100 protein-coding genes, 5 tRNA genes and 1 pseudogene (2 of these 106 only partly in view) are annotated in these 114,971 nt (G+C 63.2%); 42 read left to right on the top strand and 64 right to left on the bottom strand.

Annotated elements, in window-relative coordinates; all coding sequences use genetic code 11:
- Nucleotides 1–120, bottom strand: partial view of a flagellin domain-containing protein gene (locus CAG00_RS07735; RefSeq protein ID WP_015271225.1) — the beginning only. 729 nt of this gene lie to the left of the window's left edge; only the first 120 of its 849 coding nucleotides appear in the window; the start codon lies at nt 118–120; the stop codon falls past the left edge of the window.
- A gap of 252 nt (nt 121–372) precedes the next feature.
- A complete protein-coding gene (locus CAG00_RS07730) occupies nt 373–1,308 on the bottom strand; it encodes a ketoacyl-ACP synthase III (RefSeq protein WP_085589029.1) in 936 nt (311 codons plus the stop codon).
- A gap of 311 nt (nt 1,309–1,619) precedes the next feature.
- Here CAG00_RS07730 and CAG00_RS07725 point away from each other — a divergent pair, with 311 nt between their 5' ends.
- The 7 genes from CAG00_RS07725 to CAG00_RS07695 are packed head-to-tail and all read left to right on the top strand — an operon-like array spanning nt 1,620 to nt 10,021.
- A complete protein-coding gene (locus CAG00_RS07725) occupies nt 1,620–2,738 on the top strand; it encodes a DegT/DnrJ/EryC1/StrS aminotransferase family protein (RefSeq protein WP_085663983.1) in 1,119 nt (372 codons plus the stop codon).
- Nucleotides 2,735–3,478, top strand: coding sequence for a WbqC family protein (locus CAG00_RS07720; RefSeq protein ID WP_176240863.1), 744 nt, complete (start codon nt 2,735–2,737; stop codon nt 3,476–3,478). The genes CAG00_RS07725 and CAG00_RS07720 overlap by 4 nt, the downstream gene beginning before the upstream one ends.
- On the top strand, nt 3,471–4,451 hold the full coding sequence (locus CAG00_RS07715) for a hypothetical protein (RefSeq protein ID WP_085663981.1): 981 nt from the start codon (nt 3,471–3,473) through the stop codon (nt 4,449–4,451). The genes CAG00_RS07720 and CAG00_RS07715 overlap by 8 nt, the downstream gene beginning before the upstream one ends.
- Entirely contained in the window at nt 4,448–5,005 is a 558-nt protein-coding gene (locus CAG00_RS07710; protein ID WP_085663980.1) for a GNAT family N-acetyltransferase, read from the top strand. The genes CAG00_RS07715 and CAG00_RS07710 overlap by 4 nt, the downstream gene beginning before the upstream one ends.
- Nucleotides 5,002–5,781: a phytanoyl-CoA dioxygenase family protein gene (locus tag CAG00_RS07705; RefSeq protein WP_085663979.1), complete on the top strand. Its 780-nt coding sequence runs from the start codon at nt 5,002–5,004 to the stop codon at nt 5,779–5,781. The genes CAG00_RS07710 and CAG00_RS07705 overlap by 4 nt, the downstream gene beginning before the upstream one ends.
- 5 nt (nt 5,782–5,786) lie before the next feature.
- Nucleotides 5,787–6,515, top strand: a complete 729-nt coding sequence (locus tag CAG00_RS07700; protein WP_085589204.1) for a bifunctional 2-polyprenyl-6-hydroxyphenol methylase/3-demethylubiquinol 3-O-methyltransferase UbiG — start codon at nt 5,787–5,789, stop codon at nt 6,513–6,515.
- 2 nt (nt 6,516–6,517) lie between these two features.
- Nucleotides 6,518–10,021, top strand: coding sequence for a glycosyltransferase family 2 protein (locus tag CAG00_RS07695; RefSeq protein WP_085663978.1), 3,504 nt, complete (start codon nt 6,518–6,520; stop codon nt 10,019–10,021).
- A 124-nt stretch (nt 10,022–10,145) separates the two neighbouring features.
- On the opposite strand, the gene CAG00_RS07690 is transcribed toward CAG00_RS07695, so the two are convergent.
- The 16 genes from CAG00_RS07690 to CAG00_RS07610 all read right to left on the bottom strand — a co-directional run bounded on the left by CAG00_RS07690 (nt 10,146) and on the right by CAG00_RS07610 (nt 30,647).
- On the bottom strand, nt 10,146–12,866 hold the full coding sequence (locus tag CAG00_RS07690; RefSeq protein WP_085663977.1) for a glycosyltransferase: 2,721 nt from the start codon (nt 12,864–12,866) through the stop codon (nt 10,146–10,148).
- A 54-nt stretch (nt 12,867–12,920) separates the two neighbouring features.
- Nucleotides 12,921–16,496 carry a glycosyltransferase gene (locus tag CAG00_RS07685; RefSeq protein WP_085663976.1) on the bottom strand — a complete coding sequence of 1,192 codons (3,576 nt, stop codon included), beginning with the start codon at nt 16,494–16,496 and terminating at the stop codon, nt 12,921–12,923.
- Between the two features lie 76 nt (nt 16,497–16,572).
- Nucleotides 16,573–18,156, bottom strand: a complete 1,584-nt coding sequence (locus CAG00_RS07680; protein WP_085589047.1) for a flagellar hook-associated protein 3 — start codon at nt 18,154–18,156, stop codon at nt 16,573–16,575.
- Nucleotides 18,157–18,169: 13 nt separating this feature from the next.
- On the bottom strand, nt 18,170–20,203 hold the full coding sequence (gene flgK / locus CAG00_RS07675; protein ID WP_085614546.1) for a flagellar hook-associated protein FlgK: 2,034 nt from the start codon (nt 20,201–20,203) through the stop codon (nt 18,170–18,172).
- A 12-nt stretch (nt 20,204–20,215) separates the two neighbouring features.
- Nucleotides 20,216–21,370 (bottom strand): flagellar assembly peptidoglycan hydrolase FlgJ, encoded by a 1,155-nt coding sequence (flgJ, locus tag CAG00_RS07670; RefSeq protein ID WP_085663975.1) that lies wholly within the window; start codon nt 21,368–21,370, stop codon nt 20,216–20,218.
- An 11-nt stretch (nt 21,371–21,381) separates the two neighbouring features.
- Nucleotides 21,382–22,491 carry a flagellar basal body P-ring protein FlgI gene (locus CAG00_RS07665; protein ID WP_015271237.1) on the bottom strand — a complete coding sequence of 370 codons (1,110 nt, stop codon included), beginning with the start codon at nt 22,489–22,491 and terminating at the stop codon, nt 21,382–21,384.
- Nucleotides 22,492–22,503: 12 nt separating this feature from the next.
- Nucleotides 22,504–23,199, bottom strand: a complete 696-nt coding sequence (gene flgH, locus CAG00_RS07660; RefSeq protein ID WP_085589051.1) for a flagellar basal body L-ring protein FlgH — start codon at nt 23,197–23,199, stop codon at nt 22,504–22,506.
- Between the two features lie 50 nt (nt 23,200–23,249).
- Nucleotides 23,250–24,035: a flagellar basal-body rod protein FlgG gene (gene flgG, locus CAG00_RS07655; protein WP_015271239.1), complete on the bottom strand. Its 786-nt coding sequence runs from the start codon at nt 24,033–24,035 to the stop codon at nt 23,250–23,252.
- A 47-nt stretch (nt 24,036–24,082) separates the two neighbouring features.
- Nucleotides 24,083–24,823 (bottom strand): flagellar basal body rod protein FlgF, encoded by a 741-nt coding sequence (locus tag CAG00_RS07650; protein ID WP_015271240.1) that lies wholly within the window; start codon nt 24,821–24,823, stop codon nt 24,083–24,085.
- Nucleotides 24,824–25,248: 425 nt separating this feature from the next.
- Complete coding sequence (locus tag CAG00_RS07640; RefSeq protein WP_039612679.1) at nt 25,249–25,434, bottom strand: hypothetical protein; 186 nt, start codon at nt 25,432–25,434, stop codon at nt 25,249–25,251.
- 72 nt (nt 25,435–25,506) lie between these two features.
- Nucleotides 25,507–26,862 carry a flagellar hook protein FlgE gene (flgE, locus tag CAG00_RS07635; RefSeq protein ID WP_075045942.1) on the bottom strand — a complete coding sequence of 452 codons (1,356 nt, stop codon included), beginning with the start codon at nt 26,860–26,862 and terminating at the stop codon, nt 25,507–25,509.
- A gap of 31 nt (nt 26,863–26,893) precedes the next feature.
- Nucleotides 26,894–27,598, bottom strand: coding sequence for a flagellar hook assembly protein FlgD (gene flgD, locus CAG00_RS07630; RefSeq protein WP_075045943.1), 705 nt, complete (start codon nt 27,596–27,598; stop codon nt 26,894–26,896).
- Nucleotides 27,599–27,613: 15 nt separating this feature from the next.
- Complete coding sequence (gene flgC / locus CAG00_RS07625) at nt 27,614–28,057, bottom strand: flagellar basal body rod protein FlgC (protein WP_003257260.1); 444 nt, start codon at nt 28,055–28,057, stop codon at nt 27,614–27,616.
- Between the two features lie 2 nt (nt 28,058–28,059).
- Nucleotides 28,060–28,470, bottom strand: a complete 411-nt coding sequence (gene flgB / locus CAG00_RS07620) for a flagellar basal body rod protein FlgB (protein ID WP_015271243.1) — start codon at nt 28,468–28,470, stop codon at nt 28,060–28,062.
- Nucleotides 28,471–28,838: 368 nt separating this feature from the next.
- Nucleotides 28,839–29,666: a protein-glutamate O-methyltransferase CheR gene (cheR, locus tag CAG00_RS07615; RefSeq protein WP_015271244.1), complete on the bottom strand. Its 828-nt coding sequence runs from the start codon at nt 29,664–29,666 to the stop codon at nt 28,839–28,841.
- A 51-nt stretch (nt 29,667–29,717) separates the two neighbouring features.
- Nucleotides 29,718–30,647: a chemotaxis protein CheV gene (locus CAG00_RS07610; RefSeq protein WP_039612677.1), complete on the bottom strand. Its 930-nt coding sequence runs from the start codon at nt 30,645–30,647 to the stop codon at nt 29,718–29,720.
- 77 nt (nt 30,648–30,724) lie between these two features.
- Between CAG00_RS07610 and flgA the strand changes: the two genes are divergently transcribed.
- The 4 genes from flgA to CAG00_RS07590 all read left to right on the top strand — a co-directional run bounded on the left by flgA (nt 30,725) and on the right by CAG00_RS07590 (nt 33,297).
- Nucleotides 30,725–31,477, top strand: coding sequence for a flagellar basal body P-ring formation chaperone FlgA (gene flgA, locus CAG00_RS07605; RefSeq protein WP_085663973.1), 753 nt, complete (start codon nt 30,725–30,727; stop codon nt 31,475–31,477).
- A gap of 164 nt (nt 31,478–31,641) precedes the next feature.
- Nucleotides 31,642–31,956 carry a flagellar biosynthesis anti-sigma factor FlgM gene (gene flgM / locus CAG00_RS07600; RefSeq protein ID WP_025340104.1) on the top strand — a complete coding sequence of 105 codons (315 nt, stop codon included), beginning with the start codon at nt 31,642–31,644 and terminating at the stop codon, nt 31,954–31,956.
- Nucleotides 31,957–32,005: 49 nt separating this feature from the next.
- Complete coding sequence (locus tag CAG00_RS07595; protein WP_039612676.1) at nt 32,006–32,473, top strand: flagella synthesis protein FlgN; 468 nt, start codon at nt 32,006–32,008, stop codon at nt 32,471–32,473.
- An 80-nt stretch (nt 32,474–32,553) separates the two neighbouring features.
- Nucleotides 32,554–33,297, top strand: coding sequence for a flagellar brake protein (locus CAG00_RS07590; protein ID WP_085663972.1), 744 nt, complete (start codon nt 32,554–32,556; stop codon nt 33,295–33,297).
- 340 nt (nt 33,298–33,637) lie between these two features.
- Here the strand turns inward: CAG00_RS07590 and CAG00_RS07585 are convergent, their stop codons facing one another.
- Nucleotides 33,638–34,978 (bottom strand): MFS transporter, encoded by a 1,341-nt coding sequence (locus tag CAG00_RS07585; protein ID WP_085663971.1) that lies wholly within the window; start codon nt 34,976–34,978, stop codon nt 33,638–33,640.
- Between the two features lie 250 nt (nt 34,979–35,228).
- On the opposite strand from CAG00_RS07585, the gene CAG00_RS07580 reads away from it, so the two are divergent.
- Nucleotides 35,229–35,813, top strand: a complete 585-nt coding sequence (locus tag CAG00_RS07580; protein ID WP_139832746.1) for a hypothetical protein — start codon at nt 35,229–35,231, stop codon at nt 35,811–35,813.
- 24 nt (nt 35,814–35,837) lie between these two features.
- Here CAG00_RS07580 and bkdR read toward each other — a convergent pair whose 3' ends face one another.
- Nucleotides 35,838–36,323 carry a Bkd operon transcriptional regulator BkdR gene (gene bkdR / locus CAG00_RS07575; RefSeq protein ID WP_012273540.1) on the bottom strand — a complete coding sequence of 162 codons (486 nt, stop codon included), beginning with the start codon at nt 36,321–36,323 and terminating at the stop codon, nt 35,838–35,840.
- 198 nt (nt 36,324–36,521) lie between these two features.
- Here bkdR and CAG00_RS07570 point away from each other — a divergent pair, with 198 nt between their 5' ends.
- The 4 genes from CAG00_RS07570 to lpdA are packed head-to-tail and all read left to right on the top strand — an operon-like array spanning nt 36,522 to nt 41,483.
- Nucleotides 36,522–37,754 (top strand): 3-methyl-2-oxobutanoate dehydrogenase (2-methylpropanoyl-transferring) subunit alpha, encoded by a 1,233-nt coding sequence (locus tag CAG00_RS07570; protein ID WP_085614551.1) that lies wholly within the window; start codon nt 36,522–36,524, stop codon nt 37,752–37,754.
- A gap of 1 nt (nt 37,755) precedes the next feature.
- Nucleotides 37,756–38,814 carry an alpha-ketoacid dehydrogenase subunit beta gene (locus CAG00_RS07565; protein ID WP_013973637.1) on the top strand — a complete coding sequence of 353 codons (1,059 nt, stop codon included), beginning with the start codon at nt 37,756–37,758 and terminating at the stop codon, nt 38,812–38,814.
- Nucleotides 38,815–40,101 carry a dihydrolipoamide acetyltransferase family protein gene (locus tag CAG00_RS07560; protein ID WP_085663969.1) on the top strand — a complete coding sequence of 429 codons (1,287 nt, stop codon included), beginning with the start codon at nt 38,815–38,817 and terminating at the stop codon, nt 40,099–40,101.
- A 2-nt stretch (nt 40,102–40,103) separates the two neighbouring features.
- Nucleotides 40,104–41,483 carry a dihydrolipoyl dehydrogenase gene (gene lpdA / locus CAG00_RS07555; protein WP_085589062.1) on the top strand — a complete coding sequence of 460 codons (1,380 nt, stop codon included), beginning with the start codon at nt 40,104–40,106 and terminating at the stop codon, nt 41,481–41,483.
- Between the two features lie 179 nt (nt 41,484–41,662).
- On the opposite strand, the gene CAG00_RS07550 is transcribed toward lpdA, so the two are convergent.
- Both CAG00_RS07550 and CAG00_RS07545 read right to left on the bottom strand, forming a co-directional pair.
- The gene (locus CAG00_RS07550) at nt 41,663–42,661 is read right to left on the bottom strand and encodes a diguanylate cyclase (RefSeq protein ID WP_085663968.1); all 999 of its coding nucleotides are present in this window, start codon (nt 42,659–42,661) and stop codon (nt 41,663–41,665) included.
- Between the two features lie 234 nt (nt 42,662–42,895).
- A complete protein-coding gene (locus CAG00_RS07545) occupies nt 42,896–43,774 on the bottom strand; it encodes a LysR family transcriptional regulator (RefSeq protein ID WP_025340113.1) in 879 nt (292 codons plus the stop codon).
- 121 nt (nt 43,775–43,895) lie between these two features.
- On the opposite strand from CAG00_RS07545, the gene CAG00_RS07540 reads away from it, so the two are divergent.
- Nucleotides 43,896–44,630: an AzlC family ABC transporter permease gene (locus CAG00_RS07540; RefSeq protein WP_085663967.1), complete on the top strand. Its 735-nt coding sequence runs from the start codon at nt 43,896–43,898 to the stop codon at nt 44,628–44,630.
- Nucleotides 44,627–44,953: an AzlD domain-containing protein gene (locus tag CAG00_RS07535; RefSeq protein ID WP_085614556.1), complete on the top strand. Its 327-nt coding sequence runs from the start codon at nt 44,627–44,629 to the stop codon at nt 44,951–44,953. Before CAG00_RS07540 ends, CAG00_RS07535 begins: the two co-directional genes overlap by 4 nt.
- A 74-nt stretch (nt 44,954–45,027) precedes the next feature.
- Here the strand turns inward: CAG00_RS07535 and CAG00_RS07530 are convergent.
- Both CAG00_RS07530 and phnN read right to left on the bottom strand, forming a co-directional pair.
- A tRNA-Arg gene (locus CAG00_RS07530) sits at nt 45,028–45,104 on the bottom strand.
- Between the two features lie 111 nt (nt 45,105–45,215).
- Nucleotides 45,216–45,809, bottom strand: coding sequence for a phosphonate metabolism protein/1,5-bisphosphokinase (PRPP-forming) PhnN (gene phnN / locus CAG00_RS07525; protein WP_085663966.1), 594 nt, complete (start codon nt 45,807–45,809; stop codon nt 45,216–45,218).
- Between the two features lie 345 nt (nt 45,810–46,154).
- Between phnN and CAG00_RS07515 the strand changes: the two genes are divergently transcribed.
- Nucleotides 46,155–46,481 (top strand): Arc family DNA-binding protein, encoded by a 327-nt coding sequence (locus CAG00_RS07515; protein WP_012273554.1) that lies wholly within the window; start codon nt 46,155–46,157, stop codon nt 46,479–46,481.
- A 96-nt stretch (nt 46,482–46,577) separates the two neighbouring features.
- On the opposite strand, the gene mgtE is transcribed toward CAG00_RS07515, so the two are convergent.
- From mgtE to alaS, 8 genes are all read right to left on the bottom strand, one after another.
- A complete protein-coding gene (gene mgtE / locus CAG00_RS07510) occupies nt 46,578–48,020 on the bottom strand; it encodes a magnesium transporter (protein ID WP_025340118.1) in 1,443 nt (480 codons plus the stop codon).
- Nucleotides 48,021–49,861: 1,841 nt separating this feature from the next.
- Nucleotides 49,862–49,938, bottom strand: a tRNA-Arg gene (locus CAG00_RS07505).
- A 73-nt stretch (nt 49,939–50,011) separates the two neighbouring features.
- A tRNA-Arg gene (locus CAG00_RS07500) sits at nt 50,012–50,088 on the bottom strand.
- A 71-nt stretch (nt 50,089–50,159) separates the two neighbouring features.
- Nucleotides 50,160–50,236 (bottom strand) — tRNA-Arg (locus tag CAG00_RS07495).
- Nucleotides 50,237–50,342: 106 nt separating this feature from the next.
- A tRNA-Ser gene (locus tag CAG00_RS07490) sits at nt 50,343–50,433 on the bottom strand.
- 72 nt (nt 50,434–50,505) lie between these two features.
- On the bottom strand, nt 50,506–50,694 hold the full coding sequence (csrA, locus tag CAG00_RS07485; protein ID WP_003254503.1) for a carbon storage regulator CsrA: 189 nt from the start codon (nt 50,692–50,694) through the stop codon (nt 50,506–50,508).
- Nucleotides 50,695–50,858: 164 nt separating this feature from the next.
- The gene (locus CAG00_RS07480) at nt 50,859–52,094 is read right to left on the bottom strand and encodes an aspartate kinase (protein ID WP_013973645.1); all 1,236 of its coding nucleotides are present in this window, start codon (nt 52,092–52,094) and stop codon (nt 50,859–50,861) included.
- A gap of 245 nt (nt 52,095–52,339) precedes the next feature.
- A complete protein-coding gene (alaS, locus tag CAG00_RS07475) occupies nt 52,340–54,964 on the bottom strand; it encodes an alanine--tRNA ligase (protein ID WP_085663965.1) in 2,625 nt (874 codons plus the stop codon).
- Between the two features lie 265 nt (nt 54,965–55,229).
- Between alaS and CAG00_RS07470 the strand changes: the two genes are divergently transcribed.
- Nucleotides 55,230–56,507, top strand: a complete 1,278-nt coding sequence (locus tag CAG00_RS07470) for a M91 family zinc metallopeptidase (protein ID WP_085663964.1) — start codon at nt 55,230–55,232, stop codon at nt 56,505–56,507.
- 21 nt (nt 56,508–56,528) lie between these two features.
- On the opposite strand, the gene astE is transcribed toward CAG00_RS07470, so the two are convergent.
- The 13 genes from astE to acs form a co-directional block, all read right to left on the bottom strand.
- Nucleotides 56,529–57,536, bottom strand: coding sequence for a succinylglutamate desuccinylase (gene astE, locus CAG00_RS07465; RefSeq protein ID WP_085614560.1), 1,008 nt, complete (start codon nt 57,534–57,536; stop codon nt 56,529–56,531).
- 10 nt (nt 57,537–57,546) lie between these two features.
- Nucleotides 57,547–57,837: a topoisomerase II gene (locus CAG00_RS07460; RefSeq protein WP_003256592.1), complete on the bottom strand. Its 291-nt coding sequence runs from the start codon at nt 57,835–57,837 to the stop codon at nt 57,547–57,549.
- A 14-nt stretch (nt 57,838–57,851) separates the two neighbouring features.
- Nucleotides 57,852–59,201: an N-succinylarginine dihydrolase gene (gene astB / locus CAG00_RS07455; protein ID WP_085614561.1), complete on the bottom strand. Its 1,350-nt coding sequence runs from the start codon at nt 59,199–59,201 to the stop codon at nt 57,852–57,854.
- 23 nt (nt 59,202–59,224) lie between these two features.
- Nucleotides 59,225–60,688 (bottom strand): succinylglutamate-semialdehyde dehydrogenase, encoded by a 1,464-nt coding sequence (gene astD / locus CAG00_RS07450; RefSeq protein WP_085663963.1) that lies wholly within the window; start codon nt 60,686–60,688, stop codon nt 59,225–59,227.
- Nucleotides 60,689–61,717 (bottom strand): arginine N-succinyltransferase, encoded by a 1,029-nt coding sequence (gene astA / locus CAG00_RS07445; RefSeq protein WP_085589092.1) that lies wholly within the window; start codon nt 61,715–61,717, stop codon nt 60,689–60,691.
- Between the two features lie 78 nt (nt 61,718–61,795).
- Complete coding sequence (gene aruF, locus CAG00_RS07440; RefSeq protein ID WP_085663962.1) at nt 61,796–62,815, bottom strand: arginine/ornithine succinyltransferase subunit alpha; 1,020 nt, start codon at nt 62,813–62,815, stop codon at nt 61,796–61,798.
- Between the two features lie 147 nt (nt 62,816–62,962).
- Complete coding sequence (locus tag CAG00_RS07435; RefSeq protein ID WP_013973653.1) at nt 62,963–64,183, bottom strand: aspartate aminotransferase family protein; 1,221 nt, start codon at nt 64,181–64,183, stop codon at nt 62,963–62,965.
- A 432-nt stretch (nt 64,184–64,615) separates the two neighbouring features.
- Nucleotides 64,616–65,596: a transcriptional regulator ArgR gene (gene argR / locus CAG00_RS07430; RefSeq protein WP_085663961.1), complete on the bottom strand. Its 981-nt coding sequence runs from the start codon at nt 65,594–65,596 to the stop codon at nt 64,616–64,618.
- A 98-nt stretch (nt 65,597–65,694) separates the two neighbouring features.
- Nucleotides 65,695–66,459 (bottom strand): ABC transporter ATP-binding protein, encoded by a 765-nt coding sequence (locus tag CAG00_RS07425; RefSeq protein ID WP_025340127.1) that lies wholly within the window; start codon nt 66,457–66,459, stop codon nt 65,695–65,697.
- Between the two features lie 22 nt (nt 66,460–66,481).
- Nucleotides 66,482–67,180 carry an ABC transporter permease gene (locus tag CAG00_RS07420; RefSeq protein ID WP_003260115.1) on the bottom strand — a complete coding sequence of 233 codons (699 nt, stop codon included), beginning with the start codon at nt 67,178–67,180 and terminating at the stop codon, nt 66,482–66,484.
- Entirely contained in the window at nt 67,177–67,866 is a 690-nt protein-coding gene (locus CAG00_RS07415; protein ID WP_003260113.1) for an ABC transporter permease, read from the bottom strand. Before CAG00_RS07415 ends, CAG00_RS07420 begins: the two co-directional genes overlap by 4 nt.
- 88 nt (nt 67,867–67,954) lie before the next feature.
- The gene (locus CAG00_RS07410; RefSeq protein ID WP_075045965.1) at nt 67,955–68,740 is read right to left on the bottom strand and encodes an ABC transporter substrate-binding protein; all 786 of its coding nucleotides are present in this window, start codon (nt 68,738–68,740) and stop codon (nt 67,955–67,957) included.
- Between the two features lie 621 nt (nt 68,741–69,361).
- Nucleotides 69,362–71,323: an acetate--CoA ligase gene (gene acs / locus CAG00_RS07400; protein ID WP_015271271.1), complete on the bottom strand. Its 1,962-nt coding sequence runs from the start codon at nt 71,321–71,323 to the stop codon at nt 69,362–69,364.
- A gap of 398 nt (nt 71,324–71,721) precedes the next feature.
- Between acs and CAG00_RS07395 the strand changes: the two genes are divergently transcribed.
- Nucleotides 71,722–71,976, top strand: coding sequence for a DUF2790 domain-containing protein (locus CAG00_RS07395; protein ID WP_003260110.1), 255 nt, complete (start codon nt 71,722–71,724; stop codon nt 71,974–71,976).
- Nucleotides 71,977–72,117: 141 nt separating this feature from the next.
- On the opposite strand, the gene CAG00_RS07390 is transcribed toward CAG00_RS07395, so the two are convergent.
- Nucleotides 72,118–73,677, bottom strand: coding sequence for a sigma-54-dependent phenylalanine hydroxylase transcriptional regulator PhhR (locus CAG00_RS07390; RefSeq protein ID WP_025340129.1), 1,560 nt, complete (start codon nt 73,675–73,677; stop codon nt 72,118–72,120).
- 256 nt (nt 73,678–73,933) lie between these two features.
- Here CAG00_RS07390 and phhA point away from each other — a divergent pair, with 256 nt between their 5' ends.
- From phhA to CAG00_RS07365, 4 genes are all read left to right on the top strand, one after another.
- Nucleotides 73,934–74,722: a phenylalanine 4-monooxygenase gene (gene phhA, locus CAG00_RS07380; protein WP_003260109.1), complete on the top strand. Its 789-nt coding sequence runs from the start codon at nt 73,934–73,936 to the stop codon at nt 74,720–74,722.
- Between the two features lie 39 nt (nt 74,723–74,761).
- The gene (locus CAG00_RS07375) at nt 74,762–75,118 is read left to right on the top strand and encodes a 4a-hydroxytetrahydrobiopterin dehydratase (protein WP_003254532.1); all 357 of its coding nucleotides are present in this window, start codon (nt 74,762–74,764) and stop codon (nt 75,116–75,118) included.
- A gap of 274 nt (nt 75,119–75,392) precedes the next feature.
- Entirely contained in the window at nt 75,393–75,521 is a 129-nt protein-coding gene (locus CAG00_RS29015) for a hypothetical protein (RefSeq protein ID WP_015271274.1), read from the top strand.
- An 89-nt stretch (nt 75,522–75,610) separates the two neighbouring features.
- Nucleotides 75,611–76,798 (top strand): MFS transporter, encoded by a 1,188-nt coding sequence (locus CAG00_RS07365; protein ID WP_085663960.1) that lies wholly within the window; start codon nt 75,611–75,613, stop codon nt 76,796–76,798.
- 125 nt (nt 76,799–76,923) lie between these two features.
- Here the strand turns inward: CAG00_RS07365 and CAG00_RS07360 are convergent, their stop codons facing one another.
- Nucleotides 76,924–79,944, bottom strand: a complete 3,021-nt coding sequence (locus tag CAG00_RS07360; protein ID WP_085663959.1) for an FAD-binding and (Fe-S)-binding domain-containing protein — start codon at nt 79,942–79,944, stop codon at nt 76,924–76,926.
- Between the two features lie 152 nt (nt 79,945–80,096).
- Between CAG00_RS07360 and CAG00_RS07355 the strand changes: the two genes are divergently transcribed.
- Entirely contained in the window at nt 80,097–80,981 is an 885-nt protein-coding gene (locus tag CAG00_RS07355) for a LysR substrate-binding domain-containing protein (RefSeq protein ID WP_085663958.1), read from the top strand.
- A gap of 176 nt (nt 80,982–81,157) precedes the next feature.
- On the opposite strand, the gene CAG00_RS07350 is transcribed toward CAG00_RS07355, so the two are convergent.
- The 6 genes from CAG00_RS07350 to CAG00_RS07325 all read right to left on the bottom strand — a co-directional run bounded on the left by CAG00_RS07350 (nt 81,158) and on the right by CAG00_RS07325 (nt 87,756).
- The gene (locus tag CAG00_RS07350; protein ID WP_075047028.1) at nt 81,158–82,576 is read right to left on the bottom strand and encodes an amino acid permease; all 1,419 of its coding nucleotides are present in this window, start codon (nt 82,574–82,576) and stop codon (nt 81,158–81,160) included.
- A 726-nt stretch (nt 82,577–83,302) separates the two neighbouring features.
- Complete coding sequence (gene rluB, locus CAG00_RS07345) at nt 83,303–84,370, bottom strand: 23S rRNA pseudouridine(2605) synthase RluB (RefSeq protein WP_085663957.1); 1,068 nt, start codon at nt 84,368–84,370, stop codon at nt 83,303–83,305.
- 274 nt (nt 84,371–84,644) lie between these two features.
- On the bottom strand, nt 84,645–85,415 hold the full coding sequence (scpB, locus tag CAG00_RS07340; protein WP_085663956.1) for an SMC-Scp complex subunit ScpB: 771 nt from the start codon (nt 85,413–85,415) through the stop codon (nt 84,645–84,647).
- Entirely contained in the window at nt 85,402–86,127 is a 726-nt protein-coding gene (locus tag CAG00_RS07335) for a ScpA family protein (protein ID WP_162276787.1), read from the bottom strand. Before CAG00_RS07335 ends, scpB begins: the two co-directional genes overlap by 14 nt.
- Nucleotides 86,128–86,252: 125 nt before the next feature.
- The gene (locus CAG00_RS07330) at nt 86,253–86,882 is read right to left on the bottom strand and encodes an L-threonylcarbamoyladenylate synthase (protein WP_038408376.1); all 630 of its coding nucleotides are present in this window, start codon (nt 86,880–86,882) and stop codon (nt 86,253–86,255) included.
- A gap of 13 nt (nt 86,883–86,895) precedes the next feature.
- Nucleotides 86,896–87,756 carry a PHP domain-containing protein gene (locus CAG00_RS07325; protein ID WP_085663955.1) on the bottom strand — a complete coding sequence of 287 codons (861 nt, stop codon included), beginning with the start codon at nt 87,754–87,756 and terminating at the stop codon, nt 86,896–86,898.
- 67 nt (nt 87,757–87,823) lie between these two features.
- Between CAG00_RS07325 and CAG00_RS07320 the strand changes: the two genes are divergently transcribed.
- The 5 genes from CAG00_RS07320 to CAG00_RS07300 all read left to right on the top strand — a co-directional run bounded on the left by CAG00_RS07320 (nt 87,824) and on the right by CAG00_RS07300 (nt 91,432).
- Entirely contained in the window at nt 87,824–88,417 is a 594-nt protein-coding gene (locus CAG00_RS07320) for a septation protein A (protein ID WP_085663954.1), read from the top strand.
- 1 nt (nt 88,418) lies between these two features.
- The gene (locus CAG00_RS07315; RefSeq protein WP_015271283.1) at nt 88,419–88,718 is read left to right on the top strand and encodes a YciI family protein; all 300 of its coding nucleotides are present in this window, start codon (nt 88,419–88,421) and stop codon (nt 88,716–88,718) included.
- Between the two features lie 117 nt (nt 88,719–88,835).
- Complete coding sequence (locus CAG00_RS07310; RefSeq protein ID WP_085663953.1) at nt 88,836–89,513, top strand: response regulator transcription factor; 678 nt, start codon at nt 88,836–88,838, stop codon at nt 89,511–89,513.
- Nucleotides 89,514–89,614: 101 nt separating this feature from the next.
- Entirely contained in the window at nt 89,615–90,031 is a 417-nt protein-coding gene (locus tag CAG00_RS07305) for a Spy/CpxP family protein refolding chaperone (protein ID WP_025340137.1), read from the top strand.
- A 60-nt stretch (nt 90,032–90,091) separates the two neighbouring features.
- On the top strand, nt 90,092–91,432 hold the full coding sequence (locus CAG00_RS07300) for a HAMP domain-containing sensor histidine kinase (RefSeq protein WP_085663952.1): 1,341 nt from the start codon (nt 90,092–90,094) through the stop codon (nt 91,430–91,432).
- 322 nt (nt 91,433–91,754) lie between these two features.
- On the opposite strand, the gene CAG00_RS07295 is transcribed toward CAG00_RS07300, so the two are convergent.
- A complete protein-coding gene (locus CAG00_RS07295; RefSeq protein ID WP_085663951.1) occupies nt 91,755–92,312 on the bottom strand; it encodes a nitroreductase family protein in 558 nt (185 codons plus the stop codon).
- A gap of 102 nt (nt 92,313–92,414) precedes the next feature.
- Here CAG00_RS07295 and CAG00_RS07290 point away from each other — a divergent pair, with 102 nt between their 5' ends.
- Entirely contained in the window at nt 92,415–93,869 is a 1,455-nt protein-coding gene (locus CAG00_RS07290) for a TrkH family potassium uptake protein (RefSeq protein WP_013973677.1), read from the top strand.
- Here CAG00_RS07290 and CAG00_RS07285 read toward each other — a convergent pair.
- Entirely contained in the window at nt 93,826–94,887 is a 1,062-nt protein-coding gene (locus tag CAG00_RS07285; protein WP_085663950.1) for an AraC family transcriptional regulator, read from the bottom strand. The genes CAG00_RS07290 and CAG00_RS07285 overlap by 44 nt on opposite strands.
- 152 nt (nt 94,888–95,039) lie before the next feature.
- On the opposite strand from CAG00_RS07285, the gene CAG00_RS07280 reads away from it, so the two are divergent.
- A complete protein-coding gene (locus tag CAG00_RS07280; protein ID WP_025340141.1) occupies nt 95,040–95,351 on the top strand; it encodes a DUF962 domain-containing protein in 312 nt (103 codons plus the stop codon).
- A gap of 142 nt (nt 95,352–95,493) precedes the next feature.
- Here the strand turns inward: CAG00_RS07280 and CAG00_RS07275 are convergent, their stop codons facing one another.
- Entirely contained in the window at nt 95,494–96,306 is an 813-nt protein-coding gene (locus CAG00_RS07275) for a UDP-2,3-diacylglucosamine diphosphatase (RefSeq protein ID WP_085663949.1), read from the bottom strand.
- Nucleotides 96,307–96,437: 131 nt separating this feature from the next.
- Here CAG00_RS07275 and CAG00_RS07270 point away from each other — a divergent pair, with 131 nt between their 5' ends.
- Complete coding sequence (locus CAG00_RS07270; protein WP_085663948.1) at nt 96,438–97,205, top strand: AraC family transcriptional regulator; 768 nt, start codon at nt 96,438–96,440, stop codon at nt 97,203–97,205.
- 184 nt (nt 97,206–97,389) lie between these two features.
- Nucleotides 97,390–98,280 (top strand): DMT family transporter, encoded by an 891-nt coding sequence (locus tag CAG00_RS07260; RefSeq protein ID WP_075045974.1) that lies wholly within the window; start codon nt 97,390–97,392, stop codon nt 98,278–98,280.
- A 1-nt stretch (nt 98,281) separates the two neighbouring features.
- Here CAG00_RS07260 and CAG00_RS07255 read toward each other — a convergent pair whose 3' ends face one another.
- Nucleotides 98,282–98,563 (bottom strand): SelT/SelW/SelH family protein, encoded by a 282-nt coding sequence (locus CAG00_RS07255; protein ID WP_025340145.1) that lies wholly within the window; start codon nt 98,561–98,563, stop codon nt 98,282–98,284.
- Nucleotides 98,564–98,630: 67 nt separating this feature from the next.
- On the opposite strand from CAG00_RS07255, the gene CAG00_RS07250 reads away from it, so the two are divergent.
- The gene (locus tag CAG00_RS07250; protein WP_085663947.1) at nt 98,631–100,817 is read left to right on the top strand and encodes a patatin-like phospholipase family protein; all 2,187 of its coding nucleotides are present in this window, start codon (nt 98,631–98,633) and stop codon (nt 100,815–100,817) included.
- A gap of 115 nt (nt 100,818–100,932) precedes the next feature.
- Here CAG00_RS07250 and CAG00_RS07245 read toward each other — a convergent pair whose 3' ends face one another.
- Complete coding sequence (locus CAG00_RS07245) at nt 100,933–101,370, bottom strand: MarR family transcriptional regulator (protein WP_013973685.1); 438 nt, start codon at nt 101,368–101,370, stop codon at nt 100,933–100,935.
- A 150-nt stretch (nt 101,371–101,520) separates the two neighbouring features.
- Entirely contained in the window at nt 101,521–103,668 is a 2,148-nt protein-coding gene (gene recQ, locus CAG00_RS07240) for a DNA helicase RecQ (RefSeq protein ID WP_085589121.1), read from the bottom strand.
- A gap of 246 nt (nt 103,669–103,914) precedes the next feature.
- Here recQ and CAG00_RS07230 point away from each other — a divergent pair, with 246 nt between their 5' ends.
- From CAG00_RS07230 to CAG00_RS07220, 3 genes are all read left to right on the top strand, one after another.
- Nucleotides 103,915–104,502 (top strand): YecA family protein, encoded by a 588-nt coding sequence (locus CAG00_RS07230; protein WP_025340148.1) that lies wholly within the window; start codon nt 103,915–103,917, stop codon nt 104,500–104,502.
- 7 nt (nt 104,503–104,509) lie between these two features.
- On the top strand, nt 104,510–104,875 hold the full coding sequence (locus tag CAG00_RS07225) for a YbaN family protein (protein ID WP_025340149.1): 366 nt from the start codon (nt 104,510–104,512) through the stop codon (nt 104,873–104,875).
- Nucleotides 104,876–105,187: 312 nt separating this feature from the next.
- On the top strand, nt 105,188–106,546 hold the full coding sequence (locus CAG00_RS07220; RefSeq protein ID WP_085618603.1) for a TolC family outer membrane protein: 1,359 nt from the start codon (nt 105,188–105,190) through the stop codon (nt 106,544–106,546).
- A 128-nt stretch (nt 106,547–106,674) separates the two neighbouring features.
- On the opposite strand, the gene CAG00_RS07215 is transcribed toward CAG00_RS07220, so the two are convergent.
- The 3 genes from CAG00_RS07215 to CAG00_RS07205 form a co-directional block, all read right to left on the bottom strand.
- Complete coding sequence (locus tag CAG00_RS07215) at nt 106,675–107,274, bottom strand: tRNA-uridine aminocarboxypropyltransferase (RefSeq protein WP_085663946.1); 600 nt, start codon at nt 107,272–107,274, stop codon at nt 106,675–106,677.
- A gap of 164 nt (nt 107,275–107,438) precedes the next feature.
- Entirely contained in the window at nt 107,439–109,004 is a 1,566-nt protein-coding gene (locus CAG00_RS07210) for a PAS domain-containing methyl-accepting chemotaxis protein (protein ID WP_085663945.1), read from the bottom strand.
- A 139-nt stretch (nt 109,005–109,143) separates the two neighbouring features.
- Nucleotides 109,144–110,037, bottom strand: a complete 894-nt coding sequence (locus CAG00_RS07205) for a LysR family transcriptional regulator (RefSeq protein WP_025340153.1) — start codon at nt 110,035–110,037, stop codon at nt 109,144–109,146.
- A gap of 225 nt (nt 110,038–110,262) precedes the next feature.
- Here CAG00_RS07205 and speB point away from each other — a divergent pair, with 225 nt between their 5' ends.
- Nucleotides 110,263–111,213, top strand: coding sequence for an agmatinase (gene speB, locus CAG00_RS07200; RefSeq protein ID WP_025340154.1), 951 nt, complete (start codon nt 110,263–110,265; stop codon nt 111,211–111,213).
- A gap of 276 nt (nt 111,214–111,489) precedes the next feature.
- Entirely contained in the window at nt 111,490–112,869 is a 1,380-nt protein-coding gene (locus CAG00_RS07195) for a sodium:solute symporter (protein ID WP_025340155.1), read from the top strand.
- A gap of 189 nt (nt 112,870–113,058) precedes the next feature.
- Here CAG00_RS07195 and CAG00_RS29010 read toward each other — a convergent pair whose 3' ends face one another.
- Both CAG00_RS29010 and CAG00_RS07190 read right to left on the bottom strand, forming a co-directional pair.
- Nucleotides 113,059–113,187: a PA1414 family protein gene (locus CAG00_RS29010; RefSeq protein WP_009683677.1), complete on the bottom strand. Its 129-nt coding sequence runs from the start codon at nt 113,185–113,187 to the stop codon at nt 113,059–113,061.
- A 124-nt stretch (nt 113,188–113,311) separates the two neighbouring features.
- Entirely contained in the window at nt 113,312–114,205 is an 894-nt protein-coding gene (locus CAG00_RS07190; RefSeq protein ID WP_085663944.1) for a LysR family transcriptional regulator, read from the bottom strand.
- Between the two features lie 106 nt (nt 114,206–114,311).
- Between CAG00_RS07190 and CAG00_RS07185 the strand changes: the two are divergent.
- A pseudogene (locus CAG00_RS07185) lies at nt 114,312–114,971 on the top strand (MFS transporter); it runs 509 nt beyond the window's last position.

The following is a 114,971-nucleotide window of genomic DNA, read 5'->3' as shown; positions in this document are numbered from 1 at the left end:
GCTGTTGATTTTCAGGCCGGAGGACAGACGGGTCATCGAGGTGCTCAGCGCATCGGAAGCACGGTTCAGGTTTTTCTGAACGCCCAGAGAGGTGGTGTTGGTGTTAACAGTCAAAGCCATGACGAATTCCTCGTTGGATTGGGTACTACGGCTTCCGGCCTTGGCAATTCGCCGGGTGTGGCACAGAGAACCTTCGTAATGTTTATCGTCGTCAGGGCAGTTTGCTTTAGAGCGATTTCTCACTTTTTTTGCTGGCATCCGGCCATCCCAATGAAATCAAGGGTTTGACGCCAGAAAACCATCATCAGAAACGAAAGAAGCGCGGCCCGAGGCCGGGCAGCGCTTCTTTGATAACGCGAGGGTGACGCTCGATCAGCCGTTGCGCTCGATGATCGCCGACCCCCAGGACAGGCCGACGCCGAAGCCACTGAGCGCAACGCGCTTGTGCTGCGAGTTCATCACGTGCTTTTCCAGCAGCAACGGGATGCTCGACGACACGGTATTGCCGGTCTCGACCATGTCCTTGACGAACTTCTGCTTGTGCGCGCCCTCGTCGAAGCGCGCAGACACGGCATCAACGATCGCCGCGCTGCCCTGATGCAGGCAGTACAGGTCGATGTCCTCGGCGCGCAACTGGCTGGCCTCGAGCAACTGCTGCAGGTGCGCAGGCACTTTGACCAGGGCGAAGTTGTAGACCTGACGGCCGTTCATGAAGAACTTGCCGTCGGTGGTGCGCAAGTGCTCGGCACCTGCACCATCGCTGCCGAACAGCGATTTGCCGAGCTGCCAGGCAGCATCCTCGCCCATCCAGGTCGCGGTCGCGGCATCCCCGAACAACATGGTCGTGTTGCGATCCTCGGGATCGACGATCTTCGAATAGGGGTCGGCGGTAATCAGCAGGCCATTCTTCAGGCCCGCTGCTTCCATGAAGCCCTTCATCGCATACAACCCGTAGACGTAGCCGGAGCAGCCCAGGGAAACATCGAACGCCGCGACATGCGTCGACAGCCCCAGCTTGTGCTGGACGATCGCGGCCGTATGCGGCAGGCCTTCGGCATCACCATTCTGAGTGACCACGATCACCGCATCGATGGCCGCCGGGTCAAGCGATGGATTGGCAGCGAACAGCGTCCTGGCCGCCTCGACGCACAGGTCAGAGGTTTCCTGGGCCGCATCCTTGCGCGGCAAGAAGGTCGAACCGATCTTGCCGAAGATGAAATCCTGATCCTTGCCGAATTTCGCACCCTGAGCGTAGTTATCCACGCCTTCTACAGGTACGTAACTGGCGATGCTTTTGATGCCAATCATTGTGGCTTCCCGATGGAAATGGCAAAAATTCGCAGGTAACGCGGCCATGGCTGCCAGAACTTGCACCCCACGGCGACGGGACTACCCACAGACTCAATAGATTAAAGATGCACGTTTCGACTGCCAAGTCACGATCAACGACAGATTGAACACAATCATACCAATGGAGAAGGTTGGCCGACTTCTTGCTATCAACCCATCAACCCGGTGCCGGCCGTCGGTTTCATGGCGAAACCTCGTCTGCGCACGTTGTACAGCGGCAGGGTCCAGCTTGCCCTGCTTCTATAACCGAAAAAACGAGCAGTGCCGCCATGGCCAAACCGATCACCGTAACCAGCCCTCTCCTGCCTCCCCTGGAAGAGTTCCTTCCTTATCTGGAGAGTATCTGGGAAAGCAAGCGCCTGACCAATGCAGGGCCGTTCCATCAACAGCTGGAAAGTGAGCTGGCCGAATATCTGGGCGTCAAGCACATATCGCTGTTCTCCAATGGCACCCTGGCGCTGGTGACAGCGCTGCAGGCGCTACGCGTGACGGGCGAAGTCATCACCACCCCCTACTCCTTCGTCGCCACAGCCCATTCGCTTTTGTGGAACAACCTCAAGCCAGTCTTCGTCGACATCGATCCGCGTACCAACAACCTGGACCCACAACGCGTCATCGAAGCGATCACCCCTGAGACCACGGCAATTCTCCCGGTCCATTGCTATGGCATCCCTTGCGACATCGTTGCCATCCAGGAGATCGCAGACACCTACGGCCTGAAGGTGATCTATGACGCCGCCCACGCCTTTGGTGTACGCCAGGACGGGCGCAGCATTCTCGACAATGGCGACCTGTCGATCCTCAGCTTCCACGCCACCAAGGTATTCAACACCTTCGAGGGCGGTGCAATCATCTGCCAGGACGAAAAGCTCAAGCGCCGTATCGATTTCCTGAAGAATTTCGGCTTTGTCGATGAAACCGTGATCATGGCCACCGGCATCAACGGCAAGATGAACGAGATCCAGGCAGCGTTCGGTGTGTTGCAACTGCGCCACATCGATGATGCCCTGCAGCGCCGCCGCCAGGTCTTCGAGCGCTACCGCCGGGCCCTGGAAGACGTTGACGGTATCTCCCTGCTGCAACAGCCGGAAGGGCTCGACTGGAACTACGCCTATTGCCCCATCCTGATCGATGAACAACGCTTCGGTATCTCGCGCGATGCGCTGTACCAGCGCTATCGCGACCAGGACATCCTGGTGCGCCGTTACTTCTACCCACTGATCTGCGAATTCCCCATGTACCGGGGCCTGGCCAGCTCCAATCTGGAACGCCTGCCCAACGCCCTGAGGATCTCGAGCCAGGTGCTGTGCCTGCCGATCTATCCGGACCTGGACGTACCATCCCAGGAACAGATCATCGATATCCTGCTGCAGGCTCGCCAGGCATGACCCGACAGACCGCCCCCCGTTCGCCCGGGCGTCATCGGGTTGCCTTGATGCAGCCGTACTTCCTGCCATACCTGGGTTATTTCCAGCTGATCGCTGCTGCGGATCACTTTGTCCTCTATGACAATGTGCAATTCATCAAGAATGGCTGGATCGAGCGCAACCGTTATCTGCTCGACGGCGAAGCCAAGTGGTTTCGTATCGCCCTGGCCAAGGCCAGCCATACCCAGCACATCATGCAGCGGCGCATTGCCGAACAGTTCGAGCTCGCCGACCTGCTCAACAAGCTCGACTTCGCCTACCGCAAGGCGCCCCGTCGCGCGCCGGTGATGGCCTGGCTGGAAGCGCTGCTCACCCCGCCCGCTGACAGCATCGCAACGCTTGATGAGCGCCTGCTCAAGGCCTGCTGCACGCTGCTCGGCATCGACACACCGATATCACGCGCAAGCGCGCTGCCCATCACCGGCGAGGCCTCGAGCCAGGAGCGGGTCATTCAGATCGTTCAGGCGTGCGGCGCAACCCATTACCTCAACCCGATCGGTGGCGGGCACTTGTACCAGGCCGAGGCATTCCAGCAAGCCGGCATCACCCTGGAACTGCTTGGCGCCACGCTGCCCCCATATTCCCAGGGCAGCGACAGCCAACCCTTCGTTGCCGGGCTGTCGATCCTCGACGCCTTGATGTTCCAGGAGCCAGAAGTGGTGGGTGCCTGGGCCAGACTCGGAGAAATCCAAAGTGCCTGAGGCCATAGGCGGCTATTTCGAACTGGAACTGCGCAGCGGCCAGCACCCCTACCCACAAGCCAAGGCGTTCAACAGTGCCCGCTCGGCCTTTCGCGCCTTGATGCAGGCACGTGATCTGCGCCGTGTCCACCTCCCCCACTATATCTGCGCCGTCCTTGAACAAGCGCTGGCCGGCCTGGACATCGAAGTGTGCCGCTACACGCTGGACGCCGAACTCTCCCTGGCCGCCCTGCCTGACGTGGCTGCCGACGAAGGTCTGTTGTACGTCGACTACTTCGGGCTCAAGGCCGACTACGTCCGCCGGGTGCTCGCGCCCCGCTACGGGCAGCAGTTGATCATCGACAACTCCCAGGCATTGTTCAGCCAGGCATTGCCAGGCATTGCCACCCTCTACTCGCCGCGCAAGTTCGTCGGTGTGGCCGATGGTGGCTGGCTGGTCAATGGCCCCGCCCGGATGCCCGAGGCACAGCCCAGCGCTTCGCGCTACCGCTTCGCGGCACTGCTCGGAAGGCTCGAGCAGGCGGCCGAGCAGCACTACAACGAATATCAGGCAAATGAGGCAGCACTGGCCGAGCAAGGCGTTCGAGCCATGTCTGCCAGCACCGCGCGCATCCTCGACAGCATCGACTATGCAAGCGTGGCTGACCGGCGCCGCAACAATCTGAGCCTGTTGCGCGAGCGGCTGGACGGCTGCAATCGCTTCAGCGCCTGGCCCGGCGAGCTGCCTGCAGCCCTGTGCTACCCGCTGCTGCTCGATTCGCCTGCCCAGGCAAACCGCCTGCGCAGGCACCTGCTCGACCAAGCCATCTATGTTCCCTGCTACTGGCGGGAACTGATCGACAAGCCGACGACACCCGCGCTGGAGCGGCATCTGGCCGAATGCCTGTTGCCACTGCCGATGGACCAACGCTACGGGGCCACGGACATGCACCGCCTGGCCGACGCCGTCATCCTGCATATGAGGACACCATGAGCATCAACGGCCAACGCATCGTGCTCAGAGCACTGGAACTCGAAGACCTGCCCATGTTGCACCGCTGGTCCAACGATGAAGCCCTGTGGAGCCTGCTGGGCGGCTGGCACTTCCCGGTCTCGCGCGAAGCTCAGCGGGATTGGCTGCTAGGCCTCAAGGGTGACCCGCTGAATCAACGCTTTGGTATCGAGGCCGCCCAGCACGGCCTGATCGGCACGGCCAACCTGGTGGGGATCGACTGGAAGAACGGCACGGCAGAGCACGGCATGATGATCGGCGACAGTTCACTTCGTGGCCAAGGCTATGGCACCGAGGTGATCAGCACGGTCATGCGCTACGCCTTCGATGAACTGGGCCTGCACCGCCTGTGGACGACCATCATCGAATACAACGAAGCCTCCCTCGCCACCTACACGCGCAAGGTGCCGTGGTCCATCGAAGGGGTCCAGCGCCAGTGGTACTATCGAAAAGGGCAACGCTGGGACCGGATCCTGCTCGGCGTCACCGCCGAAGACTATCGCCACTGGCGCGATGAGCAGGAGCAAGGCCGATGAATGCACTGCACGAAACCCTGCAGCGCAATGGCTATGCTTGCGTACCCGACCTGATCGCCCAACCGCTGCTCGACCATTTGCGCAACGACCTGGCCACGGCCATCGAGCGATGCCGCCAGGTACAACTGGAAAACGGCATCACCCAGCGCACGGAGCAGACGGCCCACCACATCATCACCCGTGACAGCCACTTCCCTGAACTGCTGGCCAGGTTCGCCGACTGGGGGCTGGTCGACACCCTCGCGCACATGCTCGGCGGTGTGCCGATACTCAACTCCTTTGGCGGCTTGAACAACCTGAACAGTACCGATGCCTACGTACGCAACGTGCACCGTGATGTCCGTTCGTGGTCTGCCGAGAACATGCAGATGGCCCAGGCCCTGGTGCTGCTGGACGACTTCACCGCCGACAACGGTGCAACGCTGTTCCTGCCGGGTTCACATGGCGCCCCGCACAAGCCCACCGACGCCATTTTTGAAGCCCAGGCGCACACGGCCCTGGGCCGCGCAGGCTCGATCTACCTGTTCGATTCGCGCATTTGGCACGCCGCCGGGGTCAACCGCACCACCCTGCCCCGCCGCTGCCTTACCCTGACCTTCACCCGCAGCCATTTCAAGCCGCAATTCGACTACTGCCGGGCGCTCGGCGAAGCCTTCTGCGTCTCGCAACCGCCTGCGGTCCAACAACTGCTCGGCTGGTATGCCCGTACCCCGACAACCCTTCATGAGTGGTACCAGCCTGAAGATCAGCGCTTTTACCGCAAGAACCAGGGATGAGCCCCATGACCACACGCGACTACAACAAAGAGTTCCAGGACAACGCGCACCGCAGCTATTTCTATGATTTCGATGCGCGGCTCAGGGGCTACATGCTGGACACCTTCTCGCCCTGGCTGGTCAACGGCCCGGCGCTGGAGATGGGCTGCTTCGAAGGCGCCTTCACCGCCCTGTTCGCCAAGCGTTTCCCCGACCTGACGGTGATCGAGGCGGCCAGCGACCTGATCGAGGTGACGCGCAAGCGTGTCGATGCGCCCATCCAGTTCATCTGCAGCACGTTCGAACAAGCCCAGGTCGAACCGCGCTACAGCAACATTTTCCTGATCCACACGCTGGAACACCTGGACGACCGCCGTGGCGTGCTGGAGCGTGTGCGTGGCTGGCTGGCGCCCGGCGGTCGGCTGTTCATCGCCGTCCCCAACGCCAACGCACCATCGCGCCAGATCGCGGTGAAGATGGGTCTTATCGAGCACAACAGCGCCGTCACCGAAGGCGAGCGCCTGCACGGCCACCGCGTGACCTACAGCCTCGACACCCTTGAGCAGGAAGTACGTGGCGCCGGCTGGACCGTGCGCCAGCGAGGCGGCGTGTTCTTCAAGCCTCTGGCCAACTTCCAGCTGGACAAGGCCCTGCAGAGTCAACTGATCGACGATCGATTCATGGATGCCTGCCAGGCCCTGGGCATGGTCTACCCGGACCTGTGCGCCAGCGTCTACGTCGTCTGCGAGAACTGAACATGACCCCTGCAAGCCTGCACGGCAAGCCGCGCCACCCCTACTACATCTGCGCACCCGATTACCGCGAAACCTCTTCCGGTGTGTGCGTGCTGCATTACCTTTGCCACGCCCTGAACCTGGCAGGTCATGAAGCCTACGTGACTCATTGCAAGGTCAACCCAGCACTGCGCACGCCGATCCTCACCGATGAGATCCGCCTGCGCCACATGGCCCTTGGCCTGGCCCCCATCGCGGTGTACCCGGAAGTCGCCGATGGCAACCCGATCGGCGCACCGATCGTGGCCCGCTACATCCTCAACCGTGAAGGCTTCCTGACCGGCAGGGCCATCGATGCCCGGGAATCGGACCTGTTCTTCTACTACACCCAGGATTTTCGCGGTAATGCCAAGAGCGACGACCTGCTGCTGCTGCCGGTAATCGACTCGGAACTGTTCTCGCCACCTGCCGAGCCGATCGAACGTCGCGGTCACTACCTCTACCTCAATCGCTTCGACAAGACCAAGGTCGACTACTCGCTGCTGCCGGACGACATCGAAGTGCTGAGCCTGGCCAACCCGAAGACACTTGCGCAACTGGCGCAGATCTTCCGTCAGGCCTCGGTGCTGTACAGCTACGAGATTTCCGCCACCTGCACAGAAGCCATGCTGTGCGGCTGCCCGGTCATCTACATGCCAGGCGGCCATGTCACGACCCAGCCATTCGTCGAACAGTTCGGTAACGCCGGTTCAGCCTTGTACCACGAGCCCGGGGGGCTGGAGCGCGCCCGCGCAAGCGTGATGCAAGCGCGTATGCGCTGGCTGGATATCGAGCGGGCGTTCTGGCCGCAACTGCAGCGGTTCATCGATACCACCCAGCGCGCGGCGGTGCGCCACGTTGTGCAAAGCCAGGTGCCTTCAGTCAGGGACTGGCTGCTGCAGCGCCAACTCACCCCCGTGCAGCAGCAGCTGACCGAGGCACGTCGCCAGCAACTGTCGGGGCTGACCAGCCTGACCTTGCTGGTACGTGATGAAAAAGGCGATGCCGCCGCACTCCAGGACACGCTCGACAGCATCGCCTGGTGGCGCACGTCGTCCTCCATCCGCCTGAGCATTGTGGTGCTCAGCACCCGGACAGCGCCACCAGCACTTGCCGCAGGTGTGCGCTGGCTGCATTGCACGGCCCCGGGCGCCCTCGAACTGAACGAGGCCCTGCAACGCGAAGACAGCGACTGGATGATGCTGCTCGACGCTGGTGACGAGATCCTGCCGTCCGGCGCCCTGATGCTGGACCTGGAACTTGCCGGTGCCGAAGGCTGCCGCATGCTGTACTGCGATGGCATGTTCCGCTCCGCCGAAGGCCCTGGCGCCGTATTGCGCCCAGGCGTCAACCTCGACTACCTGCTGAGCCTGCCGCTGGCCATGGCGTCCCACTGGCTGGTACGGCGAACCTTGGCGCTGCAGGTCGGCGGCTACGACCCGAGCCTGCCACGTGCATTGGAACTGGACCTGACCCTGCGCCTGATCGAACAGGACGGCCTGGCCGGCATTGCTCACCTCGATGAAGCCTTCATCGTAAGCAACACCCCTTTGATCGAAGACAACGCCGACGAGCGAAATGCCATCAGCCGACATCTGGCCAACCGCGGCTACGTCAACGCGCAAGTGCTGGAAAGCCCCGCTCGCCATTACCACATCAAGTACGGTCATGCGCAGCAACCGCTTGTATCGATCGTTATCCCGACCCGCGACAACCTGGCCCTGCTGCAACGCTGCGTGGAAAGCCTGCTGGAAAAGACAGGCTACCCACATTTTGAAATCATCCTGGTCGACAACGACAGCCAGGATCAGCAGACCCATGACTGGCTGAACAACATGGCCATGATCGGCCAGGACCGCCTGAGCGTGCTGCGCTACCCTGGGCCGTTCAACTTCAGCGCCATCAACAACTTCGCCGCAGGGCAGGCCCGCGGTGAATACCTGGTGTTGATGAACAACGATGTGGCTGTGCTCGACGAGCATTGGCTGGACGAATTGCTCAACCACGCCCAACGCCCTGAAGTCGGCGCGGTCGGGGCCAAATTACTGACACCTGCAGGGCGCATCCAGCACGCCGGGCTGATCGGCGGCCTGCATGGCCCTGCCGGCAGCCCATCGCTGGACCAACCTGCCAACGCCAGCGGCTACCTGCAGCGCCTGCACGTCGACCAGAGCATGAGCGCTGTCAGCGCCAGCTGCCTGATGGTCGATAAAGCGCTTTACCTGGCTGCCAACGGCATGGACGAAGAACACTTCCAGGTCACCTGCAATGATCTCGACTTGTGCCTGAAGCTGGTCGAGATGGGCTACCTGAACGTCTGGACGCCGCATGCCACGCTGGTTCATGAAGGGGGCGCCAGCTGGGCACAAGTGCGCAAACTGCCGCAGATGCGCGAACGCTTCGCCCAGGATCAGCACAATGCCTATGCCAAGTGGCTGCCCCAGCTGGCCAACGATCCGGCACACAACCGGCACCTTTCCTTGCATGGCAGCGGCTTTGAATTCGAGCGTTTGATGGAGCTGAGCTGGCGGCCGTTGTGCTGGCGGCCGCTGCCCGTGGTGCTGGCCTGCCCGAGCCAGGACGAGCATGCTGCGGCGCAACTGCAAGCGGCATTCAACAACCTGCGTGACGCAGGGCAGATCGACGGCAGCGTTAGCGATCGCCTGCTCAGCCCGGTCGAAGTGCAACGCCTGCGCCCTGACGTGATCGTGCTCCAGCACACCTGCGACGCTCGCCGGCTGCCGCGCCTGAGCCAGATGCTGGGCCTGTCGTCGGCGTTCAAGATCCTTCAGGTGACTGCCCTGCCGAACACCGCCGCAGAACGCGACACCCTCGAGCAAGCGGCGCGCATGGTGGACCGCATCGTGGTCTGCAGCCAGGCACTGGCCAACAATCTCGAGGGCCTGCATGACGATATCCAGGTCATCGACAACCGACTCGATGGACAATGGGCAGACCTGCCGCGACCTGTTCGACTCGAAGGCAAGCCTCGCCTCGGCTGTGCCTTCCTCGGCAACGACCCGGCCTCGGCCGAACTGGCCGAGCAGGTGGTTCGTCACTGGGCCTCACGCGTGGACTGGGTACTTTGGGGAGATGTACCGGCACACCTGCAACAGCATGCCCGCGAACTGCACCCGGCACAGGTACAGCATTCGCCCAGGCTGCTGGCCAGCCTGAACCTTGATGCTGCCCTGCTGATTCGCAGCGACAGCACCCAGGCTGTCTACGACGACGCTTTGGCACTGATGCAACTCGGCGCCTGCGGCTATGCGGTGGCCTGCAGCGACGTAGCCACCCTGCCCGCCAGCCTGTGCGTCACACGTGCGGCCAATGAAGTATCGGCCTGGAACGACGCCATCACTGCCTTGGTCGACGATGAGCCAGCCCGGAACCACCAAGGCGCGGCACTGCGTGCACAGGTGGGCCAGGCAGCCATGGCTGACGCAGCCTACCTGCAGAGGCTGGCGACGGCCTGGCTGCCAGGTTGATCGATGGTGGCTGAGTCGCGCACTCAGCCGCCACTGCCGCCAGGCAATGAAAAATCCGCTACCCACGACAGGTAGCGGATTTTTTTTTGCAGCATTGCCAGACGACGCTGGCCGAATGCCTGGCTCAGTGCTGACGCGCAGGACTCAGCGCATCACTGGCCCAAGTGCTGGCAAACGCGTCAGGCCAACGCGCCTGCAACACGCCACAGGCCACCGGGTCGGCCACGTTCGGCGCATCGTCGAACAGCTGCGCCACAGGCGTCCAGGCCACCAGCAAGCCCGCCGCCGCCGCCGCCAGGCAGACGTCCAGGTCGAAAGCCCGTAACGGCTGCAGGCCACCGCAATGGTCGAACAGATCACGGCGCAGCAACATGCAGTCGGCGGAAACCGCGGCGCAGTTGCGCACCGACGCTGGCCAGCGTGCCTTGCCACAGTCCACCACCGACATGCCCTGCCATGGCTGGTGCAGCACCGGCCCCTGCAACAAGTCGAAGCCAGCATGCACAACCGTGCCGTCGCGCGCGAGCAGACGAGCGCCGACGACACCTACTTCAGGCCTGAGCCCCTCGTTGAGCAACCCTTCGATCCAGGCCGGCGAAATCACTTCGCAGTGCTCGGCAAGCAGCAGCAGGTATTCACCCCGAGCCTGTTCCGCCGCCAGGTTGAGCAACGCCTCACGCCCGCTCGCCGTGCCTGCCAGCAGCACGACACGCTGGCCAAACCCTTGCAGCGCGGCAGCGGTAGCTTCGGCGTGTTCGGAATTACAGGCAACCCGCAGCTCGTAGCGCGGGTAACGGGTGCGCTGCAGGACGCTGGTCAGGCAAGCCTGCAAACGCTGCACGTCACCTTCGGCGGCCACCAGAATGCTCACCAGCGGTGTGGCCGAATGGCGGAAGTCCACCACCAGGCCAGCCTCGCCCTGGTCGTGCACTTCACCACGGTAACCCAGCAGCGTCAGGTGCCGCTTGAGCGTAAGCAGCGCATCGGCCTGCAGCGCCGGCGTCGCCTGGCTGCCCACCACGAGGTATTCGTCCATGTGTGCCAGGCCGCCCTGCCCATGCTGCTCCACCAGGCGCAACAGCAAGTCGAACTCCAATGCATGGCGGCAGGTTTCGCTGTAGCCACCCAACTCCACCACGGTCTCGCGGCGCACGCACCAATGCCGCGACATCAGCCCCGGTTGTGCACGCAGCAGGTCGAGGTTGCTGCCTGGGCGAACCACGCCATGCAGGCGGCCCTCGGTGTCACGCTGCACTTCATTGGCACAGACCGCCTGGCAACCCGGGGCTTCGGCCAGCTCCTGCTGCAAGCGCAGCAAGCCACCGCTGACCAAGGTATCGCCGGCCTCCAGCAACATCAGCCAATCGCTGCTCAGTTGACGCACTTGCTGGTTGAGGTGGGTGACCCAGTTGCTTTCATTGACTTGCACGAAATGCAGCGTATCGCGGGCGGTGGTGATCGCCGGTGGCTTGCCACCCTTGAGCACCACCAGCTTGAACTGGCGCAACCCGCTGGCCAGCAGGCTGTCGAAGGTCGCCTGCAACGCCAGGTCGTCGTCCGCCAGGTCGGCAACCACGAAGGTGACCTGCGCCCCCGGGCGCTTGTTCAGGTGTGCCAACAGGCGCTGCTGTGCGGCCCTGTCCGGCGTGGCAGCGGCCAGCGCGTCAAGCACCTGGCCAGACCCCGTACTGCGCAACCAGCCGTTGCCATCGATACCGGGCACCGCCTCCAGGCGCGCAAGCCAATCACCCAGTTCGCGGGCGCGCTCACCATCGTCATTGCCGGTGAGGGTCGGTACCAGGCGCTGGCAGACCTCCAGGTTGAACAGGCCCAGCGCCAACGCTTTCCAGTAACGCTGCTGCAAGGTTGCGGCGGTGTCGTTGGGGTGCACCTGCAACAACTCGCGCTGGCGCACCCAGGTGCCCTCCAGCGCCTGGCGGTGGGCTTGCCCGGTCGGCCAGGCATGGCAGAGGAATTCCAGCGCGCTCAGGCGCTCGAACAGCGCGCCATTGTAGTAAGGCAACTCGACATACTGCCGCGGCTCGAAAATGCGCTCCGGTTCGCCGATCACCGTGCCCCATGGCGAGGTGAACAGCAAAGGTGCTTCGCTCTGGTCGTAGGTCGCGCGCACAAAACGATTGAGTACGGCAAAACCGGCCTCGTCATTGCACAGCTCGCCCCCCCATTCGCGCAGCAGGCGCACGGTACGGGTCAGCTGTTCGTCGCGAGCCACGGGGGTCAGCATGCTCGGCGCGAACTCGCAGACCACATCGGTCTGCGCCAGTTGCGCGATTCTGCCTGCGGCGACCAGGGCGCAAGACAAGGCCACGCGCCAGCCAGCGAAATCCAGCTCGCCCGGCAAGGTGTCGAGCAGCGCCTGCACTGCCCCGACCCGCAGCACCGCACGCCAGGCCTGCTGACCAGCCATGGCGTACTGGCGCAGGCGTGCGCGCGCACTGTCATCGGCTGCGGCCTCGAAGGCCGAGCCCATCTTGTAGTAGGCCACCTGGGCGTTGCCCGGCGCATAGCCCAACGCGTAGCCCTGAGCGCCCTGCACCTGAGGTTGCGCATGCAAGCAGGCAGCGGCCTGCTGCAGGGCCGACGCCAACACGAAATCGGCATCCAGGGCCAGGGTCACGAACGGAGTGGCGACCTGTTGCAAGGCCAGGGCCAGGCGGGCGCTGCACTGCGCGCCCGCCGTGTCCGCCTGCATTGGCTCCAGGGCCAGGCAGGGAATGCCCGCCTGGCGATAGTAATGGATGGCTCGGGCACGATGGTCCGGCTGTTCATGCCCAAGCAGGACGACGGTCACTTGGTTGTGCGACCCGATTACGGTTTCGGCCATAGGGCACCTGTTCATGTTGTTGGTCTGGCGCCCGACGGTGGCAGGCCCCAAGGTTCAATCCGCCAGCCAGGCGTTGGCCCACTGTTGCAGGTGGTGTGGCATCAGCACGTAGTCCCGCAGCACCGTTTCGCGCAGGGCATCACCCTGGCGGTAGCTGGCCTGGGGGTCGGCCAGGTGCATGCGGATCGCATCCAGCCATTGTTCCGAGGTGTTGTTGCGCACCCGCGTGCAAGGCAGGTAGCCGTCATAGGCCTTGGTGTCGGTACAGATCACCGGGAAGCCGCACGCACCATACTCAAGCAGGCGCAAGTTGCTCTTGCAGTCGTTGAACAGGTTCTGTTCGAGCGGCGCCAGTGCCAGGTCAAGGTTGAGGCTGGCCAGCTTCTGCGGGTACGACGCCAAGGGCACGCCTTTGTGGAACTCCTTCACATAAGGCCGCAAGGCATCCGGGCACATACCGAAGAATACCCAGTCGACCTCGTCGGCCAGGGCCTTGATGACGTCCAGCAACAGCTCCAGATCGCCCCGGTGGCTGGTGCCCCCCGCCCAGCCCACGCGCGGCCGCGCGCTTGTCTGGCGCTCGCTGGCCAGCCCGGCCCACAGCGGGGCGGCAAGCATGTTGGGGACTACACGGATATCGTGGTGCATGCTCGACAGTGCATCGGCCAGCGGCTGGGTCGACACCACCACCCGGTCGCACAAGGCAATACCCTGGGTGACCAGCTCGCGCATGTTGGCCGGTATGTTCCGCGCATGGGCGTTCTTTTCCGGCACCTCGATGATGTAATCGTCGATCTCGTAGATGCGTCGGGCGTTCGACAGACGCTTGAAGCGCGTCATTTCATCGATCGAATTGACCGTGTAGCGACACTGCAAGATCATCACGTCGGGCTTCTCGCGCTCGATCTCGATCATCTCCGGAGTACTGTAATCAAGCCGCCCCTGGATCCAGCCAGCGCGCTCCAGCTCGGTGAACGGCTGTGCCACCCGGTAGTGACCGACCGCCGAAGTGTTGATCGGCAACGCCAACACCGACGGCAGCACACGGCTGATGAACGGGTCCCAGCCACGACGCTGTCCGGCATCGAGGTTGAAGCTGGCCATCTTCAGGCTCAGGTTGCGGTTATAGGCAGGGTCGCGGGCAACCTTGGCCAACCAGCGTTCATGGAAGATGTCCTTGTCCAGCACCTTGCGCTGCCTGTCGGTCCGCACGTCACGGGTCGAAGCGAAGCGAACGAGCACTGCATGGGGCGTCCACACCGCCAGATAGCCTTGTTCGCGGATGCGCAGGCAGAGGTCGGCATCCTGCAGGCCGCCCTTGAGGCCATGCACATCGAAACCGCCCAGCGCGGCGAACAGCTCGCGGCGCACCAGCAGGCAGTCCAGGCTCAGCGCGCTCCAGTTCTGCACGGCATTGAGCCGGAGCATGTAGCCGCCGCTGTCAGCCGGCATGCCAACGAACGGGCTGCTGACGCCGCCATGCAGCCCCAGGACCAGCCCGGCGCCAAAGATCTCGCCGCTTTGGGTACATAGCTTGGGCGCCACCACGCCGACCTCCGGGCGCTGGGCCTGGGCCATCAACTGCTCCAGCCAGGACCGGTCGAAGGCGGCGCAGGCGCTGTCGAGCATCAGCAGGTAGTCGCCACGGGCAGCCTCGCTGGCCTGGTTCAACTGCGCCAGCTGGCTGCCGCTGGCCACCTCGATCACCCGCAATTGGTTGATGCCCAGCCCCTGCATGGCCTGCAGCCATTGACGCAGGTCGGCAGGCGTATCCGGCGAGGCGATCAGCAGCACCTCGAAATGGCCATACCGGGTGTATTCGAACACGGACTCGACACAACGCATCGCCGCGCTCAGGTCGTCCCCGAGCGTAACCAGGATCGACACCAGGGCTTGCTCCGGGTGCCGGTACGCCACTTGGCACAACGACATGCCTTCGGCACCGACAACCTCGGCATCGACGCCCAGCCGCTGCAGATGGGCCCGCACCACGCGTGGCGCCTGCTGTGCGCAGCGCGGGTCGTGCAGCCACTGGCCAAAGTCGTGCTGGCAATGCACCAGGAGTTCGTCGATGTGCTCGATGACCTGCAAGCCCTGGTGTTCCGCCAGGCGCCACAGCAGGTCGTGGGGTGCAAGGGTATCGAAGTCCGGGTCGAAGCCGCCGACCTCGCGCAGCGCCGTACAGTTGAATGCCAGTACGCGCCCTACATATGGCAGGCTGCGCATCAGGTCGAGGTTGAAGTCCGGCTTGAAGATGGGTGTTGTCGGGCGCAGCCCGTCATGGCTACCTTCGTCGACATAGATGCAGGCCCGCTCGCGAAGTGCCATGCGCTCGCCCATGATCGCCAGAGCATGGGGCACCAGGCGGTCGCCAGCGCGCAACAGCAGTATCCAGTCGGCATCGTCGGCACGCGCCAGGCGCGCCTGCAGCTGGGCCAGGCCATTGCCCTGCACGAGCATGCGTTCAACCGCGACCGGCTGGCCTGCCAATTCCAGCGTCGCCGGTGCCAGCAGCCAGGTGCCGGCTGCCGAACAGGACTGCGCGGCAAGGCTGTCCAGGGTCGCGCGCAGGGCCAGTTCCTCACCCGCCTCGGCCCAGATCACCGGGACGATGCGCGGCTGCCGGGGCCACTGTTCGAAGCGCTTGGGCAACGCCTTGAGCTGTGCAGCCGACAGGTCACGGCACTCCAGCCACTGGGCATACACCTCTTCAAACGACAGGCAGTCAGTGCCAACCTGCTGCGCCTGGCGGGCCTGCTGTGCCCCGTACAGGCGGTTGAGTTCGTACTCGTCCCACTGCGCACCCTGCTCGCCCTGGTACCGCTCCAGCGACAAGTAGCGCACCCAGCCACTGGCCGGTGCGGCCTCGCTTGCCCGCGCGGCCAGCATTGCCTTTATCCAGTCGGTCTCGATGGGGAAGGCCAGGGTCATGCCTGCCTGGTGGCTCAGGCGCGCAGGGTGCAGACGCTCCATGCTGAGGAAGCGTGACAAGTGCCCCAGGTTGCCTCGGCGCATGAGGCAAATGTACAGCGCCATGTCCAGGCGCGCGGCAAACCCGCTGCCCTCCTGCACCAACGCCGGCAGGAACTCGGCCACCAGGTCACGGCGCATCAGTGCATGGCTGAGGCCGCCGAACAGGTTGGGGGCGTTCGTCTCCAACGCTTCGAGCAAGTCGCTGCCCTTGACTACCGCATCCTCCGGGCACATCACCGCATTGAGCATGCGAGGCGGTAGCAAGGCATCGTCGGCCGCGCACAGCATGCGCTGGCAGATGGTCATGCTGACATCGGCATGCTGTTCCATGACCGCGGCCTGCAGGCCGACACATTCGGGGAACAGTCGGTCGTCGTCGCAGAGAAACTTGATCAGCGGCCCTTCAGCATGCTCCAGGCACGCCAGCAGGTTGCGGGCGAACCCAAGGGTCTGCGGATTGCGCACGTAGCGCACCGGCTTGCCGGTCTCACCTACCACCTCGTCGACGATACGCTGGATCTCCAGGCCCCGGCTGTCATCGCAGACCAGCACCTCCAGCGCCGAGTAATCCTGGTTGAGCGCGCTGAGCAACGTGGCGCGGAAGAACTCGGGGTTGAAGGCTGGAATGGCAATGCTGACGAGGGTCTGTTGATTCACGGCGAAGACCTTGAAGAGGTGGCGTGGCCAGCACCGAATGGGCTGGCACACGCCGGATGACGCGAGAGAGGTGAAATCAGATGTAGTTGACCAACGACAAGCTGGCGACCTTGGCATAGGCCTGCAGCGACGCTTGCAGCATGTTGGTTTGCATCTGCAGGCGCAGCATCACTTCAGCCGGGTCGCTTTCGCGGATAGAGCTCTGGGTCTTGGTGTTCTCGGTGCTCAGCGCCTCGTTGGTTTCGGACTGCACATCCAGCGCCTGGCCACGGCCACCGATCGCACTGACCGACGACGACACCTGATTGGTGGCGCTGGCGATGTTGCCAACGGCCGAATCCAGCGCGGCGAGGAAGTTCTGCCGGGCCACCGGGTCGTTGTCCACCGGGCTGGTCAGCGCGGTACGCAGCTTGCCGATGGTGTCGAGGATGTTCTGGGTCTGGTGGGTATCGACCTTGACCGCGAACGAGTCCCCGGCATTCGGTGCGCCGGACAGCTCGAAGCTGACCCCAGCCGCGGTGGCGGTGGTGCCGTTCGGCCCGCCCAGCGCACCCGATGCCACCGGGCGGCTGTCAGCAGTGACCGGTGCGGCGTACAGCTCGAAGGTGCTGCTGCCGGTGAACTTGAGCACCGCGCCACCGCCCGGGAAAGCGGCCTTGTAGGCAGCCTGATCGGTGATGGTCGCGCCCGTCACCTGCTCGGAGGAGGTATTGCCAGGGCTGCGGGTGCCGGAAACCTCATCGGCCTTGGAACTCAGGCTGAACGTATGCCCTGCGATAGCGGCATCTTCATTACCCTTGTCGCCGTCCTTGAAGGTGATGTCCAGGCGCAGATCGACACCGCGGAAGCTGATGCTGGTGTTGTCGCCATTGGGGTCGAACTTGCCGCCCTGGCTGGCCTCGAGCGTGACGTCATTGCCGTCGACGTCGGTGATCTTGTATTCGGTGCTGCTGAGGAATTCGATGCTGTACGGCTCGCCACTGCGGAAGCGATCGTTGTACAGGCTGTTGCCGGAGACCTGGCCGTTGGACAGGCTGACGCGGCCATCGTCGGTGGCCGGCGCGGTCAGGCTGGTCTGGCTACGGCTGGTGTTGAGCGCCTGCTCGAAGGCGTCGTAGCCAGTTTCATTGGCCGCCAGGCTGAGCATGTCACCCACCTGCAGGTTGAGCTTGCCCTGGTCGCCCTGGTAGCTGTAGGTGCCATCGGCATTGCGCGCGTAAGGCGGGGTATCGCCCTTGGAGCCGGAGAAGATGTACTTGCCGTTCTCGTCCTTGCTGTTCATCAACGAGAACAGCTGGTCTTCCAGCGACGCCAGTTCATCGGCGTTGGCCTTGCGGTCGGCATCGGTGAACGTACCGTTGCCAGAGCTCACCGCCAGCTCGTTGACCCGCTGCAGGATGGTGCCGATGGAGTTCAGGGTGCTTTCGGCAGTGCCCAGGGCGTTACGTACGTTGACGATGTTGCCGCTGTACTGCTTCAGCATGTTCTGCTGTTGTTCCAGTTGCAGCAGACGCGCCGCCCCCACCGGGTCATCCTTGGCCGAACGCACGCGAATGCCATCGCTTGCCTCCTGCTGGCTCTTCACCGTCTTGGCGAAGTTGCTCTGGTAGTTGGCCTGGTTGGTGTTGTAGAACTGCGAAGTAGAGATGCGTACGCTCACGATCTACGGCTCCTTAAAGACTGTTGATCAGGGTGGCGAAGGTTTCCTGGGCCGCCTTGATGATCTGCGACGACGCGGTGTAGTACTGCTGGAACTTGACCAGGTTGCCGGTCTCTTCATCGATCGACACACCCGACAGGCCATTACGGCTTTCCACTGCTGAGGCATGCAAGGCAGTGGTGGCATCGCTGTCCATCTGCGCCTGGCCGGCCTTGCCGCCAACATTGGAGACCAGCTTGGCGTAGGCATCGGTGAAGCTGATGCCCTTGCCGTTGGCGCCAACCTCGACCGTGGACTTGGTCTGCAGGTCGATCACCGACAAGGCGTTGCGGTTGTCTGCCGAACCTGCGCCGGTCAGCGCCACGGTATAGCTGTCGCCGTTCTTCGGCGCGCCGGAAACGCTCATCTCGAAGGTGAAGTTGCCGCCCAGCGAATTGCCGCTGCCATCGACCATCGGCACCGACAGCTGCAACTTGTTCTCCTGGCCCGGCACGATGGTGCCGCTGCCGATTTCGGTACCCTTGGCGTCGTACATCTTGTAGGCCTGGGGCGAACTGGTGTCATCGCCGAACACCAGCTTGACCGGGGTCGAATACTTCAGGCCAGCCTGCAATTGCGAACGCTGGGCGGCATCGTAGATGTCCATCTCCGAGGTCAGCGTCGGCTGGGTGATGACGCCGGTACCTTTGTTGCCCGACCCACTGGTGGCGGTCAGTGGCGAAGCCAAGGCCAGGCGCTTCGGGTCGGTCAGGACAGTGTCGATGCCGGCGGCCGCATTGCGGGTCGGGGTGATCTTGAAGCTGTCGCCAGCACTCAGGCCGCCACCATTGAGCGACAGGGTGAACCCGTCGATCACCGGAGGCGGCGTGTCGGTGAGGTCGAAACTGCCCATGTCGGTGCCTTCCGGCAACTTGCGCACGCTGTAGCCAGTGGCGCTGGTGAAGGTCACCTGGTAATCGCTGGTGCTGAGCTTGCCGGTGTCCTTGATGGTCACATCGAGGTTGCCGGAGCCGGCGCTGTTGCCGGTCTTGGCGACACTGCGCTGGCTGATGGCCGCGGCGCTGTTGATATCGCCGAACAGGGTGGCACCGAAGTCACCGTTCTTGTCGATGCCCTGGGCCAGCTGGCTGTTGATCGCATCGGCTACTACCAAGGCCACGCGACCGAGCTCGTTGAGCGCCGGGTCGAGGGTATCCTTGCGGTAGCGGATCAGGCCGCCGAGCTCACCACCGGTCGTGGTGCTGGTGATGTCCATCTTGGTCGAGCCGCGATTGAGTATCAGGCTCATGCGGGTCGGGTCGGTGGCGCTCGGCTGCACGCCGATGGTCTGGGTGGTATTGCCCAGCACCAGGGCCTGGCCGTTCTTCAGGTAGATGTCGTAGTTGCCGTTCTTCTGCTCTACAACGTCGGCACCGATCAGCGCCGACAACTCGCGCACCGCACCGTCGCGCTGGTCGAGCAGGTCGTTGGGCTGGCCATTGACGGCCGTCATCTTGGAGATCTGGCCGTTGAGGTCGGCAATCGACTTGGTCAGCGCGTTGACCTTGTCAGCGATCGACGCCATGTTGGCATTGATATCGCTGTTCTGCTGGTTCAACTGCGCCGACAGGGTATTGAAGCGCTTGGCCAGGGACTGCGCGCTGGTCAGCAGCAGTTGGCGCGAGGCGTCCTCGGTCGGCTTGGCCGCGGCATCCTGCATGGCGCTGAAGAAGCTTTTCAGTGCAGCGGTGATACCGGTGTCGCTGCTCGACAGGGCGGTATCCAGCGGCGTGATCTGGTTCAGGTACGAGGTGGCATCGCTGCTCAGCGAGGTGGTGCTGCGCAGCTGGTTCTCGAGGAACGCGTTATAGACCCGGCGCACATCCGCCAGGGTAGTACCGCTGCCGATGAACACCTGGCCGACTTGCTGCCCGCCCTTGGTCTTCTGCACGTTCTGCTGGCGCGAGTAGCTTTCGACATCGGCGTTGGCGATGTTGTTACCGAGGGTGTACATCCCCGATTGCGCGGCGCCAAGCCCCGACATACCAATGTTGATCAGACTCGCCATGGTTCCATGCCCTTAAAGTTTCGTTGCGGTACCGAGCATTGCGTAGTGCTCGTACGACTTCATCTGTCTTGCGATCTGCGAGATCTTGCTGGCGTAATTCGGGTCGGTGGCGTACCCGGCCTTTTGCAACTCTTGCACGAACTGTTCTGGTTTATCGGCGGCCTTCACCGCATCTTGATAGCGCGAATTGTTCTGCAGCAGGCTGACCAGGTCGTGGAAGCTGTCCTGGTAGGAATCATAGGAACGGAACGCCGCCGTCTCCTTGACGAACTGGCCATCGCGGAACTCGCTGGTGATCGCCCGCGCCTCGCCGCCTTCCCAGTTGCCGGTTGCCTTGATGCCGAACAGGTTGTGGCTGCTGCTGCCATCGGTGTTGCGCATGACCGACTTGCCCCAGCCGGTTTCCAGGGCGGCCTGCGCCACCAGATAGCGCGGGTCGATACCGATGCGCCTGGCTGCCTGCTCGGCCATCGGCAGCATGGTGGCGACGAACTCGTCGCTGTCGGCAAAGGCTTTTTTCGGTGCCAGTGGTGGCTGGGCCACGGCGCGCCCGAGGATGCGCAGGCCGTTGTCCGGCACGGCGAAGGCCTTGGCCACTTGCTGGCCGTCACGGGCCGGCACGGCTGCGGTATTGGTGCTGGCCGCCGACGGCACGATGCCGGCCATCAGGCGGTCGGTGAGCTTGCTCGGCAGCGCCAGGCGTCGTGAATTGAGCGCGGCGACGTCGTTGCGGGTGGCGGTCGACTGCACGGCATGCACGGGCTCGGCCACCTTGTTGCCCCACAACGTCGGTGCACTGCCCTCGATACGCGGAAACGGGCTGGTGTTGGCCGGTGTGCCCTTGTTCTTCGACAGCTGGCGCACCAGTACGTCCTGCAGCCCGATGCCGCCACCTTCGCGGGACATGCTCACGGCCAGCTGCTGGTCGTACATGTCGCGGTACTGCTTCACCGTTTCGGTGTTCATCGGGTTGTCGTCGGCCAGCACGTCGCTGGCCTTGCGCGAGGCCTTGAGCATTTCGCTGATGAACAGCGACTCGAATTCCTGGGCCACCTTGCGCACGTTGGCGTCGCTGTCGCGGTCGCCATGCTTGAGCGAGCTCAGGCGGTTGAGGTCGGTGTAGGCGCCGCTGTCGGCGCTGCCGGAAACCAGGCTTTTGCTGTTCATCCGTGCCGTCCTCAGATCACGATCAGGTCGGCCTGCAGGGCGCCGGCCTGTTTCAGGGCTTCGAGGATGGCCATCAGGTCACTGGGCGCTGCGCCCACCTGGTTCACCGCACGGACGATTTCATCCAGCGTGGTGCCCGGGCCGAACTTGAACATCGGCTTGGCTTCCTGCTCGGCGTTGACCCGCGAGCGCGGCACCACGGCGGTCTGGCCATTGGAGAACGGCCCCGGCTGGCTGACGATCGGGTCTTCGGTAATGGTAACGGTCAGGCTGCCGTGGGTCACCGCGGCCGGCGACACCTTGACGTTCTGGCCGATGACGATGGTGCCGGTGCGCGAGTTGATGATGACCTTGGCGACTGCCTGGCCCGGGTCGATCTCGAGGTTCTCGAGGATCGACAGGTAGTCCACGCGCTGGCTCGGGTCCATCGGCGCAGTGACCCGTACCGAACCGCCGTCCACGGCCTGAGCCACGCCCGGGCCGAGCAGGTCGTTGACCTTGTCGACGATGCGCTTGGCAGTGGTGAAGTCGGGGCGGTTGAGGTTCAGGGTCAGGCTGTTGCCCTGATTGAAGCCGCTCGGCACTGCACGCTCGACGGTAGCGCCGCCTGGGATACGACCGGCCGACGGAACGTTGACGGTGATCTTCGAACCGTCACGGCCCTCGGCATCGAAGCCGCCCACCACCAGGTTACCCTGAGCCACGGCATAGACGTTGCCATCGATACCCTTGAGCGGGGTCATCAGCAGGCTGCCGCCGCGCAGGCTCTTGGAGTTACCGATCGAGGACACGGTAATGTCCACCACCTGGCCTGGCTTGGCGAACGCCGGCAGGTCGGCATGCACCGACACTGCCGCAACGTTTTTCAACTGCACGTTGCCGGAGCCGGCCGGCACCTTGATGCCGAACTGCGACAGCATGTTGTTGAAGGTCTGCAGGGTGAACGGCGTCTGAGTGGTCTGGTCACCCGTGCCATTGAGCCCCACCACCAGGCCGTAACCGATCAGCTGGTTGGAGCGCACGCCAGAAATGCTGGCGATGTCCTTCAGGCGCTCGGCCTGGGCGCCGAAGGCACAGGACAGGAGCAGGGTTGCGGCAATCAGCTGCCTCACGTTGAACATGGTCATCCGTACTCAGAAAGGCCAAAGCGGGCTGATGAAGAAGCGGTCCAGCCACCCGGGCTGGCTGGCATCGGCGAACGAGCCGGTACCGGAATAGGTGATGCGCGCGTCGGCCACGCGAGTGGACGGCACGGTGTTGTCGGTGGCGATGTCGTCGGCGCGAATCATGCCGGCAATGCGCACCAGCTCTTCGCCGGTGTTCAGGGTCAGCCACTTCTCGCCGCGCACGGCGATGATGCCGTTGGGCAGCACTTCGGCCACGGTCACGGTGATGGAACCGGTCAGGGTGTTGCCCTGAGTGGCCTTGCTGTCGCCCTTGGTGGCGCGCTCGCCGCTGTAGCCGGCCTCCAGCGACAGGTCACCACCGCCGAACGGGTTGTTGGTGTTCGGCGTAGTGCCGAACAACGATGTCAGGCCGATGTTGGCGTTGCTGTTTTTCTGGATCTGCGAGCCGGCGTTCTTGCTGGCCGATGTGCGCTCGTTGAGGGTGATGGTGATGATGTCACCCACCCGGAACGCCTTGCGGTCGCTGTACAGGTTCTGCTCGAAACCGGCCTGGTAGATCGAACCGTTGTTGGCCGCTGCCGGCAACGGGGTGCGCGGCAGTACCGGCGCGTAGTACGGGTCGTTGGGCTTGGGCGTCGGCGCGACGCAACCTGCCAGCAACACCGCCCCCCCCAGGGCGAAAACGGACAACAGACGATTCATGACGCTTACCTCACGGGTGCAACGGAGTGACGGGGTTAGAGCTGCCTGCTTCAGAGCTGTTGAGTAACGAACGACAGCATCTGGTCAGCGGTGGAAATGACCTTGGAGTTCATCTCGTAGGCACGCTGGGTGGTGATCATGTTCACCAGCTCTTCCACGGTGCTGACGTTGGAGTTTTCCAGGGTCTGCTGCAGGGTGGTGCCGAAACCGTTCAGGCCCGGGGTGCCGACTTGCGGCGCGCCACTGGCGGCGGTTTCGAGGAACAGGTTGTCGCCAATCGCCTGCAGGCCGGCCGGGTTGATGAAGTCGGCGGTCTGGATGTTGCCGATCACCTGCGCAGCCGGGTTGCCGGCGGTGGTGATCGACACGGTGCCGTCCTGGCCGACGGTGAAGGTCTGCGCGTCGTTCGGCACGACGATGGCAGGCTCCAGGGCGAAGCCGTTGGCGGTGACGATCTGGCCGTCGGAGTTCAGGTGGAAGGTGCCGTCACGGGTGTACGAAACGGTGCCGTCCGGCTGCAATACCTGGAAGAAACCACGGCCGTTGACCGCCATGTCCAGCGGGTTTTCCGTGGTCTGCAGGCTGCCGGTCTGGAAGTTCTTCTGGGTGCCGACAATGCGCACACCAGTACCGACCTGCAGGCCGGAAGGCAGCTCGCTGTCCTGGGTGGACTGCGCGCCCGGCTGGCGTTTGATCTGGTACAGCAGGTCCTGGAACTCCGCGCGATCACGCTTGAAGCCGGTGGTCGAGACGTTGGCCAGGTTGTTGGAGATGACCGTCAGGTTGGTGTCCTGGGCGGACAGGCCGGTTTTAGCGACCCAAAGAGCCGGAAGCATGTAAGTTCTCCTCGTGCGCCTGTTTTACGGCACCCGTTCAAAAGTGATTAGCCGATTTGCAAAACACGCGCCATGGCTTCGTCGCCTTCCTTGGCCGCGTTCATCATCTTGACGTGCAGTTCGAATTGACGGGACAGCGCCAGCACCGAGGTCATTTCTTCCACGGCGTTGACATTGCTGCCTTCCAGGAAGCCCGACACCACCCGCACGTTGACGTCGGCGTCCGCCGGTTGGCCGTCGCGGGTATGGATCAGACCATCCAGGCCCTTGGTCAGGCCTTTGGTATCGGGGTTGACCAGCTTGATGCGGTCGACTTCGGCCATCACGCGCGGGTCTTCCCCCATGGAGCGGATGCTGATGGTGCCATCGGCGCCGACTTCGACCTTCTGCTCTGGCGGAATCGCAATCGGGCCGCCATTGCCGATCACCGGCATGCCGTTGCCGGCACGCAGCACACCGAGGGCATCGATGTTCAGGCTACCGGTGCGCACGTAGGCTTCACTGCCATCGGGTGCCTGCACGGCGATGAAGCCCTTGCCGGTCACCGTCACATCCAGATCGCGGCCGGTTTCCACCATCGGACCTTCGCTGAAGTCGGTGGCCGGGCGCTCGGTCATGGCAAAGGCGCGCGACGGAAAGCTGTCACCGAACACCGGCATCGAGCGAGCCTGCTCCAGGTCTCGCTGAAAACCGTTGGTGGAAATGTTCGCCAGGTTGTTGGCGTGCGCCTTCTGCGCCAGCGCATTCTGGCTGGCACCGGTCATGGCCACGTAAAGCATCTTGTCCACAGTCATCCTCCATTGCACTGGCGGTCGTTTGCCGCTCGCCGTTGCTATGCGAGCTAGAAAGCAAGTTCCGAACCAACTTTGCGAAATCATGAAAAAGCCCGTGGATACGGGCTTCTGGAGGCCTTGCTCAAGTCGCGAACGCCGGTTATCCGGCGCCGGGTTGCCGATGGCGGCAAACTTGTACCGGCCTCTGCGGGAGCAACTGTCTTGGCGCGATCCCTGTAGGAGCGGCCTTGTGTCGCGAAAGGGCTGCAAAGCAGCCCCAGCAATCTATGCGGCGAAGCTGAAATCCCGGGGGCGCTTCGCACCCCTTTCGCGACACAAGGCCGCTCCTACAGGTACAGCGCCAACCTCGAGAGCAACACTCCCACTGAGCGGCCTTGCCAAATAAATCGGTCATGAACAAAGGGCCGGTACCGGCTTCATCAAGGCTCGCGGCAACCACCATTGCTGTAGGGGCCGGCGAACTTCTTCCAGCCATCCCCCGGCGGCCATTGCGAGCAGACCAGGCGCCCATCCACCTGGCTTTCCCAGCGCCACCAGGGCGCGGTACCGGCCTGGGCCTGGTACAGGCAGAAAGCAGCGACCAATGTGACAACCAGCCTTTTCATGCCCCCTCCGGCAAAGACGACGAACCCCTTCATGACAAAGGGGTTCGCCCACACACACTCAGCCAGCGACCATCAGGCCATCTGGATGACGGTCTGCATGATGGTGCTTTCAGTGGAGATGGTCTTGGCGTTTGCCTGGTAGTTGCTCTGCGCCTTGATCAGCTCTACCAGCTCCTGCGTCAGGTTCACGTTCGAGCCTTCCAGCGCGTTGGACTCGACGCTGCCCAGGGTACCTGTCTTCGGCGCATCGATGCCCGGGATGCCGGACGTGTAGGTTTCGGTCCAGCGGGTACCACCAATCTGCTGCAAGCCCTGCTCGTTGGCGAAGCTGGCCAGGGCCACCTGGCCAATGGCACGGGATTGCTGGTTGCTGAAACTGGCGAACAGCACACCGGTCGAGTCGATGCTCAGGCTCGACAGGATACCGGTCGCGTAGCCGTCCTGAGACTGCGACATGCGCGCGGTCTCGGTGTTGTAGGAGGTGGTGCTGTTCATCGCCAGGCGCATGCCATCGGCATTGCCCACCGCGCCGTTGGAGATCCAGTTACCCGCAGAATCTTCCACCGCCGGCACCCAGCCAGTCATGGTGAAGGTGTTGTTGGTCACGGTGAACGACGAGCCCGCCGGGTGGCCGGTATTGTCCGCAGTCATGCTCTTGACCGAGCCATCGCTGTTGAAGCTGATGGTGCCAGTCAGCGGCACGGTGGAGGATGGGGAAAACGGGTTGCGCCCATCGACCAGGGTGTACATGGTCCACTCATTGGTGCCAGTCTTGCGATAGAACTGCTCCATGGTGTGCTCGTTACCCTGGCTGTCGTACACCTTGGTCGGGAAAGACTTGGTGTAGGTCGTCTGATCGGAAGGATCGAACGGCAGGTTCGGCACCATCACGCCAGTGCCATCGTCCACTTCCAACGGGATATCGGCGGCCGAAGAATTCAGGTTGATACCCTGGTCGATCAGGGACGTTGCCTTTGGCTGCAGCGACGACGTATCGATCTGCAGATCGGTGAGCACGCCCTTCTGGATCTTGCCAGTCGAGTCGGCGGCATAGCCCTGCAGGCGCAAGCCGTCCGAGGTAACCACGAAGTTGTCCTTGCTGGCCTGGAAAGCACCCGCACGGGTGTACACGCGCGAGCCGTTATCGGACAGCACGAAGAAGCCCTGCCCCTGAATCCCCATGTCCAGCACGTTGCCGGTGGTGTTGACGTCACCCTGGGTGAACTGCTGGGAAACCGCTGCCAGGCGCACACCGTTACCCACCTGGTTCTTGCCCACGCCCAGGCGGTTGGAACCTGCATAGACATCGGCGAACTCGGCACGCGACGACTTGAAGCCGTTGGTGTTGACGTTGGCGATGTTGTTGCCGGTGACATCCAGCTGCTTGTTTGCTGCGTACAGACCGCTAAGGCCGATATTGAAAGACATGAATTCGCTCCTTTTGCCGCTCTAGCGGGCCTTAGATACCGATGGTTTGCACGTCGGAGAGGGACACTTTGCCAACACCGGCGAGGTTGAGCACCATTTCGCCGGCGGCACTGAAACTGACGCTGGTCACCTTGGCTGGCAACAGCGTATTCATCTGCACCGACTTGCCATCCACTGTAGTGGTGGCAGTGAAGGTGTAAGTACCAGGGTCGACTTTCTGGCCACTGCTGTTGGTACCGTCCCAGATGAAATCGGCGTAACCGGCTTTCTGCTCGCCCAGCTCGATGGTCTTGACGGTATTGCCGTCCTTGTCCTTGATGGTGATCTTCGCTTCGCCGATGGCTTGCGGCACGACGAACTGCGCATTGAAGCTTTCTGCGGTGTCGACCACGGCCTTGTCGTTCTGCACCACCACCGAACGCCCGACCAGCGACGACGCCTGCAGGGCCTGGGACGAGGCCATGGCGCTGGTGATGGAGTTGACCGATTCGTTCAGCGAGGTAATGCCTTCCAGGCTGCTGAACTGCGCCAACTGGGCAACGAACTCACCGTTGTCCTGTGGGTCCAGCGGGTTCTGGTGTTGCATCTGTGTGACCAGCAATTGCAGGAACGCGTCCTTGCCGAGCGAGTCGTTGCCGGTCTTGGATGCGGTGTCCGTGGTCTTCTTCGTGCTGGTGCCTACACCCGACGCCGCGAGCACGTCGTTGAGGTTCACACCGTTGGTATCGATTGCCATGGTCTGGTTTCCTTATCACTGACCGAGGGTCAGGACCTTCTGCATCATGGCCTTGGCCGTATTCATCAACTCGGCGTTGGTCTGGAACGCGCGGCTGGCGGAGATCATGTCAGCCATCTCCTCGACCACGTTGACGTTCGGGTAGTAGACGTAGCCGTCCTTGTTCGCCGCCGGGTGGTTGGGCTCGTAACGGGCCTCCAGGTTGCTCTGGTCCTCGACGATGCCTTTTACCTGCACGCCCTGCCCTGCCTCGCCCTGGTCTTCGAACAGCGACTGGCTGCCGCCGGCCTGTGCGTCCTGGAAGGTGGTGGCGAACACCGGGTGGCGGGCGCGGTAGGTCTGGTCGATGCTCGAGGACACGGTCTCGGCGTTGGCGATGTTGGAAGCAACGGTGTTCAGGCGCGTGTTCTGCGCACTCATGCCGCTACCGGCAATGTTGAAGACACTGGAAAGGGACATGGTCATTCTCCCCGCAGGGCCGAAACCAGCCCTTTGAATTTACTGTTGAGCAAGGTGAAGCTGGCCTGGAAGCCGACGGCGTTTTCGGTGTAGTTCGATTGCTCGATCTGCGCGTCCACGGTGTTCTGGTCGATCGACGGCTGCGTTGGTGTGCGGTACTTGAGGGTATCGTCGGCCATGGCCAGGCCCTCGGCCTCGATATGGCGGCTGTTGGTACGATCGAGGCTGAAACGGCCGCCACTCTGCTGCTTGTCGCTCTCGGCAGCGAGCACCGAGGCGAAGTCCATGTCGCGCGCCTTGTAGTTGGGCGTGTCGGCGTTGGCGATGTTGTTGGCCAGCACTTCGGCGCGCTGGGCGCGGAAGCCCAGGGCCTTTTCGTGAATACCAAGCGCCTTGTCGAAGCTGATGCTCATGTCGGGGAAACCTTCGGAGGTTGACCGGAATATCGTTGGGCAAGGTATAGCAAGGGCTGTGCCAACCAACAGAAAGCCCGGAAATACGGGCTTGCAGGGCAAGGTGCTGTCAGAGTGATGCCAGAAAAGCGGCAAAGGCCTTCCGCCTTGAGCGGCGAAAGCGGCAATTGCCGGGCGGCAAAAGCGGCAAAACAAAAAATTGACGTCAGTATTTTTCCTGCGCCGGCCTCTTCGCGGGCAAACCCGCTCCCACAGGGTTCTGCACAGCTTTAAAAGTCGGTGCGGTACCTGTGGGAGCGGGTTTACCCGCGAAGAGGCCAGCACAGGCAAACAAAAAGGCCGGCAACTTTCGCTGCCGGCCTTTGTGCTTACTTCGCCTGGTAGATGATCCCCGGACTGCACTGCACCATCTGGTAATGGTCCGGCAACCCGTTCAGCGCCTCGGAAGCCCCGAGGAACAGATACCCACCCGGCTTCAAGGTACTGTGGATACGCAACAGGATGTCCTTCTTCACCTGCGCCGAGAAATAGATCAGCACGTTACGGCAGAACACCACATCGAACTTGCCCAGGCTGGCATAGCTGTCGAGCAGGTTGAACGAGCGGAACTCGACGCGGCTGCGAATCGCCGGCTTGACCGCCCAGCGCCCCGGCCCCTTGGTGTCGAAGTAGCGCTGCAGGCGCTCCTGGGACAAGCCACGGGCAATCGCCAGGCTGTCGTACTCGCCGGTCTTGCAGTTGGTCAGCATGGTGCCAGACAGGTCGGTGGCAACGATCTGCGCGCCCATCTTCAACTGGCCGAGGTTGCTACGCTCGAATTCGTCGATGGCCATCGAGATGGAATACGGCTCCTGCCCCGACGAACAGGCCGCCGACCACATGCGCAGGCGCTGGCCGGGGTTGTTGCGGATGAACTCGGGGATGACCTTGTTCTTCAGCACCTCGAACGGGTAGGTATCGCGAAACCACAGGGTCTCGTTGGTGGTCATGGCATCGACCACCTGCTCGCGCAAGCCGCCACGCGGCTGGGCCTGGATGCGCTGCACCAGCTCGCCCAGGCTCTTGATGCCCTGTTGCTCCATCAGCTTGTTGAGACGGCTGGAGACCAGGTACTGCTTATTCTCGCCCAGCAGGATGCCACAGGCTTTCTCCAGGAAGACCCGGAACTGTTCGAAATCCAAATTACCCGTAGACACTACTGCCGCCTCTTTTAAATCACTGGTGCCGGGGGCCTGCCCCCGGCTGCTTCAATGCGTTGCCTTGATCCGGTCGACCACCCGCTGGGCCAGGTCGTCCGGCTTGAACTTGGCCAGGAAGTCATCGGCACCGACCTTCTTGACCATCGCCTGGTTGAACACCCCGGAAAGCGAAGTATGCAGGCAGATGTGCAATTTTTGCATGCGCGGATCGCTGCGGATCTCCGCTGTTAGCGTATAGCCGTCCATTTCCGGCATTTCAATGTCCGAGATCATCATCAGGAACTCTTCTTCCGGCTTCTTGCCCTCATCCACCAGCTGGCGCAGGTAGTTCAGGGCCTGACGGCCGTCATTGAGCGCCACCACCTCGACCCCCACGGTCTGCAGGCAGCGGCTGACCTGCTTGCGCGCCACCGACGAATCGTCGACGGTGAGCACCCGCAGCAGCACGGCCTTGTCCTGCACCTCGGCATCGATCACCCCGGCCGACACCGACTCGGACGACGGCGCCACTTCGGCCAGCACCTTCTCCACATCGATGATCTCGACCATGCGGTTGTCCACCCGGGTAACCGCGGTCAGGTAGTGGTCGCGGCCGGTGCCCTTGGGTGGCGGATGGATTTCTTCCCAGTTCATGTTGACGATGCGCTCCACCGAATGCACCAGGAAGCCTTGGGTCTTGGTGTTGTACTCGGTGATGATCACGAAACTGTTGCGCGTGTCTTCCTGCAGCGGCCGCAACCCGGTGGCCATCGACAGGTCGAGGATCGGGATGGTCGCCCCGCGAATATTGGCAACACCGCGCACCACCGGGTGCGCCTTGGGCAGCAGGGTCAGCGCAGGGCATTGCAGCACTTCCCTGACCTTGAATACGTTGATGCCGTAAAGCTGCTCGCCATTGAGGCGGAACAGCAGCAATTCCAGGCGATTCTGCCCTACCAGCTGCGTGCGCTGGTTGACCGAATCCATAACACCTGCCATGCCAGACTCCTTTATGTTTCAGCCTTTCGTTGCAACTCATGTAGCGAGTCGGCACGGGCTTTGCTTTTTTGAGCGCCATGTACACGAAAACGACATTTTTCCGACGATTGACGCGCCTGCTGACTGGCTCGCTGGCCATGCTGTGCCTTCTGGTGCCCGGCGTTCGCACGGTAGCGGACGCGTTTACCTTGCCTGAACAGCTTATCGGTGTCACTCAAGGGTTTCTTGAATTCAGCGTCGAAGATTATCTGGCAACCACCCAGACCGCCGGCCGTTACGAGATCCAGGTCAACCCGCTGGACCCGCGCCTGCGCATGCCGCTGTGCAGCCAGCAACTGGACGCCTCGCTGGAAAGCCCGGCCCAGCCGTTGGGCCGCGTCACGGTAAAGGTGCGCTGCGAAGGCACGGCGCCTTGGACCGTGTTCGTGCCGGCCACCGTGCGGCTGTTCCGCGAAGTGGTGGTGGTGACCCGGCCGCTCAAGCGCGACAACGTGGTGGGCGAAGGTGACGTGGCCCTGCGCGAGCGCGATGTCGGCACCCTGGGCCAAGGCTTCTTGACCGAACTGGAACAGGCGGTAGGCATGAAGATGCTGCGCCCCACGGTGATCGACCAGGTACTCACCCCGCAACACCTGGAACAGGCCGAGGTGGTGCGCAAGGGCGACCACGTGGTGATCATCGCCCGCAGTGGCAGCCTGAGTGTGCGCATGCCCGGAGAAGCCCTGAGCAAGGGCGGCCTGAGCGAACAGATCCGGGTGCGCAACCTCAATTCCAAACGGGTGGTCAAGGCCAGGGTGACCGGCCCCGGCCAGGTCGAGGTAAGTATGTAGCCAGCCCATTGATTTGCGCTGGCGGTGAGGAACCGCTTTTCCTAAACTGTGTCAGAAAACGGGTTCGCGAGCTTGCTGACAGGCGGCTATGCATTTGTGCCTAAAGTTTCTTTCGGGTTGGCCGAAAACAAGGCAAGCGTCCAAATACCCAGAGGTTTCTGATCATGGTCATCGACTTCAGTCGTTTGAATAACTCTCCGTCCGTCACGGGCGGCGTGCGCGGCAACACCGCGAACGGCAGCGCCGAAAAACCGGCAGCCAGCCAGGAAGCGGCAACCGCCACCAGCGCCAGCGGAGAAGCGGTACACCTCAGCCAAGAGGCCCAGCAGTTGCAGAAGATCAGCGACAAGCTGCGCGACGAGCCAGTGGTCAACAGTGCCCGTGTGGCCCAGTTGAAACAGGCGATCGCCGACGGCAGCTACCAGGTCGATGCCGGCCGGGTCGCCAGCAAACTGCTCGATTTCGAAGCCCAGCGCTGACCGTTCGGCGCGCTGACTTCACGGACGCTAGAAAAGCCTAGAGTTAGCCATGCACGACACCACCTTGCTGCAACTGATCGAAGATGACATCGCCCCCATGCAGGAGCTGCTGGACCTTCTGCAAAAGGAAGCGATCGCCCTGCATGGCCGCGACATGGCGCCACTGGAGAATATCCTGGCCCGCAAGCAGTCTTTGATCGTGCTGCTGGAGCAGCAAGGCCTGCGGCGCAACAACCTGCTTGCCAGCCTTGGCCTGAGCCCTGATCGCGCCGGAGTGGAGGCCGTGGCGGCACAATCACCGAACGGTGAACTGCTGCTGCAGCAACTCGATGTGATCAGCCAGCTGATGCAAGCCTGCCAGCAGCTCAACGAGACCAATGGCCGGATCATCCAGGTGCAGCAACACGTCACCAACAACCAGATCCGGATCCTCATGGGCGGCGATTCTCCGTCGCTCTACGACAGCCGCGGCAGCACCTCGCCACTGGCCAAGCCACGGGCGCTCAGCCAAGTGTGATTTTTTCTATCAAGGCACGGAACATACTGGCAAAATGCCGTTAATTGCGTGTGTCGCTTTTGCCTGGAGAACGATAAGCCGTGTTCAATGAATCCGATGCCCCGCAGCCGCCAAAGGTGCTGACCACCCCTTTGGAGATTGCGGCCAACTTGCGGCAGCTGCAGGAAAGCCACGACCCCCTGATCATCACCTTCCACGACCGCAGCCAGCGCTTCCAGAGCTACGTGGTGCACGTGGACCGTGAAAGCAACACCCTGGCGCTGGACGAGATGATCCCGCGTGACGGTGAAAAGTTCATCGAGAACGGCGAACACTTCCGCGTCGAAGGCTTCCATGATGGCGTGCGCATCGCCTGGGACTGCAACCACGAGCTGAAGATCAGTGAAGTCGACGGCCACCGCTGCTACCGCGGCGCCATGCCATTGGAGATGACCTACCACCAGCGCCGCAATGCCTTCCGCGCCGCGCTGAAGCTGTCGCAGCTGGTCGATGTCATCCTCGATGGTACCCACCTCAAGGGCAACGGCGCCCTGCGTGGCAAGCTGCTGGACATCTCCGCCACCGGCTGCAAACTGCGCTTCGAAGGCAATGTCGAGGATCGCCTGCAACTGGGCCAGGTGTACGAGCGTTTCAAGGCGGGCAACCCGCTGGGCCTGGTCGACACCATGGTCGAGCTGCGCCACCTGCACTATGAAGAGCGGATCAACACCACCTTTGCCGGCGTGCGCTTCCATAACCTTACCGGGCAGGCGCAGCGCAAGGTCGAGAGCTTCGTGTACCAGTTGCAGCGTGAAGCGCGGCGGTTCGACAAGGACGACTATTGATCGTCGGCCGAGTACAAAAACGCCACCTATCAAGGTGGCGTTTTCATTTGTGCTTCTCCTGTGCCGGCCTCTTCGCGGGCATGCCCGCTCCCACAGAACTGCACATAACTCATTGAATTAGCAGGGACTCTGTGGGAGCGGCTTTAGCCGCGAACACCGGCGCAGCCGGTGCCATGCACCGCGTTGGATTCTTCGCGGCTAAAGCCGCTCCCACAGGGTACGCGTACTGCTTGCGGATCCAGTTATCTACGCGACAGCTCTCCCACAGGTACAACGCATGCCTTGAACGCTGCGCGGTCGCTGTGGGAGCGGGCGTGCCCGCGAAGAGGCCGGCACAGGCCTACACCGACTTGCTGACCTCACCTTCCGGCTCAGGCTCCTTGTCAGTCCCCTTCTCTTCCGCCTCGGTATCCTCCGCCGCCACCGGCGCCTGCATTACCTCCTGCACCGTCTGCTCATCCACCCGTGGGTCCAGCGCCGCCGACAGTGGCGAACCGGCAGCCGGCATGGCAACGTGGCCCAAAGGCGCATCCTGCACCTGGTGTAGCCCAGTGACCGCCTTCGGCCGAATGCGCCACACCAGCACCAGGGCAAAGAACACGAAGAAGGCATACAGCATCTGCGGGCCGAGCACCTTCATCAGCACGCCTGCCGCCAGCGGCCCGATACACGCGCCCACGCCGTAGGTCACCAGCAGCATCGCGGTCAGCGACACCCGCCGTTCGCTTTCCACATGGTCGTTGGAAAACGCCACCGCCAGCGGGTACAGGCAGAACTGCAGCAACGAAATCACGAAGCCTATGCCGAACAGCAACTCCAGCGGCACGCTGGGCAGCATCGCCAGCGGCGACGAGGCCAGCGCCAACCCCACCGCCACGCTGCGGATCAGCACTGCCCGATCGTAGCGGTCAGACAACCAGCCCAGCGGCCACTGCACCAGCAGGCCGGCAAAGATGCAGCTACCCATGAACAGACCGACCTGCTCGGTAGTCATGCCCTGGCTGGAGGCATACAAGGGTGCCAGGCCATAGAACGAGCCGACGATCAGCCCCGAACCCAGCACCGTGCTGAGCGACTGCGGCACGCGCTTGATGAAGAACTTCGGCTCCATCGGTGCCGGGCGCAACGGCGCCGGGTGAATGCGCCGGGTCATGGCGACCGGTACCAGGCACAGGGTGAAACACATGGCCACCAGCATCAGCAGCTCCAAGCCAAGCTGTGGGTGCACCACCAGGATCAGCTGGCCGAGCACCAGGCCCAGGTACGAGGCGATCATGTAGCCGCTGAACACCGCGCCGCGATGCTTCACGTCGGCCTGCTCGTTCAGCCAGCTCTCGATGACCATGTACTGGCACATCATCCCCAGGCCGACGATCATCCGCAGCCCGACCCAGGCCGGCAGCCAGCTGGTCAGGCCATGGCCGAGCACCGCCGCGCCGACGATGCCGGCGCAAGTGGCATAGGCGCGAATGTGCCCTACCCGGCCAATCAACCGGTGGCCGACCTTGCCGCCTACCGCCAGGCCAAAGTAGTTGGCCGCCATCAAGGCACCCACCCACAGGCTGTCGACATGATCGGCTGCCAGGCGCAGGGCCAGGTAGGTACTGAGCAGGCCCGAGCCGATCAACATCATCAGCGCGGCGAAATACAACGACTGAAACGGCTTCCAGATATTTCGCATAAGTCCCTTGCGGCTCCCGGGTCAGGTGGCGATGGGTTGCAGACAAGCATAAGGGCAAATGCCAGGGAATGAGTGCGGTGGCGGGTAAAATGCTGTTGCCGGGGCGCGTCCGGTGCAGGTCATGTCGCGATCAGGCCTGTACAGCAGGCTGACAGGCACCCCCTTCCGTTGGCTGAAACGCATCCATGTCCCAAGTCGACAGGCAGTGCCTTAGCCTGGGCTACCGCCTCAGCAATCATCGGAGACCTACATGATAAGGGCCAATTTCACCGCTACACTTCATAACGTCCACCGTGGCCAGATCGTTGTTGCAGACAACAACGTACACCCAGTGCTTGGCCTGGATGAAGACGGCTGGCTGTGCACGACTGCCGCGCGCAGGAGCGTGCCACGCAGTGCGGATGAATTCCAACGACTTGCATTCCATTTCGAATTCATCGAGCACCGTGAAGACCGCACGCACTACTACATTACCTGCGCAGAACACTGGGCCTATATTGGCGCCAGGCTTGAAAGCAGTTCCAATGGCTGGCTAGGCCTGTATGGTACGCATGTGGCCGGGCGGGTCCGGGATGTGCTCAACGCCCCACATCCGTACAACCTGCTACGTACCCGGCCCTACTGGAAAATCGAAACGCTCCAGCCATGGGACGGCACAGTGGAGAGCGCCGGCTTTATTCCCTTCTACCTGCGGGACATGAACGGCTACCGTGTTGCGGAGTCGCTCTCGGACAATGTCCCGGTACTTGACCTGGGGCGCCAGTACTACCTCAACGCCGGCGAGCGTACCGGTGACGTGCTCGAATTCTTCCTGAGCGATATTCAGCTGACCTGACCAGCAAGCGCAGTACTCGGACGGCTACTCCCGCAAGGTCATGCCATTGGCCGGCAGCGGCAAGGCCGTCTTGTAGCGCACCTGCTTCAAGGCAAAACTGGAACGGATATTGGCCACCCCTGGCAACCGCGTCAGGTAATCCAGGAACCGTTCCAGTGCCTGGATACTGGGCAGCAGTACCCGCAACAGGTAGTCCGGATCGCCCGTCATCAGGTAACACTCCATCACCTCGGGCCGTTCGGCAATTTCTTCCTCGAAACGGTGCAACGACTGCTCGACCTGTTTTTCCAGGCTCACGTGGATGAACACGTTCACGTCCAGCCCCAACGCCTCGGGCGACAGCAAGGTCACCTGCTGGCGGATCACCCCCAGTTCTTCCATGGCCCGCACCCGGTTGAAGCAGGGTGTGGGGGACAGGTTCACCGAGCGGGCCAGCTCGGCGTTGGTGATGCGGGCATTTTCCTGCAGGCTGTTGAGAATGCCGATATCGGTACGATCGAGTTTGCGCATGAGACAAAATCACCGGTTTTTTGTGTTTATGCGGAATGTTTATCTGCCCCGCTCGGCAAAGGCAATCAACTTGAGAGAAAAATTCTCCTGCCGGCCCACTAAGATGTAGGGGACGCTGACCTACCAGTCACAAGCCGGTACTCAGCGGCGGCCGCTTCAGAGCTCACAAAAACAAATACCCGAGCGAGCGTAAAAAGCATGAACGAGTACGCCCCCCTGCGTTTGCATGTGCCCGAGCCTACCGGCCGGCCAGGCTGCCAGACCGATTTCTCCTACCTGCGCCTGAACGATGCAGGTCAAGCCCGTAAACCCCCAGTCGATGTCGACGCTGCCGACACCGCGGACCTGTCCTACAGCCTGATCCGCGTGCTCGACGAGCAAGGCGACGCGCAAGGCCCGTGGGCCGAAGACATCGACCCGCAAGTTCTCCGTCAGGGCATGCGCGCCATGCTCAAGACACGGATTTTCGACAGCCGCATGGTGGTCGCCCAGCGCCAGAAGAAGATGTCCTTCTACATGCAGAGCCTGGGTGAAGAAGCCATCGGCAGCGGCCAGGCCCTGGCGCTGAACCGCACCGACATGTGCTTCCCCACCTACCGCCAGCAAAGCATCCTGATGGCCCGCGACGTGTCGCTGGTCGAGATGATCTGCCAGCTGCTGTCCAACGAGCGTGACCCGCTCAAGGGCCGCCAGCTGCCGATCATGTATTCGGTACGCGACGCCGGTTTCTTCACCATCAGCGGCAACCTGGCGACCCAGTTCGTGCAGGCGGTCGGCTGGGCCATGGCCTCGGCGATCAAGGGCGATACCAAGATCGCCTCGGCGTGGATCGGCGACGGCGCAACCGCCGAGTCGGACTTCCACACCGCCCTCACCTTCGCCCACGTGTACCGCGCCCCGGTGATCCTCAACGTGGTCAACAACCAGTGGGCGATCTCCACCTTCCAGGCCATCGCCGGTGGCGAGTCGACCACCTTCGCCGGCCGTGGCGTGGGTTGCGGCATTGCCTCGCTGCGGGTTGACGGCAACGACTTCGTCGCCGTGTACGCCGCCTCGCGCTGGGCCGCAGAACGCGCCCGTCGCGGCCTGGGCCCATGCCTGATCGAGTGGGTCACCTACCGTGCCGGCCCGCACTCGACCTCGGACGACCCGTCCAAGTACCGCCCGGCCGATGACTGGAGCCACTTCCCGCTCGGCGACCCGATCGCCCGCCTGAAGCAGCACCTGATCAAGATCGGCCACTGGTCCGAGGAAGAACACCAGGCCACCACTGCCGAACTGGAAGCCGCGGTGATCGCCGCGCAGAAGGAAGCCGAGCAGTACGGCACCCTGGCCAACGGTCACATCCCGAGTGCCGCCTCGATGTTCGAGGACGTGTACAAGGAAATGCCCGACCACCTGCGCCGTCAACGCCAGGAACTGGGGGTTTGAGATGAACGACCACAACAACAGCATCAACCCGGAAACCGCCATGGCCACCACTACCATGACCATGATCCAGGCCCTGCGCTCGGCCATGGATGTCATGCTCGAGCGCGACGACAATGTGGTGATCTACGGCCAGGACGTCGGTTACTTCGGCGGCGTGTTCCGCTGCACCGAAGGCCTGCAGAACAAGTACGGCAAGTCTCGCGTGTTCGACGCGCCGATCTCCGAGAGCGGCATCGTCGGCACCGCCGTGGGCATGGGTGCCTACGGCCTGCGCCCGGTGGTGGAAATCCAGTTCGCCGACTACTTCTATCCGGCCTCCGACCAGATCGTTTCCGAGATGGCGCGCCTGCGTTACCGTTCGGCCGGCGAGTTCATCGCCCCGCTGACCCTGCGCATGCCCTGCGGCGGCGGGATCTATGGCGGCCAGACCCACAGCCAGAGCCCGGAAGCGATGTTCACCCAGGTGTGCGGCCTGCGCACTGTCATGCCGTCCAACCCGTATGACGCCAAGGGCCTGCTGATCGCCTCGATCGAATGCGATGACCCGGTAATCTTCCTGGAACCCAAGCGCCTGTACAACGGCCCGTTCGACGGCCACCACGACCGCCCTGTCACGCCGTGGTCGAAGCACCCGCAAAGCGCGGTGCCCGATGGCTACTACAGTGTGCCGCTGGACAAGGCGGCCATTACCCGCCCCGGCAATGACGTGACCGTGCTGACCTACGGCACCACGGTGTACGTGGCCCAGGTGGCCGCCGAAGAAACCGGCGTCGACGCCGAGGTGATCGACCTGCGCAGCCTGTGGCCGCTGGACCTGGACACCATCGTCGAGTCGGTGAAAAAGACCGGCCGCTGCGTGGTGGTACACGAGGCCACCCGCACCTGCGGCTTCGGCGCCGAACTGGTGTCGCTGGTGCAGGAACACTGCTTCCACCACCTGGAGGCGCCGATCGAGCGCGTCACTGGCTGGGACACCCCCTACCCCCACGCACAGGAATGGGCTTACTTCCCAGGGCCTTCGCGGGTAGGTGCGGCATTGAAAAAGGTCATGGAGGTCTGAATGGGCACGCACGTCATCAAGATGCCGGACATTGGCGAAGGCATCGCGCAGGTCGAGTTGGTCGAGTGGTTCGTCAAGGTCGGCGACATGATCGCCGAAGACCAGGTAGTGGCCGACGTCATGACCGACAAGGCCACCGTGGAAATCCCTTCGCCGGTCAGCGGCAAGGTGCTGGCCCTGGGTGGGCAGCCAGGTGAAGTGATGGCGGTCGGCAGCGAGCTGATCCGCATCGAAGTGGAAGGCAGCGGCAACCATGTGGATGTGCCCACCAAGGATGCGCCAAAGCCCGAACAGGTCGAAGCCCCCGCTGCCCCGGTAGCCGCCAAGCCAGAGCCGCAGAAGGAAGCAAGACCGGCCGCGTGTCAGGCGCCCGTCAACCACGAGGCAGCCCCGATCGTGCCGCGCCAGCCAGGCGACAAGCCGCTGGCCTCGCCGGCGGTGCGCAAGCGTGCCCTGGATGCCGGTATCGAACTGCGTTACGTGCATGGCAGCGGCCCGGCCGGGCGCATCCTGCACGAAGACCTCGACGCCTTCATGAGCAAGCCGCACAGCACTGGCGGACAAGCGCCGAGCGGCTATGCCAAGCGCACCGACAGCGAGCAGGTGCCGGTGATCGGCCTGCGCCGCAAGATCGCCCAGCGCATGCAGGACGCCAAGCGCCGGGTCGCGCACTTCAGCTATGTGGAAGAAATCGACGTCACCGCCCTGGAAGCCCTGCGCCAGCAACTCAACAGCAAGCACGGCGACAGCCGCGGCAAGCTGACCCTGCTGCCGTTCCTGGTGCGTGCCCTGGTCGTGGCACTGCGCGACTTCCCGCAGATCAACGCCACCTATGACGACGAAGCCCAGGTCATCACCCGCCATGGCGCGGTGCATGTGGGCATCGCCACCCAGGGTGACAACGGCCTGATGGTGCCGGTGCTGCGCCATGCCGAAGCTGGCAGCCTGTGGACCAATGCCGGCGAGATCTCGCGCCTGGCCAACGCTGCCCGCAACAACAAGGCCAGCCGCGACGAGCTGTCCGGTTCGACCATCACCCTGACCAGCCTGGGCGCCCTGGGCGGTATCGTCAGCACACCGGTGGTCAACACCCCGGAAGTGGCGATCGTCGGTGTCAACCGCATGGTCGAGCGGCCTGTGGTGATCGACGGCCAGATCGTCGTGCGCAAGATGATGAACCTGTCCAGCTCGTTCGACCACCGCGTGGTCGATGGCATGGACGCCGCGCTGTTCATCCAGGCCGTGCGCGGCCTGCTCGAACAACCCGCCTGCCTGTTCGTGGAGTGAGCATGCAACAGACTATCCAGACTACCCTGTTGATCATCGGCGGCGGCCCTGGCGGCTACGTGGCTGCCATCCGTGCCGGGCAACTGGGCATCCCCACCGTGCTGGTGGAAGGCCAGGCACTGGGCGGTACCTGCCTGAACATCGGCTGCATCCCGTCCAAGGCGCTGATCCACGTGGCCGAGCAGTTCCACCAGACCTCGCGCTTTGCCGGCCCGTCGGAGCTGGGCATCAGCGTTGCCTCGCCGCGCCTGGACATCGGCCAGAGCGTGGCCTGGAAGGACGGCATCGTCGACCGCCTGACCACCGGCGTCGCCGCCCTGTTGAAAAAGCACGGGGTCAAGGTGATCCATGGCTGGGCGAAGGTGCTCGACGGCAAGCAGGTCGAGGTCGATGGCCAGCGTATCCAGTGCGAGCACCTGTTGCTGGCCACTGGCTCCAGCAGTGTCGAACTGCCGATGCTGCCGCTGGGCGGGCCGATCATTTCCTCGACCGAAGCCCTGGCACCGAAAACCCTGCCGCAGCACCTGGTGGTAGTGGGCGGCGGCTATATCGGCCTGGAGCTGGGCATCGCCTACCGCAAGCTGGGCGCACGAGTCAGCGTGGTGGAAGCGCGCGAGCGCATCCTGCCGACCTACGACAGCGAGCTGACCGCACCGGTGGCCGAATCGCTGAAGAAATTGGGCATCACCCTGCACCTGGGCCACAGCGTCGAGGGTTACGAAGGCGGCTGCCTGCTGGCCCGTGATGGCCAGGGTGCGCAATTGCGCCTGGAAGCCGACCAGGTGTTGGTGGCCGTGGGCCGTCGGCCGCGCACGCAAGGTTTCAACCTGGAGTGCCTGGACCTGAAGATGAACGGCGCCGCCGTCGCCATCGACGAGCGCTGCCAGACCAGCATGCGCAATGTCTGGGCCATCGGCGACGTGGCTGGCGAACCGATGCTGGCGCACCGGGCCATGGCCCAGGGCGAGATGGTCGCCGAGATCATCGCCGGCAAGGCACGCCGTTTCGAACCCAGCGCGATCGCCGCGGTGTGTTTCACCGACCCGGAAGTGGTGGTGGTCGGCAAGACCCCGGAACAAGCCAGCCAGCAAGGGCTGGACTGCATCGTCGCGCAGTTCCCGTTTGCTGCCAATGGCCGGGCCATGAGTCTGGAATCGAAAAGCGGTTTCGTGCGGGTGGTGGCGCGCCGTGACAACCACCTGATCCTGGGTTGGCAGGCGGTTGGCGTGGCGGTTTCCGAGTTGTCGACGGCGTTTGCCCAGTCGCTGGAGATGGGCGCGTGCCTGGAGGATGTGGCCGGCACCATCCATGCCCACCCGACCCTGGGTGAGGCGGTACAGGAAGCGGCACTGCGCGCCCTGGGCCACGCCCTGCATATCTGACACTGAAGCGGCCGAGGCCGATTTGGCCCGCAGCGCCCCAGGCGTTGCGGGTCTTTTTTCATTGGCGAGCCTGTGCCGGCCTCTTCGCGGGTAAACCCGCTCCCACAGGGACATCACTGCCCGTGAGAGCAGTGGCGCACCTGTGGGAGCGGGTTTACCCGCGAAGAGGCCGGCACAGGCTACTCGGCAATAGCGTTCTTGCCGTTCCCCTTGGCCCGGTACAGCGCCGTGTCGGCACGCGCCAGCAGTGCATGCTGGTCCTCCCCTTCCTGCCATTGCACCACGCCGTAACTCATGGTCAGCTGGCAATCGCCCACCGGCTCCACCTGCACCATCGCCTGGCGCAAGCGTGCTGCCACTTCCAGCGCCTCGCCCAGCGAGGCCTGCGGCAATACGATGACGAACTCGTCCCCGCCCCAGCGCGCCAGCAGGTCCTGCTGCCGCAGGCAGGTACGCAGGACGTCGACCACCCGCACCAGCGCCGCATCGCCACGGGCATGGCCATAGCGGTCATTGATCGGCTTGAAGTCGTCCAGGTCCATGGCTATCAGCGACAACGGCTGGCGAAAGCGCTTGGCACGCTCGCACTCCAGTTGCAGCGCCTTCTCCAGCCGATAGCGGTTGGCAATGCGGGTCAACGCGTCGCGCTCGGCCAGCTCGCGGTTTTCGTCCAGCTGCCGCTGCAACTGCTGGTTCACCCAGGACAGCTCGCGGGTGCGTTCGGCCACCTGGCTTTCCAGCGACTGGTTCCTCTGCTCCAGTTGCGCCACCAGGCGCTTGTTGGCGTCGATGTTGCGGTGGGCACCGAGCATGCGCGCCACCGAGCCATCCTCGTTATGGGCGATGATGTAGCCGCTGTCTTCGATCCACAGGTAGCTGCCATCGTGGCAACGGCAGCGGTATTCGACCAGGTAATGCTCGTTGCGCTGGTTGATGTACGCCTCGAAATGCGCCATCACCCGCGAGTAGTCCTCCGGGTGGATCACGCTTTCCCAGGTGAGCACCGAGTTGGCCATGGAGTGACTGGGGTAGCCGAGCATGGCGTACCAGCCCGGGTTGCGATAGACGTAGCCGGTATTGGCATTCCAGTCCCAGATACCATCGCTGATCAGATCGAACAACGTATGCAACTGCTGTTCACTGAAGCCGGCGGGTACCGGCCGGGTTTCCTGACTCATGGACGCTCTCCCTGATGCCCAGCCACAAGTGGCATGCCTCTGACGGGCAAGCATATGCCTAGCGTGGCACCATCGGAATAGCCCCAACGCCCTATTTTCGCGGTGTTGACGACGGGCATGGCATTTGCCCCGTTCGGCCTCTGTGGGAGCAGGCGCTGCGGTGTAGGGCACCGGCTTCGCCGGTGTTCGCGGGCACACCCGCTCCCACAGACACCGTGCATGGCTTGGGGGCGCTCAAGCCAACTGCAACAGCGCCTCCTCCACTGCGGCAACCACCTGGTTGCCCTTGGCACCCGGCAGCCGCCATGCGGCGATGGTCATGCCCAGTGGCACCGCGCGGTCGATGGGGGCGACCAGTTCGCCGCTGTCGAGGTAACGTTGCACCAGGCTTCTGCGCCCTATCAGCACCCCGGCGGCCAGCAAGGCTTGCTGCAGGGCGATCGAGTACAGGGAAAAACCCGGCCCACGGGCAACGAACTTGTGCCCGGGCATCACCGCCCCCGTCCACACCGCCCAGTCGTTCCAGCCCACGTCGGCGATGCAACGGGCGTCGGCAAGGTCCTCGGGCTTGGCGATGCTGGCGGCCAGGGCCGGCACGCACACGGGCAGGACTTCTTCCGTGGCTATCCTGCGTTGCCAGCGCTCGGGCTTTTCGGTGTAGAACAGGCACAGGTCGAACGGGCTGCGCTTCAGGTTGGGCGGCTCATCCACCGCCGTCACCGAGATCTCGATGGGTGCCAGCAGCCGGGTCAGTTCCGGCAGGCGTGGCCCTATCCACAACTGCGCCAGGGCAGGCGATGTGACGATATGCACCCGCTGCGGTGCGGCCAGGCGGCGCAGTGTGCGCGCGGCGGCTTCCACCGCGTCGAACGCCTCGGTGAACTGGCCTTTCACGCTTTCGCCCAAGGGCGTCAGGCGCACGCCTTTGGCGTGGCGCTCGAACAAGGCCGCGCCATATTCGCTTTCCAGGGTCTTGACCAGGGCGGCGATGGCCCCCGGGGTCACCTTCAGCTCGAGTGCGGCACGGGCAAAACCGCCCAAGCGGGCTGATGCTTCGAAGGCACGCAGGGCATTGAGCTGCAGCGAGTGCCGGGTGGGAGTATCGAGGTACACGGTTTCAGGCCTATTTTTTTTAGGCCTACTATTCCAGAAATCTGACGTTGAGGCCAACTGTCGCGCGCATTAACGTGGGCGTACCGCCCTTGCACCGTCTGCACTCTTTCAAGGATTTCAAATGCCGTATCCAAACGGGACCCAAGCGTTCAGGCAAGGTGCCCACAGCGCCCTGCCATTGACCTCCGGCATCGTGCCCTTCGGCCTGATCACCGGGGTCACGGCGATCGGCATGGGCCTGTCGCCAACCGATGCCATCGGCATGACCTTGCTGTTCTACTCCGGTTCGGCGCAAATGGTGGTGATGCAGTTGATGCAAAGCGCCGCCCTGCCGGTGACCATGGTAGTCACCGCACTGGTGATCAACCTGCGCTTCCTGATGTACAGCGCCAGCCTGGCCCCGCACCTGGGCCAGCTGCCGCGCCGCCACAAGTGGCCGATGGCGTACATGCTGTCAGACCAGTCCTTCGCCCTGTGCACGCTGAAGATGGGCACAGGCGGGCTGGGGCAGCATGCCTACCCCTACTATGCCGGTACGGCAATCACCATGTTCTTTGGCTGGAACCTCTCGGTGCTGGCGGGCATGTACCTGGGCGCGAGCATTCCTGAAGACTGGTCGCTGGGTTTTGCCATTCCATTGTCATTCCTGGCCCTGTTGATACCCGGCATTCGCAATGCGGCCACGCTTGGCGCAGCGCTGACCGGCGGCGTGCTCGCCGTGCTGGCCGCCAACCTGCCCTACAACCTTGGCCTGCTGGCTGGCGCGCTGGGCGGCATCATCGCCGGGCTGGCCATCGAGAGCTGGCAAAAACAGCAAACCGTGGCAGACGCCAATACCGAGCAGGAAGCATCATGAGCGAAACGACCCAGTGGATAACCTTCATTCTGATCGGCCTGGGCACCTTCGCCATCCGCCTGTCGTTCATCGAGTTGCACACGGTGCTGCGCATCCCCCCACTGTTTCGCCGCGCCCTGGCGTATGTCCCGGCCAGTGTGCTGGCGGCATTGGTACTGCCGGCCGTGGTATTCCCTGACCGGCAGGCGGGGTTCGACTGGATGAACCCGCAGATACCAGCGGCGATACTGGCCGCGCTGGTGGCGTGGCGTACGCGCAGCACGATGCTGACGCTGATTGTGGGAATGGGAATGCTGTGGGCCTTGAAGCATCTGGGGATGTAGGAATACGCAGGTACAAGGCTTCCCGATTTCGCGTCACCAACACCGGGTGAACGCGGTAAGGGAGCGAAAGGAAATGGCGTCCCAGGCAGGAATTGAACCTGCAACCTTCCCCTTAGGAGGGGGATGCTCTATCCAATTGAGCTACTGAGACGCAAGTACCGGCAGCGGACGCTGCACAGCAGGACGGCCAGCATGTTAACCAGCATGCTGGCGTTTGTCATGCCTCACGCGGGCTTTTTCGCGTAATCCTTTTCTGCCAATGCTACACCTGCGGCAGCACGCCTTCATCACGCAGCAGCGCGAACAATGCCGCGACCGCGGTTTCCAGGGTGGTGGAGTTGTCCAGCACATGCAGCGACGGATCGGCCAGCGCCTGCAAGCGTGCATTACGTGCCAGGCGCTGCTCGACTTCCTCTGCGCTTTCCCGGCCACGGGCCACCAGGCGCTCGCGCAGCACCTCGTGCCGGACCTCGACCAGCACTGCCAACAGGTTCGGGTAGCGCCGACGCGCCTCGGCCAGATAGGCCCGCGAACCATTCACCAGCACCGCCCTGCCCTCCGCCAGCCACTGGTCCACCTGCAGTGGAATGCCGTAATCCAGACCATTGGCCCGCCAATGCATGGCGAAAGCGCCTTGCGCGCGCAGTGCTTCGAACTGTTCGGCCGAGACTCCATGGGCGGCTTCGCCCTTGGCTTCGGCCGACCGGGTAATGACGCGACGGGCGATTTCCACCCCCGCGGCTGCCAATCGCTCACGAGAAGCATCGATCAGGGAATCTTTCCCGGAACCCGACGGTCCTACCAGATATACCAACCGGCCTGTCCCTGATTGGCGGTCGCTTGCGTCATGTTGCATAGCCACTATGCTCTATGGAGGGAAACCGGCACATTCTAGGGGCTTTCCCGGCCTTTTGCTGCGTTTTACCAGTTTTTGACGGCAAAAGTCTGACGATTGGGCAAGCTGGAGCATGTAAAACTTTTCAAACCAGTACTCATTTCTGATAATTGGTACTGGCACAAAGCCTTTATCCGGCTCACTATTTGTCACAGAATTGACGCCAAGGAAACGGCGACCATGAGGCAAGATGAGCATCCATTTTTCACAGACGGTTGAACATTTCGTCGTCGCCACGGTCGTACTACCACCCCGTGCGGCCAATTTGAGAACCGCTTCCCCTGAACCAAAATCCGGTCAATTTATATGCGCCCAATGAAACAGGCTATTTATTCGAGCCGCACCGCTGACAAGTTCGTCGTCCGCCTGCCAGACGGGATGCGTGAGCGCATTGCCGAGGTAGCGCGCAACCATCACCGCAGCATGAACTCCGAAATCATCGCGCGCCTGGAACAGAGCCTTATCCAGGAAGGTGCGCTGGGTGACGAGTTGAGCATGCGCCTGGACAGCCCTGAACTGTCCCTGCATGAACGCGAGTTGCTGCAACGTTTCCGCCAACTATCGCACCGCCAGCAGAACGCGCTGGTCGCCCTCATCGCTCACGATGTGGAAATGGCTACCGACGCCTCCTGAGGTTTGCAGCCGTACATGAAAAAGCCAGCGTAAGCTGGCTTTTTTGTGGATGGCGATCCTGCAAGAGGCGCGATCCGTTTGTTTGGGGACCGCGGGCTACAGCAGGAACAGCGTGGCCAGCCCGAGGAAGATGAAGAACCCGCCGCTGTCGGTCACCGCGGTAATCATCACGCTGGAGCCCATCGCCGGGTCGCGCCCCAGGCGCGTCAGGGTCATCGGGATCAACACTCCCATCAAGGCCGCCAACAGCAGGTTCAAGGTCATCGCCGCAGTCATCACCAGGCCCAACGACCAGCTGCCATACAGCCAGAACGCCACCGCACCGATCACCCCGCCCCAGATCAGGCCGTTGAGCAGCGATACCGCCAGCTCCTTGCGCATCAGGCGGCTGGTGTTGCCCGGCGACACCTGGTCCAGCGCCATGGCGCGCACGATCATGGTGATGGTCTGGTTACCGGAGTTGCCACCAATACCCGCCACGATCGGCATCAGCGCAGCCAGGGCCACCAGCTTCTCGATCGAACCTTCGAACAGGCCGATCACACGCGACGCAACGAAAGCGGTAATCAGGTTGATGGCCAACCAGGCCCAGCGGTTGCGCAGCGAACGCCAGACCGAGGCGAAGATGTCTTCTTCCTCGCGCAAACCGGCCATGTTCAGCACTTCGCTTTCGCTTTCTTCACGAATCAGGTCGACCATTTCGTCGATGGTCAAGCGGCCGATCAGGCGTTCGTTCTTGTCCACGACCGGCGCAGATACCAGGTCATAACGCTCGAAGGCCTGCGCCGCATCATAGGCATCTTCCTCGGGGTGGAAGGAGACCGGGTCGGTCGCCATGACCTCCGCCACCTTCTTTTCCGGATCATTGACCAGCAGGCGCTTGATCGGCAATACACCCTTGAGAATGCCGTCATAGTCGACCACGAACAGTTTGTCGGTGTGGTTCGGCAGTTCTTTCAGGCGGCGCAGGTAGCGCAACACCACTTCCAGGCTGACGTCTTCGCGGATGGTGACCATCTCGAAGTCCATCAGCGCACCAACCTGCTCCTCGTCGTAGCTCAGCGCCGAACGCACGCGCTCGCGTTGCTGGGCATCGAGGGTTTCCATCAGCTCGTGAACAACGTCACGCGGCAGCTCAGGAGCCAGGTCGGCCAGCTCGTCGGCGTCCATTTCCTTGGCGGCGGCGAGCAGTTCGTGATCGTCCATGTCGGCGATCAGCGATTGCCGCACGGCGTCGGACACTTCCAGCAGGATGTCGCCATCGCGATCCGAGCGCACCAGCTGCCAGACCGTCAGGCGGTCTTCCAGGGGCAAGGCTTCGAGGATGTAGGCGATGTCGGCGGGGTGCAGGTCATCGAGCTTGCGCTGCAGCTCGACGAGGTTCTGGCGGTGGACCAGGTTTTCCACCAGGTCGTTGTGGGCGCCTTCCTGACGGTGGGTCAGGTCTTCGACCACGCGCTGGCGTTGCAGCAGTTCGACCACCTGGGCCAGGCGGTCCTGCAGGCTTTCCTGCGCTTTTTTTACTTCTACTTCAGTCATAGGCGAACTCCACTCCCAGCAGCGGAGCACGCCGGGAGAATCAATCGGTCAGATCTTTCTGTATGAATCTTGTTAGCGAGTAACTACTGGGTAAGTCCATGGTGGTTTTCCACAAGCCCCGGCGGGGCTGACGGGCGCAATCATACACTGCTAAAGCTGTCAGATCGCTTAAAATTTTGGCCAGAACAATCGTTTGCGTGATAAAGCTGGGACAACGCTCGAAGCTATCAGTGCGACGGTGGGTCTGGCGGTCAAGTTACATTTGTTGTGTGCCTGGATGTGTATGCGGTGCCTGATCGATACTGGGGCTGCTTTGCAGCCCATCGCGACACAAGGCCGCTCCTACAAGGGATCGCGTACTTCTGTAGGAGCGGCCTTGTGTCGCGAAAGGGTTGCGCAGCGACCCCAAAGGCACACGCTCAATCTACAGAAGAGCTTAGATCGACATCACCAACAATTCATTGGCACAGAAAAACAAAAAGCCCGCTCAAATGAGCGGGCTTCTTGATTTGGTGTGGCGCCACATTTGTTGTGTGCCCGGATGTGCATGCGGTGCCTGATCGATCTTGGGGCTGCTTTGCAGCCCATCGCGACACAAGGCCGCTCCTACAAGGGATCGCGTACTTCTGTAGGAGCGGCCTTGTGTCGCGAAAGGGTCGCGCAGCGGCCCCCAAAGGCACACGCTCAATCTACAGAAGAGCTTAGATCGACATCACCAACAATTCATTGGCGCAGAAAAACAAAAAGCCCGCTCAATTGAGCGGGCTTCTTGATTTGGTATGGCGCCACATTTGTTGTGTGCCTGGATGTGCATGCGGTGCCTGATCGATCTCGGGGCTGCTTTGCAGCCCATCGCGACACAAGGCCGCTCCTACAAGGGATTGCGTACTTCTGTAGGAGCGGCCTTGTGTCGCGAAAGGGTCGCGCAGCGGCCCCCCAAAGGCACACGCTCAATCTACAGAAGAGCTTAGATCGACATCACCAACAATTCATTGGCACAGAAAAACAAAAAGCCCGCTCAATTGAGCGGGCTTCTTGATTTGGTGTGGCGCCACATTTGTTGTGGGCCCGGATGTGCATGCGGTGCCTGATCGATCTTGGGGCTGCTTTGCAGCCCATCGCGACACAAGGCCGCTCCTACAAGGGATCGCGTACTTCTGTAGGAGCGGCCTTGTGTCGCGAAAGGGTCGCGCAGCGGCCCCCAAAGGCACACGCTCAATCTACAGAAGAGCTTAGATCGACATCACCAACAATTCATTGGCGCATAAAAACAAAAAGCCCGCTCAATTGAGCGGGCTTCTTGATTTGGTATGGCGCCACATTTGTTGTGTGCCTGGATGTGCATGCGGTGCCTGATCGATCTCGGGGCTGCTTTGCAGCCCATCGCGACACAAGGCCGCTCCTACAAGGGATTGCGTACTTCTGTAGGAGCGGCCTTGTGTCGCGAAAGGGTCGCGCAGCGGCCCCCCAAAGGCACACGCTCAATCTACAGAAGAGCTTAGATCGACATCACCAACAATTCATTGGCACAGAAAAACAAAAAGCCCGCTCAATTGAGCGGGCTTCTTGATTTGGTGTGGCGCCACATTTGTTGTGGGCCCGGATGTGCATGCGGTGCCTGATCGATCTTGGGGCTGCTTTGCAGCCCATCGCGACACAAGGCCGCTCCTACAAGGGATCGCGTACTTCTGTAGGAGCGGCCTTGTGTCGCGAAAGGGTCGCACAGCGGCCCCAAAGGCACACGCGCAATCTACAGAAGAGCTTAGATCGACATCACCAACAATTCATTGGCGCATAAAAACAAAAAGCCCGCTCAAATGAGCGGGCTTCTTGATTTGGTGTGGCGGACTCAGGAGGATTCGAACCTCCGACCGCTCGGTTCGTAGCCGAGTACTCTATCCAGCTGAGCTATGAGTCCGTGGTGGTATTTTTTAGACCAGGTTACCACTGGTTGGTTGAAGTGCCTTTGCAAGCAGAGCCACCTCAAAAAGTGGCGGACTCAGCAGGATTCGAACCTGCGACCGCTCGGTTCGTAGCCGAGTACTCTATCCAGCTGAGCTATGAGTCCGCGATGGTAGTTTTAGACCAGATTACCACTGGTTGTTTGAAGCAGCCTTGCAAACAAAGCCACTTCAAAAGTGGCGGACTCAGGAGGATTCGAACCTCCGACCGCTCGGTTCGTAGCCGAGTACTCTATCCAGCTGAGCTATGAGTCCGTGTCTTGCCGCGCATTATAGGTCGCTGAAACATTTTTGCAAGAACTTTTTCGTTTAAAATCAACTACTTAGCGTTCTTACTGTTTACAGCGCCCTAAGCGAATAATGGCGGTGAAGGGGGGATTCGAACCCCCGATACCCTTATGAGGTATACTCCCTTAGCAGGGGAGCGCCTTCGGCCACTCGGCCACCTCACCGCAACACGAGGCGAATATTAAACAGGCTCTTCCTCGTTTGCAACCCTTTTTTTGAAAAAAACTTCAAAAAAATTAAAGGCTTGGCTCCTCGTCCTTCTCTTTCTTGATCCGCAGGTAGATTTCCTCGCGGTGCACAGCCACTTCTTTCGGGGCGCTGACGCCAATACGCACCTGGTTGCCTTTGACGCCGAGCACCGTCACGGTGATCTCGCCGTCTCCAATGATCAGGCTCTCGGCGCACCGACGAGTCAGAATCAACATAGCTTTCTCCTTACGCAAACATTCAGGGGTAACAGTCTTGGGTGTCGAGGCCTGGTCGTGGACGACGACCTGGGCCCGGTTGATCGCCACACAGGGCAGGACGGGCCTGCGTGGCGAGCAGAAACGCGAAGGGCGCGGCAAGCCGCGCCCTTCCAGGCAGCGTATTACTCGCTCTGTCGTGCCGGAGCGTCGAGCTCGAACGCGGTGTGCAGCGCGCGTACGGCCAGCTCCAGGTACTTCTCTTCGATCACGACCGAAACCTTGATCTCGGAGGTGGAGATCATCTGGATGTTGATGCTCTCCTTGGCCAGGGCTTCGAACATGCGGCTGGCAACACCGGCGTGCGAACGCATGCCGACGCCGACGATCGAGACCTTGGCGATCTTGGTGTCGCCGATCACTTCACGGGCACCGATTTCGCGGGCAGTGTTTTCCAGCACGCTCTGCGCCTTCTCGTACTCGTTGCGGTGTACGGTGAAGGTGAAGTCGGTGGTGTTATCGTGGGCAACGTTCTGCACGATCATGTCGACCTCGATGTTCGAGGCGCTGATCGGGCCGAGGATCTTGAAGGCCACGCCCGGGGTGTCCGGCACGCCGCGAATGGTCAGCTTGGCTTCATCACGGTTGAAGGCGATACCGGAAATGATCGGCTGTTCCATGGATTCCTCTTCATCAATGGTAATGAGGGTACCCGGACCCTCCTTGAAGCTGTGCAGCACGCGCAGCGGAACGTTGTACTTGCCGGCGAACTCCACCGAACGGATCTGCAGCACCTTGGAACCGAGGCTGGCCATTTCCAGCATCTCTTCGAAGGTGATCTTCTCCAGGCGCTGGGCCTGTGGCACAACGCGCGGGTCGGTGGTGTAGACGCCATCGACGTCGGTGTAGATCTGGCACTCGTCAGCCTTCAGCGCAGCCGCCAGGGCCACGCCTGTGGTGTCGGAGCCACCACGGCCCAGGGTGGTGATGCTGCCGTGCTCGTCGACGCCCTGGAAGCCCGCTACCACGACCACGCGGCCTTCCTTGAGGTCGGCACGAATCTTCTGGTCGTCGATCTGCAGGATGCGCGCCTTGTTGTGCGCGCTGTCGGTGAGAATGCGCACCTGGTTGCCGGTGTAGGACACCGCTGGCACACCACGCTTGATCAAGGCCATGGTCAGCAAGGCAATGGTGACCTGCTCACCGGTCGACACGATCACATCCAGTTCACGCGGAACCGGCTGATCGGTGATCTGCTTGGCCAGGTCGATCAGGCGATTGGTTTCACCGCTCATGGCCGACAACACAACCACCAGGTCGTCGCCCGCCTCACGGTGTTTCTTGACCTTATCGGCTACCTGCTCGATCCGCTCGATGGAACCGACAGAGGTGCCGCCAAATTTCTGTACGATCAACGCCATTTCAATGGTGCCTCAGCCCATACAGGGCCCCAAAAAACAATCCAACATGAAGAGGCCGGATGGGAGTGGCCTGTGTGGCTAATTCTTGCACCCAAATTCGGCACCAGGATTCGCCTCGCTGCGTTGCCACTCCTCGCCGTAGCCCGGCTACGACTCGTCGCGGCGCCTTGCGCGGCAAACCCTGGCACTCGAATTTGAGCGCAAGAATTAGCCGTACAGGCCACTAGACCGCCGGCCCCCTCATCTCAAAGTCCCTGCTCTGCGAATGGCACGGCCAGCGCCAGGGCCTGGTCCAGTGCAGCGACGTCGACGCCACCACCCTGGGCCATGTCCGGACGGCCACCGCCCTTGCCCCCCACCGCCGCAGCGGCTTGTTTCATCAGATCGCCAGCCTTGAGTTGGCTGGAGAGGTCCTTGGTCACGCCGGCCACCAGCACGACCTTGCCCTCATGCTCGCTGCCCAGCAGGATCACTGCGTGGCCGAGCTTGTTCTTCAGCTGATCGACCAGCGCCAGCAGGGCCTTGCCGTCCTGCCCATCCAGGCGGGCGGCGAGCACCTTGGCGCCCTTGACCTCAACGGCCGCGTTGGAGAGATCATCCCCGGCGGCGCTGGCGGCCTTGGCCTGCAGCTGTTCCAGCTGCTTCTCCAGCTGGCGGTTGCGCTCGAGCACAGCCGACAGCTTGTCGATCAGGTTGTCGCGGTTACCCTTCACCAGCTGCGCGGCTTCCTTGACCTGCTCTTCGGCAGCGTTCAGGTAGGCCAGCGCAGCAGCGCCGGTGACCGCTTCGATACGGCGCACGCCAGAGGCCACGCCGCCTTCGCTGATGATCTTGAACAGGCTGATGTCACCGGTGCGCTTGGCGTGGATACCGCCGCACAGCTCCACCGAGAAATCGCCGCCCATGCTCAGCACACGCACGGTGTCGCCGTACTTCTCACCGAACAGCGCCATGGCACCCTTGGCCTTGGCGGTTTCGATGTCGGTCAGTTCGGTTTCCACCGCAGTGTTCTTGCGCACTTCGCGGTTGACGATGTCTTCCAGGGCCTTGATCTGCTCCGGTTTCACCGCCTCGAAGTGGCTGAAGTCGAAACGCAGGCGCTGGCTGTCGACCAGCGAGCCTTTCTGCTGCACGTGCTCGCCCAGTACCTGGCGCAGCGCTTCGTGCAGCAGGTGGGTGGCGGAGTGGTTCAGCGAGGTGGCGTGCTGCACGTCGGAATCGACCTTGGCCTGGACCGGCGAACCGATCACCAGCGCACCGCTGGCAACCACGCCGTGGTGCAGGAAGGCACCACCGGTCTTGGTGGTGTCGCGCACGTCGAAGCGCGCAGCGCCAGCCTGCAGGTAGCCGGTGTCGCCCACCTGGCCACCGGATTCGGCGTAGAACGGCGTGCGGTCGAGCACGACCACGCCCTGCTCGCCTTCACCCAGCTGGTCGACGGCCTGGCCGTCCTTGTACAGGGCGATGATCTTGCCCTGGCCTTCGGTGGCCTCGTAGCCGAGGAACTCGGTAGCGCTGTCGACCTTGACCAGGCTGTTGTAGTCCATGCCGAAGGCGCTGGCGGAACGGGCGCGCTCACGCTGGGCGTCCATTTCGCGCTCGAAGCCGGCTTCGTCGATGGTCAGCTCGCGCTCGCGGGCGATGTCGGCGGTCAGGTCCATCGGGAAGCCGTAGGTGTCGTACAGCTTGAACACCACATCGCCCGGCACCACATCGCCCTTCAGCTGGGCCAAGTCCTGCTCGAGGATGCGCAGGCCCTGCTCCAGGGTCTTGGCGAACTGTTCTTCTTCAGCCTTGAGCACGCGTTCGATGTGCGCCTGCTGGCTGTTCAGTTCCGGGAAGGCCTCGCCCATTTCGGCGACCAGCGCGGCAACGATCTGGTAGAAGAAGCTGCCTTTGGCGCCCAGCTTGTTACCGTGGCGGCAGGCACGACGAATGATGCGGCGCAGCACGTAGCCACGGCCTTCGTTGGACGGCAGCACGCCGTCGGCGATCAGGAATCCGCACGAACGGATGTGGTCGGCGACCACTTTCAGCGAGGCCTGGCCCTCATTGCCGCAACCGATGGCCTTGGCCGCGGCCGACAGCAGGTTCTGGAACAGGTCGATCTCGTAGTTCGAGTGCACGTGCTGCAGCACGGCGCTGACGCGCTCCAGGCCCATGCCGGTGTCCACCGACGGCGCTGGCAGCGGGTGCAGCACGCCGTCGGCGGTGCGGTTGAACTGCATGAAGACGTTGTTCCAGATCTCGATGTAGCGGTCACCGTCTTCTTCCGGCGAGCCGGGTGGGCCGCCCCAGATGTCCGGGCCGTGGTCGTAGAAGATCTCGGTGCACGGGCCACACGGGCCGGTGTCGCCCATGGTCCAGAAGTTGTCGGAGGCGTACGGGGCGCCCTTGTTGTCGCCGATGCGCACCATGCGCTCGGCCGGCACGCCGACTTCCTTGGTCCAGATATCGTAGGCTTCGTCGTCAGTGGCGTAGACGGTGACCCAGAGCTTTTCCTTGGGCAGGTTCAGCCATTTTTCCGAAGTCAGGAAGGTCCAGGCGAAGGTGATCGCATCGCGCTTGAAATAGTCACCAAAGCTGAAGTTGCCCAGCATTTCGAAGAAAGTGTGGTGACGCGCGGTGTAACCGACGTTTTCCAGGTCGTTGTGCTTGCCACCGGCGCGCACGCACTTCTGGCTGCTGACGGCACGCGTGTAGGCACGCTTCTCCGCACCGAGGAAGCAGTCCTTGAACTGGTTCATGCCGGCATTGGTGAACAGCAGGGTCGGGTCGTTGTTCGGGATCAGCGAACTGGAGGCGACTCGGGTATGTCCCTGCTCTTCGAAGAAGCGAAGGAAGGCTTCACGGATTTCTGCGCTTTTCATAGGTTCTTCCACGGAAACGGCGGCCGTTTGGGCTAATACGTCGAATCGACGAAACGACGGCAAAGGGCGCCATTATAGCCAGCCTGAACGGGAGATACAGTGTGTTTGTACACCAGAACAGCAATCGGCGGATGAAAAGCCGTTCATGAGCACGGCCAGGGCGGAAAAGCAGACCTGCAGGCCCACCCATGCGGTACATAAGCAACACCTGACCCGCGCAGTGGAGCGTGATCCTGCCGGCCCACCCTCGCTGCCGGAGCACTCCATGCCTGAGCTGAACCTGTCCAAACTCCACTCGGATCCACACCCACTGCCTCACGAGGCTACCCTGGCCAATCCGAACCCGATCTACTACATAGATGCTCGCGAACCTGGTTACGCCCAGACCGCCTTTCCCAATGAAGACAACCCCCAGCAGCAGACCGAGGTCAAGTACATCCAGGCTGACCCCAACGTGCGAATCACCCTGGAACACACTTACCCGTTGGGGCGACGCTATCGCCGCAACACCCAGAACAGCGAGCTGCTGGTCTTCAACGTGGCCCCGCGTGCGCTGCGCGCGGATGAGCAGCAAAAGCGCGTACGTATCGCCCCTCGCGAATGCCTGCTGGAAGTGACCATCAACGATGCGGTATTCATGGTCGCCGCGCATACCGCCCAAGCCATCGCCATTCGCCTCACCGATGGCAATCACCACGTCGTCATCGCCCCGGAGGTGAAGAAGACGGTGCTGATCGACATGATAGGGAGCGGCAACAGGATCGAGACCGGCGCAGGTATCGTCCATATCGACGCCCATACCGGCACGCACCAGATTGTGGTCGGTAGCGGCCCGGTACTCATCGACAAGGGCGACGCGGTTGTCAACGTCACGGGGCACCGCCTGCTTGGCCGCGAGTCCTCCAGGGTCGAGCTCTACCGCGATACCGAAAACGATGCACGACTGGCCCGACCCGTGACAGCCGAACATCAGACCCTGGGCAATATCGGCGTGCGAGTGACGGGTAGCGACCCGTTCAGGCAAGCAGCACAGGATGCGCTGGAGCTCCTGCGCAAACTACCCTGCGGCCAGGCGCTACTGGCGGCCCTGGATAAAAAGGCCGGGCAGTCCGGGACACCGATCAGCCTGATCGAAGCATCCAGACACCAATTCACGACCTATACACCCAGCGACCACGAAGAAGATGAAGACGAAGGCCACTTCATCATCGACGAAAACCAGAGTAGCTGGGGCTACAGCGGCGGCACCCTGGCATACAACCCAGGCTGGTCGACCGCTGCGCAACTGCCACTACTCGACCTTTACCGCTGCCTTTGCCAAGGCTGGAACTCGATGTCAGGCACCGTCTTTCCGGGCCAGACCGAGGTTCAAGGCAAAAACGGCGCTTATCCGGTGGACAACCTGCTGCTGCAAAGCATCGGCTTACCCACCGATTGCAGGTTCACATTCGGCGGCAGCACCGCCCTGAACACCAACCCACCCGCCTTCACTGAAAACGGGCTGCGCCAGGCGCTGCAACTGGAGCTGCGCACACAGCCGTGAGCCCAGTGTATCGGGGCCAGCTCAGCCTAGTCGCTGGCCGGAGTCAGGAACGATCAGAATCCCCGCCCTGAGGCCATTCTTGACCTTGGGGTTGGGGAAGATGATGCGCGCGCCCTCCTCCTCGACTACCCAGCGCGTCTCGGCCAGGTCTTCGGCCAGCAGGTAACCCTTGCTCAGCTCGGAGAAATTCTCGATGTCCGCCGGCAGGTGCAGGTGGAAGCTGTCGCTGTGCTTGATGATCTCGCGGGACACGCTGAACAGCTGCAAGCCATCCAGAGAGCCTTCGCCCTGTGGCTCGGTGTCTTCGATGATGTGAATCAGCCTCGCTTCCAGCTTGTCGAGGTTGACCAGCTCGTTCTGACCGAACGGGCGGGCCTTGCCCAGCTCCAGGGTGAAGGCTTCGGCCTCCAGCTGCTCGTAGGTGAAGGCACTGAAGGTGATGGAGGATTTGCTTTGCAGCAACACCGCCTCCATGCCCGCCGCCGCCAGGCGTGCCAGCTCGCGACGGGAATGCTTGCGCCCCTCTTTATAAGGGTACAAGGCGAACTGCTCGATCTTCGAGCCGCGGATGGCGGTATGCAGGTCGTAGTGCAGGCGGCTGCGCCCCGGCTTGCTGAAGAACACCCGGGCGAACTGTTCCAGCTCGGCGGCACGCAATGCCTCGAAGCCACTGGACAGCTCGTGGCGGCCGTTGAACAGGCGGTTGATGTCCTGCTCGATGAAGCGCTCGCCCTTGCGGATCGCTGCCGGGTTGCCGAACAGGAACAGCACCCGGGCCTTGGGTTTGATCTTGCCGTTGGCCACGCCATGCAGCAGCCGCTCGAGCAACTCGATCGGTGCCGTTTCGTTGCCGTGGATGCCGGCGGACAACAGCAAGTCCAGCCCGCAATCCTCGCTTTCGGCCGGGCGCACTTCGAGCGCGCCCTCCCCCAGCCAACGCAAACGCGCGCCCTTGGGTGTCACTTGGGTCTTCTCGGCCGGTTCGTGATCGGTGAGGGTCAGCTCAAGCAATTTGCCAAGGGCGAGCATAGGTACTTCCTTAGTGGTGGTGGCCGCAGTCGGGGCCATGGACGTGATCGTCGTCTTCGCCGACCTCCGCCGGTTCCATTTCCAGCTGCAGGCTGACCAGGTTGGTGGCCATCGGGCGCAGCAGCAGGTTGGCGTACTCGGTGTCGTCTTCCTCGACATCCACGCCGATCAGCAGCTGGCCACGACCATCCTGCTGAATCCACACTTCCTTGCCTTGCCAGACCACGGCAAAGCGGGTGCAGGAAGTTTCCAGCTGGGTGCCGTCTTCATCTTCCAGGATAAGGCGCAGGGCGTCGGTCATTGCAAAGTCTCTCTTCAAGGTTGGCGTTGGAACGGATACACCGAGCCCAACTTCAGGATCTGGGTCAATTCGTCCAGTGCCGTACGGCATTCCACCAGCAACTGCGGGTCGGCCAGGTCCGCCTCGCCAAGGCGATCGCGGTAATGCTTGTCGACCCACAGCAGCAGGGTGTCGTACAGCGAGGCGGTCATGATAACGCCTTGGTTGACCGCTGCCAGTTCCGTTTCCTTCAACGCCACGCGCAAACGCAGGCAAGCCGGCCCACCGCCGTTCTGCATGCTCTGCTTGAGGTCGAACACCTTGACCTCTTTCACCGCGCCGCCCTGGCTGGTCAACTGGCCCAGGTAGGCCCAGACCCGCTCGTTGTTGCGGCATTCTTCCGGCACCACCAACAGCATGGAGCCGTCGTCGCGGCTGAGCAGCTGGCTGTTGAACAGGTAGGAACGCACCGCGTCCTCCACCGTCACCGCTGCCCGCGGCACGCAGATGGCCTGGAAGTTGCCACCCTTGCTGGCCAGTTTAGCTCGCAGCTGGCCAAGTACCGCGTCGGTGTCGAGGAAAGCGTCCTCGTGATAGAACAGCACCTCGCCGTTACCCACCGCAATCACATCGTTGTGGAACACGCCCTGGTCGATCACGGCCGGGTTCTGTTGAGCGTAGACCACGCCGTCATCGCTCAGGCCATGCAGCCGGGCCACAGCCTGGGAGGCTTCCAGGGTTTGCCGGGCCGGGTACTTCTGCGGCGCCGGGTAGCGGCTGTCGAAGGCGCTGCGGCCGTAGACGAAGAACTCCACGCCGGCCTCGCCATATGCACGGCAGAAGCGCGTGTGGTTGGCCGCCCCCTCGTCACCGAACTGCGCCACGGCAGGCAGTGCCTCGTGGTGGGCAAAGTGCTTGTCGTTGCTGAACATGGCACCCAGCACTCGGCTGGTGGTCGGGTGCTCGATACTGCGGTGGTACTTGCAGTTGAGGTTGGCAGCAGTGAAGTGCACGCGGCCATCGGCAGTGTCGGCACTGGGGCTGACCGTGGCGGCGTTGGCCACCCACATGCTCGAGGCCGAGCAGCTGGCCACCAGCAATGGCATGGCCTCCTTGGCGGCACGCTGGATCACTTCGGCATCGCTGCCGCTGAAGCCCAGGCGACGCAGTGCGGCCACGTCCGGGCGCTCCTGCGGCGCCAGCACGCCCTGCTTGAAGCCCATGTCGGCCAGCGCTTTCATCTTCGCCAGGCCCTGACGCGCGGCTTCGCGCGGGTTGGAACCCTGCTGGCTGTTGCTCTGCGAAGCCACGTTGCCGTAGGACAGGCCGCCATAGTTGTGGGTAGGCCCCACCAGGCCATCAAAATTCACTTCATAGGATTTCATCGGCTAGGCTCCGTGACCTGTTGTTATAGGGTGACGCCCGGCGTCAGGGTTGCCGGCAAGGCAAGGCTGGCGGTCTCCAGCGAAGCCACGGGGTAAGCGCAGTAGTCCGCCGCGTAATAGGCGCTGGCGCGATGGTTGCCACTGGCGCCCACGCCGCCGAACGGTGCACTGCTGGCGGCACCGGTCAGTTGCTTGTTCCAGTTGACGATGCCAGCGCGGCTGCGCAGCCAGAAGTACTGGTAACGGGCGCGGGAGTCGGACAGCAAACCGGCAGCCAGGCCGTACTGGGTGTTGTTGGCCTCATCGATGGCGGCATCGAAGTCGGCATAGCGGATCACCTGCAGCAGCGGGCCGAAGAACTCTTCGTCCGGGCGCTCGGCCACAGCGGTGACATCGACAATGCCCGGGGTCAGCAGTGCGGCATCGGCCTGTGGCTGGGTCATTTCCAGCAGCTTCACGGCGCCCTTGGCGACCAGTTCGGCCTGGGCTGCAATCAGCGCCCGCGCTGCCTGCAGCGAAATCACCGAGCCCATGAACGGCGCCGGTTGCTGGTCGAACGCACCGACCGTGATGGATCTGCTCACCTCGACCAGGCGCGCGATCAGCGCATCGCCCCAGGCGCCTTGCGGCACCAGCAGACGGCGGGCGCAGGTGCAGCGCTGGCCGGCGGAAATGAACGCCGACTGGATAATGGTATACACCGCCGCATCGAGGTCCTTGACCTCGTCCACCACCAGCGGGTTGTTGCCGCCCATCTCCAGGGCCAGGATCTTGTCCGGGCGGCCGGCGAACTGCTGGTGCAACAGGTTGCCGGTGCGGCTGGAGCCGGTGAAGAACAGGCCATCGATACCCGGGTTGGCGGCCAGCGCCACACCGGTTTCGCGCGCGCCCTGCACCAGGTTGAGCACACCCGCCGGCAGCCCGGCGGCAATCCAGCAATTGACGGTCAGCTCGGCGACCTTGGGCGTCAGCTCACTGGGCTTGAACACCACACAGTTGCCCGCCAGCAGCGCCGGCACGATATGGCCGTTGGGCAGGTGGCCGGGGAAGTTGTATGGGCCGAACACCGCCACCACACCATGGGGCTTGTGCCGCAGCACGGCCGTGGCATCGGCCAACGGGCCGCTCTTTTCGCCGGTGCGCTCGCGGTAGCTCTGCACCGAGATCGCTACCTTGTTGATCATGCTGGTGACTTCGGTCGCCGACTCCCACAGGGGCTTGCCGGTTTCCTCACCAATGCACTGGGCCATGGCTTCGGCATGCGCTTTCAGTTGCGTGGCGAACTTCTCCAGCAAATCGATACGCGCCTCCAGGCTCAATTGCGCCCAGGCCGGGAAGGCCTGACGGGCTGCCTGCACGGCGGCATCCACCTGGCTGGCGTCAGCACCCCGCCCCTCCCAGACGACGGCTTGCGTCACCGGGTTGAGCGACTGCAGGGTTTCGCCCTGGCCAACCTGCCAATTGCCTGCGATGTAATGCGTGGTCATTTACTGGGCCTCCCGGCTTGCCGACAGCGGCACGGCGCGCACGTTGTCGCCGGCGCCCATGCGCAGGCGCTTGGCGGTCAGGGGGTCGACCACCAGGGTACCGGCAGCCAGCCGCGCAGGTGCGGCCGTGATGCGACAGTCGTCGCGCTTGCGGTTGTGGATGATGTAAGGCGTCGCGTCATCGCCCGGCGTGCCCACCGCCAGCACCAGGGTCTGGCTCTCGCGCACGGCGCGGATCTTGGAGGTGTCGCACTCGATGGCGGGGCCGGCGTCGAAGATGTCGACGTAGCCCTGATAGTTGAAGCCTTCCTGCTTGAGCATCGCCAGCGCCGGCTCGGTGTCCTTGTGCACGCGGCCGATCACGTTGCGCGCCGCTTCGGACAGGAAGCAGGTGTACAGCGGGAACTTCGGCATCAATTCGGCAATAAACGACTTGTTGCCCACCCCGGTGAGGTAGTCGGCCTGGCTGAACTCCATCTTGAAGAAGTGCCGGCCCAGGCTTTCCCAGAACGGCGAGCGGCCCTGCTCGTCGGACATGCCGCGCATTTCGGCGATGATCTTCTTGCCGAACAGCTCGGGGAACTCGGCGATGAACAGCATGCGCGCCCGCGACAGCAGGCGGCCGTTGAGGCCGGAGCGGTAGTCGCTGCGCAGGAACAGCGAGCACAGTTCGGAGTTGCCGGTCAGATCGTTGGCCAGGAACAGGGTGGGGATTTCGCGGTAGATCTTCAGCTCCTGCGAGGCGCTGACGGTCAGGCCGACCCGGTAGTTGTACCAAGGCTCGCGCAGGCCGACGGCACCGGCGATGGCACTGATGCCCACCACCATGCCTTCGTCGTTTTCCAGCACGAACAGGTAGTCGGTGTCGCCACGCTCGGCTTCGCCGCGGAAGCTCTTCTCCGCCCAGCCAACGCGATGCCCCAGGCGCTCTTCGTTGGCCGGCAGCGTGGTCAGCCCGGTGGTACCGGTGCTGCGTGCCAATTCGATCAACGCAGGCAAATCGCTGCTGCGTACAGGACGAACGATCATGCTATCTCCTTTTGCGGCGGCGGCGGCCGGCGCGAAACTCTTCTAACGCATCAATCCCGAAACGTCTGTTGCCAGACCTCAGACCGCAACCAGACGCACGCTGGCACCCTCGCCCACCCCCAGTGCCTCGGCGGCGGCCGGGCTCAGGCTGACCGGTTTGCCCGGCACCCAGTCCAGGTCCAGCAGTACCGCGCGGTAATCCTGCAACTGGCCGTTGCACACCAGGTACGGGCGCCCGCCCTTGACCGGGGTGACCTCGAGCTTCACCGGCACCACCCGGCTCTGGGCGATCGAGCGGATACCCGAGGTACGCGCATGCAGGGTCGGGCCGCCATCGAAGATGTCGATGTAGTGCTCGGTCTCGAAGCCTTCGCGCATGAGGATGTCGAAGGTAATCTGCGCCCGCGGGTGCACCTGGCCCATGGCTTCCTGCGCCAGGTCAGGCAGCAGCGGCACGTAGATCGGGTAGTGCGGCATCAGTTCGGCGAGGAAGGTGCGGCTCTTCAGGCCGCACAGGCGCTCGGCGTGGGCATAGTTGAGGTCGAAGAAGTTGCGGCCGATGGCATCCCAGAACGGCGATTCACCCTGCTCGTCGCTGTAGCCGACGATCTCGGTCACCACCGAGTCGGCGAAACGCTCCGGGTGGGCGGCCATGAACAGCAGGCGACCGCGCGAATTGAGCTCGGCCCAGCCACTGTTCACCAGTTCCGGCAGCACATAGAAGCTGGTCAGCAGGCTGTTGCCGGTCAGGTCATGGCACAGCGACAACACGTGGATCTTGTTATGGATCTTCAGCTCGCGCGAGGCGTGCACGAAGGTCTCGTTACGAAAACTGTAGAACGGCTCGGAGTAGCCGGCCGAAGCTACGATGGCCGAGCAACCGGCCAGCTTGCCGGTTTCGCTGTCCTCGAGCACGAAGAAGTAGCTTTCTTCACCGTTGAAGCTGACCTCGGCGGCGAAGGAAGTCTCGGATGCGGCGATCTTGTCGCCCAGGCGAGCGGTGTCGTCCGGCAGCGAGGTGACACCAATGGGGCTGTCTGCAGCCATGCGCTGCACTTCGTTCAGATCAGCCATTTGCGCGGGGCGCATCACCAGCATGGTGTCACTCCTTTGGAATACGGGCCGCTCACGGCGGCACGGAAAAACGGCAGGTGCACTGGCACCTGCACTGGAATCGGGTATCACCGGCCCGGTGCAGGCTCGGGTTGAGCCTGTACCAAGGCCGGCGAAGGAACCGCAGGCGGATCAGCCCTTGGTCAGGGTGGCCACGGCGCGCTCGAAGCGGTCCAGACCTTCGTCGATGTCGGCGTCTTCAACTACCAGGCTTGGCGCGAAGCGGACCACGTCCGGGCCGGCCTGCAGCACCATCACGCCTTCTTTCTCGGCGGCGTTGAGCACGTCCTTGGCCTTGCCTTTCCAGGCCTCGGTCAACACACAGCCCAGCAGCAGGCCAACGCCACGCACCTGGCTGAACAGGTTGTACTTCTGGCCGATCTGCTCCAGGCGGACCTTGAAGCGCTCATGCTTGGCCTTGATGCCGGCCAGGGTTTCCGGGGTGTTGACCACATCCAGCACCGCGCAGGCGACGGCGCAGCCCAGCGGGTTGCCGCCATAGGTGGTGCCGTGGGTGCCGACGGCCAGGTGCTTGGCCAGCTCGGTGGTGGTCAGCATGGCACCGATCGGGAAACCGCCGCCCAGGCTCTTGGCGCTGGTCAGGATGTCCGGGGTAACGCCGTAGTGCTGGTAGGCATACAGCGAACCGGTACGGCCAACGCCGGTCTGCACTTCGTCGAAGATCAGCAGGGCGTTGTGTTCGTCACACAGTTTGCGCGCGCCTTCCAGGTAGGCCTTGTCGGCCGGCACCACGCCGCTCTCGCCCTGGATCGGCTCGATCACCACGGCGCAGGTCTTGTCGGAAATCTGTGCTTTCAGCGCTTCCAGGTCGTTGTACGGCACATGGCTGATGCCGGTGATCTTCGGGCCGAAGCCATCGGAGTATTTCGGCTGGCCACCGACGCTTACGGTGAACAGGGTACGGCCGTGGAAGCTGTTCACGGTGGCGATGATTTCGTGCTTTTCCGGGCCGAAGCGGTCGTGGGCAACGCGACGGGCCAGCTTGAAGGCGGCCTCGTTGGACTCGGCGCCGGAGTTGCAGAAGAACGCACGGTCGGCAAAGGTGGCGTCCACCAGCTTGTGGGCCAGGCGCAGGGCCGGCTCGTTGGTGAACACGTTGGATACGTGCCAGAGGGTGTTGGCTTGCTCGGTCAGGGCCTTGACCAGTGCCGGGTGGCAGTGGCCCAGGGCGTTGACCGCGATGCCACCGGCAAAGTCGATCAATTCGCGACCCGACTGGTCCCAGACGCGGGAACCCTCGCCTCGCACAGGAATGAAGGCCGCCGGAGAATAGTTGGGGACCATGACCTGGTCGAAATCGGCACGTTGCACCGGGGCTTGCTCAACGGACATCTGAGTCTCCTGAAGAGGAACGCTGGCCTGGAAGTGGCGAGCGATGGGGGGATTGTAAGGACTGATCCGCGCCTGTCCTTGCGGCCAAGCGACAACTTGTTACAGCGCAAAACCCAGTTTTGACAAGGCTTTCGGCAATGCGACAAACACTGTCGCAATCGCGCAGTGTACGGGAGAGAGGGGGCTGGGTGAACGGGTGTACACATATAGAAGCGTGGTTGCCTGTACCGGCCGATTCGCGGGCACGCCCGCTCCCACCTGGACCGCACAGGCTTCAAACATCGCACAGACCTGCGGGAGAAAGGGCGCTGCCCGCACCGGCCTCTTCGCGGGTGAACCCGCTCCCACAGAACCTGTGCAAGATTCGAACGTTGTGCGACCCCTGTGGGAGCGGCTTCAGCCGCGAAAGGGCCGGCACAGGGTAAGGAAATGTCAGCCTTTTTCGGCAGGCGCCGAGCTCAGTTCGAACGGGCTGCTGCTACGCCTCTGATTGCGGTCTTCCCGCGGCGTTGCGCCAAAGAAGTTGCGGTAGGCACTGGAAAAATGCGGCCCCGAGGAGAAGCCGCAGGACAGCCCGATCTGGATGATCGACTTGCTGGTCTGCATCAGCATCTGCCGCGCCTTGTTCAGCCGCAGCTCCAGGTAGTACTGGCTCGGCACGCGATTCAAGTACTGCTTGAAGATACGCTCCAGCTGCCGGCGCGAAACGCACACGTGCTGGGCAATTTCGTCGGTGGTCAGCGGCTCTTCGATGTTGGCCTCCATCAGCAGCACCGCCTGGGTCAGCTTGGGGTGGCTGGAGCCCAGGCGGTTCTGCAGCGGAATGCGCTGGCGCTCGCCACCCTCGCGGATGCGCTCGACCACCAGCTCCTCCGACACTGCCCCGGCCAGCTCCGCGCCGTGGTCACGGGCCAGCACCGCCAGCAGCAGGTCGGTCACGGCCATGCCGCCACAAGCGGTCAGGCGATCGCGGTCCCAGTCGAACAGGTGGCTGGTGGCGATGACCTTGGGGAAGCGCTCGGCAAAATCATCCTGCCAGCGCCAGTGCACCGCAGCCCGGTAACCGTCGAGCAGGCCCAGCATCGCCAGGGGGTAGACCCCGGCCGACAGGCCGCCGATCATGCAGCCACTGCGCGCCAGTTGCTTGAGGGCCGCCGACAACGCAGCCCCCACCGCCGGCGGCTGCTCGTCAGCCAACAGGAACAGCTTGTGGCACCCCTCAAGGCGGCCGTTCCACGGCTCGCCCGGCAGGCGCCAGCTGCCCTCTTGCGCCGGCTCCGCCTGCAGGAAGACCAGCTCGTAGACCACCTCCGGGTGCACCCGCTGCGCCACCTGCAACACTTCCTCGGCCAGCGCCAGGGTCAAGGGCCGGGTGCTGGGCCAGATGAGAAAACCGATTCGCTGGGTGGTCATAGGGTGCGGTCCGAAACCTGAGGTCGTTCGAGTCTGTGCGCCGGGTCAGGCTGCGCTCGCCGCGCAGCATGCCCTATTCTGGTGCAAAATTGCAGTTTTTACTTCAGGCTGCCGGAGAGGAACTGCTTCAGGCGCTCCGACTGCGGGTTGGCCAGCACTTCACGCGGGCAGCCGGTTTCTTCCACCAGGCCCTTGTGCAGGAACACCAGCTGGTTGGACACCTCACGGGCAAAGCCCATTTCGTGGGTCACCACCACCATGGTGCGGCCTTCCTGGGCCAGCGCCTGCATCACCTTGAGCACATCGCCCACCAGTTCCGGGTCCAGCGCCGAGGTCGGCTCGTCGAACAGCATGACCTCCGGTTCCATGGCCAGCGCCCGGGCAATTGCCACACGCTGCTGCTCGCCGCCGGACATGTGCCCCGGGAAAGCGTCCTTGCGATGAGCGACACCTACCTTGGCCAGATAGTGCTCGGCCTTTTCCAGGGCTTCCTTGCGGTTCACGCCCAGCACGTGCACCGGCGCTTCGATGATGTTTTCCAGCGCGGTCATGTGCGACCACAGGTTGAAGTGCTGGAAAACCATCGACAGGCGCGAGCGCATGCGCTGCAGCTGACGCGGGTCGGCGGCCTTGAGCGCGCCGTCCTTGCCCGGCACCAGCTTCAACTCTTCGTTGTTGAGCAGGATCTTGCCGGCGTGCGGCTGCTCCAGCAGGTTGATGCAGCGCAGGAAGGTCGACTTGCCCGAACCGCTGGAGCCGATGATGCTGATGACATCGCCTGCCTTGGCCGACAGGGACACGCCCTTGAGCACTTCATGGCTGCCGTAGCGCTTGTGCAGGTCTTGGACTTCGAGTTTGTACATGCTGTCGATTCTCACAAAGCGGTCAGTGCTTGCGCGGCGCCAGGTAGCCGAGCCAGCGGCGTTCGGCCATCTTGAACAGGCGCACCAGGATGAAGGTCAGGCACAGGTAGAACACGCCCGCCGTGATATAGGCCTCGAAAGGCAGGTAGTACTGGGCATTGACCGTGCGCGCAGCGCCAGTGATGTCGATCAGGGTGACGATCGACGCCAGGCTGGTGGTCTGCAGCATCATGATCACTTCGTTGCTGTACTGCGGCAGCGCCCGGCGCAGGGCCGACGGCAGCAGGATGCGCCGGTACATCTTCATGCGCGACATGCCCATGGCCTTGGCCGCCTCGATTTCGCCGTGGGGCGTAGCCTTGAGGCTGCCGGCGATGATTTCGGCGGTGTAGGCACTGGTGTTGATGCCGAACGCCAGGCAGGCGCAGAAGGTAGCGCTGGACAGCAGCGGCCACAGGAAGCTTTCGCGCACCGCCTCGAACTGCGCCAGGCCGTAGTAGATCAGGAACAGCTGCACCAGCATCGGCGTGCCGCGGATCACGTAGGTGTACAGCCACGCCACGAGATTGACCGCTGGCTGCTTGGACACCCGCATCAGGCCCAGCGGAATGGCCGCCAGCAGCCCGAAGAACAGCGAAATCGCCAGCAGCTTGAGGGTGGTCAGCAGGCCGCCGAAGTACATCGGCAGTGCCTCCCAGACGACGTTGTAGTCGAAGATCATAGTTCAGCCACCTTGACGCCAACCGAGTAGCGGCGCTCGAGATACTTCAGGGCCAGCAGCGAGATGCTGGTCAGCACCAGGTACAGGGCCGCCACCGCCAGGAAGAAGGTGAAAGGCTCGCGGGTGGCGTCGGCCGCCTGCTTGGCCTTGAACATCATGTCCTGCAGGCCCACTACCGAAATCAGCGCGGTGGCCTTGGTCAGCACCAGCCAGTTGTTGGTGAAGCCCGGGATCGCCAGGCGAATCATTTGCGGCACCTGGATGCGGAAGAACACCTGGCGGTTGCTCATGCCATACGCCACGCCCGCTTCGGCCTGGCCTTTCGGAATACCGAGGAACGCACCGCGGAAGGTTTCCGACAGGTAGGCACCAAAGATGAAGCCCAGGGTACCGATACCCGCGATCAGCGGATTCAGGTCGATGTAGTCTTCATAACCGAGCAGCGGCGCAACCCGGTTGATGATGTCCTGCCCGCCGTAGAAGATCAGCAGGATCAGGACCAGGTCCGGAATACCACGAATCACCGTGGAATACAGATCGCCCAGCCAGGCCAGCCAGCGCACCGGCGACAAGCGCAGCGCCACACCGATCAGGCCGAGCACGATGGCCAGGGCCATCGACGACAGGGCGAGCTGAAGCGTCAGCCACGCCCCGTCGAGGATGACTGCCCCGTAGCCTTTCAACATGATGAGGTCCTCGACCTAGAGAATGAAAAATGGTGCAAACCTCAGAGCCTCTGCTGTTTGCACCATTGCACAGGTGAAACCCGACGTCTTAGTTCGAGTCTGGACCGTAGATGTCGAAGTTGAAGTACTTCTTCTCGATTTCTTTGTACTTGCCGTTGGCACGAATGGCGTCGATGGCAGCGTTGATGCGGTCGACGTTGGCCTTGTCACCCTTGCGCACGGCAATACCGATGCCGTCACCGAAGTACTTGGCGTCGGTGAAGGACGGGCCTACGAAGGCGAAGCCCTTGCCGGCGTCGGTCTTGAGGAAGCCGTCTTCCAGCAGGGTGGCGTCAGCCACGGTGCCATCGAGGCGGCCAGCTGCCACGTCCAGGTAGATTTCGTTCTGGGTGCCGTAAGGAACCACGGTGGCACCTTTGGCGCCCAGTACTTCCTTGGCGAAGCGGTCGTGGATCGAACCGCGCTGCACACCAATCTTCTTGCCCTTGAGCTCATCCAGGCTGTCGCTGACGGCGGTACCTTCCTTCATCACCAGGCGCGCCGGGGTCAGGTAGTAGCGCTTGGTGAAGTCGACCGATTTCTTGCGGTCTTCGGTGATCGACATGGACGACAGGATGGCGTCGATCTTGCGCACTTTCAGCGCCGGGATCAGGCCGTCGAACTCCTGCTCGACCCAGGTGCACTTGGCTTTCATCTCTTCGCACAGGGCGTTGCCGATGTCGTAGTCAAAACCGGCAATGCTGCCGTCTGGCTGCTTGAAGGCGAAGGGTGGGTAGGCGGCTTCGATGCCGATTTTCAGCGGTTTTTCATCGGCCTGCGACACCAGGGAAAACACGGACAGCGCCAGGGCGCCAAGCAGTGCGAGCTTCTTCATCAGGTAACTCCATCGGTACGAAGCAATACAAGGCAGGTAACGGCTGCCCGATATGCGAATGGGTACAACGCGAGCCGCGCAGGGTTCGACCAAGGTCGCAGACCACGAGCGAGTGATTGGCATTTTAACGACAGCCCGGTAGTCGATATTTCTTCAAAGCGACAACTACTTACAGAAGCGCTTGAAACGGCAGCGGGCGATGTTGACAGCCATTGCAAAATATGCAAGAGCGCAAGAAATAGAACCTATAGTACTAGCAATTCCCGGGCCTATTATTGGCAAAGCCTTGTATTACGGCAAGTGCAGCGTGCCGTGTCGCAAAAAAGGCTGCGAAAACGCACTGAAACAGGCCGGATTTGTTTCCTGGCGCCCCGATATTGTGCGGCGCCGGTGACAGAACAGTTACCGATGAATGTCGGGTAACAGTAAAGCAAAAAACCCCGCCGGTTGCCCGGACGGGGTTTTGTTGGCGGCACACGCCCCTGTAGGAGCGGCCTTGTGTCGCGATGGGTCGCAAAGCGACCCCGGCAATTCAGGCTGTGAAGCCGAAATCCTGGGGCCGCTTCGCGACCCATCGCGACGCAAGGCCGCTCCTACAACGGATCGCGTCCAGCCCCACTATCAGGCCGAAGCCAGGCTCATGGCCTTGTGGGTATCGATCAGGTGCTGCACCACACCCGGGTCGGCCAGGGTCGAGATATCGCCCAGGGCATCGTACTCACCCGTGGCAATCTTGCGCAGGATGCGGCGCATGATCTTGCCCGACCGGGTCTTCGGCAGCCCCGGCGCCCACTGGATCACATCCGGCGAGGCGATCGGGCCGATTTCCTTGCGCACCCAGTTCTTCAGCTCCAGGCGCAGCTGCTCGCTGGCCTCGATACCGGCGTTGAGGGTGACATACACATAGATGCCCTGCCCCTTGATGTCGTGCGGCACACCCACCACCGCGGCCTCGGCCACTTTCGCATGCGCCACCATGGCACTTTCGATCTCGGCAGTACCCATGCGGTGACCGGACACGTTCAGCACGTCATCCACGCGGCCAGTGATCCAGTAGTAGCCATCCTCGTCGCGGCGCGCACCGTCACCGGTGAAGTACATGCCACGGAAGGTCTTGAAGTAGGTATCGACGAAACGGTCGTGGTCGCCGTACAGCGAACGCGACTGGCCCGGCCAGGAATCGAGGATCACCAGGTTGCCTTCGGCAGCGCCCTCGATCAGGTTGCCCAGGTTGTCCACCAGCGCCGGCACCACGCCGAAGAACGGGCGGGTTGCCGAGCCCGGCTTGAGGCCGGTGGCGCCCGGCAGCGGGCTGATCAGGATGCCGCCGGTCTCGGTCTGCCACCAGGTGTCGACGATCGGGCAACGCTCCTTGCCCACGGTCTTGTAGTACCAGTTCCAGGCTTCGGGGTTGATCGGCTCACCCACCGAGCCCAGCAGGCGCAGGCTGGAGCCATCGGCACCTTCGACTGCAGCCTGCCCTTCAGCCATCATCGCGCGGATGGCGGTTGGTGCGGTGTACAGGATGTTGACCTTGTGCTTGTCGACGATCTTCGACACGCGCGTGATGTCGGGGTAGTTCGGCACGCCTTCGAACAGCAAGGTAGTAGCGCCGTTGGCCAGCGGGCCGTAAACGATGTAGCTGTGGCCGGTGACCCAACCCACGTCGGCGGTGCACCAGTACACCTCGCCCGGGCGATAGTCGAACACGCGCTCATGGGTGAGCGCCGCGTACACCAGGTAGCCACCGGTGGTGTGCAGCACGCCCTTCGGCTTGCCGGTGGAGCCGGAGGTATAAAGGATGAACAGCGCTTCCTCGGCACCCATCTCTTTCGGCGCGCAATGGCTGGAGGCGACTTTCATCAGGTCTTCGTACCAGATGTCGCGGTGCTGGTGCCAGGCAATGTCGCCACCGGTGCGCTTGCACACGATGATCTTCTGCACGCTGTTGGTTTCAGGGTTGGTCAGCGCCAGGTCGACGTTGGCCTTGAGCGGGGTACGCCGGCCACCGCGCACGCCTTCGTCGGCGGTAATCACGACCTTGGACTTGCAGTCGATGATACGACCGGCCAGCGCCTCGGGCGAGAAGCCGCCGAACACCACCGAATGGATCGCACCGATACGGGCACAGGCCAGCATGGCGACCACGGCCTCGGGGATCATCGGCATATAGATGGTGACCACGTCACCCCGGTGCACATCCTGGCCACGCAGGGCGTTGGCGAACTTGCAGACCTGCTCGTGCAGTTCGCGATAGGTGATGTTGCGGTGTTCGGAAGGGTCGTCGCCTTCCCAGATGATGGCCAACTGGTCACCGCGCTCTTCGAGGTGGCGGTCCAGGCAGTTGGAGGAAACGTTCAGAGTGCCGTCGGCGAACCATTTGATATCGACGTGATGGTCGTCGAAGGAGGTCTGCTTGACCTTGGTGAACGGCTTGATCCAGTCGATGCGCTGGGCCTGCTCGCGCCAGAAGCCGTCCGGGTTGATCACCGATTGCTGGTACATGGCCTTGTAGGTGGCCTCGTCGGTCAGGGTGGTGGCCGCAACCTCGGGACGAACGGGATACAGTGGAGCCGCACTCATCTGTGTTACCTCGGTGTAATAGTTGTTTTTGTATGGAACCGTTTGTAACTGTACCAGAGCGACAAAAGCCATTCGACGTTGGTAGTAATTTGGTACGCCCGTTCTGACAAAGCGCTCTGGCACGCACCTTACAGCCCAGGCGAGAAATTACGGGCGCGGTTTACCAGAGGATTGTTACAGATTCTGTCAAAACACTTTATCAAAAGACCCACTGTTTCGGCCTTGGCCCCAGCCATAAAATTCACCTCGCCAGCAACGGCAAGGCGATTAACAACTGGTAACAGCCCCCACGAAGGCAAGCGTTAATCCCCCTCCAAACCTGATAGTTAAAACTAGCAATACTCGCGGCGCCATAAGCGCCGCGTGCCCCCTCACGACCTTAGACAGGTAAATTGAAAATGAAAGCTTTACTGGTATTGGTACTTGGCAGTCTTTGCGGCGCGGCGATGGCCGGCGAAGCCAAAGATGCCGAGCAGATTCCGGTTGAACAGTACAGTTACTCGCAGCACCTGGACATTGCCCGCGTCATTTCCATGAGCGAAGTGCCCAATGTGTGCGAAGTCGTGCCAGCCCGCATGACCTACGAGGACTCCAAGGGCCAGAAGCACATTCTCGAATACCGCGTGATGGGGAACGGCTGCTCGAACGGCTGATACCTTGTGAATTGGGGGCCCTGCGGGCCCCTTTCGCGACACAAGGCCGCTCCTACATTGATAGGCGTACGCAGGCCTTTGTAGGAGCGGCCTTGTGTCGCGAAAGGACTGCGCAGCAGTCCCGCCTCTTATAAATCCTGATTAATCTGCAGACTTGCCAAGTGAATAATCCCTCAACTTGTTGGCAATAGTCGTATGCGAAACACCCAGTCTTTTACCTAAAGCCCGACTACTCGGGAATTCCCCCATCAAACTTTCCAGCACCGCTTTTTCAAAGCGCCCGACAATCTGCGAAAGATCCCCGTCCAGCGAAAACTCACCCAGCGGTTGGCGCACGCCGTAATCCGGCAAACGTATATGTTCACTTTTGACCACGCCGCCTTCGCATAACGAAACCGCCTGGAACAACACGTTTTCCAACTGCCTTACATTACCCGGCCAATGATACTGGCCAAGTTTGTCCATCGCCGCCGGCGCCAGGCGCGGCATGGCGCAGCCAATCTGTCGGCTGGCCTGGTCGAGAAAGTGCTGCACCAGCCCTTCCAGGCCATCCATGCATTCGCGCAATGGCGGAATGTGCAGCGACAACACATTGAGCCGGTGATACAGGTCCTGGCGAAACTCGCCACGGGCACACAATTCGGACAAATCCACCTGGGTCGCGCAGATCACCCGCACATCCAGGTACACCTCTTCATCGCTGCCGACACGACGGAAACAGCCATCCTGCAGAAAACGCAGCAGCTTCACCTGCAGGCGCGGGCTCATCTCCCCTACCCCATCAAGGAACAGCGTGCCACCGGCGGTCAGCTCCAGCAGCCCCAGCTTGCCCTCGGCCCGCGCCCCTTCGAATGCCCCGGGCCCGTAACCGAACAGCTCGGTCTCGGCCATCGACTCGGGCAACCCGGCGCAGTTGAGCGCCATCAGCGGTGACTGGCCGCGCGGGCTGGCCAAGTGGCAGGCACGCGCCAGCAACTCCTTGCCGGTGCCGGTCTCGCCCTCGATCAGCAATGGTGCGTCCAGCGGCGCCATGCGCCGCGCCTCGCGTACCACCGCAGCCATCACCCGCGAGCTCTGGAAGATACTGTCGAAACCGCGCAGCTCCTGCTTGCGCACGTTATAGATGCGCTCACCGATTCGGTCGGCGCGGTGCAGGGTCAGCACCGCGCCGGCCAGCGCCTCGCTGTCGTCGTGCTCGGACTGCAGCGGCGCGATATCGGCCAGGAACACATCGCCCTTGACCTTGATGCGCAAGCCGTTGATGCGCGACTTGTTGGCGCGCACCAGCTCTGGCAGGTCGAAGTCCTCCACATAGCGCGCCAGCGGCATGCCCGGCACCTCGTCCACCCGCACCCCCAGCAGCTGCGCAGCGGCACGGTTGGCGGCGACGATGCTGCCGCCCATGTCGATCGACAGTACCGGAAAATCCAGCGCACCCAGCAACGCATTCAGCTCCATGTGTCGGCGCTCGCTGGGCATCAGCCCCACGCGCTTGACACCGAATACCCCGGCAATCGCCTCGAACTTCGGCCGCAGCGCCTGGAACTGCAGATTGATCAGGTTCGGGCAATGCAGGTAGATGGCGTTGCCATGGTCACCGCCCACCTCGCCGCGCAGCACGTTGATGCCGTACTCCACCAGCAGGTTGAGGATGTCGCGCAGGATGCCAATACGGTTCTGGCAATGCACTTTGATACGCATGAGGGCTCTCGAAGCGCCAATGTTTTTCAACACCGCGCGGAAAAGTCGTAAAGATAAGCTGACAAAAACAGCCGAAGCTTCAGCCAGATGCCTCGGATTTTCCGACACCTGCGCCTTTTTGTAAAATTATCGTTACGAAAACATCGCCGAATGCCGGTCCCGCCCACTGGCCCACCCCGTGCAAAGTGGCCAGTGAAGGGATATTCCTTAGGCATGTCCTGCACATAACAAGAAAAGCCCTCACCAGGAGAGCCACATGAAACAGACGCAATACGTGGCACGCGAGCCCGATGCGCATGGTTTTATCGATTACCCGCAGCAAGAGCATGCGGTATGGAACACCCTGATCACCCGTCAGCTGAAAGTGATCGAAGGCCGCGCGTGCCAGGAATACCTGGACGGCATCGACCAGCTCAAGCTGCCCCATGACCGTATTCCGCAACTGGGCGAGATCAACAAGGTGCTGGGCGCCACCACCGGTTGGCAGGTTGCCCGGGTCCCGGCGCTGATCCCCTTCCAGACCTTCTTCGAACTGCTGGCCAGCAAGCGCTTCCCGGTCGCCACCTTCATCCGCACCCCGGAAGAGCTGGACTACCTGCAAGAGCCCGATATCTTCCACGAGATCTTCGGCCACTGCCCGCTGCTGACCAACCCCTGGTTCGCCGAATTCACCCATACCTACGGCAAGCTCGGCCTGGCCGCGACCAAGGAACAACGTGTGTACCTGGCGCGCCTGTACTGGATGACTATCGAGTTCGGCCTGATGGAAACCGCGCAGGGCCGCAAGATCTATGGCGGCGGCATCCTCTCGTCGCCAAAGGAGACCGTCTACAGTCTGTCTGGCGAGCCCGAGCACCAGGCCTTCGACCCGATCGAGGCCATGCGCACACCGTACCGCATCGACATCCTGCAGCCGTTGTATTTCGTGCTACCGAACATGAAGCGTCTGTTCGACCTGGCCCACGAAGACATCATGGGCATGGTTCACAAAGCCATGCAGCTGGGCCTGCACGCACCGAAGTTTCCACCCAAGGTCGCTGCCTGAGCGACCTTGCCGATAACAACTCGAACCGGAAAACACCACATGAATGCCTTGAACCAAGCCCATTGCGAAGCCTGCCGCGCCGACGCACCAAAGGTCACCGACGAAGAGCTGGCCGAGCTGATTCGCGAAATCCCGGACTGGAACATCGAAGTACGTGACGGCCACATGGAGCTGGAGCGCGTGTTCCTGTTCAAGAACTTCAAGCACGCCCTGGCGTTCACCAATGCCGTGGGCGAGATCGCCGAGGCCGAAGGCCACCACCCGGGCCTGCTGACCGAGTGGGGCAAGGTCACCGTGACCTGGTGGAGCCACTCGATCAAAGGCCTGCACCGCAATGACTTCATCATGTGCGCACGCACCGACAAGGTGGCGGAGACGGCTGAAGGCCGCAAGTAAGCACTAAGAAACTGGAGCCTGTGGGAGCGGGTTCACCCGCGAAGCAGACAACGCGGTGCATGGCACCGGCTTCGCCGGTGTTCGCGGGTAAACCCGCTCCCACAGGGGCCCCAGTTTTTTGCAGGAAACATGTCCGCTGTTCGCCCGCAAAACCGACAAGCGACCGCTAAAAAATCCAAACTGTCATCCAGACTTGTGTATCCTGCCCCAGCTTTGCGAAGCTTCAAACGCGCCTGGCGCAGACTTTTCACTCACACTTGCGAGGAACGACGAGATGCATGAAATCCCGAATCTTCCCTTCCCAAGCCTGAACCCAGAAGAGCCAACCGTGACCGTTCACGCCGAACCGGCAGCTGCCGTCGAGCAGGATGGTGACGATCAATCCAGCGCTGACCAGGAATAACCGCGCATCCCCAACTGTGTGAAAACGGCTGACCTGCGGGCTACCCCGTCATCACGTTTTCACACCGTCCAGAACCCACGTAGGCCCTCATGCCCCACTCACCGCGCCCCCTTGCGGTCACCCTGCAAGTCGTCTCCATCGTCCTCTTCACCTTCATCGGCTACCTGAACATCGGCATCCCGCTGGCCGTATTGCCCGGCTATGTGCACAACGACCTGGGCTTCAGTGCCGTGGTCGCGGGCCTGGTGATCAGCGTGCAGTACCTGGCCACCCTGCTCAGCCGCCCCACCGCCAGCCGCATCATCGACAACCACGGCAGCAAGAAGGCGGTCATGTATGGCCTGGCCGGCTGCGGGCTCAGCGGGGTGTTCATGCTGGCCTGCGCCTTCCTCACCCACCTGCCCTGGCTGAGCCTGGCCTGCCTGCTGGTCGGCCGCCTGGTACTCGGCAGTGCGGAAAGCCTGGTGGGCTCCGGTTCCATTGGCTGGGGCATTGGCCGTGTAGGTGCCGAAAACACGGCCAAGGTCATTTCCTGGAACGGCATCGCCAGCTATGGCGCGCTGGCCATCGGCGCTCCGTTGGGCGTGCTGATGGTCAAGAGCCTGGGCCTGTGGAGCATGGGCGTGAGCATCATCCTGCTGTGTGCGCTCGGGTTGCTGCTGGCCTGGCCCAAACAGGCCGCACCGATCGTCAGTGGCGTGCGCCTGCCGTTCCTGCGGGTGCTGGGCAAGGTGTTCCCGCACGGCTCGGGGCTTGCCCTGGGCTCGATCGGCTTTGGCACCATCGCCACCTTCATCACCTTGTATTACGCCAGCCGCGGCTGGGCCAATGCGGCACTGACCCTGAGCCTGTTTGGCGCCAGCTTCATCAGTGCGCGACTACTGTTCGGCAACCTGATCAACCGGCTTGGCGGGTTCCGGGTGGCGATCGCCTGCCTGTCGGTGGAAACACTCGGGCTGCTGATGCTGTGGCTGGCGCCCAGCGCCGAACTGGCGTTGGCGGGGGCCGCACTGAGCGGGTTCGGCTTCTCGCTGGTGTTCCCGGCACTGGGGGTGGAGGCGGTGAACCAGGTGTCGGCGGCCAACCGCGGGGCGGCGGTGGGGGCTTATTCGCTGTTCATCGATTTGTCGCTGGGGGTGACCGGGCCGCTGGTGGGCGCGGTGGCGGCGGGGTTCGGGTTTGCTTCGATGTTTCTGTTTGCGGCAGCGGCGGCGGCTTGCGGGCTGGTGTTGAGCCTGTATCTGTACAGGCAGGTGCGGCGTCAGCGGGGTCTTTAAAAACAGGGGGGGCGCGTTGCGCCCCTTTCGCGACACAAGGCCGCTCCTACAAGAAAAACGCGATCTCTTGTAGGAGCGGCCTTGTGTCGCGATGGGCTGCAAGGCAGCCCCCGGGGCCGTGAAGGTCAGCGCTGAGCGTACTGCAGCACCACTTCCAGCGGGTGGCGCATCTGCCGCTCGGTCATGCGCTTGACCTGGCTGCGGCACGAGTAACCGGTCGCCAGCGGCTCGCCTTCCTTGTCCAGCTTGGTCGCCCACGACTGCTCGAAGATGGTCCGCGAGGTGTCCTGGTTACGCGCCTCGTGCCCATAGGTACCGGACATACCGCAGCAGCCAGTCGCCTCGGTCACCAGCTTCAGGCCAAGGCGGGCGAACACCTGCTCCCACTGCCTGGTGCTGGCCGGCACGTTGGTCTTCTCGGTGCAGTGCGCCATCAGGCGGAAATTGCCCGGCGCGGTCGGTGCCTGCTCCGGCAGCACATCCATCAACCACTCCTGCGGCAACAGCACCTGCGGGCAGCCATCCAGGCCCGGCACTTTCTGGTACTCCTGGCGATACACCAGGGTCATTGCCGGGTCCAGGCCCACCAGCGGCACGCCGCACTTGGCCAGGGCCTTGAGCTGGGTGGCATTGCGGATCGCCGCCTTGGCGAACGCACCGAGGAAGCCCTGAACGTGCAGTGGCTTGCCGTTGGCACTGTACGGCGCCAGGAACACCCGGTGGCCCAGGCGGTGCGCCAGGTCGATGAAGGCCGACAGCAGCGGTGTCTCGAAGTAACGGGTAAATGCATCCTGCACCAGCACGATGCTGCGCTCGCGCTGGGCCGGGGTCAGTTCACGCAGGGCCGGCACGCTGGCCACGCCGACGCGGCAGCGGGTCAGGGTGGCCTGGAAGTTGAAGCGACTGATCAGCGGGCTGTCGACCATGCCGACCTTGTCGGCCAGCAGCTTGCTCACCCACTTCGAGCCCATCACCGCGTTGTACAGCCCGGGCGCGTGAGCCAGGTACGGGATGGTGAACTCGAGCGAACCGATCAGGTAGTCACGCAGCGGGCGCTGGTAGCGGCCGTGGTACAGCTCGAGGAAGCGCGAGCGGAAATCCGGCACGTTGACCTTGATCGGGCACTGCCCGGCGCACGACTTGCACGCCAGGCAGCCGGCCATGGCGTCATACACCTCATGGGAGAAGTCTTCCTGGCCCTGGCTGCGCGCACGGTTGTTGCGCAGGCGTGCCGGCAGGCCCTTGAGCCACGACACCTTGTTGCGCGCCGCCGCCAGCACGTCGATGTTGGCCTCGCCCTGCAGGCGCAGCCATTCGCGCATCAGCGAAGCACGGCCCTTGGGCGAATGCTGGCGTTCACGGGTGGCCTTCCACGACGGGCACATGGCGTCGTTGGGGTCGTAGTTGTAGCAGGCGCCGTTGCCGTTGCAATGCACGGCGCTAGGGAAGTCCTGCCACACGCGTTCGTCGATGGTGCGGTCGAGGTCGCCGCGCAGGGTCACGCCATCGACCTTGGTCAGGCCCTCGGCGCTGCCTGGCGGGGTGCAGATCTTGCCGGGGTTGAGCTGGTTGTGCGGGTCGAAAGCGCCCTTCAGGCGCTGCAGCGCCGGGTACAGCTCGCCGAAATACTCCGGCACGTATTCCGAACGCAGGCCCTTGCCGTGCTCGCCCCACAGCAAGCCGCCATAGCTTTTGGTCAGCGCCGCCACGGCGTCGGAAATCGGCTTGACCAGTGCGGCCTGGGCCGGATCCTTCATGTCCAGTGCCGGGCGCACGTGCAGCACGCCGGCATCGACGTGGCCGAACATGCCGTAGGCCAGGCCGTAGCCATCGAGCAGTGCACGGAAGTCGGCGATGTAGTCGGCCAGTTGCTCTGGCGGTACCGCGGTGTCTTCCACGAACGGTTGCGGGCGTACTTCGCCCTCGACGTTGCCCAGCAAGCCCACCGAACGTTTACGCATGGTGTAGACGCGGGTGACCGCCTCGGCGCCCTCGGCCAGGGTATGGCCCAGGCGCTCGACGCTGGTGTCGCTCTGCAGGTGCTGGATGAACGCCTGCACCTTGGCATTGACCTCGGCCGGCTCGTCGCCGCAGAACTCCACCAGGTTGATGCCCAGGGTCGGGCGCTCGGGGTCGGCCGGGAAGTACTCGGCGACGCTGTGCCAGACGATGTCCTTCATCGCCAGCATCAGCACCTTGGAGTCGACGGTCTCGATCGACAGCGGCTTGTGCGCCATCAGCGCGTTGGCGTCACGCAGGGCATCCATGAAGCTGGTGTAACGCACGTTGACCAGCACGGCGTACTTGGGGATCGGCAGCACATTGAGCTTGGCTTCGACCACATAGCCCAGCGAGCCCTCGGCACCGCACAGCACGCTGTTGAGGTTGAAGCGGCCCTGCTCGTCGCGCAGGTGCGCCAGGTCGTAGCCGGTCAGGCAACGGTTGAGCTTGGGGAAGGTGGTTTCGATGAGGTCGGCCTGGGTTTCCTGGATTTCCCGCGCCATGCGGTACACCTCGCCGACCCGGCCGGGCGCGGCACAGGCCTGTTCCAGCGCGGCATCGTCGATCGGCAGGCTGTGCAGGCGCTCGCCACCGAGCAGCACGCTGTGCAGCTCCAGTACGTGGTCGCGGGTCTTGCCATAGGTGCAGCTGCCCTGGCCGCTGGCATCGGTGTTGATCATGCCGCCGACAGTGGCACGGTTGGAGGTGGACAGCTCGGGGGCGAAGAACAGCCCGTGCGGCTTGAGCGCGGCGTTGAGCTGGTCCTTGACGGTACCGGCCTGCACCCGCACCCAGCGTTCCTCGACGTTGATTTCGAGGATCTTGTTCATGTGACGCGACAGGTCGACGACGATCCCGTCGGTCAGCGACTGCCCGTTGGTGCCGGTACCACCGCCGCGCGGGGTCAGCTTGACCTGCTGGAAGCGCTCCTCGGCCATCAGCGTGGCGACCCGCGCCACATCGTCGGCGTCCAGCGGGAACACCGCCGCCTGCGGCAAGCGCTGGTAGATCGAGTTGTCGGTGGCCAGCACCGTGCGGGTACCGTAGTCGGCACTGATCTGGCCACGGAAGCCGCTGTTGCGCAGGGCTTCGAGGAATTCGGGGTAGTTGGCGCTCGGGGCAACGGTCGACAGCTGGGCGATCATCGAAGGATGGCCTCTTGATATTGGCTAATTCACGGGATTCCTGTCGTTCCGGCATGGGTGATGGCATGCGGAGGTGACGTGCAGGCCAATGTTCCTGTAGTTTTGCTTCAGGGGCAAACGGATAATCCTGCCGCTATTAATGACTTTCATGAATGAATTACCGCCATCTGACCCCATCCATGTCGCTGCTACTGGCTTTCGAGGCTGCCGCCCGGCATGAAAGCTACACCCGCGCCGCCGCCGAGCTGTCGTTGACCCAGAGCGCGGTCAGCCGCCAGGTGCAGGCGCTGGAGCAGCAACTGGGCCTGACCCTGTTCCGCCGCGAGGGGCGCCAGGTGCAGCTGACCGATGTCGGCCGCCTGTACCAGCGCGAGCTCAGCGAGGCACTGGGGCGCATCCGCAGCGCCACCTTGCAGGCACTGGCCTACCAGTCGGGGGTGGGCACCTTGCGCCTGGCCACCTTGCCCACCTTCGGCTCGAAATGGCTGCTGCCACGGCTGCACGCCTTCTACAGCGCCCACCCGGGCATGCTGGTGCACATACATTCACGCATCGAAGCCATCAACTTCGACACCAGCGAGATCGATGCCGCCATCGGCGTGGCCAGCCACGACCTGCCGGGGTTGATCTGCCATCGCCTGCATGCCGAGGAACTGGTGGTGATATTGCCGCCGGAGGCTGGCGCGGACAGCCAGGGCTGGAACCCTGCACGCATCAGTGAAGAGGTGCTGCTGAATGTGGCCAACAACCCGCATGCCTGGGGCGAGTGGTTCTCGCACCATGGCCTGGCGCACCGGGCGATGCGCCTGGGGCCGAGCTTCGAGCTGACCTCGCACCTGATCCAGGCGGTACGCGCCGGGATCGGCATCGGCCTGGTGCCGCGCATACTGGTGGAGGAAGAACTGGCCAAGGGTGAGCTATACAGCCCCGGGGTGGCATTTGCCAGCCAGCGCAGTTATTACCTGATCTACCCACCGCGCAATGAGGCGTTGCCGTCGCTGCGGGCGTTTCGCAGCTGGTTGCTGGAGCAGATCTGATTTTTGCCTGTGCCGGCCTCTTCGCGGGTAAACCCGCTCCCACAGGTATAGCGCTGCTTTCAGGTCAGATGATGTCCCTGTAGGAGCGGGTTTACCCGCGAAAAGGCCGGTACAGGCAATAAAAAACCCGAAGCCAGTTCCTGACTTCGGGTTATTTGTACGCTACCTGCAGCGCCTTACTTGGCCACGCTACCAGCAGCCCCAAGCGCCTGCGCCCTGCGACGCGGCTTGACCATGTAGACCACGAACATGGCGAACAGCCACACCGGGATCGCATACACGGAAACCTGGATACCCGGGATCATCGCCATGATGCCCAGAATCAGCACCACGAACGCCAGGCAGATGTAGTTGCCATAGGGGTACCACAGCGCCTTGAACAGCGGCTTCTGGCCAGTGCGGTCCAGGTGCTGGCGGAACTTCAGGTGCGAGTAGCTGATCATCGCCCAGTTGATCACCAGGGTGGCCACTACCAGCGACATCAGCAGCTCCAGCGCGTTTTGCGGCATCAGGTAGTTGAGCAGCACCGCGATCAGCGTCACGCCTGCCGACACCAGGATCGAGCGCACCGGTACACCGCGGCTGTCGACCTTGGCCAGCGACGCCGGGGCGTCACCTTGTTCGGCCATGCCCAGCAGCATGCGGGCGTTGCAGTAGGTGCCGCTGTTGTACACCGACAGCGCTGCAGTCAGGACCACGAAGTTCAGCAGGTGCGCAGCCACGTCACTGCCCAGCAGCGAGAACACCTGCACGAACGGGCTGCTGCCATAGCTGCCGCCGGACGCATCGATGCTGGCGACCAGGTTGTCCCATGGGGTCAGCGACAGCAGCACCACCAGGGCACCGACATAGAAGATCAGGATACGGTAGATGACCTGGTTGATCGCCTTGGGGATCACGGTCTTCGGCTTGTCGGCCTCGGCAGCGGTGAAGCCGAGCATTTCCAGGCCACCGAAGGAGAACATGATGAAGGCCAGGGCCATCACCAGCCCGCTGACACCGTTCGGGAAGAAGCCGCCGTGCGACCACAGGTTGGCCACGGTGGCTTCAGGGCCGCCGCTGCCGCTGGTCAGCAGGTAGGCACCCAGGCCGATCATGCTGACGATGGCCACCACCTTGATGATGGCAAACCAGAATTCGGCCTCACCGAAGAACTTCACGTTCATCAGGTTGATGGCGTTGATCAGCACGAAGAACGCTGCCGCCGTGACCCAGGTAGGGATCTCCGGCCACCAGTAGTGGACATATTTGCCGACCGCCGAAAGCTCCGACATGCCCACCAGGATGTACAGCACCCAGCAGTTCCAGCCCGACAGGAAGCCGGCGAAACCACCCCAGTAGGTGTGGGCGAAATGGCTGAACGAGCCGGCCACCGGCTCTTCGACGATCATTTCGCCGAGCTGGCGCATGATCATGAAGGCGATGAAGCCGCAGATGGCGTAGCCAAGGATCATCGACGGGCCAGCGGATTTCATCACGCCTGCCGAGCCGAGGAACAGGCCGGTACCAATCGCACCGCCGAGGGCGATCAACTGGATATGGCGGTTCTTCAGGCCCCGCTTGAGCTCGCCTGAATGCATGTTTTGTCCACTCATGAACGAAGTCACCTGCATTGTTTTTATCTGTGACGGAATCGGACCCACCGCGCTCGTGGCGCAGCGGAATGGGCAAGGTGGTTACCTTGGGTTTCCTGACCTCAGGTGCCGCCGGGGCGGGTCAACCAGGTGTGATCAAGAGTGCGCGGTACGCAAGGGAGTCACAGGTAAAACGCGGCGCACTGTATACCCCTGCAAACGCGCAGGCGTCAACGCGTTGCATCGTTTCCTCGGGAAAAAACGCAGCGATCCTGTGGTGTGGGCCTTGAAAGGCGGAGTGATCGGCGTACATGGCGCCTCCATTTGTTGTTTTGTCAGCCTGGCTCTGTGGACGGGCTTTTGCACACGGCAATGGCGGCTATAACACCGTGGGGCGGGGCTTTGGGCAAGGGTGGGCGGGGCTTGGTCGGCTGTTTTGGCGGGGAGGCAGCGGCAAGGTTTTTTTACACGATTCGACCTAATCTGAAATCCGGGCTGAAACCGACCACATTCGTACAATTTTCTTTACAGGGTGGTTCGAGAACTTGCCAGTCGTCCGAAAATTCTTTTTGTTCAATGTCTTGGGGCCGCTTTGCGGCCCATCGCGACACAAGGCCGCTCCTACAGGGACCGCGTCAATTTCAGTAGGAGCGGCCTTGTGTCGCGATGGGCTGCGCAGCAGCCCCAAAATCTCACAGGCATAAAAAACCAGCCCGAAGGCTGGTTCTCTTTCAACGCAAAGGCCAATCAGCCACGCGGTTTGCCGCGGCCACGCCCTGCCGGCTTGTCACCTTCAGGCTTGGCCGGACGCTTGCGCATCTCGCTCGGGCGCTCGGCCACGGTGCTGCCACGGCCGGTCTTGCGCGGGGCCTCTTCACGCGTCTGGCGCGCCGGGCGTTCGCCGGCAGCAGCCCCTTCGTGAGCCGGGCGCAGGTTGCGCACGCGCTCGCCACGGCCCAGCGGGCGGGTCGACTTGCGCTGCAGGCGCTCCATCTTGTCCTTGGCCTTGAGCTTCATGGCTGGCAGCGCCACCGGCTGCAGGCCAACTTCAGCAGCGAGGATGTCGATTTCGCCCTGGCTCATTTCACGCCAGCGGCCCATCGGCAGGTCGGAGTTGAGGAACACCGGGCCGAAACGCACGCGCTTCAGGCGGCTGACCACCATGCCCTGAGACTCCCACAGGCGACGCACTTCACGGTTGCGGCCTTCCATCACCACGCAGTGGTACCAGTGGTTGAAGCCTTCGCCACCTGGTGCCTTCTGGATGTCGGTGAACTTGGCCGGGCCATCTTCCAGCATCACGCCGGCCTTCAGGCGCTCGATCATCTCGTCGTCGACCTCACCACGCACACGTACCGCGTATTCACGGTCCATCTCGTAGGACGGGTGCATCAGGCGGTTGGCCAGTTCACCGTCGGTGGTGAACAGCAGCAGGCCGGTGGTGTTGATGTCGAGGCGGCCAATGTTGATCCAGCGGCCTTCTTTCGGCCGTGGCAGGCGGTCGAACACGGTCGGGCGGCCTTCCGGGTCGTCACGGGTGCAGATTTCGCCATCGGGCTTGTTGTACATGATCACCCGGCGGGTGGCCTCGGCGGCCTCTTCGCGCTTGATCAACTTGCCATCCACGGCAATGGCGTCGTGCAGGTCGACGCGCTGGCCGAGGGTGGCCTCGACGCCGTTGACCTTGATGCGGCCCTGGCTGATCCAGGCCTCGACGTCACGGCGCGAGCCAACGCCAATGCGCGCCAGCACTTTCTGCAGCTTTTCGCCGGATGGAGGGGTGATTTCGGTATCTTGCAGGTCTTGCTCACTCATCTGGGCACCTCCCGGTGTAGGAATGAAATAAGGGTTCTGGCGACGAACGCGCCAAAAGGTCGCGCATCATACGCGGTTCGGCGGGGGAACGCACTGGAGGGTAGAGGGTTTTGTGGGCATTGCGAGGGGTTTCTGCCTAATGGTTATGTATTGGCAGTACCGGCCTCTTCGCGGGTAAACCCGCTCCCACAAGTACCGCATCACTCTCAGGACCTGTGATATCGCTGTGGGAGCGGGTTTACCCGCGAAAGGGCCAACACAGACAACAGAAGACTCAGGGCTGCAACTTGCCGTCCTCTTCCACAGCAGCCTCAGCCTCTTCCTCGCGCAAATCATCGAAATCGGTCTTCAGCCCCTCTTCCATGGCATCCAGCTCCACCAGCAGGCTACGGAAGCTGGTCTCCTCCTTCGGCTCGGCAACCTCTTCCTCTTCCCCAAGGCTGGCATCCGCCAATGCCTGCAGGTGCGCCGGCACTGGCGCATCATCCGGGTCGAGCAGCGGCTCCGGCTCCATCTCCCGCAGCTCGGCCAAGGCTGGCAGCTCGTCCAGGCTCTTGAGGTTGAAATGGTCGAGAAACGCCTTGGTAGTGGCGAACATCGCCGGCCGCCCGGGCACTTCGCGGTAGCCGACCACGCGGATCCACTCGCGCTCCATCAGGGTCTTGATGATGTTGCTGTTCACCGCCACGCCACGCACATCCTCGATTTCGCCACGGGTGATGGGCTGGCGGTAGGCGATCAGGGCCAGGGTTTCCAGCAGCGCGCGCGAGTAGCGCTGCGGGCGTTCTTCCCACAGGCGCCCGACCCACGGCGCAAAGTCCTCGCGAATCTGCAGGCGGTAACCGCTGGCCACCTCCTTGAGCTCGAAGGCACGGCCATTGCACGACTTGCCCAGCAGCTCCAGAGCCTGCCTGAAGACCTTGGGCTCCGGTCGCTCGGTTTCCTCGAACAGTTCGTACAGGCGCTCCAGGGATTGCGGCTTGCCCGAAGCCAGCAGGAAGGCTTCGATCAGCGACGCCAGGTCGCGGGGTTCATTCAGGTTCATCAGGTTCTTCAACAAGCGCCGGGCGAAGCCGCACGTGGATGGCGGCGAAGGGTTCATTCTGCACCAGTTCGATCAGCGATTCCTTCACCAGCTCGAGAATCGCCATGAAGGTCACCACCACACCCAGCTTGCCCTCCTCGGCGGCGAACAGCTCGACGAACGGCACGAAACCGCCACCCTTCAGGCGTTCCAGCACCTGGCTCATGCGTTCGCGGGTGGACAAGGTCTCGCGGGTGATCTGATGGCTTTCGAACAGGTCGTTGCGGCGCATCACCTCGGCCATCGATACCAGCAGCTCTTCCAGGCTGACCTGGGGCAACAGCTTGCGCACCTTGGCCTGCGGCGCCTCCAGGCGCGGCACCACCACCTCGCGGCCAACCCGTGGCAATTCATCGATACCTTCGGCGGCGGCCTTGAAACGCTCGTACTCTTGCAGCCGGCGGATCAGTTCGGCGCGCGGGTCGCCCTCCTCCTCCTCGACGTCGGCCGAGCGCGGCAGCAACATGCGCGATTTGATCTCGGCGAGCATGGCAGCCATCACCAGGTATTCGGCGGCCAGCTCCAGGCGCACGCTCTTCATCAGCTCCACGTAGCCCATGTACTGGCGGGTGATTTCCGCCACCGGGATGTCGAGGATGTCGATGTTCTGCTTGCGGATCAGGTACAGCAACAGGTCCAGCGGCCCTTCGAAGGCTTCGAGGATGACTTCCAGGGCGTCCGGCGGGATGTACAGGTCCAGCGGCAGCTCGGTCAGGGCTTCGCCATAGACCAGGGCCAATTGCAGTTGGCGAGGCACCTCGGCCTGTTCGGCCGGCGCCTCGGGCGCTTCCACCTGGCTCACGCGTTGACCAGGAACGGCGTGGGGTCGCCGCAGCCTTCACGGACCAGTTCCGGCTCATCACCGGACAGGTCGATGATGGTCGATGCCTTGAGGTCACCGAAACCGCCGTCGATCACCAGGTCGACATGGTGCTCCAGGCGCTCACGGATCTCGTAAGGGTCGGTCATCGGCTCGGTGTCGCCCGGCAGGATCAGGCTCACACTCATCAACGGCTCGCCCAGTTCAGCCAGCAAGGCCAGGGTGATGGCATGGGCCGGCACCCGTAGCCCGATGGTGCGGCGTTTATCGTGCAACAGCAGGCGCGGCACTTCGCGCGTGCCATTGAGGATGAACGTGTAAGGCCCCGGCACATGTGCCTTGAGCAGACGGAAGGTGCCGGTATCGACCTTGGCGTACAACCCCAGCTGCGACATGTCGCAGCACATCAGGGTGAAGTTGTGGGTCTTGTCCAGCCCGCGCAGGCGCCGCACCCGTTCGATGGCCGCCTTGTCACCCATCTGGCAACCCAGCGCATAGGCCGAATCCGTCGGGTACACCACCACACCGCCCTTGCGGATAATCTCGACGGCCTGCTTGATCAGGCGCTGCTGCGGGTTCTCCGGATGAATCTGGAAAAATTGGCTCACGTAGTCGTCCTGTTCATACCGCCAAAGGCTGTTCATGGCTGAATCGGCGCCACAGAGGTGGCAGGTCCTCGGGCAAAGGCCGGTAGGCACCGATCTCGCCCCAGGTGCCGGGGCCGTGGAAGTCACTGCCAGCGCTTGCCAGCAGGCCGAACTCACGGGTGAGGATGGACATGGTGCCCACCTGCTCGGCAGGCATCATCCCGTTGACCACTTCAAGCGCCTGCCCGCCTGCCTGAATATAGTCGGCAATCAGCCTTCTGCGCTTGCTGCGGGTCAGATCGTAGTGCATGGGATGCGCCAGGCTCACCCAAGCGTTGGACTGGCGCAGGGTGGCGACGGTTTCATCGAGGGTAGGCCAGTGCTGCTTGACGTCCCCCAGCTTGCCGGCGCCCAGCCATTTGCGAAACGCCTCGCCGCGGTCCTTGACGTGCCCGGCACGCACCAGGTACTCGGCAAAATGCGGGCGCGCCGGGGCGTTGCCGCTATCGCCCAGTTCGTGCTGCACGGCGCGGGCGCCGTCGAGGGTACCGGGCATGCCCTTGGCCGCCAGCCGTTTGTCGATTTCTTCGGCGCGTAGCCAGCGGCCACGGTGCAGCGCTTCGATCGCCGCCAGCAGGGGCGGTGCGTCGAGCGGGAAGTCATAGCCCAGCACATGGATGGTCGCGCCACCCCAGGTGCACGACAGCTCCACCCCGCTGACCCAGTGCATGCCCTTGTCGCGGCATGCCTGGCGCGCCTCGGGCAGGCCTTCGATGGTGTCATGGTCGGTCAGTGCCAGCGTTTGCACCCCATGCTCCTGGGCCCGGGCGACCAGTATCGAGGGCGACAGGGCGCCGTCGGAGGCCGTGCTGTGACAGTGCAGATCAACATTCATGGAGGAGCGCTTTCGCTGGAATCGATGTTTGTTATTATGCCGTCACATCCTGATTCTGGCTGCCATTGTGAAACAATTCATCGATTTCATCCCGCTGCTGCTGTTCTTCATCGTCTACAAGCTCGACCCGCGCCCCATGGAAGTCGCCGGCCACAGCTTCGAATTCGGCGGCATCTACAGCGCCACGGCCATGCTGATCATCAGCTCGCTGTTGGTCTACGGCGCGCTGTTCCTGCGCCAGCGCAAGCTGGAAAAGGGCCAGTGGCTGACCCTGGTGGCCTGCCTGGTGTTCGGCGGCCTGACCCTGACCTTCCACAGCGAAACCTTCCTGAAGTGGAAGGCGCCAGTGGTGAACTGGCTGTTCGCCCTGGGCTTCGCCGGCAGCCACTTCATCGGCGACCGGGTGCTGATCAAGCGCATCATGGGCCACGCCCTGAGCCTGCCCGATGCCATCTGGACCCGCCTGAACCTGGCCTGGATCGGCTTCTTCCTGTTCTGCGGCGCGGCCAACCTGTTCGTCGCCTTCACCTTCCAGGACTTCTGGGTCGACTTCAAGGTGTTCGGCAGCCTGGGCATGACCGTGATGTTCCTGGTAGCGCAGGGCGTGTACCTGTCGCGCCACCTGCACGACGACCCTTCTACCTCCAAACCCAAGGATTGACATGCTCTACGCCATCATCGCCAGCGACGTCGCAAACTCCCTGGAAAAGCGCCTGGCCGCCCGCCCGGCGCACATCGAACGCCTGCAGCAGCTGAAGGCCGAGGGCCGCGTGGTACTGGCAGGCCCGCACCCGGCCATCGACAGCAACGACCCGGGCGAAGCGGGTTTCAGCGGCAGCCTGATCGTTGCCGAGTTCGACTCCCTGGCCGCGGCGCAGGCCTGGGCCGATGCCGACCCTTACATTGCCGCGGGCGTGTACGACAAGGTGGTGGTCAAGCCGTTCAAGCAGGTGCTGCCTTGATCTGAGACCGCGAAGAAGCCCACGCGGTACCGGCAGTTATACTGTTGCCATCAGTCTGCGGTATCTTTGCCACTGGCGGGCCGAATAGCCGCCGTCAATGGTTGAATTGAGTGAGTCATGAGCGAGCTGTTACTGATAGATGATGACCAGGAGCTGTGCGAGCTGCTCGGCAGCTGGCTAACCCAGGAAGGGTTTACCGTGCGCGCCTGCCACGATGGCCAGAGCGCACGCCAGGCCCTGGCCACGCATGCCCCGGCGGCCGTGGTGCTGGACGTGATGCTGCCCGACGGCAGTGGCCTGGAACTGCTCAAGCAGTTGCGCAGCGAGCATGCCGAACTGCCGGTGCTGATGCTCTCGGCCCGCGGCGAGCCGCTGGACCGCATCCTCGGCCTGGAACTGGGCGCCGACGACTATCTGGCCAAACCCTGCGACCCGCGTGAACTCACCGCTCGCCTGCGTGCCGTGCTGCGCCGCAGCCACCCCACCGCCACCACCAGCCAGGTGGAACTGGGCGACCTGGTCTACAGCCCTGCCCGTGGCGTGGCCTGCATCGATGGCCGCGAAATGACCCTGACCCTGTCCGAAAGCCGCATTCTCGAAGCCCTGCTGCGCCAACCCGGCGAGCCGCTGGACAAGCAGGAACTGGCGCAGATCGGCCTGGGCCGCAAGCTGACCCTGTACGACCGCAGCCTGGACATGCACGTCAGCAACCTGCGCAAGAAGATAGGCCCCCACGCCGATGGCCGGCCGCGCATCGTCGCCCTGCGCAGCCGTGGTTATTACTACTGCCTCTGAACTTCTTTACCGAGCCTTTACCATCCACTGACCGCGCTTGACGGTGATCTCCCTAGACTGTGCTCATCCGGTAACCACCGGCCCATGAAAGGAGAGACACCATGCGCAAGACCCTTATCGCCCTGATGTTCGCCGCCGCCCTGCCGACCGTGGCCATGGCCATGCCTGAAGGCGGCCCGCGCCACGACGGCCCACATCATCGCGGTGATGCGCCTTTCCACCAGCTGGACCTGAGCCGTGACCAGCGCCAGCAGATCGGCAAACTGATGGGCGAGCAGATGAAACAGCGCCGCGACATCACCGAGCGCTACCTGTCCAAACTGCCGGCCGCCGACCAGAAGGCGATGAAGGACGAACTGCAGGCCAACCGCGACAAGACCGACAGCGCGGTCCGTGCCCTGCTCAAGCCTGAGCAGCAGAAGAAGTTCGACGAACTGCAGAAGGAACGCGCCGCACAGAAAGCCGAGTGGCAGGAGTTCCAGGCCTGGAAAGCTGAAAAAGGCAACAAGGCCCAGTAAGCTGTCCGCCCGATGCCCGGCCCGCCTCAGTGCGAGCCGGGCTTTTCTTGTTTGCAGGAGGTGCACTTGCGTTCACTGTTCTGGCGCATCCTGGCCAGTTTCTGGCTGGCCATCACCCTGGTTGCGGGCCTGTCGATCCTGCTGGGCCATATGCTCAACCAGGACGCCTGGATCCTCAGCCGCCACCCGGGCCTGAATACCCTGGCCAGCAAGTGGGCCAAGCATTACGAACAGGAAGGCCTGGCTTCGGCACAGCACTTCCTGGAACGGCGCAAGGACCGCTACAAGATCGACGTGCAGGTGCTCGACGACAGTGGCGAAGCCGTGGTGCCCGGCACCTTCCCGCGCCGTGCGGCGGCCTTCGAGGCACGCCAGCACAATGACCAGCGGCGCCTGCCGTGGCGCCGGTTGACCGAGGAATACACCAGCCCCGACACCGGCGAGACGTACCTGCTGATCTACCGCATCCCCCACCCGGCGCTGGATGCCTGGCACCGCGAAAGCCTGTTGTGGCCGCTCAGTGCGCTGGGCATTGCCCTGGTGGTGCTGACCCTGTTCAGCCTGCTGGTGACCCTGTCCATCACCCGCCCGCTCAGCCGCCTGCGCAGCGCCGTGCATGACCTGGGCCAGACCACCTACCAGCAGAACAGCCTGGCGCAGCTGGCGGCGCGGCGTGACGAGTTCGGCGTGCTGGCCAAGGACTTCAACAAGATGGGCGCGCGCCTGCAAAGCACCATCGGCAGCCAGCGCCAGTTGCTGCGCGATGTGTCCCACGAACTGCGCTCGCCGCTGGCCAGGCTGCGTATCGCCCTGGCCTTGGCCGAGCGCGCCGAGCCTGAGCAGCGTGAGGCGCTGTGGCCACGCCTGACCCGCGAATGCGACCGCCTGGAAGACCTGATCAGCGAAATTCTCGCCCTGGCGCGGGTCGATGCCGAACAGGCCCATGCCGAGCCGGTCGACCTCAACGCCCTGCTCGGCAGCGTACGCAAGGACGCCCAGCTCAGTGCACCAGAGCAGGACGTGCGCCTGGAGGCACAGCCGGGGTTGACCTTGCAGGGTTGGCCAACGCTGATCGAGCGTGCCGTGGACAACCTGCTGCGCAACGCCCTGCGCTTCAACCCGCAGGGCCAGCCGATCGAAGTCAGCGCCGTGCGCGAGCAGGACCGTATCGTGATCAGCGTGCGTGACCATGGGCCGGGAGCGGCGGCGGAACACCTGGCGCAGCTGGGGGAACCGTTCTTCCGTGCGCCGGGGCAGGATGCGCCGGGGCATGGGCTGGGGCTGGCGATTGCACGCAAGGCGGCGGAGCGGCATGGTGGCAGCCTGGTGCTGGAGAACCATCCACAGGGGGGCTTTGTGGCGCGGCTGGAGTTGCCTGTGACTGAAGCGACAGGCAGTTGATCTGATGTAAATGCTCCCGGCCTCTTCGCGGGTAAACCCGCTCCCACAGGTACCTGTGCAAGGCCTGAAATTTGCGCCACACATGCGGGAGCGGCGGGCGGTTGATGTGCTGTAAAGGCACCCGCCCACTTCCACAGGTACTGTGCAAGGCCTGAATTTTGCGCCACACCTGTGGGAGCGACAGGCGGTTGATGTGCTGTAAAGGCACCCGGCCTATTCCACAGGTACTGTGCAAGGCCTGAAATTTGCGCAACACCTGTGGGAGCGGGTTTACCCGCGAAAGGGCCGGATGCCTTGATACGGCAATCAGCCCAAGGCCGCGTTACTCGCCCCAGGCACTGACGAAATCTGCAGTTTCCAGAGTCGGCGCGGTGCGCGGCTCGGTCAACGGCGTACCCACATACAGATACCCGATCAGCTCCTCGTTCGCGGCCAGCCCCAGGCCCTTGTGCACATGGGCATCGAAAGCCATGTCCCCGGTGCGCCACACCGCACCGATACCTTGCGCATGCGCCGCAATCAGGATGCCGTGCGCAGCACAGCCTGCCGCCAGCCGCTGCTCGGACTTGGGCACCTTGAAGTGGTCCTGCAGCTTGGCAACGACCACGATCAGCAACGGCGCCCGCAGGGGCATGACGCGGGCCTTGTCCAGGGCAGCCTGGCTGGCATCCCCCTTGTGCTGCAGCGCTTCGGCGAACAGCTCACCCAGCTTCTCGCGGCCCTGGCCTTCGATGGTGAGAAAGCGCCACGGCCGCAGCTGGCCGTGGTCCGGGGCGCGCAGGGCAGCCTGGAACAGCGCCTCGCGCTGGGCGGCATTGGGCGCCGGGTCGGTCAGGCGTGGCACGGAAACACGGTTGAGCAATGCGTCGAGAGCCTCCATCGGCTACCCTCCTGGCAGGTAAATGTGCCGCCATTCTAGCGTTTACATCACCAGACCCATAGGTAGAATGGCGCCCTTCCGTTTCGAGTCAGAGCAGATCACATGGCGTTGCCGACCTTAAGGATCATTGGTTTCATCATCGGCATCTTCCTGATTACCCTCGCCGTCAGCATGGCCGTGCCCATGGCGACCCTGGTGATCTTCGAACGCACCCGTGACATGCCGTCGTTCCTCTGGTCGAGCCTGATCACCTTCATCGCCGGCCTGGCCCTGGTGCTCCAGGGCCGCCCCGAGCATGTGCACCTGCGCCCGCGCGACATGTACCTGCTGACCGTCAGCAGCTGGCTGGTGGTGTGCGTGTTCGCCGCCCTGCCGTTCCTGCTGACCCAGCACATCAGCTATACCGACGCCTTCTTCGAAAGCATGTCGGGCATCACCGCCACCGGCGCCACGGTGCTCAGCGGGCTGGACAACATGTCACCGGGCATCCTGATGTGGCGCTCGATGCTGCACTGGCTCGGCGGCATCGGCTTCATCGGCATGGCGGTAGCGATCCTGCCGCTGCTGCGCATCGGTGGCATGCGCCTGTTCCAGACCGAATCGTCCGACCGCTCGGAGAAGGTCATGCCGCGCTCGCACATGGTCGCCAAGTCGATCGTGGGGGTATACGTCGGCTTTTCGATCCTGGGCGCGCTGGGCTTCTGGTGGGCCGGCATGAGCCCGTTCGATGCGATCAACCACGCCATGTCGGCGATTTCCACTGGCGGGTTTTCCACCTCCGACCAGTCGCTGGCCAAGTGGGATATCCCGGCCGTGCACTGGGTCGCGGTGGTGGTGATGATCCTCGGCAGCCTGCCCTTCACCCTTTACGTGGCGACCCTGCGCGGCAACCGCAAGGCACTGATCCGCGACCAGCAGGTGCAGGGTTTGCTGGGCATGCTGGTGGTCACCTGGCTGGTGCTTGGCACCTGGTACTGGGCCACCACCAACCTGCACTGGCTCGACGCCCTGCGCCACGTGGCGCTGAACGTGACTTCGGTGGTCACCACCACCGGCTTCGCCCTGGGTGACTACAGCCTGTGGGGCAACTTCTCGCTGATGCTGTTCTTCTACCTGGGCTTCGTCGGCGGCTGCTCCGGCTCGACGGCAGGTGGCATCAAGATCTTCCGCTTCCAGGTCGCCTACATCCTGCTCAAGGCCAGCCTCAACCAGCTGATCCACCCACGCGCGGTGATCAAGCAGAAGTACAACGGCCACCGCCTCGACGAAGAAATCGTGCGTTCGATCCTGACTTTCTCGTTCTTCTTCGCCATCACCATCTGCGTCATGGCGCTGCTGCTGTCGTTGCTTGGCGTGGACTGGATGACCGCCCTGACCGGCGCGGCCGGCACGGTCTCGGGTGTAGGCCCGGGCCTGGGTGAAGTGATCGGCCCGTCGGGCAACTACGCCACGCTGCCGGACGCTGCCAAGTGGATTCTTGCCAGCGGCATGCTGCTCGGCCGATTGGAAATCATCACCGTGCTAGTGTTGTGCATGCCGGCGTTCTGGCGTCACTGACCACCTCGGGCTCGGCACCCAGGCGGGCGCGGTACTCACTGGGTGTGGCATGGAACCAGCGGCGGAACGCCCGGTAGAAGTTGCTGGGGTCGGCAAAACCCAGCAGGTAGGCGGTTTCCAGCAGGGTCATGCCTGGCTGCGCCAGGTACTGTTCGGCCAGTTCGCGGCGGGTATCGTCGAGCAGGGTCTGGAAGCTGGTGCCTTCTTCCTGCAGCCGCCGCTGCAAGGTGCGCTGCGACAGGTGCAGGGCCTGGGCCAGGGTTTCGCGCTTGGGCTCGCCCTGCGGCAGGATGCGGCACAGTACCTGGCGCACGCGGTGGGTGACCCGGCTTTCCGAGAAACGCGCCAGGTATTCGCCGGCAAAGCGGTCATGCAGGATGGCCATGGCTTCGTTGGCGGTGGGCAGCGGCGCCTCCATGTCGGCGCGCTCGAACACCAGCGCATCGTGCGGTGCCCCGAACACCAGCGGCGAATGGAACGCCACCTTGTACGGTTCGATATTCTTTGGCTGTGGCCCCTGCACCAGCACCCGGCGCGGTTGCACCGGCCGACCGCTGAGCCAGCTGCACAGCGCCAGCGCGCAGGCCAGCGATGCCTCGGCACTGTGCCGGGTCGGTGGCAGATGGTCGCCGTGTACGGTCAGGATCAGCGAATAACCCTCGGGGCCGAGGACGAAGCTGAGGTCGGAGCTTTCGGCGATGATGCGCTGGTAACGCACCAGGCGCTCGAAGCCTTCGGCCAGGGTGCGGCTGGACATCAACGCATAGCCCACCACATGGAACGACGCCGGGCGCACCACCCGCGCCATGTTCAGGCCTATGGCCTCGTTGCCCGACAGTTCCACCGCCAGTTGCCACAACCGGGTCATGGAGTCCTGGGTGAAGCGCGCGTCGGGGTCGTCGAGGGCAGCGAAATCCAGCCCCAGCTGCTTGAACATGGCCCGGCAGTCCAGCCCTTCCAGTTCGAGTGCCTTCACGATCCCTGATGCCCAGCTGGCCGACGTGGTTCTTTCGCTCATGACAGGCATTTATGCTGACCGCTCCTGCGGTGAACCCCAAGGATATTCAATTGGCGCCTATTGTCACTGATAGGCCTCGCCAGTCACTCTAGACTCGAATCAGGCTCCACGCCGTGCATCTTGTCCAGAAGTATTAATCCCGGAGCACTGTCATGAACCGCACAGCGCAGTTTCGCAGTTTTGCCGAGTTCTACCCTTACTACCTGGGGGAGCACAGCAACCCCACCTGCCGCCGCCTGCACTTCGTCGGCACCAGCCTGGTGATAGCCCTGCTGGCCTATATCATCGGCAGTGGCAAATGGTTGTTGCTGCTGGCCTTGCCCGTGTTCGGCTACGGCTTTGCCTGGGTCGGCCATTTCTTTTTCGAAAAGAACCGGCCTGCGACCTTTACCCATCCGCTGTATAGCCTGATCGGGGATTTCGTGATGTTCAGGGATATCCTGCTGGGCAAGATCAGCCTGTAGATTTTTTGGGGCCGCTTTGCGGCCCATCGCGACACAAGGCCGCTCCTACAAGGTCCGCGTAAATTCCGAGCTTACGCGGTCGTTGTAGGAGCGGCCTTGTGTCGCGAAAGGGCTGCAAGGCAGCCCCCTTGGCCCTCAACCCCTACGCCGGTTCGCGCACCGCCGCCGCTGCCTGCGCTTCACGCGCCTGCGCCTCCGCCAGCCGATACAGCTCGATCGTGCCATCCCAATGCTCGATCAGCGCCGTGCACGACTCCACCCAATCCCCGCAATTGAGGTACTCCACCTCCCCCACCTGGCGAATCTCGGCATGGTGGATATGCCCACACACCACCCCATGAAAACCGCGGCGGGTGCACTCGTGGGCAATGGCATCCTCGAAGTCGCTGATGAAGTTCACCGCGCCTTTGACCTTGTGCTTCAGGTACGCCGAGAGTGACCAATAGCCGTATCCATAGCGGGCACGCCAGTGGTTGAGCCAGCGGTTGAGCACCAGGGTGAACTCGTAGGCACGGTCACCGAGGAACGCCAGCCAGCGGTGGTAACGGGTAATCACGTCGAACTGGTCGCCATGGATCACCAGCAGGCGGCGGCCATCGGCAGTCAGATGCTCGGCCTCGTCCACCAGCTGGATGTTGCCGAGCATCAGCTTGGAGTAACGGCGCAGGAATTCGTCATGGTTGCCGGTGACGTAGATCACCTCGGTGCCGCGCTTGCTCATGGTCAGCAGGCGGCGGATCACGTTGGTATGGGCTTGAGGCCAATAGATTCCGCCGCGCAGCTTCCAGCCATCGATGATATCGCCCACCAGGTAGATGCGGTCGACCTGGTAGCCCTTGAGGAACTGCGACAGGTGTTCGGCCTGGCAGTCGCGGGTGCCCAGATGCACATCGGAGATCCACAGGGTACGCACGCGTTGCTTGCGCGAGGGACGGGACAGTTCGGCATGGGTCATGGGCAGGCTCCGGCGCAGTTTGCTGGAGACTGGCAGGCGCGGATGACAGCGCAGTGGCAAAACCGTTACGAGTGATGGACTGCAGGGAATGAGGCACAATGCGGTTCTGCCCTGCGAGGACGACTCTCCCCATGACCGCCGGCCCGATCCTCTCGCTGCGCCATTACCGCGACAGCCTGATCGCCCACAGCCACGAACACCCGCAACTGGTGTTCGGCCTGCGCGGTCGCCTGGAGTTCGAGGTGCAGGGGCATGGCGCCGGGATCGATCGACAGGGGCTGATCGTGGTACCGGCGGGCGCCCATCACACCTGCGCCAGCGATGGCGGCAGCGATTGCCTGGTACTGGATGTACCAGGGGACCACTGGTTGCGCGAGCAACTGGGCGAACATGCCGACGCCAGCCGCCGCCTGCTCGACCGCCCCGCCGCCCTGGGCCTGGACGAGCGCCAGCAGCAATTGGTGGACTGGCTGGCGACCAGCCCCATGCACGACCCGCTGATTGCCCGGCAAGGGGCAGCGCTGCTGCTGGCCAGCCTCAACCCCACGGCAGCAGCCAGCGTCGCAGCCAGCCAGCGCCTGCCCTATGGCGCCTTCGATGCGCATATCGAGCGGCATGCCGCCTACCCGCTGCAAGTGGCTGACCTGGCGCGCATCGCCGGGTTGTCCAGTGCCCGCCTGCATGCGCGCTTCACCGCAGAATGCGGGATGACGCCGATGGACTACATTCGCCAGCGGCGCTTGCTCAAGGCGCGGCGGCTGGTGATGCAGACCTTGCTACCGATGGGGGAGATTGCGGCGCAGGTGGGGTACAGCTCGCAGAGTGCGTTTTCGGCGGCGATGTTGCGGGCGTTCGGGTGTACGCCGTTGGCTTTGCGGCGAGAGTCTGGCGACAATTGACGCCAGTCTTGCGACAGACCGCCTTTGCCTGTGCCTATACACTTTGCCTGTGCCGGCCCTTTCGCGGGTAAACCCGCTCCCACAGGTACTGCACAGGCTTCGAAAGCGGTGCAGTACCTGTGGGAGCGGGTTTACCCGCGAAGAGGCCGGCACAGCCAGTAGAGATCTTGAGCAAGGACCACCCATGAACCACCGCACCGCCCTCGGCGCCCTGCACATCGGCGCGCTGTTCTTCGGCCTCACCGGCGTTTTCGGCAAACTGGCCGCCAGCGCCAGCCCGGCGATCATCGTCTTCGGCCGCGCCGCCTTCGCCGTGCTCGCCCTGGCCCTGTTCGCCAGCCTGACCGGGCCGGGCTGGCAACGCCTGAGCGGCCAGGACGCCCGTCGCCTGCTGCTCGGCGGCGTGCTGCTGGCCGGGCACTGGGTCAGTTTCTTCATCGCGGTAAAGGTCGCCGGCGTGGCCATCGCCACCCTCGGCTTCGCCAGCTTCCCGGCCTTTACCGTGATCCTCGAAGGCCTGCTGTTCCGCGAACGCATCCGCCGCAACGAGGCTTTGCTGGTGTTGCTGGTCAGCATCGGCCTGGTACTGGTCACACCGGCATTCGACCTGGCCAGTGAAGCCACCGGCGGCCTGCTCTGGTCATTGCTGTCGGGGCTGCTGTTCTCCCTGCTGTCACTCACCAACCGCGCCGGCTCCGGCCGTCTGCCTGCAGTGCAGGCGGCGCTGTGGCAGAACCTGGTGGTGGGCTTGTGCCTGCTGCCGTTCGCGGCACCGGACCTGGCCGGCGTAGCCACCATGGACTGGCTGTGGATCGCCCTGCTCGGCATCTTCTGCACCGGCGTGGCGCACAGCCTGTTCGTCGCCAGCCTGTCGGTGATCAAGGCGCGCACCGCCGCCGTGGTGTTCGGCATGGAACCGGTCTACGGCATTGCCGTGGCCTGGGTGGTGTTCGCCGAAACCCCGACCCTGCGCATGCTGCTGGGCGGCGCGCTGATCATCTTCGCCATCGTGCTGTCCAGCCGCCTGGCCGCCGAGCAACCGCCCAGGCAGCGGCCGCTGGCCGAGGGCGCCTGAATCAGCGGTCGTTGTGGCCCAGGTCACGCTGCGGGTCGATCTGGTCGCGCACCCGCTGCTTCAGCACCTTGGCCTCGGGGAAACCACCGTCGGCCTTGCGCTCCCAGATCTGCACGCCATTGCAGGTGATGCGGAAGATACCGCCGGTGCCAGGCTCCAGGGCCACCCGGCCAAGGTCGTCGGTGAAGGTGCTGAGCAGTTCCTGGGCCAGCCAGGCGGCACGCAGCAGCCATTGGCACTGGGTGCAATACGTGATGACGATTTCCGGTTTGCTGTCGGCCATGGTGAGGCATCTCCAGGTGAGGGGCCGCTTATACTAGCGGTCTTTAGCCCACGGTTTGAGACTCACGATGCGCCGTTTGCTGTTCTGTTTCCTGCTCACCCTCACCTCCCTCACGGTATTCGCCGCCGAACCGGCCAGGCCCAAGGTTGGCCTGGTACTGTCGGGGGGCGCGGCCCGTGGCCTGGCCCACATTGGTGTGCTCAAGGCCCTGGAGGAACAAGGCGTGCGCATCGACGCCATCGCCGGCACCAGTATGGGCGCGGTGGTCGGCGGCCTGTATGCCTCGGGCTACAGTGTCGAAGAGCTGGAAAAACTCGCCACCACCCTCGACTGGCAACAGGCGCTGTCCGACGCCCCGCCGCGCAAGGACGTGCCGTTCCGGCGCAAGCAGGATGACCGCGACTTCCTGGTCAAGCAGAAGCTCAGCTTTCGCGACGACGGCAGCCTGGGCCTGCCGCTGGGGGTGATCCAGGGCCAGAACCTGGCGCTGCTGCTGGAAAGCAAGCTGGCACATACCGCCGACACCCGTGACTTCGACAAGCTGCCCATTCCCTTCCGCGCAGTGGCCACCGACATCGCCAGTGGCGAAAAGGTGGTGTTCCGCCGTGGCCACCTGCCCCAGGTGATCCGCGCCAGCATGTCGATCCCGGCGGTGTTCGCCCCGGTCGAACTGGACGGCCGGCTGCTGGTGGACGGTGGCATGGTCGACAACATCCCGGTGGACGTCGCCCGCGAAATGGGTGTGGACCTGGCCATCGTGGTCGACATCGGCACCCCGCTGCGTGACCGCAAGCAGCTGGCCACGGTAGTCGATGTGCTCAACCAGTCGATCACCCTGATGACCCGGCGCAACTCGGAAGAACAACTGGCCAGCCTGCACCGCGACGACATCCTCATCCAGCCACCGCTGACCGCCTTTGGCGTCACCGATTTTGGCCGCGCCCGGGAAATGATCGAGGCCGGCTACCGCGCCACCCGCCTGCTTGACCCGCGCCTTGCCGCCCTGCGCCAGCCCGAAGGTGACAGCAGCCTGGCCGTGGCCCGCTCGCCGCGCCAACGCACGCCGACGATCACCGCGATCAGGATCGAAAACGACTCCAAGGTCAGCGACGAGGTCATCCGCTCGTACATCCGCCAACCGATCGATGCGCCGCTGGAGCTAGGCCGCCTGCAGACCGACATGGGCACGCTGTACGGCCTGGACTACTTCGACCGGGTGCAGTACCGCGTGGTGCACAAGGGCGACGACACCACCCTGGTGATCAACGCCCGCGGCCGACGCGGTGGCACCGACTACCTGCGCCTGGGCCTGAACCTGTCGGACGACCTGCGCGGCGACAGCGCCTTCAACCTGGGCGCCAGCTACCGGGTCAACGGCATCAACAGCCTCGGCGCCGAATGGTTGACCCGTGGCCAGATCGGCGACCAGCAGGAGTTGTACAGCGAGTTCTATCAGCCGCTGGACGTGGGCTCGCGCTACTTCATCGCGCCGTACCTGGACTTCAGCTCGCAGAACATCGAAGCCACCCTGGACAACGACCCGGTGGCCGAGTACCGCCTGGAGCGTTACGGCTTTGGCCTTAACGTGGGGCGGCAGATCGGCACCAACGGCGAAGTGCGCCTGGGCGTGGGCAAGGCCTGGGGCGAGGCCGAGGTACGCATCGGCGACCAGGACCTGCCCAAGGTCAGTTTCAACGAAGGTTTCTACGAGCTGAAGTACTCGTTCGACACCCTCGACAACGTGTACTTCCCGCACAGCGGCGAGGATATCGGCCTGACCTTGCGCAAGTATGACCAGTCGCTGGATTCCGACCAGGATTACCGGCAGTGGATGTTCAACCTGGACAAGGCCCTCAGCAGCGGGCCGAACACCTTCGTGCTGGGCGGGCGCTACGGGCGCACGCTGGATGATACCGAAGTGGTGACCTCGAGCTTCGTGCTGGGTGGCGCGCGGGAGCTGTCAGGCTTCCGCCAGGACTCGGTGTCGGGGCAGAACGTGAGCCTGATGCGCATGGTCTACTACCGCCGTCTGACGCCACGGGCCTACGTGCCGCTGGACTTCCCGCTGTACATCGGCGGGTCGCTGGAGCGAGGGCGGGCGTGGAACAACGACAACGATTTCGACAGTGGCTACATCAATGCGGCGAGCATCTTCCTGGGGCTGGAGACGCCGCTGGGGCCGTTGAACCTGAGCTACGGGGCCAACAGTGCGCATGAGCAGGCGGTGTACCTGAACCTTGGGCATACCTTCTGAACCGTCGGGGCTGCCTTGCAGCCCATCGCGACACAAGGCCGCTCCTACAGGAGTACGCGATCCCCTGTAGGAGCGGCCTTGTGTCGCGATGGGCCGCAAAGCGGCCCCAGGCCCCTCAGGATTTCTCCAGGTTGGCCAGGATCTTGGCATGCACCCGCATGCACACCTGCAGCTCCGCCTCGTCAACCCCGGTGAACAGCTCTACCCGCAGTTGATTGGCAATGGTCTCGATCTGGTCGATCAGCGGTTTGGCCGGCGGGCACAGCACAATCTTCTTCGCCCGCCGGTCTTCCAGCACCGCTTGCCGGCGTACCAGCCCCTGCGCCTCCAGGCTGTCGAGCAGGCGCGCCAGGGTCGGGCCTTCGACACCCACGCTCTGGGCCAGCTCACGCTGGGTCGGGGCCTCTTCGAAACGGGCCAGGTGCAGCAACACCAGCCAGCGCGCCTGGGACAGGTTGAGCCCGGCCAGGCGGCGGTCCAGCTCGGCACGCCAACCCCGGGACATCTGGGCCAGCTGCATGCCGAAGCGGTGTTGGTTGTCGGTCAGGGGCATAAGCAACTCATTGAACAGATCTAATTATTAGGCAGCTAACCATGGCCCGTCCCACGAGGCAAGGCTCGGGCACCCTGGAATGTTCGATAATCGTCAAAAAACATGACAAAGGTCAGCAGATGGCAGTTCTGCCTTCGATCCTGTCGTCACTTACAGCTCGAACTCGGCCGCCAGCGCAGCCCGCACGCAGTACAGCACGCCCTCCGGCACCCGCGCCCCGAACAGCGGCGCAATCGCCGATACCGGTGGCAGCTCGCCCTCGCCATCGAGGAAGGCATCCTGCACTTCCATCAACAGGTCTTCCGGCAGGTCCAGGGCCTGTTCCAGGCTCAGTTCCTGGCGGCCCAGCGCCTCGGCAAGCAGGCTGTAGACGTTCTTCTCGCTGCAGTTGAGCTGCCCGGCGATCTGCGCCGGGGTCATGCCGGCACGGGCCAGGCTGACCAGTTCGTGGCGCAGGTCGAGTACCACTTTCGGCGCTTCGTCGGTGCCACCGCTGTTGTTCAGCACCTCGAGGAAGGCCTGGCCATAACGCTCCAGCTTGCGCGCACCCACGCCGCTGACCTGGGCCATGTCGCTGAGGCTGACCGGCTGGCTGCGCAGCATCTCCAGCAGCGTCGAGTCGGGGAAGATGACGTAGGGCGGCACGCTGTGCTCCTCGGCCAGCTTGCGCCGCAGGGTACGCAGCGCTTCCCACAGTTCGCGCTCTTCGGCACGCACCAGCTGGCTGGCCGGGCTGCCGCCACTGGACGACGAAGTTCTGGCGGTGGTCTGCGGCTTGAGGTCACGACGCAGCTGCAAGGTCACTTCGCCACGCAGCAGCGGCCGGCAGCTGTCGGACAGGCGCAGGCCGCCGTAGCCTTCCAGGTCGATGTCGACCAGGCCGCGCGCCACCAGCTGACGGAACAGCGAACGCCACTCGACTTCGGCCAGCCCCTTGCCGACGCCAAACACCGAGAGCTTCTCGTGGCCGAAATTGCGCACCTTCTCGGTGTCCTTGCCCAGTAGCACATCGACCAGGTGACCGACGCCATAGCGCTGGCCGGTGCGGAACACTGCCGACAGCGCCTGACGGGCCGGCTCGGTGGCGTCCCAGGTCTGCACCTGGTCGACACAGTTGTCACAGTGCCCGCACGGTTGCTCGAGGGTTTCGTCGAAATAGGCCAGCAGCGACTGGCGGCGGCAGCGGGTTTCTTCGCACAGGGCCAGCATGGCGTCGAGCTTGTGCTGCTCGATGCGCTTGTGGCGCTCGTCACCTTCGGAGTTCTGCAGCATCTGCTTGAGCATCACCATGTCCTGCAGCCCGTAGGCCATCCAGGCATCGGACGGCAGCCCGTCACGGCCGGCACGGCCGGTCTCCTGGTAGTACGCCTCGAGCGACTTGGGCAGGTCAAGGTGGGCGACAAAGCGCACGTTGGGCTTGTCGATACCCATGCCGAAGGCGATGGTGGCGACCATGATCAGCCCTTCCTCGTTGAGGAAGCGGTGCTGGTTGGCTGCACGCGTCTCGGCAGCCAGGCCGGCGTGATACGGCAGCGCGGGGAAGCCCTGGTCACAGAGGAATGCGGCGGTTTCGTCGACTTTCTTGCGCGACAGGCAATAGACGATACCGGCGTTGCCGCGGCGCTCGCCGAGGAACGCCATCAGCTGCTTGCGCGGCGCCTCCTTGGGCACGATGCGGTAGAAGATGTTGGGCCGGTCGAAACTCGACAGGAAGCGCTCGGCGCCTTGCAGGTGCAGGCGCTGGACGATCTCCTCGCGGGTGCGCATGTCGGCGGTGGCGGTCAGCGCGATGCGCGGCACATGCGGGAACAGCTCGGCCAGCTGGCCCAGTTGCAGGTATTCGGGGCGGAAATCGTGGCCCCATTGCGACACGCAGTGGGCCTCGTCGATGGCGAACAGCGAGATATCCAGGTCGCGCAGGAAGTCGAGCATGCGCGGCTGCACCAGGCGCTCGGGCGCCAGGTACAGCATCTTCACTTCGCCACGGCGCAGGCGCCCGGCCAGGTCACGCTGCTGCTCCGGGGTCAGCGTGGAGTTCAGCGCAGCGGCCGGCACACCCAGTTCATCGAGCGTGGCGACCTGGTCGTCCATCAGCGCGATCAGAGGCGAGACCACCACCGTCAGGCCCGGGCGCAGCAGCCCCGGCACCTGGAAACACAACGACTTGCCGCCGCCGGTGGGCATCAGCACCAGGGCATCGCCGCCATTGGCCACGCAGTCGATGATCGCTGCCTGGCGCCCGCGGAAACTGTCGTAGCCGAAGACGTCCTTGAGAACGCGCTGAGCCTGTTCGAGCATGTGCAACTCCACAAATCGCCGTACCATCCCGGATACAGGCTGGACGAAAAACCCGCCCCGCACACGCCAAATGCGTAAGCGGTTTTTGCCAGGTAGCCGGCAAACCCTGCCCCTGGATGAAAAATCGCGGAGTATACCGCAGCACCGCCCCGCGCAGGGCACCACGGCGATAGACGTTCCCTTTACCCCGCCGCCGTCGCAAGGTGCTAGAATTCGTTATCGTTTATTCCCCAAGGTAGCCCTGTAATGTCCTTCGCCGAGCAACTGACCCGCCTGCAAGCCTTCCTCGACGCCGACGAGCTGCACGAGGAAGCGCTGGACTACGTCGCCGCCCACGGCTACCTCACCGCCCTTTCGATCAATGCCGAGGAAGTGCCCGAGCGCGAGTGGATCGACGCCCTGTTCGCTGAAGAGCCGCACTACGCCAGCGATGCTCAGCGTACCGAGATCGAGGCCACCCTGGTGGCGCTGAAAGCGCACATCGCCCGCCAGCTGGCCAGCGACGACGAGTTCGAGCTGCCATGCGACCTCGACCTGACCGACGAGCCGGACGATTCCGACCTGCGCGGCTGGTGCATCGGCTTCATGGAAGGCGTATTCCTGCGTGAAGAGGCCTGGTTCGAGAACGCCGAGGAAGAAGTCAGCGAGATGCTGCTGCCGATCATGGTCGGCTCGGGCCTGTTCGACGAGCAGCCGGAGTTCGCCGACATCGCCAGCAACGCCAACCTGCAGGACGACATGATCGTACAGATCCCCGAAGCGCTGACGGCGCTGTTCCTGCTGCTGCATGCCCCTGACGAAAAGCCGGCGCTGCTCAAGCCACGCCACCACTAAGTCGCCTGTGCGCTACCTGCTGCTGGCCACCGGCTGGCTCAGCGTCGCGTTGGGGGTGTTGGGGATATTCCTGCCGGTATTGCCCACCACCCCGTTCCTGCTATTGGCGGCCGCCTGCTTTGCCCGCAGCTCGCCGCGCTTTCACCACTGGCTGGTCCATCACCCCAAGCTCGGGCCATGGATCCGTGACTACCTCAGTGGTGAGGGCATCCCCCTCAAGGGCAAGGTCTACGCCATCGGCCTGATGTGGGCCAGCATCGGCCTGTCGTGCTATCTGGTGCCCCTGTTCTGGGCGCGCACCTTCATGTTGACCAGCGCCGTACTGGTAAGCCTGTACATCCTCAGCCAGAAAACTTTGCACAAGCCAAAGTGACAATATTCTGTCGCCAAATATCAATTTCGCCTAACGATTATTCTCCTTATCCGAAATGATTCTGGAACTCTGCCAAACCCCCGTATTAATTGGCTTTCATGGACTTTTCCGCTGCCATTCCCCTGGGTCCTCCTGCGGGCCTATTAGACAATTTATATATTATATGGCAATTTGATATGAAGAAATCTTCTTATCTATCGCGTTGAATGTACTTAGCTGTGTTATTAAAAACCTGCAACACTATATGCAATAACTTTATCGTCATTTTTTTGGCGAGCAGCAGGATAAATTCCAGGATCAGGGAGATGTACCATGCGCGTTTTGAACCCCATCACCAGTGCATTACTGTTGGCCCTGGCGAGTGCCAACGTACAGGCGATGTCGATCACCGAGGCTGTCCAGAGCGCCGTGGACTACCACCCGCAGGTCAGCTCCAACCGCAACAGCAAGCTGTCGGCCGATGAAGATGTGAAGTTCGCGCGTGGTGGCTACTACCCTTCCGTGGATCTGGTCGCCGGCTATGGCCGCCAGCGTTCGGACAACACCACGACGCGTGCCGAGGGCAACCACAACAAGGAAACCCTCAACTACACCCAGTCCGAACTGCGCCTGCGGCAAATGATCTTCGACGGCTTCAACACCTCGAATGAAGTGGGCCGCACCGAAGCAGTCTCCACCTCCCGCGCCTACTACACCCAGGCCGTTGCCCAGGATGTCGCCCTGCGTGCAGTCGAGGTGTACCTGGAAGTGCTCAAGCGCCGTGAACTGGTGACCCTGGCCAGGAACAACCTGCAAGCCCACCTGCGAGTCAACGACCAGATCGGCCTGCGCAACGAGCGCGGCGTCGGCAGCACCGCCGACCTTGACCAGTCCCGCGCACGTCGCGCCCTGGCGGAAAACAACCTGGACACCGCCGAAGTCGACCTGGCCGATGCCGAGGCCAACTTCTTCAGCGTCGTCGGCCGCATGCCGGACGAGCTGGAAAGCCCGCAAACCATCAAGGGTGAGGTGCCTGGCACCCTCGACGAAGCCCGCGACGGCATGCGCCAGAACAACCCGTACATCAAGTCTGCCCAGGCTGACGTGAATGCTGCCGAGCAGCAATACGAAGTGGCCAAGTCGACCTTCTACCCTCGCTTCGACGCCATTCTGGCCACCGGTGCCAACAACAACACCGGCGGCGAGAAAGGCCACAACAACAACGACTGGCAAGCTGGCGTGGAGATGAACTACAACCTGTTCCGCGGTGGCAGCGACAAGGCTCGCCTGCAGTCCGACGCGCACAAGATCAACCAGGCCCTGGACATCCGCAACAACGCCCTGCGTGAGCTGACCGAAAATCTGAGCCTGGCGTGGAACGCCATGAACAACGCCAGCAAGCAGCTGCCGACTGCGCGTGAATACGCCGAGACCACCAAGCGCGTGCGTGCTGCCTACCAGGACCAGTTCGGCCTGGGCCAACGTACCCTGCTCGACGTGCTCGACAGTGAAAACGAGCTGTACAACGCCGACCGCCGCTACACCGAGGTGCGTTATACCGAGGAGTTCTCGCGCTACCGCGTGCTGGCGACCATGGGCGAGCTGCTGAGCAAGCAGCGTATTTCGCTGCCGCCGGAAGCGCTGGCTACCACCGAAGTACGCACCGAGGCGCGTTTGCCTGATATGCGTTGATCGGGTTCGAGATAGCCGGGGCCGCTTTGCGGCCCATTCGCAGCACAAGGCTGCTCCTACAGGAAAGCGCGCAACATCTGTAGGAGCAGCCTTGTGCTGCGAATGGGCTGCAAAGCAGCCCCCTGCCCTCACTCGCTACCATGGTTACGCTGGAACGTCTCCAAACCCATGGCCCTGATCTGCCCCTCGATCAACGCCTCGAACGGTGCCAGCAGCGCATCGAAACAGGCAGGCTGCTCCAATGCGTTCAGCGCTCCCACCACCGCCTCGATAGTCGATAACGCCCCCGCCTCCGGCGCCTTGCGCAAGCAGTAGCGTGAAGGCGCGACAGCCCCCAGCGTCACCCGCGGCAACGCCTCCAGCAACGGGTTCAGGTACAACAGCTTGCGCGCCTTGCGCCAGGTGCCGTCGGGCACGATCAACAGCAAGGGTTGGTCGTCCGTCTCGCCATAGGCCACCAATTCCTGGGCGTCGTCACCCGGGAACAGCAGGGCTGGCCGGTAACCGGGGGTCGCCAGCAATTCATTCAGGTCATCGAATACCTCGCCTACCCGCAACTCGGCATTGTTCAGGCCAAGGGCGGCCAGGCGTGCGGTATTCAGGGCGTGGGCGGTTTCACTGGGGTGCTGCAGCAGGATGACGCGGGTGCGGCTGTCGAGTGCGGGGATCAGTGGGCAGAGGCAATGGTCGAGCGGGCGCTGGCAGCGCTCGCAGCGGGGTCTGGGCATGGGGTTCTCCTTGGCGGGAACAGTTTGCCACAGAACCGGGGCCCGCTTTGCGGGCCATTCGCCGGCAAGCCAGCTCCCACAGGTATTGCACAAGGCCCAGGCCTGTGGTGATCCTGTAGGAGCTGGCTTGCCGGCGAAAGGGCCGCAAGGCGGCCCCGGCAATCTCAACGATTGAACCGCTCCGCCAGGCTATGCAGGTACTCCGCCATGCGCTCCAGGTCCTGGCTGATTTCCGCGCCCTGCCTGGCCTGCCCGGCACTCTGGTCGCACAGGTGGGCTATGCGCACGATCTGCTGGTTGATGTCCTCGGCCACATGGCTCTGCTGCTCCGACGCCGTCGCCATCTGCTGGCTCATGCCGGTGATGCGGCTGACCGCCTGGGCAATCCCGCTCAACGCTGCCTGCACCGCCTCGACACTGTGCACGCTGTCCCGCGAGATCTGCTCGCCACGGCTGGCGGTGCTCACCGCGCGCTCTGCCCCGGCGCGCAACGAGGCGATGATCTGGTGGATCTCCTCGGTCGAGGCACGGGTGCGCTGGGCCAGCGATCGTACTTCATCCGCCACCACGGCAAACCCGCGCCCCTGTTCGCCGGCACGCGCCGCCTCGATGGCCGCGTTGAGCGCCAGCAGGTTGGTCTGCTCGGCGATCGAGGTAATCACATCGACCACGCTGCCGATCGACTGGGTCTGCTCGGCCAGGGCATTGACGGCCTGGCCGATGTCGTTGACCGCATTGCTCATGCTGCCCATGGCTTGCAGGCTCTGCATCGCCAGCTCGCTGCCCTGCTGCGCCAGCTGGTCGGCATCGCCCGCTGCGTGCGCCGTGCTCTGCACGTTATGGGTAACCTGCTGAATGGTCGCCGCCATCTGCGCGATGGCGGCGGCGGACTGGTCGGTCTCGCTGCGCTGGCGGTCGAGCATCTGTGCCTGGGCATCGGACAAGTCGGACGACTGCGCCGCCCGCGACTTCACCCCGACCCCGGCATCCACCAGGCGGGTCAAGGCCGTTTGCAGGCGTGCTTCCTCGCTGATGATGGCAAGATCCAGCTGGCCTTGCAGGCCTGGGTTATCGCTGTAGGTCAGTGCCACCAGCGGGCTGGTGAAGGCCTTGGGGTGCTCGGTCAGCGTGCGGCGGATGGCCTGGTTCTGCCGGTGCTCGACCAGATACCAGGCCAGCAGCAGGCTGGCCATCAGCACCCCGAGCGCCGCGTAGGGCGGTAGCCACAGGTAGCCCGCCGCCGACAGCAGGCCCGCACCGATCAATGGCCAACCGTGACCCAGGCCATACCCCAGACGGGCCGCCCACGGCACCGGCGCGCGGCCAGCCCGCAAGCGCGCGTACAACGCCTCGGCGCGGCGGATCTGCTCACGGGTGGGCACCGAGCGCACCGACTCGTAGCCACTGATGCGGCCCTGCTCGTAGACGGCCGTGACATAGGCGCTGACCCAGTAGTAGTCACCGTTCTTCGCCCGGTTCTTGACTACGCCCATCCACGGTTTGCCTTGTTTGATGGTTTCCCACATATGGCCGAACACGGCCGGAGGCATGTCCGGATGGCGCACCAGGTTGTGGGGTTGGCCGACCAGCTCGTCGTAGGTGAACCCGCTGATCGCCACGAAAGCGTCGTTGCAGTAGGTGATGCGGCTGTTGAGGTCAGTGGTGGAAATCAGGCGCTGATCGTTGGGAAAGGTTCTTTCGTGCTCAGTGACGGGCAAATTCATGCGCATCTTGGGCAATCCTTGCAGGATTAAAGGGAGGAAGTCAGCAGCACACACTGATTTGATATATAGCAGGACGCCATTATGTTGTCGGTCAGCGGCACCAACAATTTAACGGGGGCCGACGAAATACAGCATGTGCCGGACTTCAACCCACGTTGAGCTGGCTTTTCAGCAGGTCGCGGAAAGTCTGGATCAACGGTTCGCGGCTGCGCCCGCGGCGAATGATCAGCGAGAACGGTGCCTGGTAGCCAAAGGTGGACGGCGACAGCACGCGCAAGTCGCCCTTGTCGACCCAGGCCTGGGCATAGTGCTCGGGCAGGTAGCCGATGTAGGCCCCGGAGAGAATCAGGATCAACTGCGCCTCCATGCTCTCCACCGTCGCCGCGCTGTGCTTGAAGCCATGCCGGGCCAGTTCGGCCTGGCTCCAGTAGCCACGCCCGACCATGCGCTGCTGGGTCACCACCTGCTCGGGGATACGCCGTTCGGCATACAACGGGTGGCGGCTGCTGCAGTACAGCCAGTGCTGCTCACGGTACAGCGGCTGGTAGAGCAGCCCGCTCATGCGCGAGGAAAACGCCCCGATCGCCAGGTCCAGGCGGTTGTCCTGCACGCCCAGTTGCAGCTCGTAAGGGCTGGACACCGACAGGTGCAGGTGCACCGCCGGGTGTTCCTGGCTGTAGGCGCCGATGGCTTCGGCCAGCGGCAAGGCCTGGTCACCGACCGTGGAGTCGATCACCCCAAGGTTGAGGGTGCCGCGCAACTCACCCTTGAGGGCGGCGGCGTACTGTTCGAAACCGTCTAGCTCGGCCAGCAGGCGCAGTGTTTCCTGGTGAAACAGCTCGCCCTTGCTGGTGAGGCTGAAGCCGCCACGGCCGCGGTGGCACAGTACGATCCCCAGGGCACCTTCCAGCTGGCTCATGTAGGTGCTGATGGCCGAAGTCGACAGGTTCAGCTCGCGCTGGGCATTGGCAAAGCCCTGGTGGCGCACCACGCTGACGAAGATGCGCAGCAGTTTCAGGTCGGGCAAGGTCGAGGCCATGGAGCAACGGTTCCGCAAGGGTGTTTGCGCGCAGTCTAACCGCTCTGCCGGCCTTTAGTTCAGAAATTCCTGAACTAAGTATTTGCCGGTAGCGATTTTTCCCCGGCACTACCTTCAGCAGACTTGGCCGAAATGTCCCTGCCCGCCGGCAAGACCACACCTGGAAGGCGCGCGGCGGCACAGGTTCGAACAAACAGAACAATCGACCGACTGATGAGGCCCACCGTGGACAAGATCCTCCACCAACCACTGGGCGGCAACGAAATGCCGCGTTTCGGCGGCATCGCCACCATGCTCCGTCTCCCCCACCTGCAAAGTGCCCAAGGCCTGGACGCCGCCTTCATCGGCGTGCCACTGGACATCGGTACCTCGCTGCGCTCCGGCACCCGCTTCGGCCCGCGGCAGATCCGCGCCGAATCGGTGATGATCCGCCCGTACAACATGGCCACCGGGGCTGCACCGTTCGACTCGCTGTCGGTGGCCGACATCGGTGACGTGGCGATCAACACCTTCAACCTGCTGGACGCCGTGCGCATCATCGAAGAAGCGTATGACGAGGTCCTCGAGCACAACATCATCCCGCTGACCCTGGGTGGCGACCACACCATCACCCTGCCGATCCTGCGGGCGCTGCACAAGAAGCACGGCAAGATCGGCCTGGTGCACATCGATGCCCATGCCGACGTCAACGACCACATGTTCGGCGAGAAGATCGCCCACGGCACCACCTTCCGCCGCGCCGTGGAAGAAGGCCTGCTCGATTGCGAGCGCGTGGTGCAGATCGGCCTGCGCGCCCAGGGCTACACCGCCGATGACTTCAACTGGAGCCGCCGTCAGGGCTTCCGTGTAGTCCAGGCCGAAGAGTGCTGGCACAAGTCGCTGGAACCGCTGATGGCCGAGGTGCGCGAAAAGGTCGGCGGTGGCCCGGTGTACCTGTCGTTCGACATCGATGGCATCGACCCGGCCTGGGCGCCTGGTACCGGCACCCCGGAAATCGGCGGCTTGACCACCATCCAGGCGATGGAGATCATTCGCGGCTGCCACGGCCTGGACCTGATCGGCTGTGACCTCGTCGAAGTCTCCCCGCCTTACGACACCACCGGCAACACCTCGCTGCTCGGTGCCAACCTGCTGTTCGAGATGCTCTGCGTGCTACCGGGCGTTGTCCGCCGGTAAACGACGGCCCTTTGTAGGAGCGGCCTTGTGTCGCGACCGGGCCGCAAGGCGACCCCGGACTGTGGCGGTGTCGCATAGGCTGCCGGGGCCGCTCTGCGGCCCGATCGCGACACAAGGCCGCTCCTACAGAAAGCGCCCGCGGTACTTGCTACACCCCGGCAGGAGCCATATGGGAGGGCCATTGAGGCCCGCCAACAACACGACAAGACCGCCGGGCGCCGTGAACCCGCCCGCGTGGTCGATCTCGCCATAATAAAGATAATCGGGAGACCCCCAATGGCCTTGGACATCATTGTTGTAATGATCTATACCGCCGGCATGCTCGGGCTTGGCTGGTATGGCATGCGGCGCGCGAAAACCCACGAGGACTATCTGGTGGCCGGGCGCAACCTCGGCCCGGTCCTGTACATGGGCACCATGGCCACCACCGTGCTCGGTGGCGCTTCCACCGTCGGCACCGTGCGCCTGGGCTACGTCCACGGCATCTCCGGCTTCTGGCTGTGCGCAGCCCTGGGCCTGGGCATCATCGCCCTCAACCTGTTCCTCGCCAAACCCTTGCTGCGCCTGCGCATCTTCACCGTGACCCAGGTGCTGGAGCAGCGCTACAACCCGGCCGCACGCCAGGCCAGCGCCGTGATCATGCTGGCCTACGCACTGATGATCGGCGTCACCTCGACCCTGGCCATGGCCACCGTATTGCAGGTGCTGCTCGACCTGCCGTTCTGGGCCTCGCTGCTGCTGGGCGGTGGTGTGGTGGTGCTGTACTCGACCATTGGCGGCATGTGGTCGCTCACCCTGACCGACATCGTCCAGTTCGTGATCAAGACCGTCGGCCTGATGTTCATCCTGCTGCCAGTGTGCCTGTACAAGGCCGGTGGCTGGGACACCCTGGTGGCCAAGCTGCCGGCGGCCAGCTTCCAGCTGACCACCATTGGCTGGGACACCATCATCACCTACTTCCTGATCTACTTCTTCGGCATCCTCATCGGCCAGGACATCTGGCAGCGGGTGTTCACTGCCCGTGACGAGAAGGTCTGCCAGCGCGCCGGCACCACCGCCGGTGTGTACTGCGTACTGTACGGCCTGGCCTGCGCCGCGATCGGTATGGCCGCGCATGTGCTGATGCCCGACCTGGCCAACCCGAACAATGCCTTTGCCGAGATGATCAAGACCACCCTGCCCGATGGCATCCGTGGCCTGCTGATGGCAGCGGCGCTGGCCGCCATGATGTCCACCGCCAGCGCCGGCCTGCTGGCTGCGTCGACCACCCTGACCGAAGACCTGCTGCCCAAGCTGCGTGGCGGCAAGGCGTCGAGCCTGGGCGTCAGCCGCCTGTTCACCCTGCTCACCGGCCTGGTGGTGCTGGGCATCGCCCTGGTGGTGAACGATGTGATCAATGCCCTGACCCTGGCCTACAACCTGCTGGTCGGCGGCATGCTGATCCCGCTGATCGGCGCGATCTTCTGGAAGCGCGCTACCACCGCAGGGGCTATCGCCAGCATGTCGCTGGGCTTTGCCACCGCGCTGCTGTTCATGTTCAAGGATGGGCTGGAGGCCAATACGCCGATCTACTACAGCCTGGCGGTTGGTCTGGTGAGCTTTGTGGTGGTCAGCCTGATGTCGCGTAAATCGGTGGCGGCGGTGAAGCTGGCCTGATAGATCGCGGCTGCCTGTACAGGCCCTTTCGCGGGTAAACCCGCTCCCACAGGAATATCACAGGCCTCGAGTGCTGTGGGGTACCTGTGGGAGCGGGTTTACCCGCGAAGGGGCCGGTACAGGCAACACACAATTGGCAGACACAAAAAGGCCGCTGCACCCACCCAGGTGCAGCGGCCTTTGTCTGTATCAGCGACGACGCGGTTGGCGTTTGCGCTGCTCTTCATCAGTCGGGATCGGCACCGGCTGCAAGGGTGGTGGAATCAGCCCCAAGGCGACAGCCAGGTCGTGGAGCCAGTTGGACAGTGGTTTATTCATAATGCCCCCTTGACGGGTCAGCCTCACGGCAATTCAATCCTGCGATGTTTCATACAGATCATAGCCCTATGTCCTGTATTACGCATGCCTCTAAACCTACAGATACGGGCCATTTTGATACGGATCAAGCCGTAACGGCGCATTCCGACGACTGGTTAATCGTTTCGCTTTGTTGCAGGTCGATCCAGGCCTGCAAATTTGCCCCACGCATGCCCTGGCGCCACATCAACCAGGTGACCGCCTGATCGAACGGCGCCTGCAACTGGTGCACCCGCACCCGGTCGCGCCCGGGCAGGCTGTCGAGCATCGACCTGGCCATCATCGCCACACCCGCGCCGGCGATCACGCAGGCCAGCATGCTCTGGTACGACTCGATTTCCATCACCCGGCCCATTGGCGTATGGGCATGGGCATACCAGGCCTCCAGGCGCATGCGGTACGAGCAGCCCTGGCGGAAGGTGAACACCGCCTTGCCCGCCACATCCTTGGCAGTCTGTACCGCAGGGTGCTCGGGGCTGGTGATCAGCACCAGTTGCTCATCGCAAAGCGGCACGCCATCGAGCCCGGCCAGGCTCGGTGGCCCGTCCACCAGGGCCGCGTCCAAGGTGTGGTTGAGCAGGCCTTCCAGCAGCTCGCCACTGGGCGCCGCACGCACCTGCAGGTTAACCGCCGGGTAGGCCTGGTGATAACGCGCCAGCAACCCCGGCAAATGGGTCGCCGCCGTGCTGTACATGGTCCCCAGCACGAAGTCCCCGGCCGGTTGGCCGCCACGCACGGCGGCCAGCGCCTCGTCGCGCAAGGCTGACATGCGGTTGGCGTAATCCAGCAGCACCTTGCCCGCCGGCGACAACTGCAGGCGCTGGCGTTCGCGCAGGAACAACTCGACACCCAGTTGCTCCTCGAGCTGGCGCAAGCGCGTCGACAGGTTCGACGGCACCCGATGCAGGCGCTCTGCGGCACGGGTGACCGAACCTTCCTCGGCCACGGCCTGGAAGATACGCAGTTGGCTGAATTCCACGGTATTCTCCAAAACAGAACAACTTGATCATCATTATTCAATTTTATTGAAAAAGAAACCGCCCTAACCTGCCAGCCATCGCTTACATCCGTGCAGGAGACTTGTCATGTCGCCACTCATTCAACTGCTGGCCAGCGCCGTGGCGCTGATGATGGCCATGGGCATCGGCCGTTTCGCCCTGACCCCGCAGCTGCCGCAACTGATCGCCGAAGGCCAGTTCGACCTGACGGTCGCCGGGCTGGTGGCCGCGGCCAACTACCTGGGTTACTTCGTCGGCGCGGTCGATGCCATGTTCGCTCGCTCGCCAGGCCAGGTGCGCCTGCGCCTGCACGGTGGGCTGTGGCTGTGCGTGCTGTTGACCTTGGCCTCATGGGCCGCAGACGGGTTCTGGAGCCACCTGCTGCTGCGCTTCGGCACCGGCGTGGCCAGCGCTTGGGTGCTGGTGATGATCACCAGCCTCAGCCAACAGGTGGCCAATGCAAACAACCGCCAGCGCCTGGGTGCCCTGGTGTTCGCGGGGCCCGGCCTGGGCATTGCGCTGACGGGTTTGCTGGCGCTGGTGGCGCATTTGTGGGGGCTGGGCTCGGCAGCACTGTGGCTGATCTATGCCGTGGCCGCGCTGGTGATGCTGCTGGCGGTCCGGCCTTGGCTGCCAAGGGCGCTGCAAGCGGCGCCGGTGCCATCGGCTGCACGCCAGGGCCCCACGCACAGTGTCGGCAACGGCCGCCTGGGGCTGGTGTATGCGCTGTATGGCGTGGGTTACATC

Source organism: Pseudomonas sp. B5(2017) (genome assembly GCF_002112825.1).
Taxonomy (GTDB): Bacteria; Pseudomonadota; Gammaproteobacteria; order Pseudomonadales; family Pseudomonadaceae; genus Aquipseudomonas; species Aquipseudomonas putida_Z.
The sequence above is the reverse complement of the archived record's forward strand: the minus strand, read 5'-3'. Positions and strand labels throughout refer to the sequence as shown.

Excerpts from the sequence above, each read along its gene's own strand:
- CAG00_RS07730 (WP_085589029.1), bottom strand. The coding sequence starts at position 1,308 with ATGATTGGCATCAAAAGCATCGCCAGTTACGTACCTGTAGAAGGCGTG.
- CAG00_RS07725 (WP_085663983.1), top strand. The coding sequence starts at position 1,620 with ATGGCCAAACCGATCACCGTAACCAGCCCTCTCCTGCCTCCCCTGGAA.
- CAG00_RS07720 (WP_176240863.1), top strand. The coding sequence starts at position 2,735 with ATGACCCGACAGACCGCCCCCCGTTCGCCCGGGCGTCATCGGGTTGCC.
- CAG00_RS07710 (WP_085663980.1), top strand. The coding sequence starts at position 4,448 with ATGAGCATCAACGGCCAACGCATCGTGCTCAGAGCACTGGAACTCGAA.
- CAG00_RS07705 (WP_085663979.1), top strand. The coding sequence starts at position 5,002 with ATGAATGCACTGCACGAAACCCTGCAGCGCAATGGCTATGCTTGCGTA.
- CAG00_RS07700 (WP_085589204.1), top strand. The coding sequence starts at position 5,787 with ATGACCACACGCGACTACAACAAAGAGTTCCAGGACAACGCGCACCGC.
- CAG00_RS07695 (WP_085663978.1), top strand. The coding sequence starts at position 6,518 with ATGACCCCTGCAAGCCTGCACGGCAAGCCGCGCCACCCCTACTACATC.
- CAG00_RS07690 (WP_085663977.1), bottom strand. The coding sequence starts at position 12,866 with ATGGCCGAAACCGTAATCGGGTCGCACAACCAAGTGACCGTCGTCCTG.
- flgK (WP_085614546.1), bottom strand. The coding sequence starts at position 20,203 with ATGGCGAGTCTGATCAACATTGGTATGTCGGGGCTTGGCGCCGCGCAA.
- flgJ (WP_085663975.1), bottom strand. The coding sequence starts at position 21,370 with ATGAACAGCAAAAGCCTGGTTTCCGGCAGCGCCGACAGCGGCGCCTAC.
- CAG00_RS07665 (WP_015271237.1), bottom strand. The coding sequence starts at position 22,491 with ATGTTCAACGTGAGGCAGCTGATTGCCGCAACCCTGCTCCTGTCCTGT.
- flgH (WP_085589051.1), bottom strand. The coding sequence starts at position 23,199 with ATGAATCGTCTGTTGTCCGTTTTCGCCCTGGGGGGGGCGGTGTTGCTG.
- flgG (WP_015271239.1), bottom strand. The coding sequence starts at position 24,035 with ATGCTTCCGGCTCTTTGGGTCGCTAAAACCGGCCTGTCCGCCCAGGAC.
- CAG00_RS07640 (WP_039612679.1), bottom strand. The coding sequence starts at position 25,434 with ATGAAAAGGCTGGTTGTCACATTGGTCGCTGCTTTCTGCCTGTACCAG.
- flgE (WP_075045942.1), bottom strand. The coding sequence starts at position 26,862 with ATGTCTTTCAATATCGGCCTTAGCGGTCTGTACGCAGCAAACAAGCAG.
- flgD (WP_075045943.1), bottom strand. The coding sequence starts at position 27,598 with ATGGCAATCGATACCAACGGTGTGAACCTCAACGACGTGCTCGCGGCG.
- flgC (WP_003257260.1), bottom strand. The coding sequence starts at position 28,057 with ATGTCCCTTTCCAGTGTCTTCAACATTGCCGGTAGCGGCATGAGTGCG.
- flgB (WP_015271243.1), bottom strand. The coding sequence starts at position 28,470 with ATGAGCATCAGCTTCGACAAGGCGCTTGGTATTCACGAAAAGGCCCTG.
- CAG00_RS07610 (WP_039612677.1), bottom strand. The coding sequence starts at position 30,647 with ATGGCAGGTGTTATGGATTCGGTCAACCAGCGCACGCAGCTGGTAGGG.
- flgA (WP_085663973.1), top strand. The coding sequence starts at position 30,725 with ATGTACACGAAAACGACATTTTTCCGACGATTGACGCGCCTGCTGACT.
- flgM (WP_025340104.1), top strand. The coding sequence starts at position 31,642 with ATGGTCATCGACTTCAGTCGTTTGAATAACTCTCCGTCCGTCACGGGC.
- CAG00_RS07595 (WP_039612676.1), top strand. The coding sequence starts at position 32,006 with ATGCACGACACCACCTTGCTGCAACTGATCGAAGATGACATCGCCCCC.
- CAG00_RS07585 (WP_085663971.1), bottom strand. The coding sequence starts at position 34,978 with ATGCGAAATATCTGGAAGCCGTTTCAGTCGTTGTATTTCGCCGCGCTG.
- CAG00_RS07580 (WP_139832746.1), top strand. The coding sequence starts at position 35,229 with ATGATAAGGGCCAATTTCACCGCTACACTTCATAACGTCCACCGTGGC.
- bkdR (WP_012273540.1), bottom strand. The coding sequence starts at position 36,323 with ATGCGCAAACTCGATCGTACCGATATCGGCATTCTCAACAGCCTGCAG.
- CAG00_RS07570 (WP_085614551.1), top strand. The coding sequence starts at position 36,522 with ATGAACGAGTACGCCCCCCTGCGTTTGCATGTGCCCGAGCCTACCGGC.
- CAG00_RS07565 (WP_013973637.1), top strand. The coding sequence starts at position 37,756 with ATGAACGACCACAACAACAGCATCAACCCGGAAACCGCCATGGCCACC.
- CAG00_RS07560 (WP_085663969.1), top strand. The coding sequence starts at position 38,815 with ATGGGCACGCACGTCATCAAGATGCCGGACATTGGCGAAGGCATCGCG.
- lpdA (WP_085589062.1), top strand. The coding sequence starts at position 40,104 with ATGCAACAGACTATCCAGACTACCCTGTTGATCATCGGCGGCGGCCCT.
- CAG00_RS07550 (WP_085663968.1), bottom strand. The coding sequence starts at position 42,661 with ATGAGTCAGGAAACCCGGCCGGTACCCGCCGGCTTCAGTGAACAGCAG.
- CAG00_RS07540 (WP_085663967.1), top strand. The coding sequence starts at position 43,896 with ATGCCGTATCCAAACGGGACCCAAGCGTTCAGGCAAGGTGCCCACAGC.
- CAG00_RS07535 (WP_085614556.1), top strand. The coding sequence starts at position 44,627 with ATGAGCGAAACGACCCAGTGGATAACCTTCATTCTGATCGGCCTGGGC.
- phnN (WP_085663966.1), bottom strand. The coding sequence starts at position 45,809 with ATGCAACATGACGCAAGCGACCGCCAATCAGGGACAGGCCGGTTGGTA.
- CAG00_RS07515 (WP_012273554.1), top strand. The coding sequence starts at position 46,155 with ATGCGCCCAATGAAACAGGCTATTTATTCGAGCCGCACCGCTGACAAG.
- mgtE (WP_025340118.1), bottom strand. The coding sequence starts at position 48,020 with ATGACTGAAGTAGAAGTAAAAAAAGCGCAGGAAAGCCTGCAGGACCGC.
- csrA (WP_003254503.1), bottom strand. The coding sequence starts at position 50,694 with ATGTTGATTCTGACTCGTCGGTGCGCCGAGAGCCTGATCATTGGAGAC.
- CAG00_RS07480 (WP_013973645.1), bottom strand. The coding sequence starts at position 52,094 with ATGGCGTTGATCGTACAGAAATTTGGCGGCACCTCTGTCGGTTCCATC.
- alaS (WP_085663965.1), bottom strand. The coding sequence starts at position 54,964 with ATGAAAAGCGCAGAAATCCGTGAAGCCTTCCTTCGCTTCTTCGAAGAG.
- CAG00_RS07470 (WP_085663964.1), top strand. The coding sequence starts at position 55,230 with ATGCCTGAGCTGAACCTGTCCAAACTCCACTCGGATCCACACCCACTG.
- astE (WP_085614560.1), bottom strand. The coding sequence starts at position 57,536 with ATGCTCGCCCTTGGCAAATTGCTTGAGCTGACCCTCACCGATCACGAA.
- CAG00_RS07460 (WP_003256592.1), bottom strand. The coding sequence starts at position 57,837 with ATGACCGACGCCCTGCGCCTTATCCTGGAAGATGAAGACGGCACCCAG.
- astB (WP_085614561.1), bottom strand. The coding sequence starts at position 59,201 with ATGAAATCCTATGAAGTGAATTTTGATGGCCTGGTGGGGCCTACCCAC.
- astD (WP_085663963.1), bottom strand. The coding sequence starts at position 60,688 with ATGACCACGCATTACATCGCAGGCAATTGGCAGGTTGGCCAGGGCGAA.
- astA (WP_085589092.1), bottom strand. The coding sequence starts at position 61,717 with ATGATCGTTCGTCCTGTACGCAGCAGCGATTTGCCTGCGTTGATCGAA.
- aruF (WP_085663962.1), bottom strand. The coding sequence starts at position 62,815 with ATGCTGGTGATGCGCCCCGCGCAAATGGCTGATCTGAACGAAGTGCAG.
- CAG00_RS07435 (WP_013973653.1), bottom strand. The coding sequence starts at position 64,183 with ATGTCCGTTGAGCAAGCCCCGGTGCAACGTGCCGATTTCGACCAGGTC.
- argR (WP_085663961.1), bottom strand. The coding sequence starts at position 65,596 with ATGACCACCCAGCGAATCGGTTTTCTCATCTGGCCCAGCACCCGGCCC.
- CAG00_RS07425 (WP_025340127.1), bottom strand. The coding sequence starts at position 66,459 with ATGTACAAACTCGAAGTCCAAGACCTGCACAAGCGCTACGGCAGCCAT.
- CAG00_RS07420 (WP_003260115.1), bottom strand. The coding sequence starts at position 67,180 with ATGATCTTCGACTACAACGTCGTCTGGGAGGCACTGCCGATGTACTTC.
- CAG00_RS07415 (WP_003260113.1), bottom strand. The coding sequence starts at position 67,866 with ATGTTGAAAGGCTACGGGGCAGTCATCCTCGACGGGGCGTGGCTGACG.
- CAG00_RS07410 (WP_075045965.1), bottom strand. The coding sequence starts at position 68,740 with ATGAAGAAGCTCGCACTGCTTGGCGCCCTGGCGCTGTCCGTGTTTTCC.
- acs (WP_015271271.1), bottom strand. The coding sequence starts at position 71,323 with ATGAGTGCGGCTCCACTGTATCCCGTTCGTCCCGAGGTTGCGGCCACC.
- CAG00_RS07395 (WP_003260110.1), top strand. The coding sequence starts at position 71,722 with ATGAAAGCTTTACTGGTATTGGTACTTGGCAGTCTTTGCGGCGCGGCG.
- CAG00_RS07390 (WP_025340129.1), bottom strand. The coding sequence starts at position 73,677 with ATGCGTATCAAAGTGCATTGCCAGAACCGTATTGGCATCCTGCGCGAC.
- phhA (WP_003260109.1), top strand. The coding sequence starts at position 73,934 with ATGAAACAGACGCAATACGTGGCACGCGAGCCCGATGCGCATGGTTTT.
- CAG00_RS07375 (WP_003254532.1), top strand. The coding sequence starts at position 74,762 with ATGAATGCCTTGAACCAAGCCCATTGCGAAGCCTGCCGCGCCGACGCA.
- CAG00_RS29015 (WP_015271274.1), top strand. The coding sequence starts at position 75,393 with ATGCATGAAATCCCGAATCTTCCCTTCCCAAGCCTGAACCCAGAAGAG.
- CAG00_RS07365 (WP_085663960.1), top strand. The coding sequence starts at position 75,611 with ATGCCCCACTCACCGCGCCCCCTTGCGGTCACCCTGCAAGTCGTCTCC.
- CAG00_RS07360 (WP_085663959.1), bottom strand. The coding sequence starts at position 79,944 with ATGATCGCCCAGCTGTCGACCGTTGCCCCGAGCGCCAACTACCCCGAA.
- CAG00_RS07355 (WP_085663958.1), top strand. The coding sequence starts at position 80,097 with ATGAATTACCGCCATCTGACCCCATCCATGTCGCTGCTACTGGCTTTC.
- CAG00_RS07350 (WP_075047028.1), bottom strand. The coding sequence starts at position 82,576 with ATGAGTGGACAAAACATGCATTCAGGCGAGCTCAAGCGGGGCCTGAAG.
- rluB (WP_085663957.1), bottom strand. The coding sequence starts at position 84,370 with ATGAGTGAGCAAGACCTGCAAGATACCGAAATCACCCCTCCATCCGGC.
- scpB (WP_085663956.1), bottom strand. The coding sequence starts at position 85,415 with ATGAACCTGAATGAACCCCGCGACCTGGCGTCGCTGATCGAAGCCTTC.
- CAG00_RS07325 (WP_085663955.1), bottom strand. The coding sequence starts at position 87,756 with ATGAATGTTGATCTGCACTGTCACAGCACGGCCTCCGACGGCGCCCTG.
- CAG00_RS07315 (WP_015271283.1), top strand. The coding sequence starts at position 88,419 with ATGCTCTACGCCATCATCGCCAGCGACGTCGCAAACTCCCTGGAAAAG.
- CAG00_RS07310 (WP_085663953.1), top strand. The coding sequence starts at position 88,836 with ATGAGCGAGCTGTTACTGATAGATGATGACCAGGAGCTGTGCGAGCTG.
- CAG00_RS07305 (WP_025340137.1), top strand. The coding sequence starts at position 89,615 with ATGCGCAAGACCCTTATCGCCCTGATGTTCGCCGCCGCCCTGCCGACC.
- CAG00_RS07295 (WP_085663951.1), bottom strand. The coding sequence starts at position 92,312 with ATGGAGGCTCTCGACGCATTGCTCAACCGTGTTTCCGTGCCACGCCTG.
- CAG00_RS07290 (WP_013973677.1), top strand. The coding sequence starts at position 92,415 with ATGGCGTTGCCGACCTTAAGGATCATTGGTTTCATCATCGGCATCTTC.
- CAG00_RS07285 (WP_085663950.1), bottom strand. The coding sequence starts at position 94,887 with ATGAGCGAAAGAACCACGTCGGCCAGCTGGGCATCAGGGATCGTGAAG.
- CAG00_RS07280 (WP_025340141.1), top strand. The coding sequence starts at position 95,040 with ATGAACCGCACAGCGCAGTTTCGCAGTTTTGCCGAGTTCTACCCTTAC.
- CAG00_RS07275 (WP_085663949.1), bottom strand. The coding sequence starts at position 96,306 with ATGACCCATGCCGAACTGTCCCGTCCCTCGCGCAAGCAACGCGTGCGT.
- CAG00_RS07270 (WP_085663948.1), top strand. The coding sequence starts at position 96,438 with ATGACCGCCGGCCCGATCCTCTCGCTGCGCCATTACCGCGACAGCCTG.
- CAG00_RS07260 (WP_075045974.1), top strand. The coding sequence starts at position 97,390 with ATGAACCACCGCACCGCCCTCGGCGCCCTGCACATCGGCGCGCTGTTC.
- CAG00_RS07255 (WP_025340145.1), bottom strand. The coding sequence starts at position 98,563 with ATGGCCGACAGCAAACCGGAAATCGTCATCACGTATTGCACCCAGTGC.
- CAG00_RS07250 (WP_085663947.1), top strand. The coding sequence starts at position 98,631 with ATGCGCCGTTTGCTGTTCTGTTTCCTGCTCACCCTCACCTCCCTCACG.
- CAG00_RS07245 (WP_013973685.1), bottom strand. The coding sequence starts at position 101,370 with ATGCCCCTGACCGACAACCAACACCGCTTCGGCATGCAGCTGGCCCAG.
- recQ (WP_085589121.1), bottom strand. The coding sequence starts at position 103,668 with ATGCTCGAACAGGCTCAGCGCGTTCTCAAGGACGTCTTCGGCTACGAC.
- CAG00_RS07230 (WP_025340148.1), top strand. The coding sequence starts at position 103,915 with ATGTCCTTCGCCGAGCAACTGACCCGCCTGCAAGCCTTCCTCGACGCC.
- CAG00_RS07220 (WP_085618603.1), top strand. The coding sequence starts at position 105,188 with ATGCGCGTTTTGAACCCCATCACCAGTGCATTACTGTTGGCCCTGGCG.
- CAG00_RS07215 (WP_085663946.1), bottom strand. The coding sequence starts at position 107,274 with ATGCCCAGACCCCGCTGCGAGCGCTGCCAGCGCCCGCTCGACCATTGC.
- CAG00_RS07210 (WP_085663945.1), bottom strand. The coding sequence starts at position 109,004 with ATGCGCATGAATTTGCCCGTCACTGAGCACGAAAGAACCTTTCCCAAC.
- CAG00_RS07205 (WP_025340153.1), bottom strand. The coding sequence starts at position 110,037 with ATGGCCTCGACCTTGCCCGACCTGAAACTGCTGCGCATCTTCGTCAGC.
- CAG00_RS07195 (WP_025340155.1), top strand. The coding sequence starts at position 111,490 with ATGGCCTTGGACATCATTGTTGTAATGATCTATACCGCCGGCATGCTC.
- CAG00_RS29010 (WP_009683677.1), bottom strand. The coding sequence starts at position 113,187 with ATGAATAAACCACTGTCCAACTGGCTCCACGACCTGGCTGTCGCCTTG.